The sequence below is a fragment of the Pseudidiomarina indica genome, assembly GCF_900104245.1.
Lineage (GTDB): Bacteria > Pseudomonadota > Gammaproteobacteria > Enterobacterales > Alteromonadaceae > Pseudidiomarina > Pseudidiomarina indica.
In genome coordinates, this window is record NZ_FMXN01000002.1 from 115344 (window position 1) to 230686 (window position 115343).

At 49.3% G+C, this 115343-nt stretch carries 95 protein-coding genes, 2 tRNA genes, 1 other RNA gene and 1 pseudogene (2 of these 99 cut by a window edge); 39 read left to right on the forward strand and 60 right to left on the reverse strand.

What is annotated here, in order from left to right; translation table 11 throughout:
• Window positions 1-7 carry the 3' portion of an acyl-CoA thioesterase II gene (gene tesB / locus BLP64_RS02235; RefSeq protein WP_092591328.1) on the forward strand. The gene continues 863 nt to the left of window position 1, outside the view, so the window shows 7 of its 870 coding nt (coding positions 864-870); the start codon falls outside the window, past its left edge; its stop codon occupies window positions 5-7.
• 77 nt (window positions 8-84) lie between these two features.
• On the opposite strand, the gene BLP64_RS02240 is transcribed toward tesB, so the two are convergent.
• The gene (locus BLP64_RS02240) at window positions 85-1329 is read right to left on the reverse strand and encodes a NupC/NupG family nucleoside CNT transporter (protein ID WP_092591330.1); all 1245 of its coding nucleotides are present in this window, start codon (window positions 1327-1329) and stop codon (window positions 85-87) included.
• A gap of 22 nt (window positions 1330-1351) precedes the next feature.
• Entirely contained in the window at window positions 1352-1984 is a 633-nt protein-coding gene (gene udk / locus BLP64_RS02245; protein WP_092591332.1) for a uridine kinase, read from the reverse strand.
• 183 nt (window positions 1985-2167) lie between these two features.
• Here udk and BLP64_RS02255 point away from each other — a divergent pair, with 183 nt between their 5' ends.
• The 3 genes from BLP64_RS02255 to fghA all read left to right on the forward strand — a co-directional run bounded on the left by BLP64_RS02255 (window position 2168) and on the right by fghA (window position 7030).
• A complete protein-coding gene (locus tag BLP64_RS02255) occupies window positions 2168-4951 on the forward strand; it encodes a M16 family metallopeptidase (protein ID WP_092591336.1) in 2784 nt (927 codons plus the stop codon).
• A 125-nt stretch (window positions 4952-5076) separates the two neighbouring features.
• On the forward strand, window positions 5077-6201 hold the full coding sequence (locus BLP64_RS02260) for an S-(hydroxymethyl)glutathione dehydrogenase/class III alcohol dehydrogenase (protein ID WP_092591338.1): 1125 nt from the start codon (window positions 5077-5079) through the stop codon (window positions 6199-6201).
• A complete protein-coding gene (fghA, locus tag BLP64_RS02265) occupies window positions 6188-7030 on the forward strand; it encodes an S-formylglutathione hydrolase (RefSeq protein ID WP_092591340.1) in 843 nt (280 codons plus the stop codon). Before BLP64_RS02260 ends, fghA begins: the two co-directional genes overlap by 14 nt.
• Here fghA and BLP64_RS02270 read toward each other — a convergent pair.
• From BLP64_RS02270 to BLP64_RS02300, 7 genes are all read right to left on the reverse strand, one after another.
• Entirely contained in the window at window positions 7023-7961 is a 939-nt protein-coding gene (locus BLP64_RS02270) for a sensor domain-containing diguanylate cyclase (RefSeq protein WP_092591342.1), read from the reverse strand. The two genes, fghA and BLP64_RS02270, sit on opposite strands and share 8 nt — an antisense overlap.
• Window positions 7936-8127: a hypothetical protein gene (locus BLP64_RS02275; protein ID WP_092591344.1), complete on the reverse strand. Its 192-nt coding sequence runs from the start codon at window positions 8125-8127 to the stop codon at window positions 7936-7938. Before BLP64_RS02275 ends, BLP64_RS02270 begins: the two co-directional genes overlap by 26 nt.
• Window positions 8128-8197: 70 nt before the next feature.
• Complete coding sequence (locus tag BLP64_RS02280; protein ID WP_092591346.1) at window positions 8198-9397, reverse strand: methyltransferase; 1200 nt, start codon at window positions 9395-9397, stop codon at window positions 8198-8200.
• Window positions 9391-10062: an ABC transporter ATP-binding protein gene (locus tag BLP64_RS02285; protein ID WP_092591348.1), complete on the reverse strand. Its 672-nt coding sequence runs from the start codon at window positions 10060-10062 to the stop codon at window positions 9391-9393. Before BLP64_RS02285 ends, BLP64_RS02280 begins: the two co-directional genes overlap by 7 nt.
• Window positions 10063-10074: 12 nt before the next feature.
• Window positions 10075-11331 carry an HlyD family secretion protein gene (locus tag BLP64_RS02290; RefSeq protein WP_092591350.1) on the reverse strand — a complete coding sequence of 419 codons (1257 nt, stop codon included), beginning with the start codon at window positions 11329-11331 and terminating at the stop codon, window positions 10075-10077.
• A 1-nt stretch (window position 11332) separates the two neighbouring features.
• Window positions 11333-13696, reverse strand: coding sequence for an ABC transporter permease (locus BLP64_RS02295; RefSeq protein ID WP_092591352.1), 2364 nt, complete (start codon window positions 13694-13696; stop codon window positions 11333-11335).
• Window positions 13697-13769: 73 nt separating this feature from the next.
• On the reverse strand, window positions 13770-14234 hold the full coding sequence (locus tag BLP64_RS02300; RefSeq protein WP_092591354.1) for a hypothetical protein: 465 nt from the start codon (window positions 14232-14234) through the stop codon (window positions 13770-13772).
• Window positions 14235-14589: 355 nt separating this feature from the next.
• On the opposite strand from BLP64_RS02300, the gene BLP64_RS02305 reads away from it, so the two are divergent.
• Genes BLP64_RS02305 through BLP64_RS02325 form a run of 5 tightly spaced genes read left to right on the forward strand, consistent with a single transcriptional unit; the run spans window position 14590 to window position 21188 of the window.
• Entirely contained in the window at window positions 14590-16977 is a 2388-nt protein-coding gene (locus BLP64_RS02305; RefSeq protein WP_092591356.1) for a TonB-dependent receptor, read from the forward strand.
• Between the two features lie 34 nt (window positions 16978-17011).
• A complete protein-coding gene (locus tag BLP64_RS02310) occupies window positions 17012-17503 on the forward strand; it encodes a MaoC family dehydratase (RefSeq protein WP_092591358.1) in 492 nt (163 codons plus the stop codon).
• 1 nt (window position 17504) lies between these two features.
• The gene (locus BLP64_RS02315) at window positions 17505-19118 is read left to right on the forward strand and encodes a class I adenylate-forming enzyme family protein (protein WP_092591360.1); all 1614 of its coding nucleotides are present in this window, start codon (window positions 17505-17507) and stop codon (window positions 19116-19118) included.
• Window positions 19119-19129: 11 nt separating this feature from the next.
• Complete coding sequence (locus BLP64_RS02320) at window positions 19130-20461, forward strand: MFS transporter (protein WP_176754889.1); 1332 nt, start codon at window positions 19130-19132, stop codon at window positions 20459-20461.
• 37 nt (window positions 20462-20498) lie between these two features.
• Window positions 20499-21188: a TetR/AcrR family transcriptional regulator gene (locus BLP64_RS02325; protein ID WP_092591364.1), complete on the forward strand. Its 690-nt coding sequence runs from the start codon at window positions 20499-20501 to the stop codon at window positions 21186-21188.
• 31 nt (window positions 21189-21219) lie between these two features.
• Here BLP64_RS02325 and murI read toward each other — a convergent pair whose 3' ends face one another.
• Both murI and BLP64_RS02335 read right to left on the reverse strand, forming a co-directional pair.
• Window positions 21220-21969: a glutamate racemase gene (murI, locus tag BLP64_RS02330; RefSeq protein ID WP_092591702.1), complete on the reverse strand. Its 750-nt coding sequence runs from the start codon at window positions 21967-21969 to the stop codon at window positions 21220-21222.
• A 20-nt stretch (window positions 21970-21989) separates the two neighbouring features.
• Window positions 21990-22337 (reverse strand): zinc ribbon domain-containing protein YjdM, encoded by a 348-nt coding sequence (locus BLP64_RS02335; RefSeq protein WP_092591366.1) that lies wholly within the window; start codon window positions 22335-22337, stop codon window positions 21990-21992.
• A 123-nt stretch (window positions 22338-22460) separates the two neighbouring features.
• Here BLP64_RS02335 and BLP64_RS02340 point away from each other — a divergent pair, with 123 nt between their 5' ends.
• Window positions 22461-22982 (forward strand): cytochrome b, encoded by a 522-nt coding sequence (locus BLP64_RS02340; RefSeq protein WP_092591368.1) that lies wholly within the window; start codon window positions 22461-22463, stop codon window positions 22980-22982.
• An 89-nt stretch (window positions 22983-23071) separates the two neighbouring features.
• On the opposite strand, the gene BLP64_RS02345 is transcribed toward BLP64_RS02340, so the two are convergent.
• From BLP64_RS02345 to BLP64_RS02405, 13 genes are all read right to left on the reverse strand, one after another.
• Window positions 23072-23257: a YgaP family membrane protein gene (locus BLP64_RS02345; protein ID WP_092591370.1), complete on the reverse strand. Its 186-nt coding sequence runs from the start codon at window positions 23255-23257 to the stop codon at window positions 23072-23074.
• A gap of 93 nt (window positions 23258-23350) precedes the next feature.
• Window positions 23351-24403: an NAD-dependent epimerase gene (locus tag BLP64_RS02350; protein WP_092591372.1), complete on the reverse strand. Its 1053-nt coding sequence runs from the start codon at window positions 24401-24403 to the stop codon at window positions 23351-23353.
• Between the two features lie 76 nt (window positions 24404-24479).
• Complete coding sequence (gene wecA / locus BLP64_RS02355) at window positions 24480-25553, reverse strand: UDP-N-acetylglucosamine--undecaprenyl-phosphate N-acetylglucosaminephosphotransferase (protein WP_092591374.1); 1074 nt, start codon at window positions 25551-25553, stop codon at window positions 24480-24482.
• A 65-nt stretch (window positions 25554-25618) separates the two neighbouring features.
• Window positions 25619-26806, reverse strand: coding sequence for a glycosyltransferase family 4 protein (locus BLP64_RS02360; RefSeq protein WP_092591376.1), 1188 nt, complete (start codon window positions 26804-26806; stop codon window positions 25619-25621).
• Window positions 26803-28422, reverse strand: a complete 1620-nt coding sequence (locus tag BLP64_RS02365) for a heparinase II/III family protein (RefSeq protein WP_092591378.1) — start codon at window positions 28420-28422, stop codon at window positions 26803-26805. Before BLP64_RS02365 ends, BLP64_RS02360 begins: the two co-directional genes overlap by 4 nt.
• Window positions 28419-29552 (reverse strand): non-hydrolyzing UDP-N-acetylglucosamine 2-epimerase, encoded by a 1134-nt coding sequence (wecB, locus tag BLP64_RS02370; protein WP_092591380.1) that lies wholly within the window; start codon window positions 29550-29552, stop codon window positions 28419-28421. Before wecB ends, BLP64_RS02365 begins: the two co-directional genes overlap by 4 nt.
• A complete protein-coding gene (gene wecC, locus BLP64_RS02375) occupies window positions 29549-30760 on the reverse strand; it encodes a UDP-N-acetyl-D-mannosamine dehydrogenase (protein ID WP_092591382.1) in 1212 nt (403 codons plus the stop codon). Before wecC ends, wecB begins: the two co-directional genes overlap by 4 nt.
• On the reverse strand, window positions 30760-32889 hold the full coding sequence (locus BLP64_RS02380; protein ID WP_092591384.1) for a bi-domain-containing oxidoreductase: 2130 nt from the start codon (window positions 32887-32889) through the stop codon (window positions 30760-30762). Before BLP64_RS02380 ends, wecC begins: the two co-directional genes overlap by 1 nt.
• A gap of 40 nt (window positions 32890-32929) precedes the next feature.
• Complete coding sequence (locus BLP64_RS02385; protein ID WP_143001063.1) at window positions 32930-34108, reverse strand: phenylacetate--CoA ligase family protein; 1179 nt, start codon at window positions 34106-34108, stop codon at window positions 32930-32932.
• A 289-nt stretch (window positions 34109-34397) separates the two neighbouring features.
• Window positions 34398-35522 carry a glycosyltransferase family 4 protein gene (locus tag BLP64_RS02390; protein WP_092591388.1) on the reverse strand — a complete coding sequence of 375 codons (1125 nt, stop codon included), beginning with the start codon at window positions 35520-35522 and terminating at the stop codon, window positions 34398-34400.
• A 124-nt stretch (window positions 35523-35646) separates the two neighbouring features.
• On the reverse strand, window positions 35647-36153 hold the full coding sequence (locus BLP64_RS02395) for a serine O-acetyltransferase (RefSeq protein ID WP_092591390.1): 507 nt from the start codon (window positions 36151-36153) through the stop codon (window positions 35647-35649).
• Window positions 36134-37432 carry a lipopolysaccharide biosynthesis protein gene (locus BLP64_RS02400; protein ID WP_092591392.1) on the reverse strand — a complete coding sequence of 433 codons (1299 nt, stop codon included), beginning with the start codon at window positions 37430-37432 and terminating at the stop codon, window positions 36134-36136. Before BLP64_RS02400 ends, BLP64_RS02395 begins: the two co-directional genes overlap by 20 nt.
• A 504-nt stretch (window positions 37433-37936) precedes the next feature.
• The gene (locus BLP64_RS02405; RefSeq protein ID WP_092591394.1) at window positions 37937-38956 is read right to left on the reverse strand and encodes a hypothetical protein; all 1020 of its coding nucleotides are present in this window, start codon (window positions 38954-38956) and stop codon (window positions 37937-37939) included.
• Between the two features lie 681 nt (window positions 38957-39637).
• On the opposite strand from BLP64_RS02405, the gene BLP64_RS02410 reads away from it, so the two are divergent.
• The 7 genes and pseudogenes from BLP64_RS02410 (at window position 39638) to BLP64_RS02440 (ending at window position 45778) form a co-directional block, all read left to right on the forward strand.
• Window positions 39638-41914 carry a S9 family peptidase gene (locus BLP64_RS02410; RefSeq protein ID WP_092591396.1) on the forward strand — a complete coding sequence of 759 codons (2277 nt, stop codon included), beginning with the start codon at window positions 39638-39640 and terminating at the stop codon, window positions 41912-41914.
• 69 nt (window positions 41915-41983) lie between these two features.
• Window positions 41984-42283 (forward strand): annotated as a pseudogene (locus BLP64_RS02415) (dGTPase); the annotation flags it as partial.
• A 121-nt stretch (window positions 42284-42404) separates the two neighbouring features.
• Window positions 42405-42872, forward strand: coding sequence for a tetratricopeptide repeat protein (locus BLP64_RS02420; RefSeq protein WP_092591398.1), 468 nt, complete (start codon window positions 42405-42407; stop codon window positions 42870-42872).
• Between the two features lie 94 nt (window positions 42873-42966).
• The gene (locus BLP64_RS02425; RefSeq protein WP_092591400.1) at window positions 42967-43290 is read left to right on the forward strand and encodes a helix-turn-helix transcriptional regulator; all 324 of its coding nucleotides are present in this window, start codon (window positions 42967-42969) and stop codon (window positions 43288-43290) included.
• Window positions 43291-43401: 111 nt separating this feature from the next.
• Window positions 43402-44199 (forward strand): tetratricopeptide repeat protein, encoded by a 798-nt coding sequence (locus BLP64_RS02430; protein ID WP_092591402.1) that lies wholly within the window; start codon window positions 43402-43404, stop codon window positions 44197-44199.
• Window positions 44200-44328: 129 nt separating this feature from the next.
• Window positions 44329-44868, forward strand: coding sequence for a type IV toxin-antitoxin system AbiEi family antitoxin (gene abiEi / locus BLP64_RS02435; protein ID WP_092591404.1), 540 nt, complete (start codon window positions 44329-44331; stop codon window positions 44866-44868).
• On the forward strand, window positions 44855-45778 hold the full coding sequence (locus BLP64_RS02440; RefSeq protein ID WP_092591406.1) for a nucleotidyl transferase AbiEii/AbiGii toxin family protein: 924 nt from the start codon (window positions 44855-44857) through the stop codon (window positions 45776-45778). The genes abiEi and BLP64_RS02440 overlap by 14 nt, the downstream gene beginning before the upstream one ends.
• 105 nt (window positions 45779-45883) lie before the next feature.
• Here the strand turns inward: BLP64_RS02440 and BLP64_RS02445 are convergent, their stop codons facing one another.
• The 4 genes from BLP64_RS02445 to rimI form a co-directional block, all read right to left on the reverse strand.
• The gene (locus tag BLP64_RS02445) at window positions 45884-46339 is read right to left on the reverse strand and encodes a helix-turn-helix transcriptional regulator (protein ID WP_092591408.1); all 456 of its coding nucleotides are present in this window, start codon (window positions 46337-46339) and stop codon (window positions 45884-45886) included.
• Complete coding sequence (locus tag BLP64_RS02450) at window positions 46336-47697, reverse strand: type II toxin-antitoxin system HipA family toxin (protein WP_092591410.1); 1362 nt, start codon at window positions 47695-47697, stop codon at window positions 46336-46338. The genes BLP64_RS02445 and BLP64_RS02450 overlap by 4 nt, the downstream gene beginning before the upstream one ends.
• A gap of 170 nt (window positions 47698-47867) precedes the next feature.
• Window positions 47868-48226, reverse strand: a transfer-messenger RNA (tmRNA) gene (gene ssrA / locus BLP64_RS02455).
• Window positions 48227-48299: 73 nt separating this feature from the next.
• Complete coding sequence (rimI, locus tag BLP64_RS02460; protein ID WP_092591412.1) at window positions 48300-49445, reverse strand: ribosomal protein S18-alanine N-acetyltransferase; 1146 nt, start codon at window positions 49443-49445, stop codon at window positions 48300-48302.
• Between the two features lie 154 nt (window positions 49446-49599).
• On the opposite strand from rimI, the gene purM reads away from it, so the two are divergent.
• Together purM and purN are read left to right on the forward strand one after the other, a co-directional pair.
• Window positions 49600-50646, forward strand: a complete 1047-nt coding sequence (gene purM, locus BLP64_RS02465; protein WP_092591414.1) for a phosphoribosylformylglycinamidine cyclo-ligase — start codon at window positions 49600-49602, stop codon at window positions 50644-50646.
• Window positions 50643-51281, forward strand: coding sequence for a phosphoribosylglycinamide formyltransferase (gene purN, locus BLP64_RS02470; protein ID WP_092591416.1), 639 nt, complete (start codon window positions 50643-50645; stop codon window positions 51279-51281). Before purM ends, purN begins: the two co-directional genes overlap by 4 nt.
• Here purN and BLP64_RS02475 read toward each other — a convergent pair.
• Window positions 51278-51979, reverse strand: a complete 702-nt coding sequence (locus BLP64_RS02475; protein ID WP_092591418.1) for a DUF3108 domain-containing protein — start codon at window positions 51977-51979, stop codon at window positions 51278-51280. The genes purN and BLP64_RS02475 overlap by 4 nt on opposite strands.
• Window positions 51980-52178: 199 nt before the next feature.
• On the opposite strand from BLP64_RS02475, the gene fadE reads away from it, so the two are divergent.
• Together fadE and BLP64_RS02485 are read left to right on the forward strand one after the other, a co-directional pair.
• Window positions 52179-54629: an acyl-CoA dehydrogenase FadE gene (gene fadE / locus BLP64_RS02480; RefSeq protein WP_092591420.1), complete on the forward strand. Its 2451-nt coding sequence runs from the start codon at window positions 52179-52181 to the stop codon at window positions 54627-54629.
• Window positions 54630-54744: 115 nt separating this feature from the next.
• The gene (locus BLP64_RS02485) at window positions 54745-56304 is read left to right on the forward strand and encodes an AbgT family transporter (RefSeq protein ID WP_092591422.1); all 1560 of its coding nucleotides are present in this window, start codon (window positions 54745-54747) and stop codon (window positions 56302-56304) included.
• A gap of 63 nt (window positions 56305-56367) precedes the next feature.
• Here the strand turns inward: BLP64_RS02485 and BLP64_RS02490 are convergent, their stop codons facing one another.
• From BLP64_RS02490 to BLP64_RS02500, 3 genes are read right to left on the reverse strand one after another with little or no spacing between them, the layout of a single operon-like run.
• Window positions 56368-57555 carry a multidrug effflux MFS transporter gene (locus BLP64_RS02490; RefSeq protein ID WP_092591424.1) on the reverse strand — a complete coding sequence of 396 codons (1188 nt, stop codon included), beginning with the start codon at window positions 57553-57555 and terminating at the stop codon, window positions 56368-56370.
• Entirely contained in the window at window positions 57552-59288 is a 1737-nt protein-coding gene (locus BLP64_RS02495; protein ID WP_233340080.1) for a bifunctional metallophosphatase/5'-nucleotidase, read from the reverse strand. The genes BLP64_RS02490 and BLP64_RS02495 overlap by 4 nt, the downstream gene beginning before the upstream one ends.
• A 17-nt stretch (window positions 59289-59305) precedes the next feature.
• Window positions 59306-60238: an isopenicillin N synthase family dioxygenase gene (locus BLP64_RS02500; RefSeq protein WP_092591426.1), complete on the reverse strand. Its 933-nt coding sequence runs from the start codon at window positions 60236-60238 to the stop codon at window positions 59306-59308.
• A gap of 170 nt (window positions 60239-60408) precedes the next feature.
• Between BLP64_RS02500 and BLP64_RS02505 the strand changes: the two genes are divergently transcribed.
• Window positions 60409-60972: a porin gene (locus tag BLP64_RS02505; protein ID WP_092591428.1), complete on the forward strand. Its 564-nt coding sequence runs from the start codon at window positions 60409-60411 to the stop codon at window positions 60970-60972.
• Between the two features lie 76 nt (window positions 60973-61048).
• Window positions 61049-62182, forward strand: coding sequence for an acetylornithine deacetylase (gene argE / locus BLP64_RS02510; protein WP_233340088.1), 1134 nt, complete (start codon window positions 61049-61051; stop codon window positions 62180-62182).
• On the opposite strand, the gene rnhB is transcribed toward argE, so the two are convergent.
• Entirely contained in the window at window positions 62154-62729 is a 576-nt protein-coding gene (rnhB, locus tag BLP64_RS02515) for a ribonuclease HII (protein ID WP_176754896.1), read from the reverse strand. The genes argE and rnhB overlap by 29 nt on opposite strands.
• 83 nt (window positions 62730-62812) lie before the next feature.
• Here rnhB and BLP64_RS02520 point away from each other — a divergent pair, with 83 nt between their 5' ends.
• Together BLP64_RS02520 and BLP64_RS02525 are read left to right on the forward strand one after the other, a co-directional pair.
• Window positions 62813-64363 (forward strand): AbgT family transporter, encoded by a 1551-nt coding sequence (locus tag BLP64_RS02520; RefSeq protein ID WP_092591434.1) that lies wholly within the window; start codon window positions 62813-62815, stop codon window positions 64361-64363.
• 10 nt (window positions 64364-64373) lie between these two features.
• On the forward strand, window positions 64374-65159 hold the full coding sequence (locus tag BLP64_RS02525) for an SDR family oxidoreductase (protein ID WP_092591436.1): 786 nt from the start codon (window positions 64374-64376) through the stop codon (window positions 65157-65159).
• A gap of 78 nt (window positions 65160-65237) precedes the next feature.
• On the opposite strand, the gene BLP64_RS02530 is transcribed toward BLP64_RS02525, so the two are convergent.
• From BLP64_RS02530 to dnaE, 11 genes are all read right to left on the reverse strand, one after another.
• A complete protein-coding gene (locus BLP64_RS02530) occupies window positions 65238-66782 on the reverse strand; it encodes a dihydrolipoyllysine-residue acetyltransferase (RefSeq protein WP_092591438.1) in 1545 nt (514 codons plus the stop codon).
• 14 nt (window positions 66783-66796) lie between these two features.
• Window positions 66797-67774 (reverse strand): alpha-ketoacid dehydrogenase subunit beta, encoded by a 978-nt coding sequence (locus BLP64_RS02535; protein ID WP_092591440.1) that lies wholly within the window; start codon window positions 67772-67774, stop codon window positions 66797-66799.
• Between the two features lie 2 nt (window positions 67775-67776).
• Complete coding sequence (locus BLP64_RS02540) at window positions 67777-68973, reverse strand: thiamine pyrophosphate-dependent dehydrogenase E1 component subunit alpha (protein ID WP_092591442.1); 1197 nt, start codon at window positions 68971-68973, stop codon at window positions 67777-67779.
• An 86-nt stretch (window positions 68974-69059) separates the two neighbouring features.
• Window positions 69060-70118, reverse strand: a complete 1059-nt coding sequence (gene astE / locus BLP64_RS02545) for a succinylglutamate desuccinylase (protein ID WP_092591444.1) — start codon at window positions 70116-70118, stop codon at window positions 69060-69062.
• Window positions 70119-70120: 2 nt separating this feature from the next.
• Entirely contained in the window at window positions 70121-70846 is a 726-nt protein-coding gene (locus BLP64_RS02550) for a DUF599 domain-containing protein (RefSeq protein ID WP_092591446.1), read from the reverse strand.
• A gap of 78 nt (window positions 70847-70924) precedes the next feature.
• A complete protein-coding gene (locus tag BLP64_RS02555; RefSeq protein ID WP_092591448.1) occupies window positions 70925-74101 on the reverse strand; it encodes an efflux RND transporter permease subunit in 3177 nt (1058 codons plus the stop codon).
• On the reverse strand, window positions 74094-75272 hold the full coding sequence (locus BLP64_RS02560; RefSeq protein WP_092591450.1) for an efflux RND transporter periplasmic adaptor subunit: 1179 nt from the start codon (window positions 75270-75272) through the stop codon (window positions 74094-74096). Before BLP64_RS02560 ends, BLP64_RS02555 begins: the two co-directional genes overlap by 8 nt.
• Before the next feature lie 117 nt (window positions 75273-75389).
• Window positions 75390-76277 carry a DMT family transporter gene (locus BLP64_RS02565; RefSeq protein ID WP_092591452.1) on the reverse strand — a complete coding sequence of 296 codons (888 nt, stop codon included), beginning with the start codon at window positions 76275-76277 and terminating at the stop codon, window positions 75390-75392.
• Complete coding sequence (tilS, locus tag BLP64_RS02570; RefSeq protein WP_233340089.1) at window positions 76264-77247, reverse strand: tRNA lysidine(34) synthetase TilS; 984 nt, start codon at window positions 77245-77247, stop codon at window positions 76264-76266. The genes BLP64_RS02565 and tilS overlap by 14 nt, the downstream gene beginning before the upstream one ends.
• Window positions 77248-77269: 22 nt before the next feature.
• Window positions 77270-78226, reverse strand: coding sequence for an acetyl-CoA carboxylase carboxyl transferase subunit alpha (accA, locus tag BLP64_RS02575; protein WP_092591456.1), 957 nt, complete (start codon window positions 78224-78226; stop codon window positions 77270-77272).
• Between the two features lie 18 nt (window positions 78227-78244).
• Entirely contained in the window at window positions 78245-81736 is a 3492-nt protein-coding gene (dnaE, locus tag BLP64_RS02580; RefSeq protein ID WP_092591458.1) for a DNA polymerase III subunit alpha, read from the reverse strand.
• A gap of 185 nt (window positions 81737-81921) precedes the next feature.
• On the opposite strand from dnaE, the gene BLP64_RS02585 reads away from it, so the two are divergent.
• Genes BLP64_RS02585 through BLP64_RS02600 form a run of 4 tightly spaced genes read left to right on the forward strand, consistent with a single transcriptional unit; the run spans window position 81922 to window position 85270 of the window.
• Window positions 81922-83043 (forward strand): MlaE family ABC transporter permease, encoded by a 1122-nt coding sequence (locus BLP64_RS02585; protein WP_092591460.1) that lies wholly within the window; start codon window positions 81922-81924, stop codon window positions 83041-83043.
• A gap of 5 nt (window positions 83044-83048) precedes the next feature.
• Complete coding sequence (locus tag BLP64_RS02590; RefSeq protein WP_199286031.1) at window positions 83049-83789, forward strand: ABC transporter ATP-binding protein; 741 nt, start codon at window positions 83049-83051, stop codon at window positions 83787-83789.
• A 3-nt stretch (window positions 83790-83792) separates the two neighbouring features.
• Window positions 83793-84680 (forward strand): MlaD family protein, encoded by an 888-nt coding sequence (locus tag BLP64_RS02595; protein WP_092591463.1) that lies wholly within the window; start codon window positions 83793-83795, stop codon window positions 84678-84680.
• Complete coding sequence (locus tag BLP64_RS02600) at window positions 84677-85270, forward strand: ABC-type transport auxiliary lipoprotein family protein (protein WP_092591465.1); 594 nt, start codon at window positions 84677-84679, stop codon at window positions 85268-85270. Before BLP64_RS02595 ends, BLP64_RS02600 begins: the two co-directional genes overlap by 4 nt.
• A 30-nt stretch (window positions 85271-85300) precedes the next feature.
• Here BLP64_RS02600 and BLP64_RS02605 read toward each other — a convergent pair whose 3' ends face one another.
• From BLP64_RS02605 to dnaQ, 6 genes are all read right to left on the reverse strand, one after another.
• Window positions 85301-85543, reverse strand: a complete 243-nt coding sequence (locus BLP64_RS02605; protein ID WP_092591467.1) for a hypothetical protein — start codon at window positions 85541-85543, stop codon at window positions 85301-85303.
• A gap of 83 nt (window positions 85544-85626) precedes the next feature.
• Complete coding sequence (locus BLP64_RS02610; protein ID WP_092591468.1) at window positions 85627-87852, reverse strand: NADP-dependent isocitrate dehydrogenase; 2226 nt, start codon at window positions 87850-87852, stop codon at window positions 85627-85629.
• Between the two features lie 158 nt (window positions 87853-88010).
• Complete coding sequence (locus tag BLP64_RS02615) at window positions 88011-90197, reverse strand: M3 family metallopeptidase (RefSeq protein WP_092591470.1); 2187 nt, start codon at window positions 90195-90197, stop codon at window positions 88011-88013.
• A gap of 255 nt (window positions 90198-90452) precedes the next feature.
• A tRNA-Asp gene (locus BLP64_RS02620) sits at window positions 90453-90529 on the reverse strand.
• Between the two features lie 30 nt (window positions 90530-90559).
• Window positions 90560-90636: transfer RNA gene (locus tag BLP64_RS02625), tRNA-Asp, on the reverse strand.
• 142 nt (window positions 90637-90778) lie between these two features.
• Window positions 90779-91465 carry a DNA polymerase III subunit epsilon gene (dnaQ, locus tag BLP64_RS02630; protein ID WP_092591472.1) on the reverse strand — a complete coding sequence of 229 codons (687 nt, stop codon included), beginning with the start codon at window positions 91463-91465 and terminating at the stop codon, window positions 90779-90781.
• Between the two features lie 176 nt (window positions 91466-91641).
• Here dnaQ and rnhA point away from each other — a divergent pair, with 176 nt between their 5' ends.
• Complete coding sequence (gene rnhA, locus BLP64_RS02635) at window positions 91642-92106, forward strand: ribonuclease HI (protein ID WP_092591474.1); 465 nt, start codon at window positions 91642-91644, stop codon at window positions 92104-92106.
• Window positions 92107-92130: 24 nt separating this feature from the next.
• On the opposite strand, the gene BLP64_RS02640 is transcribed toward rnhA, so the two are convergent.
• On the reverse strand, window positions 92131-92871 hold the full coding sequence (locus BLP64_RS02640; RefSeq protein ID WP_092591476.1) for a methyltransferase domain-containing protein: 741 nt from the start codon (window positions 92869-92871) through the stop codon (window positions 92131-92133).
• Between the two features lie 70 nt (window positions 92872-92941).
• Here BLP64_RS02640 and gloB point away from each other — a divergent pair, with 70 nt between their 5' ends.
• Entirely contained in the window at window positions 92942-93655 is a 714-nt protein-coding gene (gloB, locus tag BLP64_RS02645; RefSeq protein ID WP_233340081.1) for a hydroxyacylglutathione hydrolase, read from the forward strand.
• A gap of 40 nt (window positions 93656-93695) precedes the next feature.
• Window positions 93696-95288, forward strand: a complete 1593-nt coding sequence (locus BLP64_RS02650; protein ID WP_092591478.1) for a LysM peptidoglycan-binding domain-containing protein — start codon at window positions 93696-93698, stop codon at window positions 95286-95288.
• Here BLP64_RS02650 and ligA read toward each other — a convergent pair.
• The 3 genes from ligA to BLP64_RS02665 are packed head-to-tail and all read right to left on the reverse strand — an operon-like array spanning window position 95285 to window position 101734.
• On the reverse strand, window positions 95285-97300 hold the full coding sequence (gene ligA / locus BLP64_RS02655; protein ID WP_092591708.1) for an NAD-dependent DNA ligase LigA: 2016 nt from the start codon (window positions 97298-97300) through the stop codon (window positions 95285-95287). The genes BLP64_RS02650 and ligA overlap by 4 nt on opposite strands.
• 35 nt (window positions 97301-97335) lie before the next feature.
• Window positions 97336-98238: a cell division protein ZipA gene (gene zipA, locus BLP64_RS02660; protein WP_092591480.1), complete on the reverse strand. Its 903-nt coding sequence runs from the start codon at window positions 98236-98238 to the stop codon at window positions 97336-97338.
• 34 nt (window positions 98239-98272) lie between these two features.
• Window positions 98273-101734, reverse strand: coding sequence for an AAA family ATPase (locus BLP64_RS02665; protein ID WP_092591482.1), 3462 nt, complete (start codon window positions 101732-101734; stop codon window positions 98273-98275).
• A 132-nt stretch (window positions 101735-101866) separates the two neighbouring features.
• Between BLP64_RS02665 and cysZ the strand changes: the two genes are divergently transcribed.
• The 3 genes from cysZ (at window position 101867) to rnk (ending at window position 104675) form a co-directional block, all read left to right on the forward strand.
• Window positions 101867-102601: a sulfate transporter CysZ gene (cysZ, locus tag BLP64_RS02670; RefSeq protein WP_092591710.1), complete on the forward strand. Its 735-nt coding sequence runs from the start codon at window positions 101867-101869 to the stop codon at window positions 102599-102601.
• A gap of 61 nt (window positions 102602-102662) precedes the next feature.
• Window positions 102663-104018 (forward strand): 30S ribosomal protein S12 methylthiotransferase RimO, encoded by a 1356-nt coding sequence (rimO, locus tag BLP64_RS02675; RefSeq protein ID WP_092591484.1) that lies wholly within the window; start codon window positions 102663-102665, stop codon window positions 104016-104018.
• Between the two features lie 273 nt (window positions 104019-104291).
• Window positions 104292-104675, forward strand: a complete 384-nt coding sequence (rnk, locus tag BLP64_RS02680; protein WP_092591486.1) for a nucleoside diphosphate kinase regulator — start codon at window positions 104292-104294, stop codon at window positions 104673-104675.
• Window positions 104676-104693: 18 nt separating this feature from the next.
• On the opposite strand, the gene rmuC is transcribed toward rnk, so the two are convergent.
• Both rmuC and BLP64_RS02690 read right to left on the reverse strand, forming a co-directional pair.
• On the reverse strand, window positions 104694-106070 hold the full coding sequence (gene rmuC, locus BLP64_RS02685; RefSeq protein ID WP_092591488.1) for a DNA recombination protein RmuC: 1377 nt from the start codon (window positions 106068-106070) through the stop codon (window positions 104694-104696).
• A complete protein-coding gene (locus BLP64_RS02690; protein ID WP_092591490.1) occupies window positions 106063-107577 on the reverse strand; it encodes a fumarate hydratase in 1515 nt (504 codons plus the stop codon). Before BLP64_RS02690 ends, rmuC begins: the two co-directional genes overlap by 8 nt.
• Before the next feature lie 149 nt (window positions 107578-107726).
• Here BLP64_RS02690 and pabB point away from each other — a divergent pair, with 149 nt between their 5' ends.
• From pabB to BLP64_RS02705, 3 genes are read left to right on the forward strand one after another with little or no spacing between them, the layout of a single operon-like run.
• The gene (gene pabB, locus BLP64_RS02695) at window positions 107727-109067 is read left to right on the forward strand and encodes an aminodeoxychorismate synthase component I (RefSeq protein WP_233340082.1); all 1341 of its coding nucleotides are present in this window, start codon (window positions 107727-107729) and stop codon (window positions 109065-109067) included.
• Window positions 109057-109653 (forward strand): CoA pyrophosphatase, encoded by a 597-nt coding sequence (locus tag BLP64_RS02700; RefSeq protein ID WP_092591492.1) that lies wholly within the window; start codon window positions 109057-109059, stop codon window positions 109651-109653. Before pabB ends, BLP64_RS02700 begins: the two co-directional genes overlap by 11 nt.
• Before the next feature lie 15 nt (window positions 109654-109668).
• Window positions 109669-111042: an L-serine ammonia-lyase gene (locus BLP64_RS02705; protein ID WP_092591494.1), complete on the forward strand. Its 1374-nt coding sequence runs from the start codon at window positions 109669-109671 to the stop codon at window positions 111040-111042.
• 20 nt (window positions 111043-111062) lie between these two features.
• Here BLP64_RS02705 and cysB read toward each other — a convergent pair whose 3' ends face one another.
• The gene (cysB, locus tag BLP64_RS02710; protein WP_092591496.1) at window positions 111063-112037 is read right to left on the reverse strand and encodes an HTH-type transcriptional regulator CysB; all 975 of its coding nucleotides are present in this window, start codon (window positions 112035-112037) and stop codon (window positions 111063-111065) included.
• A gap of 89 nt (window positions 112038-112126) precedes the next feature.
• Here cysB and BLP64_RS02715 point away from each other — a divergent pair, with 89 nt between their 5' ends.
• Window positions 112127-112465: a translation initiation factor gene (locus BLP64_RS02715; protein ID WP_176754890.1), complete on the forward strand. Its 339-nt coding sequence runs from the start codon at window positions 112127-112129 to the stop codon at window positions 112463-112465.
• Here the strand turns inward: BLP64_RS02715 and BLP64_RS02720 are convergent.
• From BLP64_RS02720 to BLP64_RS02730, 3 genes are all read right to left on the reverse strand, one after another.
• On the reverse strand, window positions 112462-114129 hold the full coding sequence (locus tag BLP64_RS02720) for an ATP-binding SpoIIE family protein phosphatase (protein ID WP_092591500.1): 1668 nt from the start codon (window positions 114127-114129) through the stop codon (window positions 112462-112464). The two genes, BLP64_RS02715 and BLP64_RS02720, sit on opposite strands and share 4 nt — an antisense overlap.
• Entirely contained in the window at window positions 114129-114434 is a 306-nt protein-coding gene (locus tag BLP64_RS02725; protein WP_092591502.1) for an STAS domain-containing protein, read from the reverse strand. The genes BLP64_RS02720 and BLP64_RS02725 overlap by 1 nt, the downstream gene beginning before the upstream one ends.
• Window positions 114435-114572: 138 nt before the next feature.
• Window positions 114573-115343, reverse strand: partial view of an amidohydrolase family protein gene (locus BLP64_RS02730; RefSeq protein ID WP_092591504.1) — the 3' portion only. Its footprint extends 516 nt past the window's final position; 771 of the gene's 1287 nt are visible here — the last part of the coding sequence; the start codon falls outside the window, past its right edge; the stop codon is at window positions 114573-114575.

Here is a 115343-nt window from a genome sequence, read left to right on the forward strand (position 1 = left end):
GAATTAAGCCCATAAAAAAAGGTGCTGCCCTGGAAGGTGGGCAGCACCTTTTACGTTCACACTTTACCTTCGGCTAGCGCTTGTTTAACCAAGCGATACGAAGAATCCCGCAATGGCTGCACTCATCAAGTTCGCGAGTGTGGCTGCGAGCAAAGCTTTCAGACCTAACCGGGCAATATCATGGCGACGGCTTGGTGCCATTCCGCCTAACCCGCCCAACAAGATAGCAATGGATGAAAAGTTTGCAAATCCACATAGTGCGAAGGTGATGATGACTTGGCTATGGTGGCTCAATTCACCTTGGAAGTTCACAAAGTCAAGGAAGGCAACAAACTCGTTAATCACCAGCTTTTGACCAATAAAGCTTCCCGCCAATTGCGCTTCTTCCCAATTCACCCCCACAATGTAAGCCACTGGCTGGAACAAGTAGCCAAACAATTGCTGCAAGGATAAATCCGGGTAGCCAAACCAGCCGCCCACCCAGCCAAACATGCCATTGATCAACGCAATTAACGCCACAAACGCAATCAGCATCGCACCCACGTTAATGGCCAGTTGCATCCCGCTGGATGCACCCGCAGCGGCTGCATCAATCACGTTCACCGAACGTTCTTCAACAATCACATCGGTGTTGCCGTCGGCCCCTTTGCCAGCAATAATATCGTCAATATCTTCACGGGGCTTTTCGGTTTCAGGAATAATCATTTTGGCCATCAACAACCCGGCTGGGGCGGCCATAAAGCTTGCTGCGATTAAGTATTTCAGCTCAACGCCAACGCCCGCATAGCCGGCCAATACTGACCCTGAAACAGACGCCATACCACCCACCATGACGGCAAACAGCTCAGAACGGGTCATGCTGGCAATAAACGGCCGCACCATCATGGGTGCTTCGGTTTGTCCCACAAAAATATTCGCCGCAGCAGACATGGATTCAGGACGGCTACTGCCAATAATCTTGTGTAACGTGCCTCCTAAAATCCGAATCACCCATTTCATAATGCCCAAGTAATAAAGCACTGAAATGAGCGACGAGAAGAACACAATCACACTCAACACGTGAATGGCAAACACAAAGCCCGTGTTCTCTGAGGCTAAGCCGCCAAACATAAAATCAATGCCCGCATTGGTGAACCCAATGACTTTCGACACGCCAGAGGCCACCGAATACAACACGTCTTGTCCAAAGGGCACGTACAACACAAACGCCCCCAGCCCCACTTGAAACGCAAACGCCGCGCCCACAGTGCGCCAGCGGATTTGTTTACGATTGGTGGAACATAAATAGGCGATAAATAAAATGATGGCAATGCCGAGGAAACTATTCATAGTGGAACCGTGTCACTTGTTATTATTCTGCCAATAACTGGCGGATTTTAGATTTGATAAGGTCAATTGCGATTTCATTTTGGCCACCACGGGTGACAACCAAATCGGCAAACTGCTTCGAGGGTAATATAAATTCAAAAAAGGCAGGACGCACGGTTTCTTCATACTGCTCAGCAACCGATTGAATGGTTCGGCCTCGTTCTTCAACGTCCCGTAACATTCGGCGCAACAAACACACATCCAATGGCGTGTCCATAAACACTGAAATATCAAACATGGTGCGCAGTTTCGGTTCCGTCAGCAACAAAATCCCTTCCACCATAATCACTTTGCCGGGGTTCACCCGAATGGTGTCGCTTAAGCGCGTATGGGTTTTATAGCTGTACTGCGGCATTTCAACGGACTGACCTTGGCGTAACAGTTCCAAATGGCGAACTAACAGGTCATGTTCAAAGGCCGACGGATGGTCATAGTTAGTCAGCTGACGCTGCTCAAAACTCAAATGGCTTTGGTCACGGTAATAAGAATCCTCGGCGAGTATGGCAATTCCTTGCCCGCCTAATTCTGCAACTAACTCTTGATAGACTGTTGATGCAAATAGGCTTTTTCCTGAAGCCGATGCACCAGCAATAGCAATGATGGTTGTTTTTCCCACGCGTGATTTCTTTCAGTTGTCCGATAACGGTGCGCAATTATCGTTGATTAAGCCCATAAATGGAAGTGCTGTCACCAATAGCACAATCTTGTTACATATTTTTATCATCAAAAAGTGGGAGTCTGCACCAAGCTTAGGTAATATCAAAATAGATACCAAATTAAATGAAGAAGGATTCTTACCATGCGTTTGAAAAAATCACTGGCCGCAGTTGCGGTCGCGGCAGCTCTGTTGGCAGGTTGCCAAGCCACTGCAAACCATTCACCCACATCTGCTGCCGTCATTGCCACACAGCAATTACCTGCAGTCGATATTCAATATGAAACCTTCACGCTGGACAATGGCCTGCGCGTGGTGGTGCACGAAGATCGCAAAGCGCCCATTGTCGCCGTCAACGTATGGTATGCCGTGGGTTCTAAAGATGAAAAGCCCGGCCAAACTGGGTTCGCGCACTTATTTGAGCATTTAATGTTTAACGGCACCGAAAACTACGATGACGAATATTTCGGGCCATTTGAACGCGCCGGTGCCACCGACATGAACGGTACCACCAGCAATGACCGCACCAACTACTTCCAAAACGTGCCCACCCCTGCCCTCGACATGGCGTTATGGATGGAATCGGACCGCATGGGCCACTTACTGGGCGCCGTGACTCAAGCCAAGTTGGATGAACAACGGGGCGTGGTACAAAACGAAAAACGCCAAGGCATGGCTCAGCCTTATGGCCGGGTGTTCGAGTTTTTAGCAGAACAAACCTTCCCCAAAGGCCACCCTTACTCGTGGTCAGTGATTGGCTCGATGGAAGATTTGGATGCGGCCTCACTCGAAGACGTGCACCAATGGTTTAACGACTATTACGGCGCAGCCAATGCCGTTGTGGTGTTGGCGGGCGATATCGACGTGGCCACGGCCAAAGAGAAAATGGAAAAATACTTTGGCCATATTCCGGCCGGCAAACCATTGCAAAAGCTGGAAAGCTGGGTGGCGAAAGGCACCGGCACCAAACGTGCCACCATGGAAGACAACGTGCCTGCGGCGCGGCTTTACCGGTTATGGAATACCGCTGAACTAGGCACTGCCGATGCCACCTACTTAGACCTGGCCTCGAATATTCTTGCAGGCGGCACCAGCTCTCGTTTGTATCAGCGTTTAGTGCATCAGGAACAAATTGCGAGCATGGTAACCGGCTTCCAATACGACCGCCTGTTAGCGGGGCAGTTCTTTATTGTGGCCGATGCCAAACCTGGCGTTGAGTTAGCTCAAATTGAAGCGGTGATTGAAGAAGAACTTGCTCGCTTCATCCAGTTTGGCCCAACCGTCGAAGAATTACAGCGGTTCAAATTCTCGAAAGCAGCTAACTTGGTTCGTCAAGCCGAACGTATTGGTGGGTTCGGTGGCAAATCGGATTTACTCGCTGCGGGCATGGTGTTCCAAAATAACCCCGCAGCTTACCAACAAAGCATGGACTATTTAGCTCAAGCAACGCCTCAAGACTTGCAAGCGGCTGCACAGCGCTGGCTTACCGATGGTGATTTTGTGCTGCATGTGGTGCCACAACCCAATTACACCACCACCGAACTCGCTTCCGATCGCTCGCAATTACCGGCAGTGGGTGACCTGCCCGCTTTGGATTTACCTGAGCTAACCACCTTTACCCTGTCGAACGGCTTGCAAGTTGCCTTGGCAGAACGTCATGACGTGCCAACGGTGCAAATGAACTTATCCTTTGATAGCGGTTATGTGGCCGACGTGGGCGGCAAAGTGGGCACCGCCAGCTTTGCCATGAACATGTTAATGGAAGGCACCACCAGTCGTACCTCGCAAGAGATTGTCGCTGAACTGAACACGCTCGGCGCTCAATTATCGACGCGCGCCAGCATCGATCGCACCAGCATTCATTTAGATAGCTTGGTGACACAGCTTGAGCCAAGTCTGGATATTTTTGCCGATATCTTGAAGCATGCCACCTTCCCAAGCGATGAAATTGAACGTCAACGCAGTACTTGGATTGAAGGCATTAAAAAAGAGAAAGCGAACCCCACCAGCCAAGCCTTACGGATTCTGCCAGGGCTTATTTTTGGTGACAACCATGGTTACGGGGTGCCGTTAACAGGCTCTGGTACCGAGGCTTCGATTCAATCACTGAACCGTGATGATTTAGTAAGCTTCCGCGATACTTGGTTGCGCCCTGATAACGCGCGCTTGGTGATTGTGGGTGCTACCACTGCTGCTGAAATTCAGCCACTGCTCGAAGCTGCCTTGGCCGATTGGCAAGCGCCTGCAACACCAATGCCAACCAAGCAACTGAGCGATGTGCCCATGACCACAAGCCAACGGGTGTACGTGATTGACCAACCAAATGCGCCGCAATCGACCATTTTGGCCGGTCACTTGGCTCCTTCCGCCAAGGTGGACAATGCCGACCTGATTGATGTCACCAATGCGATTTTGGGCGGCACCTTCACCAGCCGAGTGAACATGAACTTGCGTGAAGACAAAGGCTGGTCCTACGGTGCTCGTACTATCTGGCAAGGATGGGATCACAGCGGCATGTTCATTACCATGGCGCCGGTGCAAACCGATAAAACCAAAGAGTCCATTGAAGAAATCGTGAAAGAGTTGACGCAATACCGTGCGGATAACCCTGCCACCCAAGATGAACTTGAGAAAATTCAGGCCAACAAAACAGCCAAGTTGCCAGGTGCCTATGAAACCAAAGGCGCTTTGCTCAGTGCGATTGTTGGCACCCTGAATCAAGACAAGGACATGGAATGGCTCGAAACCTATGCCCAACGGGTGCAGGCGATTTCCGTCGACGATGTGCGCCAAACCGCACAAACGCTCATTCATCCTGATCGACTCACGTGGGTCATTATTGGGGATGCAGCGAAAATTGTGGACGAAATTCGTGAGCTCAACTTAGGCGAAGTGGTGATGTTGGATAGCGACGGTCAACCGTTGTAAGCCATTGCCCTAACACTCCTCCCAAAGCCACTCTTCGCGAGTGGCTTTTTTTTGGCCACTTTCCATTTTTGAATCGTTGCAGGTACACTATCTATCCGAATATCACCAACAATACGGAAGTCATGATGAAAACAATTAAAACTCGGGCCGCCGTGGCCTGGGCTCCCGGTGAGCCATTAATCATTGAAGAAGTTGATTTAATGCCGCCACAAAAAGGCGAAGTATTGGTACGCATTGTCGCAACTGGGGTTTGTCATACTGACGCTTACACCTTATCTGGGGCGGATCCAGAAGGCGTTTTCCCAGCCATTTTAGGCCATGAAGGCGCTGGTATTGTTGAAGCCGTGGGCGAAGGTGTGACCTCCGTTGAAGTGGGCGATCACGTGATTCCTTTATACACCCCAGAGTGTGGCGAGTGTAAATTCTGCCGCTCGGGCAAAACCAACCTGTGCCAAGCCATTCGGGTCACCCAAGGCCAAGGCTTGATGCCTGACGGCACCACCCGTTTCTCCAAAGACGGGAAGCCAATTTACCACTACATGGGCACCTCCACGTTCTCGGAGTACACCGTAGTGCCAGAAATCTCCTTAGCCAAAATCAACAAAGAAGCGCCACTTGAAGAAGTGTGCCTACTGGGTTGTGGCGTGACCACCGGCATGGGTGCGGTGATGAACACCGCCAAAGTGCAACCGGGTGACACCGTGGCCGTGTTTGGTTTGGGTGGCATTGGGCTATCGGTCATTATTGGCGCAGTGATGGCCAAAGCCAGCCGCATTATCGCCATTGATATTAATGAAGATAAGTTCGATATCGCGACCAAATTAGGCGCGACCGACTGCATTAACCCCAACAACTACGACAAACCCATTCAGGATGTGATTGTTGAACTGACTGACGGCGGTGTGGATTTCTCATTTGAGTGTATCGGCAACGTTAACGTGATGCGTTCAGCGCTTGAATGCTGTCACAAAGGCTGGGGGGAGTCGGTGATTATTGGGGTTGCCGCGGCGGGCCAAGAAATTTCAACCCGTCCGTTCCAGTTGGTCACCGGTCGAGTTTGGCGTGGCAGTGCGTTTGGCGGCGTGAAAGGCCGTACCGAGCTACCAGAATACGTGCAGCGCTACCTAAATGGCGAGTTCGCGTTAAGCACCTTTATCACCCATACCATGGGGCTCGACGAAATCAATCACGCGTTTAAATTAATGGAAGAAGGAAAATCGATTCGTTCGGTGATTCATTATGATAAATAAAGTGAATGAAGTGAAACTCTTTGGGGGCCGCCAAATTCGGTATGAGCACCCATCAAGCGTCCTGAACTGCACCATGCAGTTCAGCGTTTATTTACCACCGCAGGCCGAGCAGCAGCCCGTGCCTGCCCTGTATTGGCTGTCGGGGCTCACCTGTACCGATGAAAACTTTAGCAGCAAAGCGGGCGCCCAACGAGTGGCCGCGGAACTTGGCATTGCGCTGATCATTCCAGACACCAGCCCACGTGGCGAAGGGGTGCCAGACGATGCCAACCAAGCCTATGACTTTGGTTTGGGTGCTGGGTTTTATGTGAATGCCACCCAAGCTCCGTGGAATCAGCATTACCACATGTATGACTACATTGTGCAGGAGCTGCGCGAACTGGTTGAGAAAGAACTGCCGGTCACGCAACGCCGCGCCATCAGTGGTCATTCTATGGGAGGCCACGGTGCCTTAGTGATGGCCTTGCGCAATCCTGAGTTGTATACCAGCGTGTCAGCGTTTGCGCCGATTTGTCATCCAACTCAATGTCCATGGGGGCACAAAGCCTTCAGTGGGTATTTAGGGGACGACCAAGCGGCGTGGCAAGAGTACGATGCCACCGAGTTGCTATTACGTCTGCGGAAAGCACCGCCCATGCTGATTTCACAAGGGGAAGCAGATAATTTCTTAGCAGAACAGCTGCGTCCGGATGATTTGGCGAATGCCATTGCGGAAACAGGAGTGGAAGCGACCTTTGAACGGCATGAAGGCTATGATCATAGCTACTACTTCATTGCCAGCTTCATTGAACAGCACCTGCGTTTCCACGCAGAAAAACTATTTAACTAACCTCAGTTAAATCGCCAAAAACAGGGATAGAAGCCACTTTAATCTGGTTCTTACCCTGCTTTTTGGCCTCATACATGGCTTTATCCGCCGCCCGTAGAATCAAGGATGCATCACGATGCAACATGGGGTCATAGCAATAGCAAATGCCCATGGATAAGGTGACGGGCCATTCATGGCGGGCAAAGGCTTTCACCAAGTTCTCACGAATCCGTTCCAGCACATGCATGGCATCGTCTAACTGCGCCCCGGTATGCAAGGTGGCGAATTCATCCCCGCCAATGCGCGCTACGAGATCATGAGAACGGCAACTGGCTTCAATCACATGTGCCACCTGCTGTAACACACGGTCGCCCACATCATGCCCCAGGTTGTCATTGACCTGTTTAAAATCATCTAAATCAATAAAGCAGACGGAGAAACAACGATCATTGGCCTGCAATTCTTTAATGCAGCCTTCCAACGAACGCACAAAGGCACGGCGGTTGAGGAGTCCGGTCAGGTGATCGGTTTGAGCTAAGATTCGCTCGCGTTCCAGCTCTCGGCGGATTCTATCTTCCGTAACCCGGTAGCTGGTTGCATCACGCACAAAGGCAATGGCGTAATGCGCATTTTCAAAGACGACATGGCTGAGCATGATTTCAACGTACAGGGTGCTGCCATCTTTTCGTTGGCCAAAAAAGCGCAGCCCGCTGCCCATCGGTCGGCTTTCACCATCGGCAAAGAACGCCGCCACATGGTGACCATGCATTTCTCGCGCCGCTTCCGGCAATAAAATATTTAAGGGCTGGCCGATCATCTCTTTTGGCGAGTCATAACCAAACATATCCGCCAACATTTGGTTGACCAAAACCAAACGGTTATGACGATTGATGATTAATGCAGCGTCAGGAATAATCTCAATTAATTCAGCGACCGTTCGATCTGTTTTCATGTTGCCTTTGTGAATTACTACTGGCAGCAGCTAGGGCTTCTTCGGCGTCTGCAGCCTTCTTGATAAAGAACCAAGTATAGAATATCCCCATGGCTATTAAAATAGCTAAGCCAGTAAACGAGAAAAATAGCACTGGATCAGTGAAGAACTCGCGTAAAATATTCATAACCTTACTCCTTTTGTGGTTTTATGAATATCATAGCGAGAGCCATGTCGAGAATATTGATTTAGATCAATTATTTTGCTTTCGTCTGCTGGGCTGAAATCAGGAAGTTGCGCGGCGTCAAGTTGTAGTCACAAAACTCCTTAATTTGTACCTGATAGCCCTGCTCTTGCAAATACTGAGCGCGATCTAACACCAACATGGCTTCCAACGGCCGACGGAACAAATGCCGCACTAAATCCATCCGTGCGACTCGGATACGCTCCGCCTCGCCACTGGCTAATAAATAAGGCACATCAACTTCAGCCGGGAGCTCAATGCCATGTTGCTGCGCTGCCCACTTGGCAAAATCCAAAAACTCACCACTGAACCAGTGCTTGCTCACCGACGGCAACGGCCGATAGTGTAACTGCCCAGAAACTATTTGGTACAGCTGTTGATACGCCAACCGCCACTGCACTTCTTGCTGCCGCAAGCGTGCCACCCGCGCCCCTGCCGTGACCTGCTCTTGCACCGCCAATTTCAAATCGGCGCGGGTCAGCGGACGCCCCACATACATAAAGTGCCGCCGCAACAACTGTTGCCCATACGCAGACAGCCCCGCGTAAGTATCCGCTTGAATTAAATGATAACAACAGGGTGCCACATACAAGTTTTGCACCTGATGCTCGGCTCCTGAACGCAGCAATTGCAGATGCAGATCACCACAGGCATGCAAGGCCACCGCGCCATCCACTTGCGCCCACTGCTCATCCAGCCCATGCTGCAACACATCGGCTTGAATAAACTGCTGCGGCAATTGGTGCTGTTGCGCCAGTTGCTGGCCCGCTTCACACAACGCTGGCTGCCATTCCACACTGCACACTGAATGCTGGTGGGTAAAACTTAGCAAACGCCCTAAATGCCCTTTGCCTGCACACCATTCCATCAGCCGTTGCGGCTGCGTGGGTAACTGCGCCAGCAAAGCTTCGATTTGCGCCAGTTTGCGCCCGCCAATGCCATTGGTGAGCCAAAATGGGATGTCGTACGAAGGCGGTGCAGCGTCGGCCACCTCATCGGCAATATCAGGCAGTACCAATAATTTCGGAAACCAAGGAGAAAAACAGGCAAAACTCAGCCGGCTGTCGGCCGCCAGTTCCTCAATTTCTGCTTCGCTCAAGTTCACCAGGTAGTGAACCAGCGTGGGGTTCCAGTCGGGGCGAGAACACTCAAAGGGCGAAAATTGCCAGTACTTGGCGTACTCAGCAAGCGTGGTGACGTACTGCTTCAGCATGAGCTCACACGGCCATCAATCACTTGAATCACTCTTGAGGCATAGCTCAACTCCGCCGGGTTGTGCGTGACCATCACAATGGTTTGCCCCTGCTCATTCAGAGTTTTAAAAATACCCATGATGTTTTCACTGTTCACAGAATCTAAGTTGCCCGTGGGCTCATCGGCAAAAATTATCTTGGGTTGGGTGATGAGCGCCCGCGCAATCGCAACGCGCTGCTGCTGACCGCCCGAAAGCTGATGCGGATAATGATTGTATTTTTCTTCCAAATCAACTTGCCGCAAATAATCCCGCGCCTTCTCAATTCGTTCTTGTTTCTTCAACTTGGCATGGTAGGTAAGCGGCAAAGAAACATTTTCCCACACCGTTAATTGAGGAATCAGATTGTAGCTTTGAAACACATAGCCAAAGTACTGATTGCGAATGGCCGCAGCCAGCTCATCATCAAAATAAACGGTGGGCTCTCCCGCCAGCTGATAGTGCCCAGAGCTGGGCGTATCCAATAAACCCAGAATGGTGAGTAAGGTTGATTTCCCGCCCCCCGAAGGGCCGGTAATTGCGACAAACTCCCCCTCATTAATGGTTAAGTTCACATCAAACAACACTTGTTGCTCAATGCCACCTAGCTGAAATGATTTCGTTAATTGTTCAACCCGAAGTAACATCCACCGCCCCCGTTACTGAACCACTGTTGGGGGTGTGTTGCGCCACTGCCGCCCTTGTTCAAAACTCACCACCAGCTCACCAGCGTTGACCCCATCAACAATCACCACTTTCTGCTGCGACACCACCCCAAGGTTCACGCTCCGTTTGGTTAAGGTTTGGTTGTGCGGATCAAACACCCACACATCTTGCCGACTCTGTTCAGTATTCGCGATACGGCGGTCGGCAAACAAGGTGTTTTCAAGCACTTCAGTCGTGATCTCGACAGTGGCTGATAAATCCTGCCGCAGCAACAACCCTGGAGTTGGCTCAAACCGAATAAACACGCTGACAAAGCCGTTATCCACGTTCGGGCTCACCCGTTCCACATCCCCCTCCAGCCAAGTGCCATCCACCCGAATTCGCGCCTGACTTAAATTGCGAATACGCTGAGCTTCCCGCTCGGGAACTTGGGCGACAAACTGCAAGTCATCGCTGCGTGATAAGGCAACAGCGGCCGCACCAATGGTCAAATTCTCACCCAACTGAGCATTGATTTTCTGCACTTGCCCGGCTTCATTTGCCACCAGTGTTAATTCCTCGATGTCACGCTCGATGGCCTTAATTTCGTTCTCCACGTCGGTAATTCTTGAGCGCGCCAAGATATTTTCTTTGTCATGCAAGTTTTCCATCGACGCCAAGGTACGTTGAGCTAAACTATGCTGCCGCTGAAGGTTGTGCAAACTTTCACGCGTCGCCATTAAATCCAACGCCGATACCACATCTTGTTCTGCCAACTGTTTTTGCGCTAAATAGCGGGCTTCCACCACCTTGTACTCGCCCGCCAAACGGGCCACTTCCGCCTCTTGCTGCACAATTTCTAAGGCCAAACGGGCATTTTTCAGTTCATATTCCAACTGACTGTTGTGCAGGCGCATTTCTAATTGCGTGCGTTTAAAGAGCAAGTTGTCGTTACTTAGCACCAGCAAGGGCGTTCCGGTTTCAACAAACTGCCCTTCTTCCACCAAAATATGTTGTACCACGCCTTCTTGCTTCACCGTCACCAAGCTGGGGGTGCGGCTTCTGAATTGCCCATTGGCCACCACCTTCACCGCAAAATCGCCCCATTCAACTTGGCTCAACTGCAGTTCATTCAGCGAAATTTTATTTTGATTCAGCTGAAACAGGGTTACTAGCAACACGACTAGGAGGACGCCAATGCTCGTTAACCACAGCACGAACCGTCGTTTCTTTTTCTGCGCAACTTGTTGTTGAATTTGTTTGAGGTCCATTTCACGATTCACTTCTTAGTAGATTGGCCGGCGTTAGACGACATTGCTGACGTAACTGCGCCACCGCATAATATCCTGCTCCTGCCAGCACTCCAGTTGCTGCCAAAAGCACAAACACCAAGGTTACCACCGTATTTGCACTTAACAAGTGTTGCTGCAAATGGGCATAACTCACGGCAAAAACAGCTGACAAAAGCAACGCAATCCCCCACTCTTGGCCGAGTTCAATCATTAATGCACGGCTCAGCTGCTGGCGATTAGCACCCATTGCCCGCTGCGTTCCCCACTCGCGATTGCGCATGAGCAACACCTTGGCAATATGCTGGGTAAAGGCTAAAAACAGCACACTCAACGACAATCCCATCAAGATAAAACAAATCACCATGGTGGTGGTTTCACGGGTCAGCTTGCTGGCAATAAAGTCAGCCAAGGTGCCTTGCTCTCTGATTTCTAAGGCAAGGTTGTATTCCACAAAATCCCGTTCTAAATCGTCGCTCAGCTTGGCTAAATCCACGTGCTCAGGAATGACGATATTGCGGTATTGCAATAAGCTTTTATCGCGCAGATAAATGACCAGCGGCGGGGTTGCGACATGAACGTCATAAAGCAAGTCGTTCACCACTGCCTGTATTTGGTAGCGATTGTTATGCGCATCTTGCAAGTAGCGGCCAAGCACGTCCTGAGCATCGAATCCACACACCGCCAGCACACTTTGTGATATCGCAACATCATTGGGCCCCCAATTATCGGCATGAATATCTTGCCCAGTTATCACCGCAAATGGACTGCCATAAAACCGATTCTCCCACCCATCAAATTGTGCTTGGCATTGCTCATCATTGAACTGCAAACTCTTAAAACCCAAATTACGATCACCCGGCAACACACTTAAAAATCCAGCCGTGGGAATTCTCTGTTCAATGGCACGCATCACACTTTCGAAACGGGGATCAATAGGCCCCTCGCCCGTCCGCATCATGTGTATCATTTGGGCGGTTGGTAAAATATTTTCCGTACCGCGCTGCTTTAATGCCTGCCAGTGGCTAAACGTCGATAAGGCCAAAAAGACACTGATGGTGGCTAACGCAAATAACAGAATATTTAACCCGCGCACCTGCAAAATAGTTGCGCGCGTTAGCGTTGTTTTCGCCGTGGTTAAGCCCTTGAGCAGCACCTTCACATTCAGCAATGCAGGCAAACACAGCGCCACAATCACCATGAGCGCCGCAAACGCCATAACCAAGCTCAACAGCGGCGGCAGTGTGATTGCCAAATGCGCTTTTAGCACCTCCGCAGATAACGCATGGAGCACCCCAAGGCTCAGTAACCCCACGCCCGCCGCAACCCACATAATCGGCTGAATAAAATAAATGTTATTTAAAAACAGGCTCCAGCGATGCCCGCCAAGCGCATAACGGCAGCTGTTCTCATAAGCACGCATCAAATTAAAGCGAGTGATCACACTGACAATGTTCACCACAGTGACCAAAAATAATTGCAGCGCGGCAACCAAAAACAACATCTGCATCAGTTGCATGTTGTCCTTGGCTTTCTGGTCAAAAAACGGGCCTTGAATCAAGCCCAAGGTTTTATCATCCGAGCCCAGTAGACTAATCATGCGACGAATATCGCCAAACAGATGTTTTTGATTGTCGTATGCCTCGGCAACTTGGGCTCGCAAAATAGCGTGGTCAGTGGCTGGAGACACTTCAATCAAGGTACGAAAAACAGGAATAAAGTCCGCGATTTGTGCTGCCGAAATATCGGTAAAATGAGTGGCCATCATGGTAAACATTTGGCTCATGCTGGATGCCACAGCGAATTGGGAAATATCTAAAATAATGTCGGCGGGCTGCCCACCGGGGAATTCAAAACTGTCTTGATCGAAGGTGGCGGTCACCTCGTACAATTGCCCGCCCACGCGAATGGTTTCAGGCTGGCCAAATTTGGCTGCAACCGCCGCGCCCACCAAGGTGCACTTCGGGTCACACTGATACCGATGCGCCCCATTGAAGAACTTCGGTTTCAGCATGGACAGGTATTGGCTATTGGTAAAGATAATCGTTAAATTTTGTTCCTGGCCGAACAACTCTACTTGGTTGTTGTTTTGTGACCACACCAAGCGATTTTGCACCCCCGCAATGTCATCCAAAATCTCACTGACAAAGGGGCTAATATGAGACAAAGAACCGCTCGAGTTTTGCACTCCAACCGCAAATAGCTGTTGATTTCCCTTACTAAAGGCGCCGCCCAACGCAACCATGGCCAATAACGTAATAAACGCAAACAGCAAACCAAAGGCGCTTCCCAGCGTCAGCAGCTCCTTTTTCGCCTGAACCCAATACCGCCACAATCCATAGTACATCGCTATCCCTTTTCTCCTACTAGCCTGCTACTAGCTATCCTTATCAGAAATCAGGACATTTTTGTTGGTTTAGCTACTCATTGGTCATGAGTGTTTTAATCAGCACATACTCAGTTGTACTCTCAGCCGCATTCTTTTGAAAGAAATTAACTAAGATTTCTTCAGCTTCTTGGCAGGGTGGGCAAGAACTCAGTTGCGGATCAATAACGTGTAACACAGCAATTTTTTGACCTTGTTGCCAAACCCCCTTATCAGACAAATAGGTTTCTAAAAACGTGAACCCTTGATATTGCTGCTTGGTAAGCGACATTTCTGGAATCGCTTGAGGCTCAGAAAAAGCCTCTCGGATTCCTTCCAAATCGTAGAAAGAAATGGGGTCGCCTTGCTCATTCCACATATAAAGAGCAGGCGCATTATTTGGCATTCCCGAACTTAAAAATTGCATTGCAGGCAACGGAATATCATGCTGAAAAATGCTCGGTTTTGCGCTGACAGTTCCAATCATTAAAAAACACAACGCAGCTATCATGACTTTCATAAATCGCCCTCCTTGAGAATAAGGGGGGGGAGTTTCCCCCACAATCCTTATATAGAGATGCTGCGCATATGTTAACTAAATGTCAACAATGAGTTTTCCTATTGAAAACAATTAAGTTATTGCTCTTGCTATGCAGCTCTAGAATCAATTCAAGATTCAGCATGCTCATATCCGAAATAGACGCCATATTTATGAGGTTCCGAACTTTAGTTAATGCCATTTAACTGATCGGATCACTCAAATATCAAACATGTTTATCTTGTGTTTCCTCTCCAATTAAACAAAACTAACGTCAGTATCAGTTTTTTCGTAAACGATAACGATAAGAAATAACAACCAGGAAATAGGAACAATTATGGCTACTCAGCAAACTCTGCGAAACCCGCTAAAGCTTTCCCTGTTAAGTTCAGCAATCCTGTTTGCACTTACCGCCCCTATGGCTGTAGTCGCACAAGAAACAGACAACGACCCACAAGAGCCGGTGAATACCCGCCAGCTTGAACACATCACCGTCACGGCAGAAAAAACCGTCAGCACCATTCAAGAAACCGGTATGGTGCTCAACAGCTTCTCTGGCGAAGACTTGCTAGAAGCTGGCGTGAGCGATGTGGATGGCTTGGTATCACTTATTCCTAACGTGCAATTGTTAGAGGCCACCGGGGGCGGCGTGCCCGTGGTGTTTATTCGCGGCGTGGGCTTAGCCGACTTCCGCGTCAACAACAGCCCCGCCGCCGCTTTCTACGATGATGAAATTTACAAGCCATCAGTTGCCTTGATGGCTTCGTCATTTTATGACCTCGAACGAATTGAAGTACTGAAAGGCCCACAAGGCGGCTTGTACGGCCGTAACGCCAACGCCGGCGCCATCCAAGTGATTAGCGCCAAGCCCAGTTTGGCAGGCAACAGCGGTTACCTTGACTTCGGCATTGGTGAATATGCCAAAGTGGAGCTCGAAGGTGCCTATAACGCGGTGATCACCGACAAGTTGGCGATGCGTATTTCTGGCCGCCACGTGAGCAGCGACAACACCTACATGCACAGTGTGCAGCCCGATGGTGCCGGCTCATTTACCCGCACCGGCCATGGCGCACAAGATGAATGGGCCACGCGCGTGCAGTTCTATTACGAAGCCAACCACAAATTCAACGCCAACTTGAAAATCTTTGGTGGCGAAAACAAGTCTGACTTCGACCTGCTCCGCCCTATCGGCATTTGGGAAGGCAGTGACACCATGGTGCCAGGACTGGCCGATGGCGCACTGACCAATGCTGTGTGTTCGTCGTTGTTAGCGGGCTATCGTGACGACAGCCATTGCGCCACTATTACCGGTCAAACGGTCGAAGAATTGGGCTTAGTCGGCGTGCATGACAGCGCCAGCTCCACCATTAACCGCCTCGATAACCGCTCCATTGGCGCGACCTTGGCCATGAACTACCATACCGACAACGACATTCAGTTGACCTCAATCACCCATTGGGAATCATTTGACCATGCGCGCCCGAACGACTGGGACGCAGTGGGTGGTTCGTACCAAGACATCTATTACCAAACCGAAATCTCATCGTTTAGCCAAGAATTCCGCTTAGCCTACGATTTCGATAATTTACGCGTGCTTGCGGGCATCAACTACGCCAAAGAATCGCTGGATGAAGATTCCACCATTATTGGCACCCAAGGCATTATCCCGGTGGGCTTTGGCCACACCCGCGTGCATCAGCTGTATGAGCAAGACGTCGAAGCACTGGCAATTTTCGGCCGAGCGGATTACTCCCTCACCGACCGGTTGAGCCTGATCACTGAATTACGATTTACCAAAGAAGACAAGAGCTTTGCGGGCCAAACCCATTTATATGGGCCGGTGGGCGGCACCGATCCGAACGAGGGTATGTTGTTAGTTGACGCCACCCAACCGGACGCCAGCTTTGACGACGTATCGGGCAAAGTCACCTTAAACTACCAAGCCAACCGTGACTTCTTGGCCTATGCCTCATTATCGCGCGGCTTTAAATCGGGCGGTTTCCCAGGCGGCTTAGTATTAAGTAACGAAGGGGCTGAAAAGTACGATTCAGAAACCATCAACGGCTATGAGTTTGGGGTGAAGTCAGATTTACTTGACCGTCGTTTGCGTCTAAACGCGTCAGCTTTCTATTACGACTACAGCAACCTGCAAGGCAGCGCGCGGGTTCCAGCCCAAGGCGGGGTCACGCTGGACCGTTTCCAGAACATTGGCGACGCGGAAGTGTACGGCTTTGACTTAGAATTAACTTATCTATTAAGCGACAACTGGTTGGTACAGGCCATGGTTGGTCATGCAGAAGGTGAAATTACCGACTCTGCAGCCACCCAATTATCGCCATTAACCGGTGAAGAATTTGCGTTAGAAGGCAAAGAGCTGAACTACAAGCCAGATTTCAGCGCCAACTTGCTCGTGCGTCATGACTTTGAACTGACCAGTGGCTACGGCGGCTTTGCGCAAATTATGTATGACTGGCGCAGCTCACAAAACTTTACCTACATCGGTAACCTGGCTGAGCAAACCGTGTTCACCGAAGGTGCGTACGGCAAAGTGAACTTGCAAGTGGGCTTTAGCAAATTTGATAGCAACTGGCAGTTCAGCTTGTTCGTGAAAAACCTCACCGACACCGAGTATCGCACCAACGCACGGGCCGATGACTTAGGCGGCGCGTACGAAATTTACGGCGCACCACGCACTTGGGGTATCAAAGCGAACTATCAATTTTAATGAAAACGAAAAATAAATAGGAAAGGACGTCATCATGAATATTAGTGCTGAAGATATTGGCAAAGAACTGGGGGTATCCGAGTGGATCAGCTTTACGCAAGAAGAAATCGATGCGTTTGGCAAGCTGACTCGTGATATTGACCCGTACCACATGAATCCTGAATGGGCGCAGCAACACAGCCCATTCAAAACCACCATTGCGTACGGTTTTTTGACTTTATCGATGCTGTCGCACTTTACCCATGAAATTTTGGATTGGCCGACCACCTCCGAGGCCAATCCAGAAGGGATCGCACTCAACTATGGGTTTGATAAAGTACGTTTTCTGGCCCCTGTTCCGGTGAATGCGCGTATTCGCTGTCGGTTAACCTTAGCCGCATTAGAAGAAGTTCGCCCCGGCGAGTGGTTACGCACCTTCCATTGTGAAGTGGAGTTAGAAGGCTCCACCAAACTGGCTTTGGTGGCCATTTGGAAAGGCTTATTCGTTGCGAATGACGCTGGAAAACGCTTAACTTTGGAGAACTGACGTGAGTGTGACCCTACCCGATATCGCCTATCAGCAAAAACTCTTTGATCTGGTCAATTACTGGCGCATTCATACGCCGAATGCGCCCGCAATTATCCACCAAGAGCTGACGCTCGATTATGCTGAACTCGCCACCCAAATTGACCTCTGCGCTCGTCATCTTAGCGCGCAAGGGGTTGGCCCGGGAGACGTGGTCGCGCTTTATGCACAACCGGGATTAGTGTTCCCCGTGCATTTATTTGCCGCCGCTCGGTTGGGCGCTATCTGGTTAGGGTTAAACACCAAGTACAGCCCTGCTGAACTGGACTATGTATTGGGCAACGCCCAGCCAAAAAGTATTTGGCTGGATGCCACCAGCTTGGCGCACGCCAGCCCACAAGTACAGGAGTTTTTCCGTACGCGGGAAAACCTGTGGGTGTGCACCGCCCTGCAAGTGGATCAGCGAAGCCAACTGGCCATTGCGCCGGTTGGCACCGCTGAATTAACCGCCGAGCACGTGCTGCAACCCTTGCCAAGTGCAACACTGCCCAGTTACTTTGACATGCCGCCAGCCACGCCAACAGCACTGATTTATACCTCGGGAACGACCGGTAGCCCCAAAGGTGCGGTCATTAGCCAATACGCGCTGACCAAGGCGAGCATTAAACAAGCCGAGCTGCTGAATTTAGAGCAGCCCTCCATTATTAATAACTTGCCCATTAACCACATTGGCTCCATTGGCGATATTACCACCAGCATGATTGCCGCCGGCGGTTGTGTGGTCATGCAAGCCAAGTTTGATGTGCCAGAAAGCTTTGAACTGATTCAAAAGCATCGCATTACCCTGTGGGGCCAAATTCCGACCATGTTCCAGTTGGCATTAGCCCACGAAAGCTTTGCCAAGGCTGATTTATCGTCGCTGCAATGCATTTTATTCAGCGGCGCCCCTGCTTCCATCGAGCTCATTCGCCAATTACGCAGCATTTGCCCGCGGGTGTTGAACGCCTACGGCATGTCCGAAACCGTGGGTTCGGTGTTATGGGTGCTGGATGGCAGCGATGACGTGTTAGCCAGTACAGTGGGCACGCCCGTTGCCAGCGTTGAGTTCCGCTTAGCCAACGAACAGGATCAGCCCGTTGCCGAAGGGGATGTGGGTGAAATCCAGATCCGCAGCGACTACTGTTTCTCGTACTATTGGAACAATGAAGCAGCCACCGCCGAAGCCTTCACCGCCGATGGCTACTTAAAAACCGGTGACTTAGGCCGCCAAAACCCCGATGGCACCGTTGCTTTAGCTGGGCGCACCAAAGAACGCTTCAAATCCGGTGGCTACAACGTGTACCCTCGCGAAATAGAACAAACCCTCAACGCCCACCCTGCCGTGCTGGAAAGCATTGTGGTGGCGGTGCCCGATGCGCTGTACCATGAGGTTGGCTTCGCCTACATTCAGCCCAAACCGGGCAGCACGGTCACCGCCGATGCGCTGAAGGAATACTGCAAAGAACGCTTGGCCAACTATAAAGTGCCAAAATTCATTGCGTTCTTGCACGACATTCCCCAATTAGCCAATGGCAAAATTAATCGCCAAGCGCTGCGTGAGCAAGCGCTCGAACAGCTTAACAGTGCCACAGAATAGGATGTAACTTTGTGATCAATCAGCAGCTTTCCACCGCGCGAATTCTTGGTTTCTCTTTGGGTTCGGTGGGCACCGGCCTGTTCGGCACCACTCCCACCGTGTTGCTTTTGTTTTACCTCACCCAGTTGCAAGGCGTGGAAGCCGGGCTAGCGGGGCTGGCCCTGCTCATTCCCAAACTCTGGGACATGATCACCAACCCCATTGTCGGGCGCTGGAGCGATACGTTTGAATCCAAGTACGGCCGGCGCTTGCCCTTTATGCTGCTTGGTGCGTTGGTGATGCCCATTGGCTTGATCCTGATGTTTAGCGTACCGAGCAGCGCCAGCACAACGCTGGCGTTTTGGTGGGTGCTGATCACCTATTTATTCTCCACCACCGCGTACACCCTATTCGCCGTGCCCTACATTACCATTCCGTCGGAACTTTCCAGTGATCCGAACGTGCGGCTGAAAATTATGTCGTACCGCACCTCGGGAGTCATGTTGGGGATTATTCTTGGCTCTGGCTTGCCGCCGCTATTGATTGCCCATTTCGGCCAAACCTTGGGAGCCTACCAGCAAACCGCCGTGATTCTGGCACTGATTTGCGTGGTATTTATGCTGTGCAGCATTCTATCGATTCGTTCGTTAAAGCTACTGCAACCCACCATCAAGGTGGCAAAAATTGGCTTTTTCAAGCAAATTAAAGGCGTGATGACGCCGCTGTTTAGCTACTTGATTATCACCCATATTCTGCAAATTATTGCGGTGGGCATTTTGCTGGCCTCGGCCACCTACTTGGCGGTGTTTGCCAACGGCTTCTCGCCCGCTTCGGCCGGTACCTTCTTAAGCGCCACCTTTATTACCGCCATGGTGGCCATGCCGCTGTGGCAAAAGCTGTCGCTGCTGACCTCACGAGTCACCGCCTTTGCCATTGGCGCCATCGGTTACATGGTTATTTCGGTCACCATGTACTGCTTTGGCTTACACATTCCCTACGGGCACTTTATTGGCTTCGGCATCGGCTTCGGTCTTGGCTTTGCCGCCATTCAAATGATTCCGTACGCGCTGCTCAGCGACACCATTCATCACCACGGCGAGCGCCACGGGTTTGGCTCTGAAGGGGTGTTTACCGGCTTATGGACTGCCACCGAACAATCAGGCTTGGCCATTGCACCGTTTTTAGTGGGGGTTGCGCTGCAACAAGGAGGCTTCTTAGCGGGTTCCGACACCCAAAGTGACACCGCCACCCACGCCATTTTGGTCACCGCTACCTTGTTGCCAGCCCTCTTGATTTTGTTGTCATTGTGTTCGTTGTACGCGTTTCAGCGGCGCTACCAAGCAAGCCTTGGCAGTGCCAAATGAAATACGCTAACATCAAGCCTTTAGCAGCAATAAGGAAATGAGTTGTTCAACCATGCCCGACTATAGCCATCCAATTTTAAACCGTGACTATCCCCAGGTGTTGCTGGAGCAGCAGACCGAGTCGCCGGCACCCAAAAAAGGCGAGCGCACCAAACAAACCCTGATTTGGGCGTGCGCTCAATTGCTGAATCAAATTGGTTACCAAGAACTGCGCGTATCCGATATTTGCGAAACCGCCCAAGTTTCCAACGCCGTGTTCTATCTGTACTTCAAAAACAAAGAAGAGATCACCCAGGTCACCCTGGAAGCTTTTTCCACGCAAATTTATGAAGCCATGGCACAAAATACCGCCCAAGGGCGCGATAACCGCACGGCGCTATACACCAGTAACTTGGCGTGGCTGAAAATTGCCCGCCTGAATGCCGGGCTGATGCGCTGCATTTTGCAAGTGAGCTTGGTGATGCCCTCGTTCGCCGACTTCTATGATTCACTGAACTCCAGCTACATTATGCGGGTGGCAAAAAACATCGCCAAACGAACCTGCATGCCAGAAGCCAAAGCCCAAATGCTGGTGTTTTCACTCAGCTCCATGACCGACGAATTCACCCGCCGCTTACTCAGCGATGTGGATTCCCCGTTGGATTTAGTGATTAAACAAGAATGCCCCACCGACGCAGAGTTGGCAGAGTTTTTAAGCGATATCTGGTACCAAGCCATTTATAGCTAGCCTGCGCCTATGCCTGGCGCACCGCCGCCAGCTACAGCTCGGTTAGCCCCCAATGCAGCGCGGTGTGACGCACCGCTGCAACATTTTCGGATGCCAGAATATGAATGGGCGTTCGCTCATAGCGCTGCTGCAACTGTAACTGCTGCTGCAACCAACTGACCATGGCTTCGCCAGAATGAATGGTGCGCACGCCGCCAAAATATTCGGCAATGGGCGTGGCAATGAGTGGAAAGTGCGTACACCCCAGCAGCACCACCTCAGGCCGTGCTACCCCCGCAAAATAATGATGTAACGCCGCTTCCAGCACCGGGCCCGAATACAAGGCTTCTTCCACAATGGGCACCAGCATGGGCGTGGCCAACGCCTGCACCGAACCGTACCCTAACTCGGCAAGACGTTGCTGATACACCCCTGACTGAATGGTCGAACGGGTGGCAATAATTAAAATGGGTGTGTCTTGGGTAACATGAGGCAATTGCTGCAGGGCCAACACGCCGGGTTCGACCACGCCGTACACCGGCTTGTTGGAATATTCCTGCATGGTGGCCAGCGCCGTAACACTCACCGTGTTACAGGCAACCACCACCCCATCGACCGCGGCACCGTTAAAAAACTCAACGGCTTCGAGCGCATAACGCGTGACCGTACTTTTATCTTTGTTCCCGTAAGGAACCCGCGCCGTGTCACCGTAATAAAGCAGCTCACTAAAATAGCCGCTTTGTTGCAAGGCGCGCGCCACGGTTAACCCGCCTACGCCGCTATCGAATACACCTAGTTTCACACCCACCTCTGCGCGTGGCGTTAGTCGTCTTTACCGCCTTGGCGCTTCACAAACTCTGACTTCAGCATCATGTCGCCTTGGCCATCTACCTTACAGTCAATGTCGTGATCACCGTCCACAAAGCGCTTAATGACCGCTTTGGTGCCTACTTTTAACACCAACGACGAGCCTTTCACTTTCAAGTCTTTAATGAGCGTTACTTTATCACCTTCTGCCAATGGCGTGCCATGGGCATCTTTCACCTGTACACTATCATCCTCAGGCACTTCGTTCGGATTCCATTCGTGCGCACACTCAGGGCAAACCAATAAGGCTTGATCTTCATACACATAACTTGAATCGCACTTAGGACAATTTGGTAAACTCATAATATCTCGCTACTTTTTATAAAAATACAATGAATCGGTAGCGCGATCATAGCCTTTTCTGGCAAGAAAGAGAATAATAGGGCTAGAACGGTATCGGAACCGTGATAAATGGGAGCAATAACAATGATAAACGATCAACAGCACCAGTACGGTGCAGTTTCAAGGTTCTTCCATTGGTTTACTGCAATTTTAGTGCTGTGGCAGTTCGCCAAATTTTTTGACCGCATCAACGATGGGGAGCATTGGGTGGGTGAAACCCTCGTGCCCTACCACATCAACATAGGTGCTTTTCTGCTGGTGTTGGTGATTGCCCGCATGATTTGGGCCTTCACCCAACTGAATCAGCGGCCGGTGAACCCACAAGCCGCCAACCTGTGGTCCAAACTCGGTCACATTAGCTTGTATGGCCTGCTTACTGTTATGCCGTTACTGGGCATTTGCAAGATGGTCGGCAACGGTTACGGCTTGAAAGTATTCGGCTGCCAACTGGTTGAGCGCGGTGCTGAAATTGCCTGGATGGCGCAACTGGGGGAATTGCACTCCCCGGTCGCATGGCTCCTGCTGCTGGCCATTGTTGGCCATATTGTGATGGCCGTGAAACACCACCTGTGTGGCGACAAGCAATTGCTGCGCTCGATGGTTTAACCGCGCTTTTGCCAGCACGCCAGAAATAAGAAAGGCCGAGGTGGAGCCAAACACCTCGGCCTTTTTATGTGACGTTTAAGTCAACGCGACTATTTAAGTCCCAGCTTTTTCAACAATGAAGCAGCTGGGCAAAACCCTGTGAACGCACTTTGAATAAGGTTGAGGCCAACAAACGCCGTTAACCAAACAAAGTTCGGGTGAACGTAAGCCGTTAATGCCAACGACACCAACACCATCATTCCAGCAAAAACACGAACACCATTATCAACCGTCATAACAAGCTCCTTTCCACTTTAAGACGATGAGCTCATCATAACTTATTATTTCGCGTTTGTCTAAATTAGATTTTACTGAATATACAACACGTGTTACACGTTGTAGAAGTCGCGGTACCAAGCAACAGTCCGCCGCATGCCCTCAGTGACTGGCGTAGACGGGCGGTAGCCCATATCTTCGGTAAGGTCGGTTACGTCAGCGTATGTCGCAACGACGTCGCCGGGTTGTATGGGCATAAACTCTTTGGCAATCTCGACGCCGGCGGCGGCTTCAACCGCTTGAATGAAGTCCATCAATTCAACGGTATCGCTGTTGCCAATGTTGTAAATCTTATAGGGCGCAGACGAGCTGGAAGGATCAGGAGTTAAACCGCTCCAGGAAGCGTTGGCCGTACACGGCTTTTCAATGACCCGCACCACGCCTTCAACAATGTCATCAATGTAGGTAAAGTCACGCTTCATTTTGCCGTGGTTAAACACCTTAATGGTTTCACCGTTAAACGCTGCTTTGGTAAACAAGAACGGGGCCATATCAGGGCGTCCCCAAGGTCCATACACAGTAAAGAACCGCAAGCCAGTACACTGAATGCCGTATAAGTGGGCATAGGTATGCGCCATCAGCTCATTCGATTTTTTCGTGGCAGCGTACAAGCTCACGGGATGATCCACGTTATGGGAGGTTGAGAACGGCATGGTTTCATTCAGGCCATACACCGACGAGCTGGATGCATAGCTTAAATTCTTCACATTATGATGGCGGCAGGCTTCAAGAATATTCATGAACCCGATGATATTTGAATCAATGTATGCGTGAGGGTTTTGTAGCGAATAACGTACACCCGCTTGCGCCGCTAGATTACAAACCGCATCAAAACCTTCGGTGGCAAATAGCTGATTAATCAGCTCGCGATCTTCAAGAAGCCCTTGAACAAATCGATAGCTGGCGTATTTATCTGATTGAATCAGTTGACCGGGAACAACGGCAGCCCGCGTAAATCCCGCCTCTTCCAAGCGTCCGTACTTTAACCCAACATCGTAATAGTCATTAATGCTGTCTAAGCCGACCACCTCGTGCCCCATTTCGAGCAATTTCAATGCGACGAAGTGACCGATAAAGCCTGCTGTCCCTGTGACTAGAATTTTCATAACGCTGAATAACCTTTCTAATGTTTCGTTGTATTAATGACTAGCGATGGCGCCACAACAAGTCGTTGACGCTGTCTTAAAATAATCGAGTTAACACTGCCCATAGTTTCGTTACATAACCGACACTATTAATGGTATAACAATAGACAGCAAACACAGCGAAAAACACTGTGAGCACCACGACTTCCGGCACCATCAACCATTCTAGCAGCATCCCTAAAGCTAGAAGACTCAAAGCGTACGTACCAATAATTCCTAACGTTTGTTTCGTATCACAACCAGCATTTAGGAAAATGTGATGTAGGTGATTTCTATCTGGTTTAAAAGGTGACTGACGCTTATAAATACGTCGTACCATGATGGCTAGCATATCCATGATGGGTACCGCGATTAACCACAGCACAGCCACTGGGCGAACTGACGTTCCGCTATCGCTAATATGGCTTGTATTCGTAAGTAATGCCAATAACCACACAATCGCTAAACCAATAAACATGGAGCCGGCATCCCCCATGAATATCTTTCTTGCGGTTTTCACTGGAAATCCAACGTTTCTCATCAGGAAGGGAACCAAAGCACAGGTGATCACAAGCGCACTGATGACCGTGAATGTTTGGTTGTGAGTGACCCCAAGCAAGGCAATCCCAAAGAAAGCTATCGTCGCTAGCAAACCTAACAGACCATCAATGCCGTCAACCATGTTGTAAGCATTCATCGCAGCCATAATTGCTAATAAAGTGAATGGATAGCCCCAAATTCCTAAGTCTATAACACCTAACCCGAATAGGTTCCCGAGTGAGGAGATATAGGTGCCCGATCCGAATACGATAAGCGATGCTACCGCCAACTGAGCAACTATACGTAACCTAACACTCAAATCACAACGATCATCTATTACCCCTATTGCTACCATACAGGTTGATGCGACGATGAATAAAACAAGATCGAGTGAAAGGTGAAAATAGGTCAAAAACACGATAACGGTTGCCGCAAAAACTGCAATACCACCAACAAGTGGGATACTTCCCACATGCTTCTTACGCTCGCACGGCTTATCGACAAGCCCTACTTTCCATGCGACTGGAATTAGCCCCCAACTTAAAAAGCTTGAAAGCAAAAATGCAGAAAGCATTATTAGCCATGCGTCCATTGAACTTCCTTACTGCGAGTTGATGTTACATCTAGGTTGTTTAAATTTACATGTCTAGCAAAACACTAGCACAGTCCATTGTTACTACTGTTAGGTTGTAGAATACTCGACACTAGCCCACGACTAATCGCCTTTCTCGAGTACTTACTCAAAAACCTCTCTCTCACTTGAATCTCGGAGCTTAATAGCTCAATCCGTTGCACAGCTTGTTGTACATTACATGGATTGAAGACTGCCGCATTATCAATCTGAGAGCTAACGAACTTAGCAGCATATCCTCCTACACCGGCAAGAATAGGCTTTCCAGTCGCTGCATATTCAAACAGCTTAGAAGGAAGTACTCTCTCAAATGCGGGGACATCATTAAGATGTAAGAATAATATGTGAGCTTTTGCATACTCAGTAAGCAGCGTTTCTCTTTTTACCGGGGGCAATATCTCAACGTTATCTAATTCTAGCTCATTAATCTTGCTAACTAGCAACGATCTTTTTCCACCATCGCCAATCAATCTAAACTTATAACGTTTGCCCAATGATTGAGCCAGTTCTGGTACAATCAAATGTAGCCCTTGACCATCTCCCATGTTGCCTGCATAAAGAATAATCCGCTCGCTATTTTCTTCAAGATTAGTTGGCCATTGGTAGTTCATAAAAACATCATCAATACCATTTGTATAATAGCTGAAAGTTGCTGTCGGATATCTTTCATCAAAATATGTTTTGAAGCCTTCACTCACTAAGTTGACATGATCAGCTTTTTTGATTGCATATTTTTCTAATGCGCCAAATATTGGAACAGCCCAAGCCGTGATATACAAGGGAAATACGCCAGAAATAGTATCAACAAAAATATCTCGTATATCCAGATAGAGCTTTGATTTCTGTTTGCGAGCAATATATGAAGCAAGCACGGCTGTCATTAATCGAGAGGATGTTGCCACAACCATGTTATATCGATTTTTCTTGGCTATTTTTTTTACATAACTAGCATAGTGTCTAAAAGTTAGTGCTTGATCAAAAAATCCATTTTTATGGTTAGGTAACTGAACCCGATGAATTGAAATATTTTCCCGCTTTTCTATAGCAAGACTATCTGACTTAAATGTATGATAACGATTGGGTTGCGTTGTAATAACATCAACTTCACTGTTTTTTGGCAAGCGTTCTGAAAGCTCTTTGATAAGAGCTGTTGCTCTGAATGAACCCGCAGATAAATCTGGTTCAAAATAGTAACTTAGAAATAGGATTTTCATAATGTGATCAGCATCCCTAGCTTACTCGTAAATTCTACAACAATTCGTTGATTTTCAATCTGCTTTCCAAAGCCACAATTCCAGTATGCTGGCTCATTAATCACATTCATGTTATCCCCTTTAAACTCAACTTTAATAACATGACTTTCATCCGAGATGTATACAATGCCACCTTCGACTCTAATCCCCCAATCAGGATGAAGGTAAAAATAAGCGCGGGCACTATCTACAGAGTATAAGTTATCCAATATAATTAACTGCTCATCTTCTTCTGAAAGCATAACGTGCCGACGATGCCTACATTTTTTAGAGCCATCATAAAACCCTTCAACTTCACATGTTACAGTTCTTGCTAATGCGCTCGAATTCACTTTAGAGCGGCGGGCGACTCTAAAACCAGACCACATTTCTGAACTACTAATCTCTTTGGCTGCAACAATGGCTGTAACCGTGTTATGCGCAGCTGATGAACGTTGAAACGAGCGTTCAGCACTAATTCCGTACTCGCTAATTCCAGAGTTCACAAACACACGCTTACCAAAAGCAGACAATTCAAAAGAAGAAACTGCTGCATGAGCGTGACCTGGTTGATATGTTGGAGCAATTTCTCCAATATCCATAATCATGTGCAGCTTTTTGGATTTTAATACGGCGAACCCACTTTCATTAAGTGGCATAGACTGAGAAGAAATATTTAGCTCAGTTGCATATTTCTTAATTGAATAAAAGGTAGGCGCTATACCAAATGTGCTATCGTTAAAGAAAGGGATATCTCCATCGGGATGTAGCATTTTCTCTAGCCAGCCTACCCCTCGTTGAGCCACTTCAACTAAGTGAGTAACTATTTTTTTATTACTATCGCTATCTCGCAATAGGCAAATTAGATCTAATACGTCCCAAATTAGAATGCAGTGATACATCGGTGAGCGTTCATAATGGGCTCCATCAGGAAGAAACTGCTCTGAAAGTTCATGGCTTAATAGATCAAGTCCTTTTTTTAACCACCTTTCCGCTTCAGGACCCTTGAAGAAATATCCCGCAAAGATGAGTGCTTTAATATTAGCAAATAGGTGATTTGCTAATATGTGAAATTCAAGCTGTTTCTCCAAGGCTTTAGTTTGTGTGTGCAAACTACTTAAAACCGCGCTTTCGCACATTTCCGGAAAACGTTTTAGCCATTTTATCCAGTTCACAATTCGTAATGATAGAGGGTAAGGCTCCCAACCGTTTCCATGCATAACTGGGTTTTCGGTGATCCAGCGCAGTACCAAGTCTCTGTGATAAGAAGTCCGTTCGTTACTACTAGGAGCGTTTAAGTCATCGAAGTAATGTAGGTTGTATAACCATAGTTTGGGTAAGTTGTGATTATTCCAAGCTTCTCTAGTTGATACATTCTCTTTTTTGTTCAAAAACTCGAACGTATAAGGTGGAAAAAATGACTGTGCTCCAGTTAATTCCCCTTCCCAACCTTTTTTAGAATCTCGCAACGCTACGGATTGGCTAGTGGCAACCTTAGGCTTAACTCTGATTCGATAAAATAATTGAAACGCCACCTGCCGTAGACGAAGGTGGCGTACTGTCCTAAACAATAAAAGCGATTTGCTAATTAGCTTCATTGTATTTTCAAGAACTGAAGGATTCGCTCACATGCTTTACCATCGCCATAGGGGTTATGAGCTTGTGACATCGTGGTATACAACGCTGTATCATCAAGAAGCCCTTGAACAGCTTCCCGAATTACTGAGACATTTGTTCCCAATAAACGTACGGTTCCTGCTTCTACAGCTTCTGGGCGTTCAGTGGTGTCTCGCATCACCAGTACAGGCTTTCCTAACCCTGGTGCTTCTTCTTGCACCCCACCACTATCGGTGAGTACTAGATATGAGTTCTGCATTAAATGAACAAAGGGCTCATAACCTAACGGCTTAATCAAATGGATGTTATTAAGATCACCCAACAAGCGTTTTACTGGCTCTTGTACATTGGGGTTCAAATGCACAGGATAAATAAAATGAACATCGGGGTTGGCTGTCGCTAAATCTTTTAGTGCAGAACAAATATTTTCAAAACCACTACCAAAGTTTTCCCGACGGTGCCCGGTGACTAAAACGTAGCGATTAGCTAGTACGGAAGTATCTAGTCCTGCTTCTGTTAAAACCTGATCAATTTGGCTTTTTAGCTCCACCGATGAATCAATTTTATTCACGACCCATTGCAGAGCATCTATAACGGTATTGCCGGTCACGGTAATGGTATCTGGGTTAACCTTTTCAGCTAATAAAGCGTCCTGATTCCGCTGGGTTGGAGCAAAGTGTACGGCGGCCAATCGCCCGGTTAGAACACGATTCGCTTCTTCAGGCCACGGGGAATACATGTCACCAGTGCGGAGCCCTGCTTCAACATGCCCCACAGGAATTTGCTGATAAAATGCAGCTAGGGTTGCAGCAAAAGTTGTCGCAGTATCCCCGTGCACCAATACCATGTCTGGTTGAAACTCTTGCAATACCTTGCGCAAGCCCAATAACACCCCAGAGGTAATATCATAAAGATCTTGGCCAGGCTTCATTAGGTTTAGGTCGTAATCTGGCGTGATATCGAATAACTCTAATACTTGGTCAAGCATTTCACGGTGTTGTGCCGTAACACATACTTTTGCCTCGAAAAACTTATCAGCAGCCAGAGCTTTGACCAAAGGTGCCATTTTAATGGCTTCAGGCCTCGTACCGAATACCGTTAATACTTTCATTGAGTTACTCCACAGAAGTCTAAAACTTGCGTTCCTTGTGGTATATCAAGTTGTTTAAATTCATTGTGCGCGACTAAAAACGCGATGATGTCAGCATTGTTCGCTGCTTCAGTTACATCCGTTAACTTATACACTGAATGTTCCTCAACGTTGGGTTCAACAATGTAATAAGTTTCATCGTTCGCTTCTTGCAACACTCGTTGTGTGATGTAAATAGCAGGTGATTGGCGAAGGTCATCGATATTTGGTTTAAATGCAAGCCCCATCAAGGCCACCTTAGGCGCCTTGCCTTCTTTCAAGGTAAACTGGGTAATCGCATCACGAATTTGGGCGGCACACCAAAAGGCCTTATAGTTATTAATTTCGCGCGCTTTACCAATAATTTGAGATTCCATCGGGAACTCAGCAGTAATAAAGTAAGGATCAACCGCAATACAGTGCCCACCTACCCCGCTACCCGGTTGAAGGATATTGACACGCGGATGTTTGTTCGCCAGCTTGATCAGTTCCCAAACATTAATGTCCGCTTTTTGACAAATAATTGAAAGCTCGTTAGCAAAAGCGATTTGCACATCACGGGATGAGTTTTCAACCAACTTACACATCTCGGCGGTGCGCGCATTCGTGCGATGCAGCTCCCCTTTAACAAACTGACCATAGAACGCACAGGCTTTATCCGTTGATGCTTCATCAACTCCGCCGATAACGCGATCATTATGAACCAGCTCATGCATTACGTTACCTGGGAGCACTCGTTCAGGGCAATACGCAATAAACAGTTTGTTCTTCAACTCTGGACGCTGCGAGTAAATGTAATCTTGCATGCGTTGGGTGGTACCCACCGGCGATGTGGATTCAATAATGTATAGATCGCCTTCTTTCAAAAACGGAATAATGCTATCCGTTGCTGACTGAATGTACGAAATATCAGGCTCATGGCTCCCCCCTTTAAACGGTGTAGGAACCACCACCAAATAAACATCTGCTGCAACTGGCTTAGTACTGGCCTTTAGAAACCCTTCTGCGACTGCTTTCGCAACCGCCTGATCAAGCTCAGGCTCAACAATATGAATTTTTCCTGCGTTAATGGTATCGACCACGTGTTGTGAGATATCAACACCATTGACAGGGATCTTATGTGAGGCGATTAAAGCGGAAGTTGGAAGGCCGATATAGCCCAGACCTAAGGTAACAATGCTCGGTTGCATTAGAGTTGTCCTTTTAAACTTTGTGCTACTTTTACTGACACTCGTGAGACCTCAAAGATCTCATCGGCTAGAATGGGGGTTGGTTTACCTTGTTGAATTGCTTGAATGAAAGCCGCTGCGCATGCATTTTGCCCTTTGTCTTGGCTTAAAAGTTTTTTTCCTTTAAAGCCAGGCCATCCGTAACTGCGCAGCGCTTTAAAGTTATCAAGTTGAAGAACCGCATCGTTGGAGAAAACCTCAATGCGCTCTTTCGGGAATGATTTCCCACCATTTGCCAGATACATAATTGTACCAAACGATCCATCGGCAAACGTAAGAGTGATACTTGCTTTATCTTCGCTCACCTCTACACCAGGAACATCACCCATTTTGGTCGCATTAAAGTCAGTAATCTCACTACCCGCCAAAAATCGCATTAAATCGATATAGTGACAAGCTTCACCCAAAATACGTCCGCCACCAACATTTGGGTCTTGTGTCCAATGTTCAGCTGGAATTGCTCCAGCATTCATCGTCATAATAAAGCTTTTAGGTTGCTGGGTAGAAGACAGCAGCTTTTTCATTAGCTGAACCAAGGGGGCAAACCGACGGTTAAAACCAATCATGAGATGTTGCTTGCCAGCGGTCTGCTCATAAGCTGCTTCTAGTTCATCCAATTCTTCCAACGTTAAAGCTAAAGGTTTTTCAACAAAAACATGCTTACCTGCGTTCAATGCTAACAACGCCTGCTTCGCATGCAGGTTATGTTGCGTTGCAATCACTACAGTATTGCTTTCACTATCATTATAGATTTCTGTTTCGTCAGTAACGGTATACGTAAATCCAAGCTTTTTACCATGATGAACCCCGGACACCCCGCCGCTACTTGCTAATGTATGCAGTTTAGCTCCGCCAGCTTTGAATCCTGGAATAAGTACTCGTGATGCATAGTTGCCCGCGCCTAGAAAAGCACAAACAACATCACTTGGTAAATATTCCTCTTTAGCATTAAGTGTAATTTTTCGTCTTAAATCAACTTTGCTTTCATTAGAATTTGGGTAGGATAATAGAATTCCAAGTGCAGATGGGTTAGACAGAGTTTGATAGGCTTCTATAGCCTCTTCGAGCATATATCGATGGGTGATTAAAGGTTTTACGTTCAAAGCTCCGGTAGACATCATATCTAGCACAGCTTCAAAGTTACGCTGCTCAGTCCAACGTACAAATCCCACAGGGTAATCGTGCCCCTTATTTTCATACTCAGGATCATAGCGCCCCGGTCCATATGAACAGGATACCTGGAAGCTCAGTTCTTTTTCATAGAAATCAGCACGCGATAATTCAAGCCCAACGACTCCCACTAATACAATACGCCCTCGTTTACGGCACATTTGTGCGGCTTGATGTACTGGTTCATTACTTTTTGTAGCAGCTGTAATGATTACAGCATCAACTCCTCTTCCTCGAGAAAAAGATGCTGCGATCTCGATGGGATTTTCCCCTTTAGAAAGATCAACTGTTTCAGCTCCGAAATTACATGCTAATTCACATCGACGAGAATCGAAATCTATTCCCAATACTCGACAACCATGCGCCCGTAAAAGCTGAACCGTCAAGAGCCCGATCAGCCCCAACCCAGTAACAACAACACATTCGCCTAACGTAGGTTGAGCCAAGCGAACACCCTGCAACCCTATTGACGCCAATACCGTAAAAGCAGCTGATTCGTCGTCAACATTATCGGGGATTTTTGCACAAAGATTTTGTGGTACACGTACTACCTCAGCATGATGACCATTAGAAACCACTCGGTCTCCTATCTCATATCCGGGTACCCTGCTGTCTAATACAATCCCGGCATTACAATATCCAAGAGGAAGGGGCTGATCTAATTTGGACCGAACAGCTTCAAGTGTCGGCATAATCCCATCAGTGCGAACTTTGTTAAGAACCATTTTAACTTTATCGGGCTGTTGCCTCGCTTTTTCAATAAAGTTAGCTTTGCCAAAATCCACGAGCATACGTTCAGTACCGGCGCTAACTAAAGTTTGACTACTGGCTATTAGCAGATGCCCTACTTTATTATGAGGACATGGAACATCAGCAAGAATGGTTTCACCATTACCTAAGTTTTGAAGAATCTGTTTCATTTAAATCTCATATAATATGACGTCGACAAAAAAAGCCTGATTACACGTTCTTGACCAATAAAGGGACCTTACCTACTTTGGTACGAATCGGTTCGGCAATAACTCTAAATTCAAAATCCAGCTGTACATTAGATGTATCAAAGTACTCAGATGCATCCTCCGGAGTTAATTCGTCTCTTGGCGTAACAAGAACAACCACTGCTCCTATACGAGGCTGATATATTTGTATATGTCGAGCTATATCAAATAAGCGATGGTGACGGCCAAAAACCAGTCCTGTAAGAAATATTTTATTCCCTAATTTATCAAGTACGTACTCACCTTCACGACCATCACTTATTGTAAAACTCTCAAGTAAACCGTGATTTAAGTTCCCTTCTATCCGATCACCCGTATCATATCTTATCAATGGTGAGGCTCTATTGTAGTAGCTCGTACATATCAAACGACCATCGTCTATCATCTCTGCAAAGCCATAAGTCACAAACGGAGAATAAATACCAGGAGCACTTTCCTCGTACGCTAATATCGAGCGTTCGGTATGCCCATACCAAGAAATACTTTTACAGTCTAATATTTTTTCTGTTGTTGAACGTAAATGTGGCGAAGGTAACTCTGATCCAAGAAACATACCTTTTATATGATTACGCATGATTGGTAAGAGCGGATGATTGTTGTTATCTAGCCATATCATAAAATCAAAAATAGAACTAGGATAGCCATGTAAGTATTTAGGTGAATATTTATCGAATATTTGAAGAAGTTTATCTGCTACGCTTTGCCAACCACTGTATATGTCCACATTGAACTGGTGCCTCGCAGAGTCATACTGGACAACATTTTCTACATCAGCTCTACCGCCAAAAACCACCTTTAAATCTGACTGCTTAAATCCAAGCTTTTTCCAGATATAGTGCATATGCGCCCACTCATGCCCAACACTATTGGGCTCGATGTAAAGCTCTAACGGATGCCCACTGCTACCCCCGGTATTTTCTAACAAACGACCTTTTATTCCAAATGATCGGAATTCCAGCGGAACACTTTGTAAATCTGCTTTTGTTATAATCGGCAAGCTATCCAGTTCATCAAAAGTTTTAAGACTCTCAGGGTTAATACCGTTATTTTGATAAAGCTCTTTGTAGAATGGAATATTATTAAAGGCATAAACTGCTATAGCTTTAACACGATTAAAAACAAACTCTTTCTTCTGCTCCACTGTAAAATGCTCAGATTCTAGTATCGAACGCTTTCGCGTACGATAAATCCTGCCAATCCCTGGCCTATAATCATAAGGGATCATTGAGACTGACCTACCAACGAAAGAGGGTAATCGAGTAAAATATTTTTTTGAAAATCGGATGAATCCCATACTTTAACCAATTAATTTAAAGATTATTAAGCGAGACGGATTTATGAAATATCAAGCCACCAAATGATAAGAGCTATTTAGTATAGCTGCCAAATTAATAGCCATGATATATCGACCGCGACATTAAATATCATAACTATAGATTATGGAGCTCGGCGACCCTATTAAAAAGAAGTGCTATTTTTTCATATCGCTCTTCCTGATTCCCATAACCAGAAAGAATTATAGACTTTATTCTATTCTTATAACTTTCCACCTCATCATTTTCAGAGGAGACAATTGCATTCATAAGAGAGATCTCGGATAAGGAGTCATAATATATCGCATAATCTTGACAAATATCTTTTGCAAAGCTTTCTTTTGGAATAAATATTGGCAAGCCTAGCGCGATAGCCTCAATATAAACAGTAGAAAATGTTTCAAGGAGACTTGGCAGCACGATAGCATCTGCTTTTTTATATATATCTATGGCTTTAGAGTAGTTATATGGACCTATATTTAAAATCATATTGTCAGAGTTATCGTATCTCTGAGTTAATTCACTAAAGGACTGGTTATCAATTGTAAGTAAAAATTTTACGTTTAATTCACCTCGCTCTTTCAAAAGCCTAGCAGTCCTAAATAATATTTCTATATTCTTGTGTGAATAATATGCAGATGCACATAAAATAACTTTTGGTCTATCAACCCCAGACCAAGGCGTATACGACGTTATATTATCAACAAAGTCTGCACCAATCGCATTTGGGATTACAGCTGTTTTATTAATTGGGCATAGAAACCTTTTACAAAACCCTTTCCTCGAAGTTGGAGTTTGAAAAACATAAAAGTCACCTGACAGTCTTGCTATCCATCCCTTAAACATTGCCGAGCAAATGCTTTTAATTCCTTTTAATATACTTCTATCCCAAAAATAGTTTATTTTTTTTGCGTGGGTAATATAAGGGTTACTTGTTCCCAACATGTGAAATGATTTAAAGCAGAGTAAATTGGGGCCAGCCATAGTATAAACCAATTGAGGTTTAAACTCTCTCTCTAACCACCGAACTTTGCGCTGTGTATCTAAAACCCTCTTTCGATCATCAAATACGATAATGCTTTTATGATTAACCCCCCAGGACTCTAATACTGAATTAACCGGACGCGATACCAAAAATAGATATTCATGCCTTTTATCTTTTAAAGCATAATATATAAAGTTGGCTGAGTTTTGAACACCGCCTCCTGCAACATTGCTTATACAATTAAAAATTATTTTCATATGGTTAATACCAGAGTGCTATTAAAATTTGTTACGCTCGAAGTCCAGGAGATGAGCTAAACTTCAAAAGAAAACAAAAAAATTTAAATACCTTTTGTTCATTTCAATTATTATCAAGTAAAAATTAACTATCGTTTTTTCTAGGGTGGAATTTTGCAGGTACGCCAACAGCTATACTATTTTTGGGTACATCTCGTGTTACAACAGCATTTGCACCTATAATACAATTTTTACCTATTTCAATGCTGCCCAAGATAACAGCTCCAGAATATATAATGGTATTTTCACCAATAATTGGGTACGCATTAATACTTGCGCTTGAACGGCCAAGTGTAACATTCTGATAGATCGTCACATTCCTACCAAGCTCAACACCACTACCTATAATTATAGAAGTAGGATGTACTAAATTTAATGAAGCATCGAACTTTGATTCATAAGGCAAAAAAACACCATATTTTCTTTGCAAGCGCCTAGATAAAATAGTTCCCAGTATTTTCAACTTCCGCTCTTTCATAAGCACCATAAGCTTAATATAAAAGTAGACTCTTCGATCTGCCGTTGAAAAAATGAAATTGTATATAGACCTCAAAATATTAAATCCCACCAGTTCACCCTCTTGAGCGAGCATTTTTTATCATTAAGACAACAAGAACAGATGCAAAACAGTAGAAAACTGAAAGATATATACTTATAACACCTACAAATTTTTCATCTGTTAGTTGAATATAGCCAGCAAGCTTAAAAATCATTATTAGACCAATGAGTCTCACTATGTTAAGAATAAGATATACATACTGCTTTCCTAGAACATTAATAGCCTCCATAAGAGGGCTCGATGTAAACTGAAACAGCACAAATGGAGCAAGTATAGAGGCAAACTTCCCTGCCATTGCCCACTCCGCACCAAATAAAAAACCAAACAAACTTTCGGATATAAAGTAAACTATAGCTGCACTAGGAATTCCCACATAGAAAAGCTTCTTTTGCACAGAAAGTGTAATTGCATAGATTATGTCTATGTTATTTTTACCTAAGGAAGCTATTTCAGCATAATAGGCTTTAGACATCGCGGAGCCCATTATACTTATTGGTAAAGACAGTGCTAACATTGCTAAACTAAACTGCCCAGTAGATTCCGTTCCAAATAGAATAACCATCATCATAACTGGAGCTTGAATTGAAAATACCATTAACACATGGGATGGCAGCCTAAACCATACAAATCCTTGGTAGTATTTCGCGATAAGTAACTTTTTTTTCCAAGATAATTTTTTAGCTGAAATATTAAGATTGTTTTGACTAGTTTTTGTTAAACTAAGAACCCCTGCTACTTGGCTTGCAAAGTGACCAATAAGCATCCCCAAGGGTTTAATTGAAAATAACCCCAGAATTATTTGAGATGAGTTTAACACTAATGATTGAACAAACTGAGCCCGAGCTAATTTCTTATAAAATTTATATCGAGTAGCCCATAATGTAGATAGTTCATATAGCGCAACACCGGATGCTCCTAAAACAATCAACCAACGCCAATCAACTAACTGCTCCATATTCAACCAAACTAAGATAGGCTCCCCAAATAAATACAAAACTATCGAAAAAATTATTGAGGCCAGAAAAATCAACTTAAGACATAACGCACGCAAGCCTAACGCCAATAAACCATTATTAGGAAGTGGCAAAGCTAAAACATAACGCAATGTCATGAATGGTGCTAGAACAGTAACAATTGATGTATAAAGAGCTAAAACACCATAATCTTCCGGAGAGTATATACGTGTAAGTATCGGAATACTCATCAGGCCAATTATTCGTGCAATGCCTGCACCAACTAGCAGGATAAGCATTCCTTTCAAAACACCAATAGACTTATCAGCTAAGATTCTTTGCTTTATCTTGGAAAACATCACTCTTCCAGAGTCAAAAAAATAAAAAAACACCTCTATTCATAAGAGGATAATCACACTAATTGCGCTTAATAGAAATGAATCATCAAAAAGAAAAGTAAAAAAATAGATATCTGTTGCATTTCTATAAATTCAATAACTATAAATCCAATATCAACTGAGCAATTATTTAACCATCTAATAACGGGTTATAAAACATAGTAGATTTTTAAGACTATTCTCACAGAGACCGAGCATACGGGGTGAACATACTCTAGCGTACAATGCAAAAGAACTTTCATAGCTGGCTCGTCTTTAGAAACCATTTTTATTAATCAGCCCTAGGTAGATTAATCAAACTTTAAAGTGTTGCTCACCCCAGAATAGACTGATAAAAACATTGGACAATAAAGAACATAGAAAGATTTTTATTTCATGACCTCTTACATCTCAACAACCTTCACAAATCATATGAATTACCACTGTATTGTCATAAAAAATCACCTTATCAAACAGAGTTATGTACTAGCCTCTATAAAAGCCATTTCCATAAAGGTAGATATTATTAACAAACCCCACTGACTTAACTGCTAAGTAAAATAAAACCAGAATAAAAGGCCAAGAGTAAACTCGGGTCATTACCAACTTCTTCTCGGCCAGCAAAACAAATAAGGTCGCAGAAAAAAATATCATATTTACTCGTTCCCCTCCGAGCAGACCAATTACAACAAAGAAGAATAATATAAAAACCAAAGTTTTAAAGCCAACTTTTGCACCTCTTGCGATTATGAATGAAACGGCGAGAACAAAGAATTGAATAAATTCAGAGGGATTAAATCCATCATATCGAAAATACCCAGTGCCTTTATTAATAAGCCCCTCCATCAGACCTGGAACAAATAAAATTACAAAGCAAATTAAAAGGATTGAGAAAACCCCAATGACTATATTTCTATCAAGCTTCCAAGAGGCCAGAACATCTTTAATAGAACGCAAATATGTCTCAGCATTAAAAAACATAAACAACCCAGCTAGTAGTATTATCATTTGAAAGTGAGCTAGAATAGAAATAAGCGACATTAACAATCGAAACTTCCTGCCACCAAAGGTTGCCAACAAAGCAAATATAAATGCTATCTTTAATCTTTCTGTACCTGTAAACAATACAATCAAATAAAAATTAAAAATCAGGAGTAGGACAATTAACCAACTTGCGCCAAGGCACCTCATTGATATCACTAATAAAGATAGAAGAATTAAATTCAAGACTGTTATATATAGGTTCTTATCAATCCCCAAATAGCTTCCCAACCAGAGGACCACTGGAGAAACTATTTCATAGCTAGAAACAGTACTTTGCGCAACTGAAAACAGCTCCCTAGCATTTGAGACACTTGCAAATCGTTCATATAACAAATTATATGCCACTTGATCCCCACCAGTATAATGAGAAATCAGTGAATACAACGGATATAAAGATAATAGCAATATCAAAACCACTGATAATGCTTCAAATGATTTTAAACCTGATTCTTTATAATTCATATTAAATAAACTTATTACCTTTAAATCCAAGAGCAATTAAAAGTCTAGCGCTGAAACCCTGCACACACCATTTCAAATAAGCCAAACCACGCGGCTTAAACTCAACTCTAAATCAATTGAATATATCAATAATGTTTTTAATATTTTAATAAATAGTGAGATGTCGATTAGTGTCAATGAAGAATAACAAATTCGCCATATTTTTATAATAGGCTGACATACATTTTTTTGCATAATGAGTTATATTGCTAACTCACCTTGCTCACTAATCAATATTAGAGAAAACAAAACACGCTACCGCCCCTAGGTTGCGGCTCCCACGTACCGATCATCTGTCGTTTGTTATGTATCAGGTGGGGGAATATGAAATGGTGTTGTTGAATAGATTGTTATTTTTTATATAGTTAGCACAAAACCTGCGATATTTTTTAATAATTCAGTACAGATTTTGAGCTAATTTGGGCTGTTTGATGAAATGTTAAGCAACGCCGCATGCCCCCACACGACGCGCTATTAAAGCATATTAGCAAAAAGCCTACAACGTACATTTAACAATTTTTACACTGCACAAATGCTATATAACAAAGGTCACAGCGGTGGTGGTAGTAGCTGGAACTGTATAGCAAAGCGCTAGCGGGTCTGCAATACTAGTCCCGCTAAAAAACACCAAGGAAATGCGTTATGAACCATCGTTATTCTGTGGCAGCCCTACTCGCTCTAATGACCATAACAAGCCATGCGAGTGTGGAACCTGCTCAAATTGAACGCTCGCTTTCGTTGCGAGACCAGTGGATGCCTCTTACTCGTGATCTTATGCAATCCCCAACCTGGGCGGCCAGCGGTGATCAGTTTCATTATAAGTTGAGTGTGGAAGGCGGCTTTATGTTCTTCCGTGACAGCGTGCAACAAGCCAAACCCACGCCGGCTTTTGATCATCAGCACATTGCCACCGCTTTGGCACAAGCCAGCGGCACTACCATTGATGCCATGCACTTGCCCTTTGATCAGTTTCGTTACACCAATAACGATCAAAGCATTCGCTTCTATTATGCGAACCAATCGTGGCAGTGCCAGTTAACTGAAGTGCACTGTGAAGTGCTCACTTGGCCGAACCGCCCTCGCGGGTTCAGTGTGGTACGTGATTTGCGAGTTGAGGCGCATAACCCATTGCGTCCGTCGCCCGATGGCCGCTATCAGGCCCATACCGTTGGGTATAACGTCAGCATTCAAACCAGCAATGGTGACACAGTTTTCGCCACCACCGATGGCACCGCCGATAACTTTTATGATCCGGAATCCATCCGTTGGGCGCCCGACAGTTCTGCGTTGGTGGTGATGAAAGTCACGCCAGGCACGGCGCGTTATGTTGACCGCGTGCTCAGTGCTCCAACCGATCAACTTCACCCGCAAACCATCACACAAATTTACCCCAAACCCGGTGATGCGGTGGATATTGACCAGCCCGTATTGATTCACATTGAACGCGGCACAGCACAGGTGGTTAATAACGAGTTGTTTAGTCAGCCGTACCAAATTGATCGGGTGCAGTGGCAGCCCGACAGCAGTAGCTTTAGTTTCCGCTACGTCGAGCGGGGCCATCAGCGCGTTCGGTTAATTGATGTAAACGCTGCAACGGCTACGCCGCGAACGGTGGTGGACGAGCACAGTGATACCTTTGTGGATATGTGGGGCGGTTTCTACCAAACCTTACAGCAGGGTGACAAAGGTGCCATTTGGTTGTCTGAACGAGACGGCTGGGCACATTTATACCATTACAATGGCAAGGGTGAGTTGGTGAACCAAGTTACTCGTGGCGACTGGCGCGTCCGCTCGGTGGTGCATGTGGATGAACAACGTCAACAAATCTGGTTTGCGGCCAGCGGCATGTACGAGGGTCAAGATCCCTACTACGTTCATTACTTTCGGGTGAACTTTGATGGCTCCGAGTTAACCCCGCTCACCGAAGGTAACGCCCACCATGAGGCGGTGTTTTCTGCCGACATGAACCATTACATTGTGATTCGTTCCCGGGTGGATTTACCGCCAGTGGCCGAGTTACGCCGCAGCGCCGATGCTTCGTTGGTGCGCGTATTAGCCAATGCCGACATTAGTCGCTTAACGGCTGCCGGCTTCAAGCCACCTAAGCCCTTTGTGGCCAAGGGGCGCGACGGGCAAACGGATATCTGGGGGCTAATTGTGACTCCGCAAAACTTCGACCCGAAGCAGCGCTACCCGGTCATCGAAAATATCTATGCGGGGCCACACGACAGTTTTGTGCCGAAAAGCTTCTGGCCGTTTGGCTTTCATTCAGGTGGCGACAAAGTGATTGGCATGCAAGCCTTGGCCGATTTGGGTTTTATTGTGGTGCAAATTGATGGCATGGGCACCAACAACCGCTCCAAAGCTTTTCATGATGTGGCGTGGCAAAATCTGGCGGATTCGGGCTTTCCTGATCGCATTTTATGGCACCAAGCGGCGGCCAAACAGTTCCCTTGGTACCATATTGCTGATGGCGTGGGCATTTACGGTGCTTCGGCCGGCGGGCATAGCACGGTTGCCGCGTTAGAATTCCATCCTGAGTTTTACCGCGTGGGCGTGGCTTATGCGGGCAACTACGATAACCGCATGGACAAAATCAGCTGGAACGAGCAATGGATGGGCTACCCTATCGGCGAGCACTATGTGGCCTCTTCAGTGGTGGAGCACGCCCACAAGCTTACTGGTGCCCTGCTGATTATTAATGGCGAGCAAGACAGCAACGTAGACCCGGCTTCCACCATACAATTGGTCGATGCCTTAATTAAGGCGGAAAAGGACTTCGATTTGCTGGTCGTGCACGGTGGCGACCACGCCGTTGGCCGCTCCACCGGCCCCATTCGCTACATTCAGCGCCGCCAGTTCGACTTTTTCCTGCGCCATTTAGGGCAAAAGGAAACCCCGCGCTGGAATCAGCTGTAGTAACTCTTATCGTTTTGATAAGTTTTAGGTATCGTCACTGATTGGTGTACGTATGTTAAGGATAAACAGATGGATATCAAAAAGTTAGCGGCACTAATCAGTGACAAACGTGCCTATGGTAAAAGCTATGGCAATTTAGCCATTGCGGTAGAAAGTGACCGTGGTCGAATCTTAAATTCGGCGGCGGTACGACGTTTGCAGCAAAAAACGCAAGTGTTCCCGTTAGAACGCAATGCAGCGGTGCGTAGCCGACTCACTCATTCGCTAGAAGTGCAACAAAACGGTCGTTTTATTGTGCAGGAAATAGAGAGGTCAAATTCGGAAGCTGATAAGGATCTGTTTCGAGCCATTGAAAGCATCGTCGAAATTTGATTGCAAAGCGAATATAAAACTCCCGGTGCGATTCACCCATTGAATGGGCTATTGGCAATTTTTGAAATTATGACTATTGTTAGCATTCATAGAGTCATCATGATGGAACCAATGGACGATGAAACAATTAGTTTGGGGATTATTGCTATTTTGGGTGGTCGGTGCGGCTGTTAATTTGGCATTTGCGCAAACAAAAATAGAGCGCTACACCACCGGTTGTGAGGCCATGCAGCGTGATCTTTGCTGGCTGGCCGCCGATGCATACCAGCGCAAAGGTGACATGCAAAAGGCCATTACGTTTTATCGCAAGGCCTGCGCGTTGGATGAAGGCACGTCCTGCCATCAACTCGGCATGCTGTATACCAGTGGCAAGCACCTTAGCCCATCTCTGACTACCGCGAGTGAGTTTTTTACCAAGGCTTGCGCCCAAAATATCGCAGACAGCTGCTATAACCTTGGGGTGCTATTCCAGCATGGGTACGGCGTTCAAGCCAATGCGCAACAAGCGCGCGACTTTTTTAGCAAAGCCTGTGACTTGCAGCACGAGAAAGCCTGTGAACGAGCGGCGCAAGTCACCAAGAAATAACGGCGGGCACTATTTGACAACTACCTGGTAAGGTCCTAGATTGGTAACACTACGCATTAAATTGCGGGTTAATGTCACTGAAATGGGACTTTATATGAAAGGAATGACAGCATCAGCTTTAGCAGAAGAGATCGGTGCGCGGCTGAAACAAGCTCGATTAAATCAAGACCTCACTCAATCTGAAGTTGCTGAGCTTGCCGGTGTTTCTCGCAAAACCGTCTTGAATGCAGAAAAAGGCAAAGTTCAGCTCGAATTCATGATTGCCATACTGATGGCGTTAGATCTCACCGATCAAATGGATCTCTTTCTTCCCAAGCAAGCGATCTCCCCGTTACAACTCGCAAAATTGCAGGGAAAGAAACGCCAAAGAGCCTCAGGCCGACGCAGTGATAAAGATGAGGAGCCCTTAGAATGGTAATGGAAGTCATCAATATCGCGCCCGCGTACGATTTGGCGTATATGCGTGGAAATTATATACAATTCTGACTATTGTTAAGGGACATAAGAACAATAGCGGAAAACTCTTACCATGAAGCAACTACTATTAGCTGTCCTGTTATTATTCATTAGCGCTGCCGCCGCCAGTGACAGCGAGATCACGGCCGAACAGTTAAAAGAGTATGCGGCGGTGTGCGATAAGCAAAAAGACCCTGACTATTGCTGGACCGTTGCCGACCAGTACGAGAATCAGGGGAAAATGTCGAGCGCTATTGCGTATTATCGCAAAGCTTGCAACCTCGACGACGGACCTGCCTGCCACCGGCTCGGAATGCTCTATCATGAAGGAATATACGTAAAACAAGACTCCCGGCAAGCCGGCGATTTCTTTGCTTCAGGATGCGACGCAGGCCTTTATTATAGTTGCTATAACCTAGGTTACTTGTATAAAGAAGGCATCGGACGTTCAAAGAATGATGCGAAAGCAGTCGACCTCTACTTAAAATCCTGCGAAAACGATGTTGCCTCTGCCTGTTTCAACCTTGCCTTGCTTTACGAGCGCGGGGATACCGTGGCACAGAGTGATCAGCACGCATTACAACGCTACCAACAGGCCTGCGCCCTCAACCACGCGCTTAGCTGCAACAACGCGGGCTACATGCATCAGGCTGGCAGAGGCGCGCCCGCCAACGCCTCCAAAGCCTTCAGCTACTACCAAAAATCCTGTGAATTGAATGAGGGAATCGGCTGCTACAACGTAGGCTTGCAATATTACAACGGGACGGGTGCCCCGCAAAATACCAACCTGGCCAAGCAATACCTGCGCAAATCTTGCGACTTAGCGTACGAAGATGGCTGCAAAAACTACGCGCTGCTCGCGGAGAACTGAGGGTAATGCCTAGGTGTGGTTGCCAAGGGCATTCAACGTCCCGCTTTGTCAACGCTCACTTGCGAACCAAATCACTCAAGTATACAATAATGACACATTTAAGGGTCAAAACTGTATACTTGAGTCGCTATGAAACAAACTGAAGCCTTAGAAAAACTCACTGAATATGACAAGCGCGGACGTTGCATTTTTACCATTTCCGATATGGCTAAGATTTTTCACGCCGATAGCGAGCGCGCACTTCGTGCTGGTATCAAACGTTTACAAGATAATGGCATACTTACTCGCATTGCTAATGGTATCTTCCTGTACAGTTTGTCTCACTCCAAAGGGAGTCATACACTCGAACAAATTGCCAAAACAATTCGGCGGGGTGAATACAATTATGTCAGTTTGGAATCTGCGTTGTCAGAATTTGGGGTTATTTCCCAAATTCCAGTAGATCGCTTGACCGTCATGACAACGGGACGTTCCGGAGAGTTCAAGACTCCCCTAGGTACCATTGAATTTACGCACACTAAACGTGATCCTGTAGACATTATTGAAAATACTATCTGGGTTGATAGACCTCTTAGACTAGCAACCAAACAGACTGCATACCGAGATTTAAAACGTGTTGGGCGGAACACTCATTTGGTAAACAAGGAAGAGCTCTATGACGAACTCTAAAGAGAATTTTTCGCAATTAGTGAACAGGGCGATGCAGCAACAAGATGTATCTCATATGCGCCCGGTAATCGAGAAAGAGCTGTTGCACTACGATATTTTGTTTGCTTTAGAAAGTAATCGTTTATTAGAGAACCTTACTTTCCAGGGCGGCACTTCGTTACGCCTATGTTATGGAGGGAACCGTTTTAGCGAGGATTTAGACTTCGTTGGTGGGCGGGACTTCAACTCGGCCATGTTAACAGACATGAAATCATGTATAGAAAAATACATTGGCAATAGATATGGTCTTGAAGTAACCGTAAAAGAGCCAAAAGATCTTAAAAAAGAAGCCAAATACGCAGACTTGAACATCGATAAATGGCAGATCGCTGTCGTTACTGCTCCTGATAGAAAAGACTTACCAAAACAAAAAATCAAAGTGGAAGTAGCAAATATTGCAGCTTATACGAGAGAGCCCCTGCCTCTACAAGTGAACTATGACTTTTTACCTGATGGCTACGGTGACATGCTAATTCTGACTGAAAGTTTGGATGAAATCATGGCTGACAAAATAATTTCTTTACCGGCCACAACCAAATACGTCCGCCACCGAGATCTATGGGATTTAGTATGGCTTCACCAGCAAGGGGCAACCCTCAATATTGATTTGGTGAAAAATAAGGTTTCGGACTATCGCCTTCAGAACTTCGAAGTCATGATAGAACAACTGCTCCAGAAGCTCCCAGAAATGGTAGCGAGCGATGCATTCAGTGCGGAAATGAAACGATTTTTACCAACTGACGTGTTTGACCGAACCCTCGGCCAAAACAAGTTCAAAAGTTACTTGAACACTACTCTGCTTACTCTGTTCAAGACAACTCGTGACACATTACAAGGAAGGCTCTCACCCGCCCCCGAGTTTAAAATGTAATATGATGTACCAGCAAAGTTTGTGAACACATCCTTTTTAAGTCTATGTATTCTAATGGAAATCTCATCGAGAACATGGCCCTATTTTGGGGTAGACGTCAGGAAATTACGTTAGTAGTGATTGTAAAGTACCTGCAGAAGATGGCAGCAACCCAACTTTTAAGCCAAATGGTTTGAATACCTTATTAAGAACTTCAGTATTGTAGCTGCCCCGATCGTTCTCTATATCTGAGATTGTTTTTCTTGAGACGCCAACAAGGTTTGCGAACACATCCTGTTTAAGCCCAAGTATTTTAATGCGAAAATGCTTCAGTGCTTGACCTTGTGTGAGTTGGCCAAGCAAGAGTTGCTTGATGATTTTGTTCGCCTCAGTTCTACGCTCCGTTTCGCTCACCACTTTGGTGTTTTTTGAAACTTTCGCTTTCGTTGGAGTAATGAGCTGTGTTTGTTCTGCGGACGAACATGCTGCATTGCTATCAGTCTTCGGCGGCTGCTTATTTCGATTTGCTCTTAAACGAGCGATCACATCTTGTACTGACTCGTTCGTATCTGCCTTACTCATAACAGCCCCCAACTTTCTAGCTTATTCGGTATAAAATCAAATCCAATAACTGGCATCTCCAAAATCTGTTCCGGTACCCCTCGTGCGGCTAATCTCTGCTTAAGATCGATACATTGCTGTGCAACATTTTTAAGCTCTTGTAATAACTCTTCTTTGGGTACGAGATCAGATAAGGCTTCAGCAATCTTGACGAAATCGCATTCTCCCCCAATCTCTAATGGGGCTTTCCACTTTGTTGTTCTTGGGATTCCCTCTGGGTCAGCTTTCATTGGTGCAAAATCGTATACGGGAGCCAACTTGATAACCCCATTTCCTTTTAAAAATGACGTATTTCTACCGTGGTTATCGCTATTACCAAATAAAATGTTAAGAAGATCTCTCTTCACCCATTCAATAACGAATGCCTTGACATCAAATACATATCCTTGGCATTTAACCGTATTGCTTTCACTAATTTTTTTGATGAGAGCGCGAATTGTTTCTTCGTGGTCAAGAGTGGCACCTGGCCCCTTATTCAAAATGGAATACACTGATTCCATGCCAAGTCTCTCAATTTTTTTGTCAACAATTTGAACATCAAATCGAGGAAGCCATAAAGATGGGTAATGAGTTCCCTCTTCTAAGCGCATGCCTTCGGTAGGTATCGTTTCAACACCCATTGCAGTGAGTTCGTGGTAAAAATAAAACTCAGCTCTTAGGATATTGCAGTCAACAATGCTTTTTGAGCCTCTCGGATACTTCACTAAATAATGTAAATCATGATTGCTACTGTCGTCTTGGTATGCATCAATCCAAATTTTTTCATGCCCTGTGCAATGATCGAAGCCACAACGTAGGAGCAGCTTTGGCGCTTCGCCCCCAGCTCCAGTTGCCCCACCTGCGATCGACCCTCGTTCTTGTGCATAATCAAGAAAATCACCTGCTCGATTCTTAACATCATCCATTGAAAAATAGAGATTATCTGCCTTTTCAGAACGTGCTGGCAGAGAATCTTTTATGCGCAAGTTGCCGATGGGAGCAACCGTACCGTACTTAAGCAAAATATAGTTCTGTTTATCTACGCTAAGGTCTTCAATATCTAGGTGTGTCACCCAAAACCGTCGACTAGCACCGGTAGGTATAATATCGTCTAAAAACTTCAACCACCCAGGTTTACCCATCTCATCAAAAAAGAGTGCGACAGGATGGTTGAGGGATACAGCATGGAAATCATCTTTTTCAAGATGATCTATCGCATAGTCCCTGAGGTAGTTAAGCTCAGTCACGGCGAAGTTATTCTGATTGCTTTGAGGGAACGACAGGGTCGCAATATCTACCCATTCACCTTTGATAAAAGCCTGTACAGTTAACGTTTCCATCAATACCCCCAAAACCCAACAATGAGTAACATTGTACTCATAAAGTCATTTATATTCAAGTTTTGAGTAATTTGTTACTCAATTAATGTGTTTTCAGCATTTGTAAAAACAGTTCTCTTGCCTATTCCCCAACAAAAAAGCCGCTCAAAATGAGCGGCTTTTTATAAATGTGGTGGAGCTGGCGGGAGTTGAACCCGCGTCCGCAATACCTACATCCTCGGTCCTACATGCGTAGTCAGTCTTTTAGTTAATCACCCAGTCGCCGACAGACAGGCTACTTAAGTGACGAGCCCGATTGGATTTAACGCTTTGGCTCCGGGCGAAGCCTCCACGCGAGTCTGCTTTAGGGTGAACCGACGGATCCTAGTCTCACAGACCAAGCGCTAGGGGTCGGGCATAGCGGGTTATTAAGCCGCTAAAGCGTAGTTGTCTTCGTTTGCAACTATTGTGTTGAGGCTTTTTACGAGGCCTGCCTCACCTCGGCATGCACCTTGGGTTTCGTGTATTCCGTCGAATCCAAATCAGCCCCAAAGCTTATTACTGTGTATCAGTCTATCACTGATATAAGGGCGTTGTCAGCTATTTCAATGGTCAGCAATGGATTATTTCGGTGGGCTGAGCACCACCACCGCTCGTTGTTTTCGTTTGCCGTAGCCAAATGCGCGGCGAAACGTGGCCAAGGGAATGGGCAAGTATTGGCGGCCGGCCGGGGATTGCCACGGCAAGGTGTCCTGATCCGGGTCGTTGATATAAATATAATGCTCATCGGCGGCACAAATCAGCACCCAGTGCGGCGCTTTGCTTTCGTCAAACACGTAGGTGCTGATTAACGCCAGCACCAATTTGCCGTGTTGCAAGTCATGGTGCAACTGCGCCAGCGAATAATCGCCCACATGAATCGGTACCTTGGCCCGTTCTAAGGCGGCAATATCGGCGTGCTGAATGCGCTCCATAATGGCCTTTTTCTCCGCGCTTCGCACCGAATCCATCAACAGCGGCCCTGCTTCACTCACGTACACTTCAGCGCCGAGGCCGCGTTTGTGTGCGGCGCGCGCTAACCCGTGCGGGCCACAACCCCCATGCCCGGAGGTCATAAAGATGGTGGTGGCCTCCCGCCAAATTTCCAATTCTTCGTGCTGTGGGTCGGTGCTGGGAATATCAAAATGGGCCATGGCCATCAATAAACTAGCGGGCCCGCAGGTAAAGTCCGTGGTTTGGGTTAAATAAGGCACCATTTTCGGGGCTGCCAGCGCATTTTCGTTGGCCATATAGCGCGGAAGCAGCTTTTGCAGCACCAAAGCATCACTTTCATCGTCGTAATATTCGGGGCGAATTTCTAGATCCACATAGCCCGCTTGGTGGTAAAACTGAATGCCGGCATGGTTATCGGTTTTCACTTCTAACCGCATCATCAAACAATGACGGGCGTTGGCGTTCGCTTCGGCGTGCTGCAACAGCAAATTGCCAATGCCCTGCCCCCGATAATCGGGGTGCACCGCGTGGGAATACAACCGTGCCAGCTCGGTCGCACGGCGGTATAGCACCAAGGCGTACCCCACTACCTGTTGCTCGTAGAGCGCCACGGTAAAGTCGCCAATGCCTTGCTCAATGAAGCGCTGAAAGCTGCGGCGGCTGATAAGGTTGGTGACAAAACTGCGCTGCTCAATTTGCAGCAGGGCCTCAAGATGAGAACGGGTGGCTGGAACCAGCTGGATGGACGCGGGTTGATGCTGAGTTTGGTGTTGCATACGTTGCCTTATGAACGGGGTCACAAGCCCATGAAGAAGATTGATTATACGTCAAAAACGGCTATCGCGCAGCGCCTTGAATAATGATAAACTTACGCCCAAAAATTTTGCCGGGATATTTGCCGGAATATTTGCCTAAGTTGAGGAACCTGCCGTGAGCACTGAAAAACCATCTTTAAGTTATAAAGACGCTGGCGTTGATATCGACGCGGGCAATGCCCTGGTTGAGCGCATTAAAGGCGTCACTAAACGAACCCGTCGGCCAGAAGTGCTGGGCGGCATTGGTGGTTTTGGAGCGCTGTGTGAGCTGCCAACCAAATATCGGCAGCCGGTCTTGGTTTCAGGCACCGACGGCGTGGGCACCAAACTGCGCTTGGCCATTGATTTAGGCAAACACGACACCGTCGGCATCGACTTGGTTGCCATGTGCGTGAATGACCTCATTGTGCAAGGGGCCGAGCCGCTGTTTTTCCTCGACTATTACGCCACTGGCAAGCTGGACGTCGATGTCGCGGCCGATGTGGTTACCGGTATTGGCGAAGGCTGTGTGCAAGCAGGTTGCGCGCTCATTGGCGGTGAAACCGCAGAAATGCCGGGCATGTACGCCCAAGGCGATTACGACATTGCGGGCTTCTGCGTTGGCGTGGTGGAAAAAGACCAAATTATTGATGGCCAAAAAGTCGCGCCAGGCGATGCCTTAGTCGCGCTAGGTTCAACCGGCCCGCACTCAAACGGCTACTCGTTGGTGCGTAAAATTTTAGAAGTGAGCGAAACCGACGCGGCTACCACCCTGTTAGATGGCAAGCCGTTGGCGGAACATTTATTAGCACCGACCAAAATTTATGTGAAATCCGTGCTCAAGTTGCTTGAGCAAATTGAAGTGCACGCCATTTCTCACATTACCGGTGGCGGCTTCTGGGAAAATATTCCACGGGTGTTACCTGAGCACGCCAAAGCAGTCATTGACGGCAGTAGCTGGCAGTGGCCGGCGGTATTTAACTGGTTGCAAGAGCACGGTAACGTGGCCACCAAAGAAATGTACCGCACCTTCAACTGTGGCGTGGGCTTGATCATCGCCCTGCCCCAAGCGGTGGCCGAGCAAGCAGTGCAATTGCTGCAAGCTGAAGGCGAGCACGCGTGGGTGATTGGCCATGTGGCAGAGCGTGCGGAGCACGAAGAAGCGGTTGAAATTCGTTCATGAAACGCATCGTTGTTTTAATCAGCGGCTCAGGCTCCAACATGCAAGCCATTGTGGAAGCCTGTCAGGCCGGCCGCATTGCCGGGCAAGTGGTGGGCGTTATTAGTAACAAAGCCGACGTGGCGGGGCTTGAGAAAGCCGCAGCAGCTGGGGTGCCAACGGCGGTATTAAGCCACCGCGATTACCCTACTCGTGAAGCCTATGACGCCGACTTGCAGCAGCTGATTGACTCATTTCAGCCTGATTTGGTGGTATTGGCGGGTTTTATGCGGATTTTAACCCCAGCCATCACCCGCCATTTTCATGGGCGTATGCTAAATATTCATCCGTCGTTGTTGCCGAAATACAAAGGGGTGAATACCCACCAGCGCGCGCTGGACGCGGGCGATGAGGAGCATGGGGTCAGTGTGCACTTCGTGACGGAAGAATTGGATGGCGGCCCGGTCATTTTGCAGGCCAAGGTGCCGATTTTTCCTGAAGATACTGCGGCGGATTTGCAGCAGCGGGTGCATACCCAAGAGCATGCCATTTACCCGCTGGTGGTTCAGTGGTTCTGTACCAATCGCTTACGGTTAACCGAGCAAGGCGCTGAGTTAGACGGTGAGCTGTTAGCCGCTGAGGGCTACGCGGCCGATTAATCCAATTCGGCTAAGCGCAACGCGGCCACTTCTTTGCCGTTTTCTCGTTGCACCATTTTCACTAACACGTAATCCAACTCCGGCGCGAACCAATAATCGGTCTCGCGCTTGGAGTTTTCTCGGATGCGCGACACTTTAATGGCGGTGACCTTGCCATACGGCAGGTCGTCGAGCACTTCGGTGCCACGCACCTCATAAATCAACTCGTCAGGCTTTCCGTTTTCATCCACCACATAATAGTGAAAGCGTTCTTTGCCTTGGCTCACGTCATAGCGCAGCTGCTCTAAGCTGGCCGCTTCGTCCATGCGGTGCTGCTCAATGTCCACTTCGTACGGGCGCTTGCTGTCGGCATTGATCAATTGCTTGTCGGCATGCACAAATTGACCATGAAACTTTTTATCCGAACCTGTTCCAGACCGGTGATAACGGAAGTTAAGGCTGTCAATTTGATCATCTTGGAACTGAAACTCCGACCAATAACGGCGGCGATCGGATAAGAACATCCAACTAATTTCAGTTTCGGTATACAGCTGAAAGTTCTGCCCCGTTTGGGTGAGATGCCGCTCAGCTTCACCATACTGGCTGCCCCCGCGCGATACTTCGTAATGCGCTTGATAAGGAGTCAGGCCAAGGGCTGCTGTACTACTCGCAAACAACAGCGCCAACACATGCAATAGAATTCCTTGCGGTAGCTTCATTGTTCTTCCTAACAAACTGTTTTAGTTAATTTTGTATTCACTATAGCGTAAGACCGCATCCATTTGTCAAAGTTTTTATTCCATCAATTTTCTAGCTCAGCAACTTGAAAATTCAGCAAAAAAGGTCTAATCTCAATCAAATCACAACTGGTCTGACCTCCAGCCATTTTCATCAGTGTTGAACAAGGAGTTGAACAACATGGGCACCCTTATCTGGCTTCTCATAACCTTACTTGCGTTGGGTGGCTTTCTTTATCATCGCGCCTCATTGCAAATCACCAGCCTTGGCATGGTGGGTTTATTTGCCCTCGGAAGCCTCGTTGCAGGCATCGGCTGGGGCTGGTGGCTGCTGTTGGCGATTATTTTAGTTCCGCTGAACTTACCCAGTATTCGGCGGAATATTTTGTCGCGCAAAATTCTGGCCATTTACCGGAAAATCATGCCGGAAATTTCGGAAACTGAAAAAGACGCCATCGATGCCGGAACCACCTGGTGGGAAGGCGATCTTTTCTGTGGTGCACCGCAGTGGGAAAAACTCCACAGCATTCAGAAGCCTGAGCTCACGGCCGAAGAGCAAGCCTTTTTAGATGGCCCTTGTGAAGAACTCTGCAAAATGATGAATGATTGGGAAGCGACCCATGAGCTGGCCGATATGCCCGAGCATGTGTGGCAATACCTGAAAGATGAAAAGTTCTTCGCCATGATCATTAAGAAAGAATATGGCGGGTTGGAGTTTTCGGCCTATGCGCAGTCGCGCGTGTTACAGAAGCTTGCGGGCGTCAGTACCATTTTAGCCTCTACCGTGGGCGTACCGAACTCGTTGGGGCCCGGCGAATTGCTGCAACACTACGGTACTCAAGAGCAAAAAGATTACTACTTGCCACGCTTAGCCGCTGGCCAAGAAATTCCTTGTTTTGCGTTGACCAGTCCAGAAGCCGGCTCCGATGCGGGCTCCATTCCTGATACTGGGGTTATTTGTAAAGGCATGTGGGAAGGTGAGGAAATTGTCGGCATTCGCCTCAATTTCAATAAGCGTTATATTACCTTGGCGCCCATTGCCACGGTGATCGGTTTAGCCTTTAAGTTGTACGACCCCGATCATTTACTTGGCGATGACGAAGAGTTAGGCATTACCGCTGCGTTGATTCCGCGCGACACCAAAGGGGTGGACGTTGGCCGTCGTCACTTCCCGCTCAACGTGCCGTTCCAGAATGGTCCAGTGCGCGGCAAAGATGTGTTTGTGCCGTTGGATTACATTATCGGTGGTCCAAAAATGGCCGGTAAAGGCTGGCGGATGCTGGTGGAATGCTTGTCCGTGGGCCGTGCCATTACCCTGCCCTCGAACTCAGCGGGTGGAGTAAAATCCATTGCCTTGGCCACCGGTGCTTATGCGTATATTCGTCGTCAGTTCCGCCTGCCCATTGGTAAAATGGAAGGCGTGGAAGAAGCCTTGGCACGTTTGGCAGGCAACGCCTACCTGATGGACGCGGTCACCAGTTTCTCAACCAAAGGCATTGATTTAGGTGAAAAGCCGTCGGTGATTTCGGCCATTTCCAAATACCACATGACCGAACGTTTGCGCTCCTGTGTGGATGACGCCATGGACATTCACGGCGGTAAAGGCATCTGCTTGGGGCCAAGTAACTACTTGGGCCGTGGCTATCAAGGTGTGCCGGTGGCCATTACCGTGGAAGGCGCGAATATTCTGACTCGTAACCTCATGATTTACGGACAAGGTGCCATTCGCTGCCACCCTTACGTGTTAGAAGAAATGTTGGCTTCGGCCGAACCTACGCGCAATGGCTTAAGCCGCTTCGATAAAGCGCTGTGGGGCCATATTGGCTTTGGCATGAGTAACTTTGTGCGCTCGCTGTTTTTCGGGTTGGGTGGCTGGCGTTTGAGTGCCTCCCCGGTGGATGACAGCACTGCCATTTACTACAAAAAAATGAACCGTTTCAGTGCCAACTTAGCGCTGTTATCGGACGTTGCTATGGCCACTTTGGGCGGTTCTTTAAAGCGCAAACAGCGGATTTCTGCCCGTTTAGGCGACATGCTCAGCTACTTGTTCATTGCCTCGGCCACCTTGAAGCGTTTTGACGATGAAGGTCGCCCGAAAGAAGACCGTGTATTGGTGCATTGGGCGCTGCAAGATCTGCTCTATCGCTTGCAAGAAAGCCAGTTGGCCTTGTTAGACAACTTCGGAACCGTCGGCAAGGTGATGAAAGCCATCATGTATCCGTTTGGCCGCATCATGAAACGCCCATCCGATAAGCTCGATCATAAAGTGGCGAAGCTTTTATTGAAGCCGAACGACAGCCGCGAACGCTTAGGCAACGGGCAATTCTTGTCTGCCGATGGCCAGTTTGGTTATTTGGAGCAAACCTTACGTGATGTGATTGCCGCCGAGCCGTTATTTGACAAGGTCCGCAAAGCAGCAAACGATCGTCGCATACCCTTTATGTTCTTGGATCAAGTGGCAGAGCAAGGCAAGCGCCTTGGGGTACTGGATGACGATGACGTCGAAGTCTTACGCCGCGCGGAACAAGGTCGCTTACGCGTCATCAGTGTCGATGACTTTGCCCATGAAGAACTCATTGCCGGTAATCACGCCCGCGAGGTTGCATTAGCCTCCGTATCAGCGGCCGATTAACGCATCGGACAAACTACTTATCCTGATTCCAAGGCCAATCCTCGCGATTGGCCTTTTTTGTGTGTACAATTCCGCTCTTATTTATTCAAGGTAACGAAACAGGAGCTGTATTTGCATGACGCAGGCCCAACAAACAGTAACGAAACGCAATGCATTTACGCGTTTCCTCGACACCGTCGAATGGCTAGGTAACCTCCTACCCCACCCCATTACATTATTCGCAATGTTCGCCCTTGGCATTATTTTAGTCAGTGGCATTGCGGGTTATTTCGAACTCAGCGCGCAAGATCCTCGCCCAGGTGGCGGTGTGATTGAAGTGGTCAGCTTGATGAATGCGGAAGGCTTACAGCGCATTGTTACGGGCCTAGTCACTAACTTCACCGGCTTTACGCCGTTAGGCACGGTTTTGGTTGCCCTGTTAGGGGTGGGTATTGCCGAGCGCTCCGGTATGTTGTCAGCGGCCATGCGCGGCTTGGTGATGAACGCTCACCCACGCTTGGTAACGGTGGCCGTGGTGTTCACTGGCGTTGTGTCCAATACTGCCGCAGAACTTGGTTATGTGGTGTTAATTCCGTTAGCGGCCATGATTTTCCATTCGTTGGGACGGCACCCGTTAGCGGGTTTGGCGGCAGCCTTTGCCGGTGTTTCTGGTGGTTACAGCGCCAACCTGCTGATTGGGACGGTTGACCCGTTATTGGCGGGGATCACCACCAAAGCAGCCCACATCATTGATCCGAACTACTATGTTGGGCCCGAAGCAAACTGGTACTTCATGTTCGTTTCGACGTTTTTGATTGCCATTTTGGGAACCTTTGTGACCGAAAAAATCGTCGAGCCGAAATTAGGGAAGTACAACACCACTGAAGCTTCGATGGAACTAACCGAACAAAAAATTGAGCCGTTAACCGCTCTTGAAAAGAAAGGCTTGATTGGTGCAGGTTTAAGCTTTGCCGCTCTTTGTGCGCTGTTGGCGTTAACCATTGTGCCGGAATGGGGAATTCTGCGGAACCCTGAAACCGGGGGCGTGTCAGGCTCACCGTTCCTAAAAGGGATTGTGGTGTTTATTTTCATCACCTTCGCCATTCCAGGTTATGTGTATGGACGCATCACCAATGTCATGCGCACCGATCGTGACGTCATTAATGCCATGTCTGACAGCATGAGCACCATGGGCATGTACATTGTGTTGGTCTTCTTTGCGGCGCAATTTGTGGCCTTCTTTGACTGGACCAACTTAGGCAGTATTCTTGCGGTGAACGGCGCCAGCTTCTTACAGAATGTTGGCTTAACTGGGCCTGCCTTGTTTATTCTGTTTATTTTCATGTGTGCGTTTGTCAACTTAATGCTGGGCTCAGCCTCGGCGCAGTGGGCCATTACGGCACCGATTTTCGTTCCCATGCTCATGTTAATTGGCTACTCGCCAGAAGTGATTCAAGTCGCCTACCGTATTGGCGACTCGGTCACCAACATCATCACCCCCATGATGAGCTATTTCGGCCTGATTTTGGCAGTGGCAGTGCGTTATAAGAAAGATACGGGCATTGGCACCATGATTGCCATGATGCTGCCTTACACCATTGTGTTCTTAATTGGTTGGACGGCGTTATTCTTCTTGTGGGTATTTGGCTTAGATTTACCGGTCGGTATTAATACCCCCACCTACTACACGCCATAATTCTTGCGAGATTCTCGTGAAATAAAAAAGCCCACCAACTTCGGTGGGCTTTTTTGTCTCTTATCATTCACGCCGCAATAAGCGGTACACCAACACAGCGGTTAATCCGCAACCGCCCATCACAAAGACCATGGCCAGTGGGTGATAATGCCCCAGTACGTTGACCACCGCAGACATCACGCCGGCAATTAAAAACTGCAAGCTGCCAGTCACTGCCGACGCAGAACCCGCGCGCTGTTGCTGTTCAGCTAACGCACCCGCCATAGCGTTGGGGAACACCAGCCCCAACGTACTCACGTATAAAAACAGCGGAATGATCACGCCAATCATGCCAAAGCCTTGCCAGCCGGCAATGATTAACACAATGGCAATCACCCCAAGCAATGGCAGCGAGAGGTTTAAAATCTTCCGAGATTCACGCCGCGTTAATAGCCACGCGTTGAATTGAGATAAACCGATAATGCCGACCGCATTCATGCCGAACAGCCAGCTATAACTGGTGGGTGACATGCCAAAATGCTCAATAAACACCAGCGGCGAGGCGGTGATATAGGCAAACATCCCCGCTTGCGCAATGCCGCCACTCAATGAGTAACGCAAGAAGCTGGGATCCCGCAAAACCGTCCAGTAAATCGGCAAACTATCACGAATCCGAATACTCGGGTTCGGCGCATGGGTTTCTGGCAACCGTAGATGCACCGTGGCCATACAGGCAATACCGACCGCGCCGATGATCAGGAAAATAGCCGGCCAGCCCCACGCCACGGTCACATAAGCCCCTGCCAGCGGCGCTAAAATGGGAGCCACCCCCATCACCAAAATCAGAAAACTAAACACCTGGGCCGAGGCTTGCGGCGTATACAAATCGCGCACCATGGCGCGCGCAATCACCAGCCCTGCACAAGAGCCTACCGCTTGCAAAAAGCGCAGCACAATCAGGGTTTCTAGGTTCGGTGCAAACGCACAGGCAAACGACGCCACAATAAACAGGGTGACCCCAAAATATAGCGGTGGCTTGCGGCCAAAACGGTCGGAGGCGGTGCCATACAGCAGTTGCCCAATAAACAGACCAAGGAAAAAGGAGGTGAGTGATAACTCCACCCGATTGCTTGGGGTGCCGAAATCCGCGGCAATATCCCCGAACGCGGGCAAGTACATATCAATAGATAACGGCCCGAAGGCCGTTAACAATGCAAGAACAATAACCGTTAAATCAAACTTCGCTCGATCAGAGACTTGATACTGGCTCATTCCGTGTTCGCCTTAAACTCTATGGTGCTATGCTCGCTGGGGCGACTGAGGGTTGCTTGCTCACGCGCCCAGTTCACGAAGGCTTGGGCATAATCAATGTAGGTATCCTCCGCACGCCCTTGCGCCGACAGTTCCCCTAATAATTGCCAACCATCGTTTCCTGCCGCCAAAAAGCTATTGGTGACCATGGTATAGCGTTGCTCCGGATTGATGGGTTGCCACTGATTGTGCTGCCGCACTTCCAAGTGCTCGATGCGTTTCCCCATGGGCGCGGTCATATCCACCGCAAAGCGAATGTTCGCGCCATGCGGATAAGCACCGTCTGAACCACCCGCCGAAAGCACATAATCCAGCGCTTGTTCCAAGACTTCGTGCACTTCTGCCCCGCTAATGCTCATGGTCATTAAGGTATTCGAGAAGGGTAACAACCCATACGCATCGGCAATGCTGAACGAACCCGCGGCAATTTCACGGCGCACGCCGCCCCCGTTTTGCAACGCAAAGTCAGCGCTCGGCACATTGGCTAAGAAGGCTTGTGCTACCACTTGGTGGGCATCCGATTGCCGCCCGCGCCCGCACTCATCAAAGGGGCTCGGCCCCATGCGTTGCATGCATAAGCGCTCACTCACTTGGGTAATCACTTGCGCTGCGAGTTCATCCAACTGAGCTTGGTATTGTTGCAGGTGCGCCACCACTTGTGGGTGTTCAGCCGTTGCGGTGAATTGTGGCAGCTGTTGAATGGCTTCGGGGGCATCTGTGCTCACCAAGAAGTGTGGCTGTCCGCCGCAATGGCTCACGGCATCGCCGTTAAATTGAATTTGCAGCTCGCCCACCACTTGGCTGTATTGCCACGCGTGACCAATGCACACCAAATCCCCCTCGGCGTTGGTCACCTGCATGGGGTATGGCCCCACGCTCGGGAGGCCATAGCGACCATAATCCCCCAGCAAGGTGTGGGAATCACCGCCAATAATAAAGTCCACCGCCGGCAAGCGTTCGGCAAGCTCCAAGTCGTTGCGATATTGAATGTGGGTCAGTAGGCCAATTTTCTCGATGCCGAGGCCCCGCAATTCCTCAATATAATGCAGCGCCGTTTCATATTCGTCGGCAAACTGCGTGGTGGCGTCAGGCTGCGATGAGTTTTTGGTTTTCATGGCAATGTCCAAGCCAATCACGCCAACCTTTTCCCCGTTCACCCGATAAATCGCATAGGGTTGGAAACTGTCCCACGCTGTTTTGGGAGTTAACGGCGACACGCCCACTTCGGGCTGTACGTTCGCTGCTAACACCGCCGTATTACATTCGCTCATGGCAAGGGCATCCAAAAACACCTTCAAGCCCGCATCGCCGTTATCAAACTCATGGTTGCCAAGCGCAAAAGCATCAAAACACACATGGTTCATCATTTCGGCATCGGCCACCCCGTTAAACAAGGTGTAAAACAGCGTGCCGGTTACCGCATCCCCCGCATGCAGCGTGAGCACGGCATCATTGTTGGCGCGAATGGTTTCAATTTGGGTCACCACCCGCGCAAACCCACCGGTTTCCACCCGATAGCGCGTTCCATCCACGTTGATTGCAGTGCGTTGCATGGGCAACAAATGCGAGTGGTGGTCATTGATATGGGCAATGGTGAGCTGATAAGGCTCGTCCTTGGGTGCGCTTGCACAACCGGTTAGCAACAAGCCGCCCAAGGCGGCGGCTAACCAGTGGCTTCGTGTCATTGTTGTCATGAATCAGGCTGCTTCTCTTATTTAATCAAACCAATTTCGCGTAACCGCTCCAACAAGTAGTCGTTTGCAGTAATCGGCTCATGCTTGGCGGGATTCTGCTCAGACACACAGCTTGCTAACGGCGTGATCAACACATCCGGGTTAAAGTGCAAGAAGAACGGAATGGAGTAACGTGATTTATGGCTATACGGCGCCGGTGGGTTCACCACGCGGTGGGTGGTGGAAGGCAGCACGTCATTGGTTAACCGTTGTAGCATATCGCCGACGTTACAGATAATGGCGCCTTCAATAATGGTCACTGGAATCCAGGTGCCGTCTTTGGCCAACACTTCCAGCCCCGGCTCACGAGAGCCCACCAATAAGGTCAATACGTTAATATCTTCGTGCGCACCCGCTCGTACCGAAGGCGTGCCTTCGTCAATAATGGGCGGATAATGCAGCGGGCGCAAAATTGAGTTGCCGAAATTCACTTTATCCTTAAAGAAGTCGCGCGGCTGTTGTAAGAACACCGCCAAGGCTTCCAGCACTCGTAGCCCTAACGCATCCAGCGCTTCATACAAGGCTAGAATTTTGGGTTTGAAATCAGGCAGTTCCGCTGGCCATACGTTTGGCAATAATTGTGGAAATGGCGGTTCCCCGTCAATTTCACGCCCGACGTGCCAAAATTCTTTTAAATCGACATGTTTCGCATCTTTGGCAATTTCTGTCCCAAAAGGAGTATAACCGCGCGTACCGCCGCCACCGGGAATGTGGTACTGCTTTTTAACCGCTTCAGGTAAGGCAAATAAATCGCGACAGATGTCCAACGCATCATCAATCAATTGCTGCTCAATGCCGTGGTTGGTTAAGGCAACAAAGCCATAGCTTTCATAGCCTTGCCCCACGTGCTGGGCAAATTCGTTAAAGTCTTTGCCGTACAGGCTCATATCAATATGCGGAATGGATTTCATTGGGTTCAGTTCCTAGGGAGAGATGACTTGAAATTATAGTGTATATGCTAAGGATTTTGGCCGCATGAAACAAGGGTAAATCTTACGTAAACCGCCTTTAGCTGGGGGGATTAAGTTGCTACCTTTATTTCAGCAATGTTGCAGAACGATACAGCAAAAAGGGAGTTATCATGAAGTTACACCCAGTTCTATTAAGCATTCCAGTGGTGACCCTCACCCTGTTAGCGGCACCGAGTCAGGCCCAAACGGCGCCTAGCCAGCCTAACTACAGTGCCTATAACTATCTAGGCATTGGTATCAACGACCATGACAACGGGGATAGCTTAGTGCTCGAAGGCTCCTACGCCTTTAAAGCGCCCTACTTTGTCAGCGGCTACTACCGTAACTTTGATAACGATGCGGGCGGCAGCAGCGATGCCTTCAATATCAAACTCGGACGATACTTTTGGCTCAACAATGGCTTAACCGCTGACTTTGGCGTACGTGCTGGTCACGTGGATTTTGGCCCCGTTGACAGCAACTTTTATGGCGTGGAAGGGAATCTGCGTCAACGCATTAATCAATTTGAAATTTACGGTGGCATCGGTTGGATTGACTACACCGATGGCGGCAGCGATAACCAGTATCAAGTTGGCGTGAACTACTATCTTGATACCAATCTCTCCATTGGCGTTGGCTATCAAGACAGCGAATATGGTGATGGGTTTCGCTTCCGTGGGAGTTACCACTTTTAATTAAATCAGGTATGCTGTGGCACATTCTTTGTTGTTTTGGAGATGCTCCGTGCCACAGCTGCCTAGCTTTATACAAATGTACCGCGAACTCATCGCACTACCTTCTGTTTCTTGCCTTGACCCAAGTTGGGACACCAGCAATAAAGCCATCATTGAAAAACTTGCCAGTTGGCTCGATCTGCTTGGCTTTCAAGTGGATGTTCGCGAACTGAAACAACCCGGTAAATACAACTTATTGGCCCGCTACGAGCCGGAGCTCGCGCAGCAAGGCGGCTTGCTGTTAGCCGGTCATACCGACACTGTGCCTTGGGATGAAGGCCGCTGGACTCACGACCCATTTAAACTGCATGAAGCCGACGGCCGCTTATACGGGCTTGGCAGCGCTGATATGAAAGGGTTTTTCGCGTTTGTACTCGAAGCATTGCGGGGCATTGAGTTAAAACAGCTTACCAAACCTTTGTACATTTTGGCGACCGCCGATGAAGAAACCACCATGGCGGGTGCCCGTGAATTACATGCCTTCCCTGAGTTTCGTCCTGAATTTGCGGTGATTGGCGAGCCTACTTCCATGACCCCAGTGACCAGCCACAAAGGCCATTTAACCGAGGCTGTACGCATTATTGGGCAATCGGGCCATAGTTCGAACCCAGCCGCGGGCGTGAATGCCATTGAAGTCATGCACGATGTCATCACCGAGCTACGGGGCATTCAAAGCGAATTTAAACAGCGCTATCACGACGCCACCTTCGAAGTGCCCTACCCAACCTTAAACTTCGGAGCTATTCATGGCGGCGATGCGGCCAACCGTATTTGTGCCTGTTGTGAGCTGCATCTCGATATGCGCCCCTTGCCTGGCATGAACGTGAATGAGCTCTATGATTTAATTGATCATCGCTTAGCAGACGTCAAAGCCCGCTACCCGAATGCGATTTCACTCATTCATATGCACGAGCCTATTCCTGGCTACCGCTGCCGTCACGATGCTGAAATCGTCAGCATTGCCGAAGAACTGACGGGGAATACTGCGGAACCGGCCAACTACTGTACCGAAGCGCCGTTTGTGCAAGATTTAGGCTGTGAAACCATCGTGATGGGCCCGGGCAACATTGCCCAAGCGCATCAACCCGATGAATTTATTTTGGTCAGTGAAATTGCGCCCGCACAGCAACAAATCGAGCAGCTTATTCGCCGCGTGTGTGGCGCGCAATAACCCGCGCTACTGGCGCAAAACTTCTGCGATGCACTGGACACGCGCCATAGCGCTCCAGTGCTTCTAAATGCATTTTTGTTGGGTAGGCTTTGTGCTTGGCAAAGTCATACTCAGGGTAAATGGCATGCCATTCCTGCATTTGCCGATCCCGTTCTACTTTCGCCAAAATCGAAGCAGCGCCAATACACGCTTCCAGCGCGTCCCCGCCCACCACCGCCTCGGCAGGCATCGATAGCTTTGGTAGCTTATTGCCATCTACCAACACTTTGCTGGGCTGCACCGGCAAGGCTTCCACCGCCCGTTGCATGGCCAGCAACGAGGCCTGCAAAATGTTTAGGCGGTCAATTTCGTCGGCATCACATTGCGCAATGGCCCAATACAATGCTTTTTGCTTGATTTCTTTGCTCAATAATTCGCGCTTTTTAGCAGACAGCTTTTTTGAGTCCGTAATGCCCTCAATGGGGTGCTGCGGGTCTAAAATCACCGCAGCAGCGACCACCGGCCCAGCAATGGGTCCGCGCCCTGCCTCATCCGTTCCACAGATCATGCTCATTCATCTTGTTGTTAACAATTGTTGCGGTATGATACGTTCTTTGCAATCAGAATAACAAGACAACAAGGGGTTTCCTCATGAGTGGTTCAGCAGAATCTACTTCATTACTACAGCGTATCCTAGATAAGGTTGAAAAAGTTGGTAACAAGTTACCTGATCCAGCTGTAATGTTCTTCGGTTTATTGATTATTGTCTGGGTGTTCAGCTGGTTACTTTCAGGCGTAAGCTTCGATGCAATACACCCACTAACCGGTGAGCAAGTGGGAGTTACTAACCTATTAGCTGGCGACCAAATGGCTGACTTTCTCGTCAAAATGGTGAGCACTTTTATGGGTTTTGCACCCTTAGGCGTCGTCTTGGTTGCCATGTTAGGTGTAGGTGTGGCAGAGCGTAGTGGGTTTTTTAACGTCGCTATTAAACTCATGCTAAACGTCACCCCAAAAATGTTGCTCACCCCAGTATTAATTCTGGTAGCTATTATCAGTCATACTGCGGTTGATGCTGGTTATGTTCTTGTTATTCCATTAGGCGGAGTGATTTACTACGCTGCCGGACGCCACCCTTTAGCTGGGATTGCAGCAGCATTTGCTGGGGTTTCAGGTGGTTTCAGTGCCAACTTTATTCCATCGGCGATCGATCCATTGTTACAAGAGTTCACCCAAACTGCTGCGCAAATTCTTGACCCCGCCGTTCAACTGAACACACTCAATAACTACTTCTTCACTGCTTCGTCAGCTATTATCGTGGTGTTAGTCGGGTGGTACCTCACCGACCGAGTTATTGAGCCGCGCCTACAACGCACCGCCAAGGTGGACGGTGACCAAAAAGAAATGCCAACCTTGGATGACGTCACCCCGCGCGATCGCAAGGCGTTCTATGCCGCGGTACTGACCATGGTGGCAGGTTTGGTATTACTGTATTTTTCTGCCACGGCCGACAACACGCCATTAGCAGATAGCACGGGTTCTATTGCATCTTTCCAAGCACCTTTGATGCAAATGATTGTGCCGCTCATTTTCTTACTATTCATTATTCCTGGTATCGTGCATGGCTATATTGCCGGCACCTTTAAATCTTCGCAGGACGTGATTGGCGCCATGAGCAAATCCATGGAAGGCATGGCCTATTATTTAGTCATGGCCTTCTTCTGTGCGCTGTTCATCAAAGCCTTCACCGACTCCAACCTGGGAACCTTAATTTCCATTAAGGGTGCGCAAGCATTAAGTTCCTTAGAACTCAGTGGTGGCGTGACCATGGTGTTGTTGATTGTGCTAGTGGCAATCATCAACTTATTTATTGGTTCTGCGTCGGCCAAATGGGCGCTGATTTCACCCATTTTTGTTCCCATGCTCATGCAATTAGGCTATTCACCGGATTTAACCCAAGCCGCCTACCGTGTGGGGGATTCCACCAGTAACATCATTACCCCGTTACTGCCGTACTTCCCGTTAGTGGTGGTATATTGCCAACGCTACGTGAAAAATACGGGTATTGGGTCCTTGGTTGCCATGATGCTGCCGTATACCATTAGTTTGTTGGTGATCTGGAGCGCCTACTTAGTGCTGTACTGGTTGCTCGGTATTCCGCTGGGTATCCAATCCAGTTACACCTACCCTGTAGCCGGCTAAGGATACGCCAATGGATTACTTCCAGGGGAAAACAGTCTGGTTAACCGGTGCCTCGTCTGGCATCGGTTTAGCCATGGCGCAACAACTGGCCGCTGCCGGGGCTCAGTTAATCTTAACGGCCCGGCGGGCAGAGGTCCTTGAACAGGTCCGCCAGCAGCTCGCCCAGCCTCAGCACCATCGGGTGTTAGCGCTGGATTTAAGCCAGCCCGAACAAGCGGCCGCGCAAGCACAAGAAGCCCTCGGCGATACGCAGATTGATATTCTCATCAACAATGCCGGTGTGTCGCAACGTTCACTGATTTTAGACACCGATTTGGCGGTATATCGCCAACTCATGGAAATTGACTACTTTGCCGTGGTTGCCCTCACCAAGTTGGTATTGCCTGGCATGGTGCAACGTGGGTCGGGGCATATTGTAACGGTCTCCAGCGTGGCAGGAAAAGTCGGGACCAAGCTCCGCAGCGGATACAATGGCGCGAAGTTTGGCGTGCTTGGGTTCATGGACTCCTTACGTGCTGAAACAGCGCATGCTGGGCTCACGGTCACCTCTATTTTGCCGGGCTTCATTAACACTCAAGTGGCGCATAACTCGCTCACTGGGGATGGCTCGCCCTTAGGCCAAGCAGACCCAGACAACGCTGGCGGTATTTCGGCAGAAGAATGTGCTCGCCGTTCCCTGCAAGCCATCGCAAAAAGAAAAGATGAAGTGGTGGTGGGTTCCGGCTTGTCGAAGCTAGCGCCCTTTTTGCAGCGTTTTCTACCCGGGTTGGTGCGCCGGATGGTCGCCAACCGCTAACTTTCTTTTCACTGCTCTTGATCAAAAAACGTCACCCTGTTGCCAGAGTGACGTTTTTTTTAGCTTCAGACGATCAACTTATCTCATATGCACTAACATGCTGGTTGGGTCTTCCAAGAACTCTTGCCAACGCTTATTGAAGCGAGCAATGGTTCCACCGTCAATAATACGATGGTCACCCGACCAACTGGCCGTCATCAACTTGCGTGCCACTACTTGGCCGTTCGCATCAAAGCGTGGCAGTTCTTGCACTTTACCAAGCGCCACAATCGCCGCCTCAGGCTTATTGATAATTGGGGTTGCTACCGTGCCACCAATCACGCCGATATTCGAAATGGAAATGGTGCCTCCTTTCATATCTTCTTGGGCAACACGTCCATCTCGAGCCGCTTGGGTCAAGCGTGAGACTTCTTGGGCAACTTCAATAATCGACTTGTTTTGTACCTGCTTAATATTCGGGACTAACAAGCCAATTTTGGTATCCACCGCCATGCCGATGTTGTGATCATCAAAGTAAGTAATTTCAGTACACTCGTCATTCACTTGCGCGTTCATGACCGGGAATTCACTCAATGCCAAGGATAACGCCTTGATGAAAAACGGCATCATGGTGATCCGAATGCCTTGCTCGGCATACTTTTCTTTCAGCTTCTGCTGTAAGGCAATCAGTTCGGTTAAGTCGAATTCATCCGCATAGGTGAAGTGTGGAATAGTGCTCACCGACCTCATCATTTGCTTCGCCATGGCCGCTTTCACGCCACGGATTGGTTCCACTCGAGTCCCGCCGGTGCTGGTGACCGCAACCGCTGCTGGTGCTGCGATCGCCGCTTCGGCCACTGCGCCACCTTGACGCGCAAAGGCTTCCACGTCTTCTTTCAACACACGGCCTTTTGCCCCTGAGCCTGGCACCAAACTAATATCGATATCCAGTTCGCGCGCCCGACGACGCACTGCTGGGCTGGCAATGGCTTTGCCTGGCCGCGCTGCAGCGGCTGGCACTGTGGCTGCTGGTGTCGTGGTTGCAGTCGTCGAACTTGCCGGCGTTGCCGCTGTTGGCTGTGCGCTTGTAGCAGCTGCTGCCGTGCGAATCGCGTACAGTGGCGCGTGCACCTTGGCAATTTCCCCTTGCGCATAGTACAGCTTGGCAATCACGCCATTTTCTTTCGCTGGGATCTGCACCAAGGCTTTATCCGTCATCACGTCAACAATCGGCTGGTCTTCCACCACCGTATCGCCTTCTTTGACCTGCCATTCAACCACTTCACACTCGACAATGCCTTCGCCAATATCAGGCAAAATAAAGTCGGTCACCGCTTCCGCCGCCGTTTGAACAGGTGCTGGAGTTGCTTCAACCGCCGCTGGTGCCGCAGTTGCTGCCGCGGAATCCGCAGTTTCAATGGCATACAACGGGGCATGCACCTTGGCAATTTCCCCTTGCGCATAGTACAACTTGCTAATCACGCCATCTTCTTTGGCTGGAATTTGTACCAAGGCTTTATCAGTCATCACATCCACAATGGGCTGATCTTCTTTGACTTGATCGCCTTCTTTCACCAACCACTCAACCACCTCACACTCGACTATCCCTTCGCCAATATCGGGTAAGATAAAATCTTTACTCATCGTCTGCGGGCCTCTTAGTAGGTCATCGAAGCTTTAATGGCTTCATAGACTTTCAGGTGATCGACAAAATATTCTTTTTCGTGGCTAAGTGGATACGGGGTATCCAAGCCACATACGCGAGCAATGGGTGACTCTAGGTACAAGAAGCACTCTTCTTGAATGGTCGCCGCCACTTCGCTAGCAAAGCCGTTGGTTAATGGCGCTTCTTGCGTCACCACCAAGCGTCCGGTTTTTCTAACCGACTCAGCTACGGTATCGACATCCCAAGGTAAAATGGTGACCAGGTCAATCACTTCGCACGAGATGCCATCTTGGGCAGCCATTTCAGCCGCTTTTTCAGCAATTTCAACTTGCGCACCCCAAGCAAGAACGGTCACGTCCGTTCCTTCTTGCACAATATCCGCTTTGCCGAGTTCGAGCATGTACTCGCCTTCTGGCACCTCACCCACTGCGGCACGATACAAGCGCTTTGGCTCCATAAACAGCACTGGGTTCGGGTCGAAAATTGCGCTCAACAACAACCCTTTCGCCATGTAAGGGTTGCGTGGCATCACAATTTTCATGCCTGGCGTATGAGCGAAATAGGCTTCTGGTGATTGCGAGTGATAGTGGCCGCCTGAAATACCGCCGCCGTATGGCGTACGAATGGTCAAGCCACCCACGTTAAACTCATTGCCTGAGCGATAACGGAACTTGGCCGCTTCGTTCACAATTTGGTCAAACGCTGGGAAGATGTAATCGCCAAATTGAATTTCAGCAACCGCGTAGCTGCCTTGTGAGGCTAAGCCGTTCGCAAAACCAATAATGCCTTGCTCCACCAGCGGCGTGTTAAAGTTGCGATGGCGGCCGTACTTTTCCGTTAACCCAGAGGTCGCACGGAATACGCCACCAAACGAACCAGTATCTTCACCAAAGCTATACACTTTGTCGCTTTTGGCCATTGCGATATCAAGCGCGCTATTGACAGCTTGTAATAAATTCATCTTAGCCATGCTTATTTACCTCCATCAATACGCGGCGCGGTTTTCGGATAAGCTTCAGGGTACTTACGGATGTGTGCCTTCAACTCAGCCAATTGCTTCTGCAAATGCTTCGGTGGAGTGTCATAAACGTCTTCGATGATCTCATCAATATGCGGAACAGGAATGGTTTCAGCTTCTTTCAATGCCGCCAAGACCATGGCCTTTTTCTCTTCATAATTTTGTTCGGCTTGTTCTTCGGTAATCCAACCTTGGTTTTGCAACCATTTTTGGAAACGAACCACAGGATCTTTGCCTTTCCACGCATTTTCTTCTTCACGGGTGCGGTAGCCAGTTGGGTCATCCGAGGTGGAGTGCCCGGCCATCCGGTAGCTCATGCCTTCAATTAACACGGGCTCATTGTGCTCAACCGCAAGTTCACGTGCCAGACGGGTTGCTTCGTACACGGCAAACACGTCGTTACCATCCACGCGAATGGTTTTCATGCCATAGGCTACACCACGCGGCGCAATCCCGTCACCGCCGTATTGTTCGCCCTGAGATGGAGTTGAAATTGCATAACCGTTGTTACGACAGAAGAAAATCACCGGTACTTTGTACACCGATGCCATGTTTAAACCCGCGTGGAAGTCACCTTCGGACGCCGCGCCTTCACCAAAGTAACAGATGGTGCAGGTGCCGCTTTTATCCATTTTTTGGCCGTACGCGTAGCCCGTTGCTTGTGGGATTTGCGTTGCCAGTGGCGAGGCGATGGTCATAAAGTTCAAGTCTGCACAGCCATAGTGCACTGGCATTTGACGCCCTTTCCCGAAGTCACGCTCGTTGGAGAACAGCTGGTTCATGAACTGTTCAACCGTAAAGCCACGGAACGCCAACGCGCCCTGCTCACGGTATTGGCCCATGATCATATCTTCTGGAATCAAGGCCGCAGCAGAACCGATACTGGCCGCCTCTTCGCCTAATGACGATAAATAGAAGCTGATGCGACCTTGGCGCTGTGCCGCGATCATGCGCTCATCAAGAATACGGATAAACTGCATGGTTGAAAAAATCTTCAACGCCAGTTCTTTATCCATCTCGGGGGCTTTCGCACCTTTACGAATGGTTCCATCTTCAGACAAGATCTGAAACATTGGAATGGTTAACGCCGAGCCATCAATAAATTGTGGCTGGGTGACAATGTCCAATTGATGTTGTGTATCTTTAGCCATAACTTTCTCGTTGTAAGAAAAATTGCGCACACTTTACCTTTACGTTAACTGACATGCAAATAAGGTGTACGGTAAAACACCAAAAATCAGACCAGTTTCAACTGTTCTAAAGCAATGGGTTTGACTAACAATAAAGCCCGCTGCCCTTTCTCTACTTGGGCATTGGGGAAGATAATTCGTTCACCGGCTTGCTCCACACGATATTCTTTACTGCCATCGGTGGCCAATAAATAACCCACCTCAAATTCAGTGAAGTTGGCGACATTTTCAGCAAAGTGCAGTTTGAAATCATCGGTTTCGCGGTTAATGGTACGCTGAACATCAAAAATTTGATGCCGGTTTGGATCAAATTCTGGTAATTGCAGACTGGGTTGGCTGATTAATTGGCGCAACATGCGGTCCACGTCGGTAAACCGTGACATGTCATTTTCACCAAACGGCTGCACCTTGCCTAATTCCACCGTAAATCCGTTCGCCTGATGCGTACGAACGCTGTAATAACTGAACGTGGTGGTAGGCGCTTGATTTAATAGCACCGTGTGAATGCCGCATTCAGCCAAGAAAGTGAGCTGATCTTTACGGTACGGGTTATCATGCGGAAACGGGTAAATCACAAACTTTTCAAAGGCCGAGTCGCGAATGGCCGTATGCAAGTCGTAATGGAACCGCTGTGATTGACGATAAAACCGGGTGACATAGTGTTCCAGCTGTGCTGCACGCTGATGCTCCAGCGATGTTCCCTGTTGGTGCGCGCCACTAAACAGACGGTTCATATTGGTGTCGACAAACCGTGTGCCGTTCACCATGGCCAACGGGTTGCCAAACAGAAACAGTACCCGCTGACACACCCGCAACTGACCACTCAGAATGTCTTGTAAGATATCGCGTACAAGTTCAATCGGGGCCGTTTCGTTGCCGTGAACGCCGCAAGAAATCACCACGTCCTTCCCTGCTGGCTGTTTGGGCTCCACCACAATCACCCCGGCGTCCCAAAACTCAATGGTGGTGTCATGCACCACCTGCTCAGTGCCCCAATCCTCGGCTTTCGGATCAGGCGTTATGGCAGCGGGCAATGACGCCGGCAACGGCTGTTGAATGGCTTCAAAATAACGAGCAATGGTCCACTTCAATACATCTTGACGCATTATTATTCTTCCAGTTCTTGAATCTTTCCGGGCGCTAACCCTTTGGTTGCCAACAAGGCACGCAGTACTTTGGAGCGGTATTCGCGACGATAAAGAACCACGACCACCACGGCGGTCGAGGCCATGAATACGTAGGGGTGCACAAACCAGCATAAATAGGCTAACGCGAAATAATAGGCCCGCAAGCCGTTATTGTATTCATGGCCGGCTTGGTCAATCACTTTTGCGGTTTGCCGCGCGAACAACTCGCGCTCTTCGTCCGAATAGTCGGTGGAGCGATACTGGGGCGCGCCCCCCATCAGCACTGAGACGAAACCAAATTGTCGAATCGCCCAAGTGAATTTAAAGAAAGCAAACACGAACACTAAGCTTAACACCGCCAATTTAAATTGGACTTTATCGGCCGAGGTGGGTGCGGTTACCGGGATGTTTTCGAGCACTTGCACCACGTTATCGGCCGACGCTAGCAAGGTGAGCACCCCCGCTAACACCAGAATGGTGGACGACGCAAAAAAGGTCACCGTGCGCTCCACGTTGCCAAGCAAAGCAGCATCAGCAATTTGGTGTTCTTTTCGAGTGAGGGTCCGCATCCAGTCAATTCGGAGTTGACGTAGAATATGCGACAAACTGTAGGTGGTACGAGCCCGTAACCGTGCGAATTGAGAGTAACTCACCCACACTGTCACGAAGAAAACGAGTGCGAAAATGTCGATAAACGCCAAATTCATGCGGACCTTCCTGTGGCTAGTCAACCAGCGGCAGTACGTGCCGCTGGTGATTCATAGTTTAAGGTCATTAGTTTAACATTATGTGACGACTTTTTGTTCTTCTGATTCTGGTGTGGGTGGTTTTGCTAAACCGTACCAGCTAAGAACTTTTCGACTGCCTTGTTTGAAGTCGTCCAAAATCATGTAGAAGCACGGCACCAAGAACAAGGTGATCACCGTTGCGAAGAGAATCCCGAATGCTAATGACACCGCCATTGGAATGACCATCTTCGCTTGCATGCTTCGTTCCATCATGATCGGCGCCAGCCCCAAAAAGGTCGTCAACGACGTCAAGATAATGGCGCGGAATCGCATCACCCCCGCATCGGTCACCGCTTTAAACAAGCCTTCCCCTTGCGAGCGGGCCCAGTTGACGTAGTTCACCATTACCAGCGAGTCGTTCACAATCACCCCTGATAACGCCAACACGCCAAACAAACTCAGCAAGGAAACTGGCATGCCTAATAGCAAGTGCCCAATCACCGCTCCAATCAACCCGAATGGAATGACCGACATAAGAATCACGGGCTGAATGTAGGAGCGCAGCGGAACCGCCATCACAGCATAAATCCCAAACATGGCAATAGCAAAGCCAACGGCCAGCGAGCTGGTCGCTTCTGCTTCATCTTGGGATGCCCCTTCTAGCTTAAAGCCTACTGAGGGGTAGCGGTCAAGAATGGGCTGAATTTTTTCATCCCGCACTTGCCGCACAATATCAAAGGGCTGCACACTGCTTTTATCCACTCGTGCACGAACGTTCACCGAGCGTTCTCCATTAATCCGGCTAATGGTGTTGTACCCTTTCGCAAAGCGAATATCTGCCAGTTCGGTAAATGGAATGAGGGAGCCATCCGCGGTACGTAATTTCATGCTTTCTAAGTTGCCCACGGACTGCCGTTCAGACAACGGGTAACGCACCATCACCTTCACTTCTTCATCGTCACGTTGCACCCGTTGTGCTTCCGCTCCGTAGAAGGCAAAACGTACTTGTGTGGCTAGGTCTTGCAAGGTAATTCCCATGGCCGTGGCCAGTGGTTTAAGCTCCAACACCACTTCATCATTGCCTTCACCAAAGGTGTCTTCAATGTCAAAAACGCCTTCAAAACTGGCGAGCTCGTGGCGTAATAGCGTCGCTGCCGCAGATAATTCTTCGAGGTTGCGGCCGGTCAACTGAAATTCCACGTCAAAGCTACTACCACCCACAATACTGCCTTGGAAGTTCAACGCTTTCACGCCCGCAATCTCTGGCACTTTTTCACGCCATTCATTGAGAATGGCAAAGCCATCCAAGCTTCTCGACTCCCCTTTTTCGAGCTCTGCAATGATGGTGCCCGTGGTCGCACTGGTTAAGAACACCGTGGTGTGTTTAATGATGTTTTCACCAATTTCTTGTTCCGCGCGTGCGTCCACTTCCAGTAGCTTCTGCTCTAACACATTCAAGGTGCGAATGGTCGCCTCTTCGGCTGAACCTGGCTGCATTTGCACACTGGCACGAATAAAGTCACTGGGAATATCAGGGAAGAACACCCAACGCACCGTCCCACTGGCGATTAATCCAATGGATAAGATAAACATTGCGATAAAGGTAGCGACCGTGGCGTAGCGGAATCGCACACACTTTAATAAGAACGGATGATAGTAGGTTCGCGCAATATGCATTAAGCCATCGGCAATTTTGTTGCGTACTTTCTGAAACCGATTCAACTTGCTTTCACTACGCGGCGTGTATTTCATGTTGGCCAAGTGCGCTGGTAAAATCAGCTTGGATTCCACCAACGAGAAGCCCAGACAAAGTATTAAGACCCACGCAATGGATTCCCAGATTTTCCCCATCACCCCTTCAATCATCAGCATGGGGGTAAACGCGATCATGGTGGTGAGTACCCCAAATGTGGCCGGCATGGCCACCTTTTTGGCACCAATCACCACGTTATCCACGGTGCGGCCTTTTTCTTCAATTTCTGAATACACACTTTCGCCAATGATAATGGCGTCATCCACCACAATGGCGAGCACCAGAATAAAACCAAACAGCGAAATCATGTTCAACGAAATATCGAACATGGGTAACGGCATGAGGGCAATGGTGCCTAAAAAGCACACGGGAATCCCAATCATCACCCAAAATGCTAAGCGAATTTGCATAAATAACGCCAAGCATAAAAACACCAAGAGCCCGCCTGAAATCATATTGCTGGTCATCAGGTTCAAGCGATCTTTCAGATAGTAAGAAGAGTCGCCCCAGTGCTCAATGGTCACCTCTGGTGGCAAGTCTTTGGCTTTGTCTTCCACGTAGCGCTTCACCACTTCGGCAATCAAGAGATCATTTTGATCCCCTACCGAATCCACCCGCACAAAGGTGGCATTTTTGCCATTAAACCGAGTAAAGCGACGCTGCTCCACAAACTCATCTTTTACCACCGCAATGTCGCTGAGTGTGAGGCGGGTTCCATCCGGCCGTTTGATCAGCACAATTTCTTCAAACTCACCGCCGGCATAAGCTTGGTTATTGGCGCGTAATAAAATGTCGCCATTGGGCGTTTTAATGGAACCACCGGCAACGTCAATGGAGGTTCCGCGAATGGCGGCAACAATGTCTTGAAACGTCAGGTTGTAACGTTGTAAGTCGGCTTCGGAAATTTCAACCGAAATCTCGTAGTTACGAGCGCCCACCACTTCCACTTTAGAAATGCCGCCAATTCGTTTTAATTCATCACGAATTTGCTTCGCCAATTCCTTTTGCATGGCTTCGCCCATATCACCATAGATGCCAATCCAGATGACTTCTCGTTGCGGGCGCAGTTGGTAGATATTGGGTTTTTCAATCTGCTGGGGGAAGCTGGGAATGGCATCAATCAACATTTTGACTTCATCCATCACCACCTGCACGTCGTAGCCGCCCTCCACTTCAATGGAAACGCTGCCCATGCCTTCCCGGGCGGTTGAGCTGATCCGTTTAATGCCATCCACGTCTTTAATGGCATCTTCAATACGGATCAACACGCCTTGTTCAACTTCTTGCGGGGCCGCCCCTAAATAAGGCACTTGCACGCTAATCATGTTGAACTCAATTTCGGGGAACATTTGCTTCTGCACTTGTCCCAACATAAACAAGCCGCTGACGATAATCAGCATCATCAGCAAGTTGGCGGCAACGGAGTTATTCGCAAACCAGGCAATGGGGCCTTTGTGAGGATCAACGTCGAACTTACTCATGGTCAGCGTCCACCGTTGCCACGTCATCTACTAAACGCACTTTCATGCTCGGTAAGGCATTGGTGAGTTGCGTGAGCACCACCCAGTCTCCGGCCTGAAGCCCGTCATCGATAATCACATGCTGTGCTTCAGAACGCACAATGCTCACGTTTTTACGCTGTAGGCGACGTTCGTTATCCACCACCCACACACTGTTATCTGCTAATAGCGCATAACGCGGCAACCGAATCACGTTGGTCACTTCAATGCCTTCAACGGCCACTTCGACAAAACGGCCAAAACGTAACGGCTCACCATGGGTTTGCCCAGCTTGATTATAAGGGTCTGTCACTTCAACCACCCCAAAAATCACGCGGCTTTGCGGGTCCAGCACGCCTTCACTACGAACCAAATGCCCCGTCCACGTGGTTGGTTGCCCAGCCACCGTGCTGGTCAACACAACTTTAGGAAAACTGCCACTCTGTGCGTTATCAGGCAAATCGATATACGCCAAATCGCGGTCACTCAAAGGAATACGAATTTCTGCGACTTCGGAGCCATACAATGCGCCAACAGTGCTATTCATGGTTAGAAACTGTCCAATATCGGCGGATTTATTCTGTAAGATGCCATCAAAGGGGGCGCGGATCACGGTGCGCTCTAAATCGCGTTGCGCTTTGTCCACCGCAGCTTCAGCAGAAAGCACCGCGGCTAAGGCACTGGCCACTTGCGGTTCACGAATCCCGAGGGCCGGAATCTCACCCAGTTGCAGGGATTCCCACTCGTCTTTGGCAACTTTTGCTCGCGCGCTTTCTTCCGCCAGTGCGGCTTGCGCTTGTGCATGTGCAGCTTTGGCACTTTGCAGTGCTACTTGGTAATCAGCAGGATCAATGCGTAATAACACGTCACCCTGTTTAAAAAAACCGCCGTTGACGAACTGTTCTGATACTTCCACCACTTGCCCACTCACTTGCGTGACAATGTTGGTCATGTGCTTGGGCTTCACATTGCCCTGTGCAGCCACCGTGAACTGAACGTTTTCTGTCTGCACTTGCACGGCATCGACCAACACCGGTGGGCGCTCAACAGCGCGCTGAGGCGGTTGCGGTCGAACCATAAACATCAGGATCAATAGGACAATTGAAGTGATAATAATGAGTGGTGGAACCAAGATTCGTTTTTTAAATGCCATACTCACTGAGACCCGTCAAATTGATTAGAATAAGAGTTATTGTGACGTGTATTAGTATGACGGTATTCTGACCAAGGCGTTAGTAACAATATGTTAGCAGTTGTAACGAACTTATTATTACGCCTTACGTTGTTGGTATAACCCGATGCAAATCAACGACAAGCCCATAAAGGTGGTCACCTGAATGACTTCGCCCAGCACCACATAAATGAGTACCAGCGAAATAAATGGACTTAAGAAAATCAGGGTGGAAATTTGTGCGGTGCGGGTCGCTAAGCGCATGGCGGACAACCAGAGCACAAAGGTGATCCCCATTTCAAATAGCCCCACATAAATGCCCGCGGCCAGCCCCTGCCAAGTCAACGGATTGATGGTATTCGGCGCATCACTGACCAGTGCGGAACCGCCGTGGAACAGAGCCAGCCACACCACGCCCCAAACAAAACACCAAAACAATGCGCCAATGGGCGGATCCTGATTTTTGGTATTCATGAGCCAATAGCTGGCCCAGAGCAAGGTGCTCAGCAGCGCCAAGCCAATGCCTACCCAGTTGGTTTGCGAGAAGTCCCACTGCCCGCCCGTGGCAATTAGAAATACCCCCGCATAAGCGAGTACCATGGCCAGTAGTTCTTTTCGATTCAGCTTTTGTCCTAACAGCGGCACCGCCAATAAGGACATGGTGATGGCCCAGGTATAGTTGATGGCCTGCGCTTGTTGGGCCGGCAATTGATCATAAGCGGCGAACAACACCCAGTAATAAGCGGCCGGATTAATCAGCCCTTGCAGGGCATAAAACAGTGGACGGCGGCGACCTAAGGCCAAGGTGGAGGCCCATTGCTTGTTCACCGTGATAATCACGGCGAAGGTCACCACACTGGTGATGGCAGCCACGGTGAGCAGTTCCAGCGGGGTTAAATACTTCAACGCCACCTTAAAGGCGGTCGCCACTGTGGACCATAGCAACACCGCCGCTAAGGCGAAATAAATGGCCTTACGTTGGTTCATGCAGCACCAGCCAACGTTCTTTATCGGCACTTACCTGCCGCGTGACTTCAACCTGCCCCCAACGAACTTTGGGGCGTGCATCATTGGTGGTGCCAAGCATTTGCTGGCGTAATTGTTCCAGTTGCGCATAAGAAGGGGTTGCCACCTGTTGCTCCTGTAGCCAAAAACGCAATGCGGCGCGCTGCAATGGTTCACTGTGGCTGACCAGCCAGCGAGTTGCCAAATGGCCTTGAGCATTGATTTGCGGCGCCACTTGCTGCGCCAGCAATTCATCCAGTAAGGTGGCTGTTTCGGCACAGAGTTGGCTACTGCGCAGCAACGCATTGCCAAAGTGCGACCAGCGTTCCTCTAGTTGGGGCACAATCCGATGGCGGAAAAAGTTACGTTCAATGTCGGTGTCGTAGTTGGTGTCGTCTTCAATCCAAAATAATTGGTGTTGCTTGGCGTAACGGTAAATTTCCGCTTTGCTTACATCCAACAATGGCCGCAGCCAGGTTTGTTGCTCCCGCTGACTGACCATGGGCATGGCCGCGAGGCCTTTAGGACCGGCCCCACGCTTTAACTGCAGGAAAAAGGTTTCCATTTGGTCATTGCGGTGATGCCCTAACAGGAAAATGGCGTTGGGTTGGCCTAATTCAGCCAAGCGCTGGTAGCGTGCATCGCGGCCGGCGGCTTCTTTACTAATCCGCCGCCCCAACTGAACCGTGAGTGGCTCACAAATCATCGGAAATTGGCGGCGCTCACAATCCGCCACCAAGCCTGCTGCCCAGCCTTCTGATTTCGCGTGAAACGCATGATCAAGGTGAACCGCAAGGTACTGATACTGAGGAAACTCTTGGCGGAATTGATCGGTTAAATCCAACACCGTTTGGGAGTCGGCACCGCCGCCCAAGCACACCACAATCTGCTGCTCAGGCGTGCGCGGCAATGCCAATAATCGCTGTCGAAATACACGATAAAGTGGGTCCACCAAGAACGATTACCTACGCTGCTTAACAATAACCGAATGACATCAGCTTTTGGTAACGCTGTTCTAACCGGGCCGCGTTATCAAGGTCTACCAACTGATCCAGATCAGCCAACAATTGACGCTTCAACCGTTTGGCCATTTCTTCGTGGTCACGATGGGCTCCACCAATCGGTTCTTCGATAATGGTGTCGATTAGGCCAAACTCTAATGAACGTTGTGCGGTCACGCCCATGGCTTCGGCAGCCAATGGTGCTTTTTCAGCACTTTTCCACAGAATGGACGCACAGCCTTCCGGCGAAATCACCGAGTAGGTGGAATATTGCAGCATGTTCACCCGGTCGCCCACCCCAATTGCCAGTGCACCGCCCGAACCTCCTTCGCCAATCACCGTACAAATAATTGGCGTGTTCAGCCGTGCCATCACTTTCAAGTTGCGCGCAATGGCTTCCGACTGACCGCGCTCTTCCGCGCCAATCCCCGGATAGGCTCCCGGTGTATCAATAAAAGTAATAATCGGCATTTTAAAGCGTTCGGCCATTTCCATCAGGCGCAACGCTTTACGGTAGCCTTCGGGACGCGGCATGCCGAAGTTACGACGCACTTTTTCACGCGTGTCCCGGCCTTTCTGATGACCAATCACCATCACTGGTTTGCCGTCTAAGCGCGCTGTTCCGCCCACAATGGCTTCATCGTTGGCAAAGGTTCTATCGCCGGCCAGCTCATCAAAGTCTTCAAAAATGAGACGAATATAATCCAAGGTGTACGGACGCAATGGATGACGCGCTAATTGGGCAACTTGCCAAGCACCGAGATCACCGAAGATTTTTTCAACCAGTTCTTCCCGCTTTTCTTGCAGCTTGGCAATTTCTTCTTCCAAAGAAATGTCAAAATCACCTTTCGCGCCCACTGCTTTGAGTTCTTCAATTTGCGCTTGTAACTCTGCAATCGGCTGTTCAAAATCTAAAAATTTAAGACTCATTATGGCTCCTGTTTGCCATTAAAATTCGAGTTCAACAGCGTGCTCACCATACTGCTGTTGCAACTCATACATCAATTCATCCGTGGGGGTAACGTACCACTCGGTGTCTACCACATATTCTGCCGTAACATCAGGTCGCTCATAGCGAATATGGAGCGGGCAGCCCCCCTCTTTATAAGGTGTCAATAATCGTTGCAGAACCTCGATGCCGCCTTTTTCCACGGCCTCTTGCCGGAGCGTTAATCGTAACCGTTGAGCATATTGCTCCCGCATTCCCACCAAGGTCATTACTTCTCGTGCCGTCATTGTATTGGCAGAGGAGTAATCATCAAAGCTGACCTCTCCTTTAATCACCAAAATTTGGTCTTTTTCGAGCAGGTGGTAATAGGTTTCGTAATCTTTTGCATAAAACCGCACATCAAACCGCGCTGTTTTATCATGCAGCGTCACAATGGCCCAACGTTGGTTCTGCCGATTCAACATGGTTCGCACGTCAACCACTAACCCCGCCACGGTGGTAATTTGGTCCCGCTCGGTGGGTTTCACTTTGGCCAGTACGGCGGGCACATATTGCTCCAGTTCGCGCCGGTAGCGATCCACCGGATGACCGGTCAAGTATAGCCCAAGCGTCTCGCGTTCGCCTTCCAGCCAAATGGCTTCTGGCCACGGCGGTACTTGAATAAACTCATGTTCAATAGACGCCACATCGGTGCTGCTGGTCAGCACCCCGAATAAATCACTTTGCCCGATCGCTTCCGCTTGGTGGTGCTGCTCCGCTTGGCGAATCGCTTTATCCAAGGTTGCCATCAACGCCGCACGGTGCGGTCCCAATGAATCCATGGCGCCAGCTTTCACCAAACGTTCCAATACCCGTCGGTTCAGCTTTTTTAAATCAACACGGCAGCAAAAATCAAATAAATCGGTAAAGGGACCACTGGTGCGAGCGGCTAAGATGGCTTCGATGGGGCCTTCGCCCACCCCTTTAATCGCCCCAATGCCGTACACAATGCGCTGCTGCGCATCAACGGTGAACTTATACTGGCCGGCATTCACATCCGGTGCCAATACTTGCAGCCCCATGGCTTTGCATTCGTCCACCAAGGTGACAATTTTGTCGGTGTTATCCATATCCGCCGACATGACCGCGGCCATAAACTCTGCCGGATAATGAGTTTTCATCCACAGCGTTTGATAAGACACCAATGCATAGGCGGCCGAGTGTGATTTGTTAAACCCGTACCCGGCGAACTTTTCTACCAGGTCAAAGATTTTAATGGCTAGCTCACCATCAATGCCATTTTTACGTGCGCCCTCTTCAAACACCGCACGTTGTTGCGCCATTTCTTCTGGCTTTTTCTTTCCCATAGCACGGCGTAGTAAGTCAGCGCCGCCCAGCGAATAACCCGCTAGCACCTGGGCAATTTGCATCACCTGTTCTTGATAAAGAATCACCCCATAGGTGGGTTCAAGAATGGGTTTGAGCAATTCATGCTGGTATTCTTTATCGGGATACGAGATTTCTTCGCGGCCATGCTTCCGGTCAATAAAGTTATCCACCATGCCCGATTGCAGCGGACCCGGGCGGAATAAGGCCACCAACGCGATGATGTCTTCAAAAGTATCCGGTTGCAGCTTTTTAATCAGCTGCTTCATGCCCGACGATTCCAACTGGAACACGGCGGTGGTGTTGCCCTTTTTCAACAATTCAAAACAGGCCGGATCGTCCAGCGGTATTTGGCTGGCTTCAATGGGAGGTTGCCCCGCCCGTTGGCGATTTGCATTCACCATATCCAGGGCCCACTGAATAATGGTTAAGGTGCGCAACCCTAAAAAGTCGAACTTCACCAGCCCAGCCGCTTCCACGTCGTTTTTATCAAACTGAGTGACTGGCTGCTGACCGTGCTCGTCGCAATACAATGGGGAGAAGTCAGTGATTCGGTTGGGCGCAATCACCACGCCCCCAGCGTGTTTACCGGCGTTCCGAGTCACGCCTTCCAAAATACGAGCCATATCGATGATTTCACGAACATCTTCGTCTTGTTCGTACATTTCCACCAAGCGCGGCTCTACTTCAAAGGCTTTTTCCAGCGTCATGCCCGGATCACCTGGCACCAGCTTGGTAATTTTATCGACGAAGCCGTAGGGATGCCCCAGCACTCGACCCACGTCACGAATGGACGCGCGCGCTGCCATGGTACCAAAGGTGATTATCTGAGACACCGCATCGCGGCCATAGAGTTCCGCCACGTGCTCGATCACTTCATCGCGGCGGTCCATACAAAAGTCGATATCGAAGTCCGGCATCGAAACCCGTTCTGGGTTCAAGAAGCGTTCGAACAGCAGATCAAATTCGAGCGGATCAAGGTCCGTAATTTGCAGCGCATAAGCCACCAAAGACCCCGCACCCGAGCCCCGTCCTGGGCCGACCGGAATATTGTTATCTTTTGACCACTGGATAAACTCCATCACGATCAAAAAGTACCCGGGGAACCCCATTTGGTTGATCACATCGAGCTCAATCTGCAAACGTTCGTCGTATTCTGGCCGCCGCTGCGCACGCTCTTCAGGATCTGGGAACAAAGCCTCCAGCCGCTGTTCGAGCCCTTCTTTGGATTTCATGACCAGAAAATCTTCCGGACTCATTCCACCGGTAGGAAACTCAGGCAAAACGTGCTGATCGAGGGTGACCGTGACATTACAACGTTTAGCAATTTCCACGGTATTGGCAATGGCTTCGGGAATATCCGCAAAGAGTTCCGCCATTTCTTCAGGCGTTTTTAGATACTGTTCAGCGCTGTAGCGTTGTGGGCGACGTTTGTCATCCAGGGTATAGCCATCGGCCACCGCCACACGTACTTCGTGAGCAATAAAATCGTCGGCGCTTAAGAACACCACTTCATTGGTCGCCACCACAGGGGTTCCGGTTGCTGCTGCTAATTCCACCGCGGCATGCAAATAATCATTTTCTCCTGCCCTTCCCGTGCGTTGCAGTTCAAGGTAAAAGCGGTCAGGAAAATGCTGCTGGTAAAACGCTAAGAGTTGAGCCGCTTCTTCCGGCCGATGTTGCAACAGCTTTTTGCCGATATCGCCTTCGCGCCCGCCGGACAGCAGGAGCAGCCCTTGTTGATGCTCGGCGAGCCATTCTTGGTTGACGCAAGGTCGGCCACAACGATGCCCCGCCAAATAGCCGCGGCTAATCAACTGAGTGAGTTGCTGGTAGCCCTCATTATTCATCGCTAGCGCCGTGAGCCGAAAGGGCTCCTCAGCACTGTCGAGCTGCCAGCCTTGGGGCAGCACCCACAAGTCACAGCCTATAATGGGCTTTAAACCATGGTCATGAGCGGTACGATAAAAGCGCACCAGCCCACACAAGTTCATCTGGTCAGTTAATGCTAATGCAGGCATCCCCATGGCTGCGGAAGCCGCACAAATCGGCTTCACTTTGGCAAGACCATCACTCATGGAAAAATCACTATGGATTCGCAAGTGAATAAATTGGGGTTGTTGCATGACCACACTCATGGATTAAATGCTGTAGAAAGTAATGATTCGGTGCTTATTGTGCCGTATGGAGGCAAGCTTGTCATGTAGTGATTTTATGTAACATAATCCGTACAAGTTGTTATATTAAAACTGACACCTGATTAAAACATTGTTATAGTACAACTCGTTACCGGTGAGCCAAGAAGAGTTCCATGTCAACTGCGACCTTTGTCTCCTATGAACCTGAACAGAACCAACTGCAATTATCAGGTCAATGGGTATTCAGTAACTACCTTGCAATTCAACGTGCATTGCAACAATTGCCCCAGTCTGTCAGCGTACAGCAACTGGATTGCTCGCAATTGCAGCGCCTTGATTTGAACACGGCTGCCTTATTAACGGGTCGGCTCAACCGTACCCAATTGCGCTCATTGATTGACCAAGCGCAGGGCCTGAAACCAGTGCATCATGCGGTGTTTGAGCAACTTCTAAATGCCTTGACGGTTGCAGAAAATGAGCCAGCACCTGCCCCACAACCTTGGTATCACTGGGTCAGCGACCTAGGTCGTTGGGTGGATCAGCAACTGCAACAGTTCCTGTTATTATGTCATTTTATTGGCTTGGTACTGGTTACCGCCGGCCGGGTGGTCCTGAATCCCCGCCGCTGGCGTCTCACTTCTTGTGTGGCGCACATGCAACAAAGCGGCTTAGCCGCCATTCCTATTATTGCCTTAATGGCATTTTTAGTTGGTGCCGTGCTGGCCTTTCTAGGCGCCACCGTATTAGTGGAGTTTGGCGCAACCCTGTATACCGTCGATTTGGTCGCCTTCGGCTTTATGCGAGAGCTCGGTGTGCTGCTTACCGCAATTTTGCTGGCAGGTCGCACCGCCAGTTCGTTCACCGCGCAAATTGGCGCTATGAAAGTCAACGAAGAACTCGATGCCATGCAAGTGGAGCAATTAAACCCCATCGAAATGTTGGTGCTACCGCGGCTCTTTGCGTTGCTGATCATGATGCCCTTGCTCACCTTTATTGCCACCACCGCAGGACTTGTTGGTGGGGCTGCTGTTGCGGTGTTATCGCTGGATATTTCTCTCACCCATTACTTATCCATTCTGAATGAGGTGCCCATTCGGCATTTTTGGGTCGGCATCAGTAAAGCCCCCTTCTTTGCCTTGATTATTGGCATCATTGGCTGCTTGGAAGGCTTTAAAGTATCGTCCAACGCCCGTTCCATTGGCGTACACACCACCAAAAGCGTGGTGCAAGCCTTGTTTGCGGTGATCTTGCTGGATGCCATTGCCGCGTTATTCTTTATGGAAATGGGATGGTAGCGCCCATGGCAGATCCATTATTAACCTTAACCAATATCACCACGCGGTTTGGCGCTCATGTGGTGCACGAACAGCTGAACTTGACCGTCCACAAAGGGGAGATTATCGGGCTAGTGGGCGGCTCAGGCTCTGGCAAGTCGGTGCTGTTACGCACCGCCATCGGGCTTAATCGAGCGGCTGCCGGCACCATTCAACTCAATACCGACCAGTTTGGGGTGTTGTTTCAACAAGGTGCTTTGTTTTCATCACTCACCGTGGCCGAGAACGTTGCGCTGCCACTGCTGGAACATACCGCCATTCCGCGCCAACAGGCCTATGCCCTCGCCAAGCTTAAATTGGCATTAGTAGGGCTGGAGCCGAGCGTCGGTGACCGCTACCCGGCCGAGCTGTCGGGCGGCATGGTGAAACGGGCTGCGTTAGCACGAGCGCTGATTCGCGAACCCGACATGTTGTTTTTAGATGAGCCTACCGCGGGCTTGGATCCGATTAGCGCTGCCGCGTTTGATGAGCTGCTACTCACCTTATCCAAGGCCCTCGATTTAACCGTATTACTCATTACTCACGATCTCGATACCTTACATACCATTTGTGATCGGGTTGCCGTGTTAGCACAGAAAAAAATCCTTGCGGTGGATCGCTTAGCAACCGTCGCGCAAAACCCCGACCCGTGGATTCAAGCATATTTTCATGGCCCTCGGGGACGCAGCGCCCAAGCCCAGCAAACCGCCATTCATCAGGAGCAATAGTCGATGGAAACACAAGCACGATATATTTGGGTTGGCGTTATTACCCTTGCGATCATTATCGCAGGGTTATGCTTTACCCTGTGGTTGAGCAAAGCCGATAGCCAGCAAGACTACAAACTCTATGATGTGTTATTCAAAGAGCCGGTAGCGGGGTTGACCACCGGCAGCCCGGTTCATTTTAATGGCATTTATGTCGGCGAAGTCACCCAGCTTAGCCTGGACGCCAACGATATGCGTATTGTCCGTGCTCGTATTCGCATTGGTGCTGCAACGCCCATCACCCAAGCTACCAAAGCGTCCCGAGCGCTACTAAACATTACTGGTGCCAGCGGCATTTCGTTAGAGCAAAGTGTGGCACAAAGTGAGCCGCTCAAGCATACCGGCGACATCCCTGAAATTGTTGCGGCACCGTCTGAACTCACACAATTGCGCCTGAGCACCGAAGAGTTGTTCGTAAACGTCAGCCAAATGATTAATAACGTGAATCGGCTATTTTCGGACAATAACCTGCAATCCATTGAATCCATTTTGACCAATGTGAATCAGTTTAGTGACGGCCTGTTGGCACAAACGGATAATATTGCTGGGGTGTTAGAAAACCTCCAGGCGGTCACCAAGCAATTGAATCATTCGCTGTCTACCTTAGAACGGCAATTAACGGCACGGACCGACCCGCTTTTTGACCAAGCAGAGCTTTCCTTGCGCCACTTGGCTGCCACCAGTGAACAGCTGCACCAAGTGATTGAACAAAACCGCGGGAATATTGACGCTGGCTTGGCTGGGGTTGCTGAATTAGGCCCCACCCTGCTGGAACTGCAAGCAACCTTACAACGCTTTAACCGCATTGCCGCCCGCTTTGAAACTGAACACATCAAGGAGTATCAGCCATGAGACTCAGCACCTTTACTGGCGCCCTCGTAGGGCTCAGCTTGCTCACTGGTTGCAGTATTTTACCCGAGGCCAAGCCCATTGATTATTACGTGATGAAGCCCATGCCAGTAGCCTCACAAGGCCCTGCCGTGCGTTCTCACATTCGTGTCGCCACTCCTGAACTGGGCGACGCTTTGCAATTGGAGCGCATTGTCCGCATCAACAGTGCTGGGGGAGTAATGGCGTACCCCAATGCCAAATGGAGTTCATCCATCGCGACTCTGTGGCAAAACTGGTTATTGGAAGGTTTATGGCGGGATGCGCGGTTTGAGCACATCAGCTCGGCCCAACAAGGGTTAGATAATCAATGGCAACTGGCGGGCCGCTTACAAGCGTTGCAGGTGGAGGAAACTGCCCAAGGAGCGGTCGCTGTGGTGCGTTTTGATGCACAGCTGATTGATACCCGCCAACGTCGATTACATGCCAGCCATCGTTTTTCTGCGCAAGTGCCCGTTGCTGCGAACACCACTGCGGCAGCCGTTCAGGCGTTGCAAGCAGCCAGTGCTGAGGTCGGCCAACAACTGCTGGATTGGTTAGCCGCGACGCCCTAGCGCGCGGCCAACCGGTATAACCCTCTACAACTAAAACGTCCCTACAAAAGCACCAATTCCTTCTTGTTCGAGCGCATCCAATGCCTCGGCAAGCGCCGCATCATCGGTTTCAAAGCGATCTTCCCACAGCGTGGAATTGTTGTCGGCATCCACAATTTCTAACACCCAACCACTTTCTTCTTCGGCTCGATAAATATCAATAGTAACGGTCTGTCCATCCGCTTGATACGAGCGGCACAAAGGACTTTGGATAAAAGCGGCTGCTTCATTCATGGCATCTTCCTCAACGCAAAAAAAAGGGCAACCCCGAGTGTGGAGTTGCCCCGCTATTTTAGCAAGTATTTAATCAATCACGATTAAAATTTTGCCAGCGCCTCATTAAAGGTTGCTGACGGACGCATTGCTTTGCTGACCAATTCAGGATTTGGCTGGTAGTAACCGCCAATTTCAACTGCTTGGCCTTGTACGCTGTTCAGTTCAGCCACGATGGTCGCTTCATTTTCTACCAAGAAGGCGGCCAACTTGCCAAACCGTTCTGCCAATTCAGCGTCTTGGGTTTGTGCTGCTAAAGCTTCCGCCCAATACATTGCCAAGTAGAAGTGGCTACCACGGTTGTCGATTTGACCCAGCTTACGTGCTGGTGACTTATCGTTATCAAGGAACTTCGCCGTTGCTGCGTCCAAGGTGTCTGCTAAAATTTGCGCACGTTGGTTGTTGCTTTGCTGTGCTAAGTGCTCCAACGATGCCGCTAAAGCTAAGAACTCGCCCAGCGAATCCCAACGCAAGTAGTTTTCTTCAACAAACTGCTGAACGTGCTTCGGTGCAGAACCGCCAGCGCCCGTTTCAAACAAGCCACCGCCATTCATTAATGGTACGATTGACAACATTTTCGCCGAGGTTCCTAACTCTAAAATTGGGAACAAGTCGGTGAGGTAGTCACGTAATACGTTACCGGTGACTGAAATGGTGTCTTCACCGTTCTTCATGCGCGCCAAGGTGTATTGGGTTGCTTCAGTCGGTGCCAAAATGCGTAAATCCAAGCCCGTGGTATCGTGATCTTTTAAGTAGGTGTTCACCTTTTTGATCAGCTCCGCGTCGTGGGCACGATTTTCATCAAGCCAGAACACCGCAGGCATACCGCTTAAGCGTGAACGTGTAACCGCCAATTTCACCCAGTCGCGAATCGGTGCATCTTTCACTTGGCACATCCGCCAAATGTCACCTTGCTGCACGTCGTGGGTGAACACCGTTTCGCCCGCTTGGTTCACTACCACAACGGTACCGTCAGCTGGGATTTCAAAGGTTTTGTCGTGTGAACCATATTCTTCAGCTTTTTGCGCCATCAAACCAACGTTCGGTACGGTCCCCATAGTCGCTGGGTCAAATGCACCGTGCTCTTTACAGAAATCGATGGTTGCTTGGTAAACACCTGCGTAACAACGATCCGGGATCATCGCTAAGGTATCTTGAGTTTTACCAGCGCGGTTCCACATTTTCCCGCCATCACGAATCATGGCAGGCATCGACGCGTCAATAATCACATCGCTTGGCACGTGTAAGTTGGTGATCCCTTTATCTGAGTTCACCATCGCCAATTCTGGCTGCTGGGCATAAACGGCTTCGATATCAGCTTCAATGGCAGCCCGTTGGTCTGCTGGTAAAGTGGCGATTTTCGCGAGCACATCACCAAAACCGTTGGTCGCGTCTACGCCAAGTTGCTTGAACGTCTCTGCGTGCTTGGCAAACAAGTCAGCAAAGTAAACTTTTACCGCATGACCAAACATAATTGGGTCAGAAACTTTCATCATGGTCGCTTTCAAGTGCAAGGATAACAACACGCCTTGCTCTTTCGCAGCGGCTGTTTCTTTAGCAAAGAATGCTTGCAACTTGGCCACACTCATGTGGGCTGCATCAACCACTTCACCGGCCAATACTTTGATCGACTCTTTCAGCACCTGGTCGCCAGCACTGGTTTTCAAAATCACTTTTAGGTCATCGGCTTGTGCAAACGTGGTGGACTGCTCGCTGCCGTAAAAATCGCCGTCATCCATGTGTGCCACGTGGGTTTTAGAGTCACTGCTCCACGCACCCATGCGATGCGGATGCTTTTTCGCGTAGTTTTTAACTGACGCTGGAGCACGACGATCCGAGTTCCCTTCACGTAATACTGGATTTACCGCCGACCCTTTAATGCGGTCGTAACGGGCACGAACTTCGTGCTCTTCGTCGGTGCTTGGCTCGAGTGGGTAGTCTGGTAACGCGTAGCCTTGCTGTTGCAATTCTTTAATCGCGGCAGTCAGTTGCGGAATTGACGCACTGATGTTTGGCAATTTAATGATGTTTGCTTCAGGCGCCTTTGCAAGCTCACCTAATTCAGCCAACGCATCACCAATCCGTTGCTCTTCTTTTAAATACTCTGGGAAGCTAGCAATGATTCGGCCAGCTAAAGAAATATCACGAGTTTCAACCGCAACGCCTGCTGCGTCAGTGAAAGTACGGATAATCGGCAACAACGAATAAGTCGCTAAACGTGGTGCCTCGTCGGTTTCAGTGTAAATAATCTTTGAACTATCAATTGACATAGTCATTCCTACTCATGCGTTCAGGACGGAAAAAATTGTCCCAAATTATAGCAGGATCGACGCTTGATCACTAGCGCATCAGCGCTGCCGTCGATGGCAAAAAAAAATCCGCAGTCAGCCGAAGCTCACTGCGGATTTTGTCTACACTAAAAAGTAACTTAGTTAATTTTCGGAGTGGTTAAACCACGACGCTCAAGTAAGGCTTCCCCGGTTGGCTCTTTGCCACGGAAATCAATGTATTGCTGCATTGGATCCTTACTGTTCCCTTTTGACAGAATGGTGTCACGGAACTTCTGACCGTTCTCGAGGGTTAAACCGCCCTGCTCTTGCATGTACTTAAACGCGTCCGCCGCAAGAATTTCAGACCACATGTACGCGTAGTACCCAGCTGAGTAGCCACCTGCGAAGATGTGCGCAAAGAAGGTCGACTTATAGCGTGGTGGAACGGCGTTCACCGCAACTCCATTGCGCTCTAATGCCGCTGCTTCAAATGCTGCTACGTCGGTGATATTCGCCGCTGCTTCTGGCGTCAGGGTATGGTACTCAAGGTCTAACAACGCCGAAGCAATGTATTCGAGCGTGTCATAGCCCATGTTGAAGTTTTTCGCTGCCAGAACTTTGTCGAGCAATTCTTTTGGTATTGGCTCGCCAGTTTCGTGGTGCTTCGCGAAGTTGTTCAGTACTTTTTCGTTCAACATCCAGTCTTCTTGGAAGGTTGACGGGAATTCAACGTAGTCACGTGACACGGCTGTTCCAGCTAACGATGGGTACATGACGTCAGAGAACATACCGTGCAATGCGTGGCCCATTTCGTGGAACATGGTGCTAACTTCATCAAAGCTCAATAAGGTTGGGCCTGATGCTGCTTTCACGATGTTTTGGTTGTTCAAGATCACCGGCTTGGTATCAAGCAAGTGAGATTGACGCACAAATGAACTCATCCATGCACCACCACGCTTGCCATCACGCGTGAACCAGTCACCGTAGAATAAGCCAAGCACGTCACCATTCACGTCTCTCACTTCATACACGCGAACATCATCTGCATACCCAGGGATGTCGTTGCGTGGTACAAAGGTAATGCCGAACAATTGGTTCATGGCATAGAAGACACCGTCTTCAACCACACGGTTAAATTCGAAGTATTGTTTTACTTCATCGGTATCTAAAGCGTATTTTTCAGCACGTACTTTCTCTGCGTAGTACGCCCAATCCCACGGTTGTACTTCAAAATCACCGCCTTCAGCGTCGATAACCGCTTGGATTTCAGCTTGTTCTGCCGCCACGTTGCTCACTACGGCTGGAACTAAGTCGCGCAACATGTTTTGCGCTGCAGCTGGCGTGCCTGCCATGCTGGTTTCTAGCACGTACTCACCCCAGTTGTTGTAACCTAACAACTGCGCGCGCTCAGCACGTAACTGCGTCAATTTCTTCACTAATGGGCGGTTATCGGTTGCCGTGTTACCAGTACCACGGAACGCAGATGCTTCCCAAATGCGCTGACGTAATTCACGGTTTTCCAATGACGCCAACACGGGCTGACGAGTGGTATTGGTAATTGAGATGGCATATTTGCCTTCGTGACCAGCGGCCGCCGCGGCATTAGCGTAGGCTTGAATTTGTGCGTCGCTTAAGCCCGCAAGCTCTTCAGCACTGTCAACGATAATGGTATTTTCACGCGCCAAAGTCATTAAGTTACGTTGGAATTCGGTGGTTAATGACGACATTTCAGCGTTAATTTCACGAATCCGCTCTTTCGCTTCTTCGCTCAATTCAGCACCGGCGCGAACAAACCCACGGTAGGTGTCTTCCACCAAGCGTAGCGCTTCACCGCTTAATGATGCGCGATTTTCGTATACTGCCTTCACCCGCTCAAATAAGGCTGGGTTCAACATGATATTGTCACGGTGGGCAGCGAATTTTGGTGCCATTTTACCTTGTAGGGCACGTGTATCGTCATTCCCATTTGAGCCGGCAACGTTTGAGAACACGGCAGAAACACGGCTTAATAAAGCGCCAGCTTTTTCCATAGCCACAATGGTATTTTCAAAGGTCGGTGCTTCTGGGTTATTGGCGATCGCTTCGATTTCAGCAGCTTGCTCGGCCATTCCAGCTTCAAACGCTGGTTCAAAATGTTCAAACTTGATTTTGGTGAAATCAGGCGCTTGATAAGGCAAGGTGCTGGCTGCGTAGAATGGGTTACTTTGATCGAACTGGCTGGTTTGCATGGTTTGTGCTTGCTCCGTTTGTGCCCCTTGAGTGGCTTGCTGAGCAACTTCTTTATCAGAACATGCGGCAACAGTTAAGGCCGTACCAATAGCAACAGCGATAAGGCTCTTGCGCATAATAAATCTCCCTTGTGATTGTCAGTTAACCTTACTAATGTACCCCCCCTTGGGTTTCCACTCAAGTGCAGTTCATGGCACATTTGTAACTATCTGCCCCAGTTTTGGTATGACCAGCACGACTCACGCTTAAAAAAGAAACGCTACGAGTGCAATCGACAATCGAATCAACAAACCAAGTAACAGAGCTGAAGCCGTGGTTGATGACATTTGGGAATGATTTTGTGGGAATAAAAAAGATGCTTACTAAAGAAGTGGCGGAGCGGACGGGACTCGAACCCGCGACCCCCGGCGTGACAGGCCGGTATTCTAACCAACTGAACTACCGCTCCGCAGCGATAAGGCTACCTTGTGCAGGAAAGTGGCGGAGCGGACGGGACTCGAACCCGCGACCCCCGGCGTGACAGGCCGGTATTCTAACCAACTGAACTACCGCTCCGCTTTCCTGATTCTGAATTCCGCGAGGGGGCTTCAGAATGCGGAGCGAATATTACGAATGCTGAGCGGACTCGTCAACCTTTTTTTGTAAGTTTTGAATCGTTTGCTTGAAAAACGCTCAAACCAGACAGAAAACCAACAATTTAGTGCCACAATGGCTGCTTGATCAGCTGCAAGCGCTCGGCATGTTGTTGCTCTTCTTCGGGCGTCGCTCGCACTACCCGCAATTCGGGTTTATGAGTTAATGGCGTCCAACCCTGTTGCTGACCTCGCTGCTCGGCACTGTTTTTAGCCGCCAGCTCCAGCTTGGTTTGCCCGCCCGTCATGGCCAAATACACATCAGCCAATAACTCGGCGTCCAACAACGCGCCGTGGAAGGTCCGCCCCGAGTTGTCGATACCATAGGCTCGACACAAGGCGTCCAAGTTATTCCGCTGCCCAGGGCGTAACTCACGCGCCAGCATCAGCGTATCCAACACCCCACAGAAATCAGCCACGCGCCCAACATCTTTGCGGCAACGTTGCAACTCATGATCAATAAAGCCCACGTCAAACGCCGCATTATGAATCACCAACTCGGCGCCATGGATGAACTCAATAAACTCATCCACAATTTGCTCAAATACGGGCTTATCTTGCAAAAACTCGTTGGTAATGCCGTGAACTTCAATGGCTTCTTGTTCCACCACGCGCTGCGGATTAATGTAAACATGAAACGTCCGCCCCGTCAGCTTGCGCCCAATCAGCTCCAACGCACCAATTTCAATAATGCGATGCCCTTGGGCAGGATCAAGGCCAGTGGTTTCAGTATCAAGTACGATTTGTCGCATGAGTCAATGATTATCCAGAGGTTGCTTAACAAGAAAGGAATTCGGATGAGTTAGTTTGGCTTTTTTCCTCATGAACGACAAGTTTATTTTTTGGAAGACACCGGCAGCGTAGCACTCGCGATAAGAATTCGTTAGACTTTGCCGACACATTCACGAGGGAACGGACAACTGCCGACATGACTCAACACGTCGCGATTTACACCGATGGTTCTTGTTTAGGAAACCCTGGGCCTGGCGGCTACGGGGTCGTGATCGAATACGGCCCCCATCGCAAAGAGCTGTCTGGCGGCTATCGCCTCACCACCAATAATCGCATGGAGTTACTTGCGGCCATCAAAGGGCTGCAAGCGCTCAAACGTCCCTGTCGGGTCATTCTGACCACAGATAGCCAATATCTGCGGCAAGGAATTCAGCAGTGGATTCATAACTGGAAACGAAACGGCTGGCGTACCTCGGCCCGCAGCCCAGTGAAAAATGCCGATTTATGGCAGCAATTAGACGAAGTAGCACAACGCCACGACATTCAATGGAATTGGGTGAAAGCCCATCAAGGGCATCCGCAGAATGAACGCTGTGACGATTTAGCTCGTGAGGCCGCAGGGCAATCCGAGCTGGCCGAAGATACTGGTTATCAGCCATAGCCCCCATTATTTGCCGTGTGCCGACTAATAACGGCCGCCGTCGTTAATGCGCTGCACCGCTGGCACGGCGTTGAGTGGTGTTTTGCTTGGTCGTTTGAGCCGCACCGGGGTTAAGGGATATTCGCGCTTTTTCGCCACCAAATAATACCAACTGCCAACGGCCGGCAGCACCTGCGATAAATGGCTTAAGCCAAAGCTTGGCGATGGAGTGCGCGCCAGCAGCAGGCTGGGCGCGGTATAACCGCTTGCCACAATTTCAAAGTTCAATAAATTCAACCAATCACACACTCGCGCTCGGCTAAAATAACGCCCTCGCCAGGGTAACTGTTGCAGGTGCGGCGGCCAAAATCCCACCCAACGGGCTGGGCATAGCGGATTCAGCCCTGCCAGAATCAGATGCCCATCGGCAATAAGGCTCCGGCTCATTTCTCGCAATACTTGATGAGGGTCGCGCTCAAATTCCAACTGCCCCACCATCACCACCGCATCGAGCACCCCTTCAGCAAATGGCCAGTACTCAAAATCCGTATGAATATCTCCAGCTCCTGAACGGGTGGCCGAAAATTGATGGCGAACCCGCAATTCATTTAACTCGAGTTCATGCGCCAGATGCCCCACTCGGGCTAAGTAGTAACCAAATACTTTGGCACAATGAGGTGCCAGCGCTTGGCTCAACTGCGCTTGTAACCACCCACCATGGGGCAGCTCCAGCCAACTGGAGGGTGCTGCTGCCGCGACCTCTTGTCGTGCAGGCATTAACATCATGGTCAGACCCCTCTATAATCCAACGTCAGTCGTACCACTGACACAATTCTTAGCCAATGAAGGTGATGTGATGATTATATCTGCGATTCCTGCATTTGATGATAACTACATTTGGGCCATTCAGCCAGCTGAGGACAATGCCGTTATCGTTGTTGATCCGGGCGATGCCACTCCGGTTTTCGAGTGGTTAGCACATCACCAAAAACAGCTGATTGGTATTTTAATTACGCACCATCACTGGGATCATACCAATGGCATCCTGCCCTTGGTGGAGGCTTTCGCTGTTCCGGTGTATGGCCCTCATAGCGGACATATTGAGGGCATCAGTCACCCAGTAGCCGCTGGGGATACCTTCACGGTGCCGGGTTCCCAGTGCGAGTTTCAGGTGCTGGCCACGCCAGGCCATACCCTGGATCACCTCAGCTACCATACCCCGGGCCATGTATTTGTCGGTGACACCCTGTTTTCTGCCGGCTGCGGCCGTATGTTTGAAGGCACGCCCGAACAGTTTTTTCATTCTTTACAGTTGCTCGCTGAACTCCCCGACACAACGAACGTCTATAGTGCACATGAGTACACCTTAGCAAATTTGACGTTTGCCTTAGCCGCTGAGCCCGAGAATCAAAAAATTTCAGACTATGCCACGGCAGTGCGACAGAAACGGGCGCAAGGAGAAATCACATTACCTTCGTCAATCGCGCTCGAGAAAGAGATCAATCCATTCCTGCGAGCGACATCCATTCAGCAGTTTGCTGAATTACGACGGTGGAAAGACCAGTTTTAATGCCGTAAACTGCCGGCAACAAAAATAACGGATACTATCAATGAAAAAATGGCTAGCACTGGCTATCTCAACCAGCCTATTTACGGGGTGCGCAACCTTACCTTGGCAATCAGAGCAGCAACCGACCGACACTACGGCGGCCCCACTGCCGGTTGCGGACGAGCCTCCTTCGATTGACGTCGCAGAAGCACTGGTGGAACCCACGCCTGAAACAGTGACGCCTATCAGTCCACAACAAGAAGCCGATGTGTGGGTACGGATTAAACGCCAACTCACTCTGGACGCTCCTGAAGTTCCGCGGTTGGTGAGCCAACGTGAATGGTACCTCAACAACCCTCACTACATGGAGCGGGTGGCCAAACGCGCGCAGCCGTTCATGTACTTTATTGTGGAAGAAATCGAACGCCGCAACATGCCGTTAGAATTGGCGTTACTCCCGATTGTGGAAAGTGCCTTTGACCCCTTTGCCTATTCCCATGGCCGTGCGGCGGGTATTTGGCAGTTTATCCCCGGCACCGCCCGTCATTATGGGCTGGAAATTAACTGGTGGTACGACGGTCGACGCGATGTTTATGCTGCTACCCATGCGGCATTGGATTACCTCGACGCCTTACAAAAGCGCTTTGACGGAGACTGGTTACATGCCCTTGCGGCCTATAACTCCGGCGAAGGTCGAGTTGCCAACGCCATTCGCGCCAATCAGCGGGCGGGGAAGCCCACCGATTTTTGGTCGTTACAGCTGCCATTAGAAACGCGGGCCTATGTACCCAAGTTGCTGGCCTTGGCCGATATTCTGAAAAATCATGACGACTATGCGCAGCATTGGTTGCCCATCGACAACGCCCCTTATTTAGCGATCGTTGAAGCCCCCGCACAAATTGATTTAGCCAAAGCGGCGGAAATGGCGGAACTCGATCTGGATGAATTGCATCACTACAACTCAGCGTACAACCGTTGGGCCACAGATCCCAGCGGCCCTCATCGGTTGCTGTTGCCCATCGAGAATGCCAACAAGCTGCAACACTGGTTGGCGAACACCGATCAAAGCGAACTGGTGCAATGGGCACGCCATCAAGTTAAGCCGGGGGAAAGTTTGCTGGTGATTGCCAAGCAGTACCACACCACGGCCAAAGCGATTCAGCAAGCCAACCGTATTTCAGGGCATATCATTCGGGCGGGAGACTACTTATTGGTGCCTGTTGCTACCCGTGAGCTCGATGATTACACCCTGTCTGCCGAACAACGCTTGGCCAGCAAGCAATCCACGGCACGGGGCGAATACAAAGTGGAACACACGGTGGTAAAAGGCGATACCTTGTGGGATATCAGCCGCAAATATAAGGTGAATTTACGCCAACTCGCCAGTTGGAATGGTATGGCGCCGACGGATCCCCTACGCCCAGGCAAAACCTTGGTGGTGTGGTTACCTCATTCGGAGCAGCCGGCGGGCGTGGTGCGGAGCGTGAACTATAAAGTCCGTTCTGGCGATTCGCTAGCGCGCATCGCCTCACGGTTTAATGTCCGCATTCAAGACATTGAAAAGTGGAACCAAATTAGCCGTAACAACTACTTACAACCGGGGCAAGAACTGAAGCTTTTGGTGGATGTAACCCGTTTAAATAGCCAATCCTAACTATCCTGCAGGAGGTCGAGCAACTCGGCCTCACTCAGAATAGGAATGCCCAATTGCTCTGCTTTGGTTAGCTTAGAGCCCGCATTATCTCCCGCAATCACGGCGGTCGTTTTCGCCGACACGCTGCCAGTCACCTTCGCACCTTTCGCTTGCAAGGCTTGCTTCGCTTCGTCGCGGGTCATTTCGCTTAAGGTACCGGTAAGCACATAGGTCTGCCCGGCTAAGGTCGATGTGGCCGCACTGGGAGGCGTTAAGGCCGGCCATTGAATGCCAAGACTCACGAGTTCATCCACCACCTGTTGGTTATGCGGCTCGCGGAAGAATTGATAAATATGGTTTGCCACCACTGCCCCCACATCTGAAACTTCTTGCAAGGCGTCCAGTTCGGCCGTGGCAATGGCTTCTAAACTTCCAAAATGCTGGGCCAAGTTGGCCGCTGTGGCTTCCCCAACCTCGCGAATTCCGAGGGCATATAAAAAGCGTGGCAAGGTGGTTTCTTTACTGGCTTGAATCGCCGTCACAATGTTCTGGGCAGATTTCTCCCCCATGCGTGGCAAAAACGCCAGTTCGCGGGCATGCAAACGATACAAATCAGCCGGAGATTTAATCCAGTCGCGCTCAATCAGGAGCTCAATTAGTTTCTCACCTAGCCCATCAATATCCATGGCCTTACGCGAGGCAAAATGTTTGATTGCTTCGCGTCGTTGGGCAGCGCAAATTAAACCACCGGTACAGCGCGTGACAGCTTCACCGGCAACCCGCTCCACATGGGATTCGCACACGGGACATTGCTGCGGAAACTCAATCAGCCGCGCATCACTGGGCCGGCGCTCAAGCACCACCTGCACCACCTGCGGAATCACATCGCCCGCCCGACGAATAATCACCGTGTCGCCAATGCGAACATCCAAGCGTTCAATTTCATCGGCGTTATGCAAGGTAGCGTTGGCCACGATCACGCCCCCCACCGCTACCGGCTCCAACCGTGCCACCGGGGTAATCGCACCGGTGCGCCCCACTTGGAAATCCACGTCTCGAATTACGGTGAGCTCTTCTTGCGCTGGGAATTTCCACGCAATGGCCCAACGCGGAGCACGTGAAACAAAGCCAAGATCTTGCTGCAACGCAAGGTCATTCACTTTAATCACAATGCCATCAATTTCGTACCTTAACTGGGCGCGCCGCTGCAGAATGTCTTGGTGATAGGCAAAGCATTGCTGCACTCCTTGCACCACCTTAATTTCATCACTAATTGGCAAGCCCCATTGCTGCAACTGTTCCAGGCGACCAAAGTGGGTGTCGGCAAGCGCAACCTCATCACTCACCACGCCCATGTTATAGGCATAAAAATGCAATGGGCGCTGTGCGGTGATGCGGCTATCCAATTGCCGCAAACTGCCAGCCGCAGCATTCCGCGGGTTGGCAAAGGTTTTTTCACCCTTCGCCGCCGCCCGTTCGTTGTACTGTTCAAACGCTTGAATCGGCATAAACACTTCACCGCGCACTTCTAAGCGCTGCGGAAAGTCGCCTTCCAGCTGCAACGGAATATTTCGGATGGTTTTCACGTTGGCGGTAATGTCTTCTCCGACTTGCCCATCACCGCGCGTCGCGGCTTGGGTTAACGCGCCATTCACGTAGAGCAGGCTCACTGCTGCGCCATCTAATTTGGGTTCACAACAAAACTCAATCGCGTCTTGTCGATCCAAACGCTCCGCAATACGTTTGCTAAAAGCCGTAAAGTCATCGTCCGTTAACGCATTATCAAGACTTAACATGGGCGTTTCATGGCGCACCGACTGAAATGCATCCAACGCCTTGCCGCCAACTTTTTGGGTTGGCGAGGTGGCCGACAGTAAACTTGGGTAATCATGCTCGAGCTGTTGCAGCTCACGAAACAACCGATCATATTCAGCATCGGGAACCGATGGTTCATCGAGCTCATAGTATTCACGGTTATAACGGGTTAAAAGCGCTCGTAACTGCGCCACGCGCTCGGTTACGGCAGCATCGATTGCAGGGGTACTGTCGTCAAATAAATCTTTCATTCTTATTGGCTATGTTTAATTAAACGCTTACGCTCAAACTCACGGATCCGTTGGTGGATATGCTGAATCGCTTGGCGCGTTAATGGATTACGATGTTCATCGAGCACTTGCCCATGGGGCACGGCTTGAGCCAGCTTCGCGGCGGCGTTGTGCATCATGGTAAAGGCTTGCAAGGAATTACTTTTAATGGGAAGGGCCAAAAATAACGCCACCCCTTCCGTCTGGAAGGTTTCAAGCATATCAATATTGAAGGTGCCTGGGTTAAACATATTCGCCAAGCTGAATAACACCGCACCATTCCCGGCCGTATCCACATGCCGATGGAATATATCAAACTCACCGAATTTAAAGCCCAACTCGGTCATTTGCTGCAGCAAAATGGTGCCTTCAATTTGCCCAGTCACGTGCAGCACAATCACTTCTTCCGGCTCTTCGGTCAGCACCGGTTCATCCTCGCTGGGGGTTAACGGCAACTCCATGCTTTGTTGCGTTGGCTGAGTGCTGGGCTGTACGCGCGATGACGCCGTGGCAGGCGACGTATCTGCTGCTGGCGCTGGCTCGACGCGATCGTCCGCAGCAGCCGCCATGGTCGGCAACTCTAATTCATCCTCCGCGGTGGCACGCATGCTGGGCGGCTCCGGCGTTACTGCGTCTTGGAGTTCGTCCGCAACTGTTGGCAACGGCTCCGTAACGGTGGTACGAGGCGCTGATTTAATCACCCGAACGGCACCAATGCCGTCTTCATCAAACCCGTCATCGCTGGCTTGTTGACGCTTCTGCTCAAGCTCATTGGCCCGTTCCCGTTGCGCACGCTCATTCCGGCGTAAGGTCCACACCCCATGCCCAATTATGCCAGCTATCAGTACTAATCCGATGATACTGAAAACAATCTGCATCGTACTCATAATATGCTACTCACTTGCTGATTCATTATTATCTTTAGGACGCTTCTGTGAGCGCCACAGCTTCGTCGATATCCACTGCGACAAGCCGTGATACGCCGGCCTCTTGCATTGTCACCCCGGCCAGATGAGACGCCATTTCCATGGCAATTTTATTATGGCTGATATAAATAAACTGGACCGTTGCCGACATTTCCTCCACCAAACGACAGAACCTTCCTACGTTCGCATCGTCCAACGGAGCATCCACTTCATCCAGCAAACAAAACGGCGCTGGATTCAATTGAAAAATTGCAAAGACCAATGATAAAGCGGTTAACGCTTTTTCACCACCGGAAAGCAGATGAATGGTACTATTTTTCTTCCCAGGCGGCCGTGCCATGATGGTGACCCCAGTATCGAGCAAGTCATCATCGGTTAATTCTAAGTATGCACTGCCCCCACCAAATACTTTGGGAAATAACTCTTGCAACCCAGCGTTGACGGCATCAAAGGTTGTTTTAAATCGCTGGCGAGTTTCCCGATCAATCTTACGAATGGCGGTTTCCAAGGTTTCTAACGCAGCGGTCAAATCATCGTGCTGCTGATCTAAATAGGTTTTCCGTTCTGCTAACACGTCGGCTTCTTCAATGGCCGCCAAGTTAATCGCCCCCAGCCGTTGAATCGCCTGCTGCAGGCGTTCTAGCTCGTGTTGCCAAGCTGCCTCTGTCGCATCTTCGCGCAATTGCTCCAACACCGGTTTGAGCGGTTGCTGCATGTCTTCCAACACTGCCAATACATGGCGTGACCGTTCTTGCAAGGTCGCTAATTCCATCTGGCTGCTCTGCAACCGTGCACGCGCCTTGTCAATTTGCTGCTGCACGCCTTGCGAGCCGCTACTGAGCTCACGCAGCTGACTTTCAATATCACTGAGACGGTTGGCCCATTCCCGGCGCTCTTCGTCCACCTGCTCCCGTTGTTGCAGTAATTCTTCAATTTGTAGCACCAATAGCTCCGCTTGCTCCGCAGCGGATTCATCCGGGCTCTGTAACTGCGCCAATTGTTCTTGCAGTTGTTCAATCTGCTGTTGGGTGCGCTCGATTAAGGTTTGGGCATGCTGCGCTTGGCTTTGCAACTGCTGACTCTGTAGCAAATGTTGTTGCTGTTGACGTTGTGTTGCTTCCACCAGCATGCGAGCTTGCTGCCGTGTTTGCAGTAACTGCTCCCGCCGTTCTTGCCAGTCATCAGCAGGCGTCTCATGCTCGGCTGCCACCATATCGGTTAAGCGTTCATCCACTTCCAACAACTGTAGTTGCAGTAGTTCTCGTTGCTCCACCAATTCTGCTTGCTGGTGTTCCAATTGGGTTTGCCGTGCTTGTAACTCTGCCAGCTGTTGCTGCTGCCATTGCTGCTTTTCTGTTTGGCTTGCCAACTGCGCCGCGCACTCGCGATACGCGTGTTGTAGCTCAGCTTGCTGCTGCTGAAGCTGGCCCAATTGGTTTTTATAATCTGCCAACGTCAGCTGGAGTGCCTCTGCTTCGCTCGCCAAGCTAGCCAGCTCGGCTTCCACCGCCAACAATTCTTGTTGTTGCGCTAATTGACTGTCAGTAGCCGCCACTTGAGCGGCTTGATAACCGCTTTGGCTCCATAATTGACCAGCACTGTTCATGGTTGGTTGGGCAGGCAATGGCAGCGTCCATTGAGCGCTGTCAGTCCACTGCATGTCGCTGAGTAACTGCCAGCGTTGTAATGGCCCTTGCACATGGGCAGCAAAGCTGTCGGCGGGGCCCGCCTCGGCTTGCAACACCACCAATTTAGCGCCTAAACAATCAGGCCAATGGGCCGGGGCTTGCTCCAGCACCCACGCATCCAGCCATGCCCCAACAATTTGTTCAATGGCGAACTGCCACTGTGGCGTACAGCGAAGTAATTCCCGCACTTGCCCCAAGGGGGTGATTTGTTCTGCCTGCAACCATGCCTGCACCTGGGCTGGCCAATCTTTCGCATGCGCCGCTTCTAATAAGTGTTGCAGCGAGGTTTGTCGCCCCAGCAATTGCTGCTTCCGTTGTTGCAATTGGTCCCGCTGCTGCAACCCCTGTTCATAGCTTTGTTCGGCACGCGCAGCGGCTGCTCGATTCGCATCAATATCCTGTTGCAACGCATCGTGCCGTTGTTGCAGCTCCTGCAAAGGCTGATGCGTGGTGGTTGCGGTTAACTGCTGCTGTTGTTGCAGGTTTGCTGCTAATTCTTGTGCCAACCGTGCCACATCATCTTGGGTGCGCTGTAATTGGAAGGTGAGCTGCTGGTGCTGCATTTGTACCTGTTGCTGTGCCTCACGCTGTTGTTGCTGCGCATCTAAATGGCGTTGGTAGCCTTCTTGCCATTGCAGCCAAGCGGTTTCTGCCTGATCAAATTCAGCTTGCTGAGCCGCAACCTGCTGCGCCAACTCGGCAAGTTCAGGTTCCACCTGTTCATGCTGCATGCGCAACTCTTGATAGTGCTCTTGATCTTGTTGCAAGCGCTGGTGGAGCTGAGTCAGTTCGTCCTGTAATTGAGTTTGTCGTTGCTGGCGATGCTGCTGTTGCTGCTGTGCCGTTTGTAACTCATGCTCACGCCGAGTTAAATCATTCCCCAGCTGATAAAAGCGTTGTTGAATCTGGTCCAACTGCTCTTTGGTGGTGGCCGCCTGCTCCCGCAATTCAATGGTGCCACGTTCGCTGCCCCGTTGTTCTGCAATCCAACGTTCTAACTCAGTTTCTTGTTGTTGAATTGCAGCACGCAGATGCTCGGCTTGGTTTTCAAGGGCCAACCAGCGCAAGGCGTTGAGCTCTGCCTTATAGGTGCGCTCTTGTGCTTTTAGCTCTTTATAACGGCGCGCTGCTGCCGCTTGGCGCTGCAATTTTTCCAATTGCTTGCCCAATTCATCACGCACATCCAATAAACGTTCTAAGTTGGTGCGGGTATGCTGAATCCGTTGTTCGGTTTCGCGACGACGCTCTTTATATTTGGAAATTCCGGCCGCTTCTTCAATGAACACCCGCAGCTCTTGCGGCTTGGACTCAATCAGCCGTGAAATCATCCCCTGTTCAATAATGGCGTAGCTACGCGGGCCTAGTCCGGTGCCCAGAAACAAATCGGTGATATCACGGCGCCGGCATTTGGTTTGATTGAGGTAATAATCGGAGCGCCCATCACGGGTCACCACACGTTTCACTGAAATTTCAGCGTAATGACCATATTCCCCTTGAATGCGACCCGAGCTATTATCAAAAACGAGTTCAACACTGGCTTGCGAAACGGGTTTGCGAGCACTGGAGCCATTAAAAATGACATCCGTCATGGCATCGCCACGCAGGTTTTTGGCCGAGCTTTCACCCAATACCCAGCGCACGGCATCAATCACGTTCGATTTGCCACAACCATTCGGCCCCACCACACACGTCATTTGGTGTGGGAATGGGACTTTTGTGACATCGACAAACGATTTGAAACCAGCAAGTTTGATATATTTAAGGCGCATTTATAGTCGTTATCGTGTTGCTACCAGTTAGGTGAATTGCCATGTTAATGATGAACTGTTTGACATTATCAGATAAATTTAAATTTTGTAATAGCGTTCATCATAGGGATCAATTAAGGGATGGCCAACCGCATGCAAACAACCAATGAATTTGGTGGTGCTTATATTCAACGAGGGTTCGAACTCGCTTTTCAACGCGGGTTGCGACGCTATGTCTTCATTCCACTCTGCATCAACATTGTATTGTTCAGTGTCGCCATTTACTACTCGTTTCACTACACCGCCCAAGGAGTGGACGCGCTCATTGCCTGGCTGCCCTCATTTTTAGCTTGGCTCGAATGGATTCTCTGGCCCCTGGCCGTGATCACCCTATTATTGCTAGTCGCGCTCACCTTTACCAGTATCGCCAACCTGATTGCGTCCCCATTTAACAGTTTATTAGCAGAGCAAGTGGAACTGCGACTAAGCGGTCAAAGTGTGCCGGACGGTGGGGTGATGGGAATGGTCCGTGATATTCCCCGCATTTTGTTGCGCGAACTGCAAAAGATCCTCTACCTGATCCCGCGTTTCATCGGGTTTGGCTTGCTGCTCATTTTTGTGCCTATTATTGGCCAGATCCTGTGGTTCTTATTCGGTGGTTGGATGATGACCATTCAATACGCCGACTACCCGTTTGATAACCACAAAGTCCCCTTTAAAACCATGCGTCGCCAACTGTGGCAACACCCCGGTAAAAGCTTGTCTTTTGGCTGTATTGTGGCTGTGTTGGCGAGCCTTCCCATCATCAACCTGTTGCTCATTCCTGTCGCCGTTTGTGGCGCTACTGCCATGTGGGTGGACCATCACAAAAACGCCGTTTTGTCATAGCGTTGAGAAAAATACTCGTGATATAATTTGGGGCTGAATTATCTCATCATTCGAGCACATCATGACAGTCGAAACATACCAGCCTACCCCTGCCCCAGTTGCCAGTGCCCCACGCATCGGTTTTGTGAGTTTAGGGTGCCCTAAAAACCTTGTTGATTCCGAACGTATCCTGACCCAATTGCGAACCGAGGGGTACGACATTGTCAATCACTACCACGATGCCAATTTGGTCATTGTGAATACCTGTGGCTTTATCGATTCTGCGGTGCAAGAATCACTCGATGCCATTGGTGAAGCCTTGGCAGAAAATGGCCGAGTGATAGTTACCGGATGCTTAGGCGCCAAAGATAACGAAATCCGTGAAGTGCATCCCAATGTGCTGGCCATTACCGGCCCCCATGCGTATGAAGAAGTCATGGGCTACGTGCATCAGTATTTGCCGAAGCCGGCCCAAGTGCCCTTTGGTAATTTAGTGCCCGATACAGGCGTCAAATTAACCCCTCGCCATTTTGCCTACCTCAAAATTTCTGAGGGCTGTAATCATCGTTGCACCTTCTGCATTATTCCCTCCATGCGAGGTGATCTGGTGAGTCGCCCAATCGGCGATGTGCTGAGTGAAGCCAAGCGGTTGGCCAATGCGGGCGTGAAGGAACTCTTGGTGATTTCACAAGATACCAGTGCCTACGGCGTGGACGTGAAACACAAAACGGGATTCTGGGACGGACAACCGGTTAAAACCAGCATGCTCGCTCTGTGCGAAGCCTTAGGAGAGCTCGGCATTTGGGTTCGGTTGCACTATGTGTACCCTTACCCCAGCGTGGATGAGGTGATTCCTCTGATGGCGGCAGGCAAGCTCTTGCCCTATTTAGATATTCCTTTGCAGCATGCCAATCAGCGTATTTTGAAGCTGATGAAGCGCCCAGGCTCGGCAGAACGCACGTTGGAGCGCATTCGTAAGTGGCGTGAAATTTGCCCCGAACTCACCATTCGCAGCACCTTTATTGTCGGCTTCCCGGGCGAAACCGAAGAGGAATTCGAAGAGCTGCTCCAGTTTTTGCGGGATGCCCAACTCGATCGCGTCGGCTGTTTCACCTATTCTGATGTGGAAGGCGCGAAGGCCAACGAGTTACCCGATCCCGTTCCTGAGGCGGTGAAACAAGAGCGTTATGCACGCTTTATGGAAGTGCAGCAAGCCATCAGTGCGGCTCGTCTGCAGGCCAAAATTGGCCAAACCCTCAAGGTGCTGATTGATGAGGTGGACGAGGAAGGTGCGATTGGCCGTTGCTACGCGGACGCTCCTGAAATTGATGGCTTGGTGTACCTCAATGGCGTCACGCACGTACAACCGGGGGATTGGGTGGATGCCCTTATCGAACACGCCGATGAATACGACTTGTGGGGGCGCATTGAGGCGTAACCCCTCGCCATGCTTGTAAAATTTTTTAGCTTGCCTTTATTTTTCCTGTCACTATTATAAAGGAAGATTCAATAGAGGGCGTTATGCTAAGTTTTACAAGCAAACACACGATTACATCTCTAACCTTACCTCACTAAGCCGGACGTTGTCGGATACGTCCGGCCCGTTTGGTTACTGCAGCAATCAAGCATAAAGATCCCAATAACGATAATCATTCAGAATTCAACGACTGAAGTTTTGAACAATGCTGTTAACTTCGAGAGAGCTTGTTACATGGAACAAAAGCCAGAAATTATTATTACCAAAAGTGATTTAGCACAAATTGAAGCCTTATTAGCTTCCATTAAGCCGTTACCTGAGTCGGCCGATGCGCTGGAAGGTGAATTGGCCCGTGCAACTGTGGTGGCGAACGATCAATTGCCCAGCAATGTGGTTGCGATTGGCAGCGAAGTCACCTTCAAAATCATTGCCACTGGGGCAACCTTTACCAAGGTATTATGTTTGCCAAGTGACGTTGAGTCGGTCACCGGTGGAATTTCCGTATTGGCCCCTATCGGCGCCGCAATTTTAGGGTTGTCAGAAGGGCAACAAATTGATTGGGACAGCCCACGTGGGCAACAACGGATTGAAATTATCAAGGTCGCGCACGAGCACTAACGTGCGCGATTTCTTACTTTAGCTGTCACTCGCGTCACTATCGACGTCATCATTCCCTAAGAGTTTACGATCAATTTGTTTGGTCGATTGCACCCCGAGTTCACGAAAACGTTCTACCCGACGAACCAAGTTACCACGCCCTGTTGATAGTTTATTCAAGGCTCCATCGTAATGTTTCCGCACCGTGTCCAAGGACTGCCCGATGCGCTGAATATCATCCACGAAGCCAACAAACTTATCGTACAGCTTGCCTGCCTCTTCAGCGATGGTCTGCGCATTCTGATTTTGGTACTCGTACTGCCAAATATTATTTACCGTGCGCAGCGCCACCAATAAGTTGGTTGGGCTCACCAACATAATATTGTTATCTAAGGCTAAGCGAATGAGTTCAGGATCACGATCGACCGCCAGTAAAAAGGCCGGCTCAATAGGAATAAACATCAACACATAATCCAGCGTTCGCACGCCGTCCAACTGCTGATAGTTTTTCTTTCCTAAGCCGCGAATATGCTGCCGTAACGAGTTCACGTGCTCATTCAACGCTTGCTCACGGGTGGCGTCATCATCGCTATTAAAATAACGCTCGTACGCCAGCAGCGAAACTTTCGAGTCAATAATGACATCTTTGTTGTTCGGCAAATGAACAATCACATCCGGCTTAAAGGAGCGTCCGTCAGCATCTTTATGCTGTGATTGGGTGTGATATTCCTGCCCTTCACGCAGCCCTGATTGATTCAGAATGCGCTCCAAGACCACTTCACCCCATGCGCCCTGGGTTTTGGTGTCCCCTTTTAAGGCGCGGGTGAGGGCTTCTGCTTCGGCCGCCATTTGCTGATTCAATTCACGGAGCGAACTGACTTGTGCGCTTAATTCTGAGCGCTGCTTCAGTTCTTCGGTGTATTGCTGAGTGACTTGTTGTTTAAAGGCATCCAGTTGCTGTTTAAACGGTGCCAAGGTGGATTCAAGCGTTTGCTTACTGTTGGCTTGCAAGCGTTCCGATTTTTGCTCAAAAATTTGTTGCGCTAAGCGCTCAAATTCTTGTTTGAGCCGCTCTTCACTGCGTTCCAACACCTGTTGTTTTTCGGCGGCACTTTCCAGCTTTGCGGATAACTCGGCCCGCACCGCAGAATAGTCTGCTTTGAGCGTGCTGTATTCCGTTTGCCATTGCTGTGCCCGCGCTTCTTGCTCGCGCACCCGTTCCAACAACTCCGCTCGCAGGTGCTCTGTTTGCTGTTGTTGTTGGCTCAGTTGTTGCGCAGTGAACTCTTGCTGTTGTTCCAACTCACGCTGGCGGGTCCGACTCTGTTGGCGCATCAACACGCCCACCAGCCCCCCACTGACTGCTGCCGTGACCAGCACGACAGCAAGCCATTGCCAGAGCAATAAACTAAGCATTAGCAGCTTCTTCCAGTTTTACACGCCAAATAGCAGGGCCTGTTTCGTGCGCGTTGTCACCGGTGCTATCCACCGCGACTGTGACTGGCATATCTTCCACTTCAAACTCGTAAATAGCTTCCATCCCTAAGTCCTCAAACCCGACCACCCGTGCTTTCTTAATGGCTTTCGCGACCAAATAAGCAGCGCCACCAACTGCCATTAAATACACGGCTTTGTGCTGCTTGATGCTTTCCACCGTGGCTGGGCCACGTTCGGCTTTCCCGATCATGCCTAGAATACCGGTTTGCTCCAGCATGATATCGGTGAACTTGTCCATCCGAGTCGCCGTGGTTGGGCCAGCAGGTCCGACCGCTTCATCGCCGATTGGATCCACCGGCCCGACGTAGTAAATAAACTTGTTGGTAAAGTCGACCGGCAACGGCTCGCCTGCTTCCAGCATATCTTTGATACGTTTGTGCGCCGCATCACGACCGGTCAACATTTTGCCGCTTAATAAAATGGTCTCACCGGTTTTCCAGCTTTCCACATCCGCTTGGGTGACGGTATCCAAATTCACGCGACGTGCATCGTCGCCAAGCTCAAAGGTAATGTCTGGCCAATCAGATAGTTTTGGTGGCTGCAATTCTGCAGGGCCTGAGCCATCAAGGGTAAAGTGCACGTGACGAGTCGCCGCACAGTTTGGAATCAAGGTGACCGGTTTCGATGCTGCGTGAGTCGGCGCCGATTTGATTTTCACATCCATGACCGTGGTGACACCGCCCAACCCTTGCGCACCAATCCCTAATTGGTTCACTCGGTGATAAATTTCTAAGCGCAGTTCTTCTTCTGCGTTTTGCGGACCACGTTCGAGTAATTCTTGAATATCCACCGGATCCATCAAGGCTTCTTTGGCTAACACGGCAGATTTCTCCGCGGTGCCACCAATACCCAGCCCGATCATGCCAGGAGGACACCAGCCGGCGCCCAACTTCGGCATGGTTTCGACCACCCAATCCGCAATATTATCGCTGGGGTTCAGCATGACCATTTTCGCTTTGTTTTCCGAACCGCCCCCTTTGGCGGCAATCATGACTTCAATTTTATCGCCAGGAATCATGTCGATATGCACCACGGATGGGGTGTTATCGCCGGTATTTTTACGCGTGCCGGCAGGGTCTGCCACAATCGACGCTCGTAACGGGTTATCCGGATTCATATATGCGCGACGGGTGCCTTCGTCCACCATTTGCTGCACCGTCATATCTGTTTTGTCCCATTGTACCGCCATGCCAATCTTGACGAAGCAGGTAACAATACCGGTATCTTGACACATCGGGCGACGACCATGAGCAGCCATCCGTGAGTTGGTTAATACTTGGGCAATCGCGTTCTTGGCCGCGTCGTTTTGTTCGCGATGATAGGCTTGTTCAAGGGCTTGGACGAAATCGATGGGATGATAATAAGAAATATACTGCAATGCGTCCGCAATGCTCTCAATAAAATCTGCCTGACGAATAATAGCCATGGATACCTCGGACTCAATTAGGTTCAAATTACAACATTCTATGAATGTGGCTATGATAGCGTTTTGTCACTGATCTGACTAGTTGCCATAGTCTTTATCATGATTGTTTATGCTATGCTGGCGCAGAGAAACTTGGTGGAGTTCATGCGGTGTCATTACAAGCCATTCAATTAGAGACTACAACACCTTTGGTCGAACTGTTCGAGCGTTGCGCCCATGAACCCATGGCGCTATTGCTGGATAGTTGTGAGCACCCGCAAGCGCAATGGGATTTCATTTTTCGGCAGCCACAGCAGACCGTTACCCAGGCCGCTGATTGGCCGCAGGTATTGCAGCGCGCTCTGGCGCAGCTACCCCCCTATGAAGGTCCTAGCCATCTGCCCTTCCATGGGGGGTTGGCCGGAGCTTGGAGCTATGACGCAGGCCGAGCGTTGGAGCGCCTGCCCAGCCTCGCTGAGGCCGATATTCCCTTGCCCGAACTCAACGTGGGGCTCTATACCCAAGCCCTCATGCGCCATCGCGAGAGTGGCGATACTTGGTTATTAGCCCCCGCCGCCACCTTGGCAAAGCTTAAAGCCTATTGGGAACGCCCCTATTCGCCCACTCCTGCGGCATTTCAGTTAACCACCCCCTGGCAAAGCAATATGACGGTGGCAGAATACACCGCTAAGTTTGAGCAAATCCAAGCCTATTTACGTGCCGGGGATTGTTATCAGATTAATTTAGCGCAGCGTTTTTCAGCCCGCTACCAAGGCGAGCTCTGGCAGGCTTATCAGCAATTACGACACCACAACCGCGCACCTTTTTCAGCGTTTTTACGCTTGCCCGAGGGCGCGTTATTATCCGTTTCGCCAGAACGCTTCTTAGCAATGGACGCCAATGGGCGGGTGGAAACCAAGCCCATTAAAGGAACTCGCCCACGCGCGGCGGACCCAGAGCACGATCAGCAACTCGCCACTGAGCTGCAACAAGCGCCCAAAGATCGAGCCGAAAATGTGATGATTGTGGACCTGTTACGTAACGATCTAAGCCGTTTGTGTGTTCCCGGCAGCGTGCAGGTGCCCCATTTATTTGCCATCGAATCTTATGCCGCCGTGCACCATTTGGTCAGTACCGTCACCGGGCAATTGGCCAACCCTCGTGACCATCTGCCTCTCCTCGCAGCCTGTTTTCCTGGTGGTTCCATTACCGGGGCACCGAAAATTAGAGCGATGGAAATTATTGATGAATTAGAACCACAGCGGCGTAGTTATTACTGCGGCAGCTTTGGGTATTTCTCGCAGCATGGCCAGGCCGATACCAGCATCGCCATTCGAACTTTGGTGGCCACCGCAACCACCCCGCACACCGGCGCTATCTATTGCTGGGCCGGGGGTGGCATTGTGGCCGATTCGAACTGCGCCGCTGAATATCAAGAAACTTATGATAAAGTAGCTCGTATACTACCCGTATTGACCACAGCATCAGCACAGGTGTCCCATGACTCGTGAGGAGTTTTTGCAGCGCTTTTTACTGCAGCCAGCGCCCACCATTCAACGGCCGAAGTTGCACCGCATGCAGCCGGCGGCCGTGTTGATTCCGTTGCTGGAAGTTGACCAAGAGCTGCACGTATTACTCACCCAGCGCAGTGCGCGATTACGTCATCACGCTGGCCAGATTAGTTTTCCTGGCGGACGCCAAGAATCCAGTGATGTGAACTTGATGGAAACGGCGTTGCGAGAAACCCATGAAGAGATTGGGTTACCACCCGATGATGTCTCATTAATTGGGCAACTTCATGATTACCCTGTCATTAGTAATTTTATCGTGCGGCCTTTTGTGGCCTTTATTGACCCCAAGCAACCATTCACGTTGGATCAACACGAAGTGGCCGATATTTTTACCGTGCCACTCGCACAGATTTTGCAGCAACGTCAACATTACGTCTACCGATTAAGACGTTTGCTGTACGATCAGGTATACTTTATGCCCTATCAGCAGCGAAATATCTGGGGCGCTACTGCGGGGATGTTGCGTGAGTTGGCTGACCACGTCTATCCTGAGCGACAACGACTCTATCGCCCCCTCAACGATTAAAGGAAGTCATCAACGATGATTAGCGTATTTGATATTTATAAAGTTGGGATTGGACCATCAAGTTCGCATACTGTCGGACCTATGCGAGCCGCATACGAGTTTCTATTAGCTGCCGACCAAGCAATTGGATTATCACAAGTCGACGGTGTTGAAGTGGAACTTTTTGGTTCACTCGGCCAAACCGGTAAAGGTCACGGCACCGGTAAAGCGGTTATTTTAGGGTTGGCAGGCGAGCAGCCTGAAACCGTCGATACCTCCAAAGTTGAGGCCTTTTTAAAGCAAACGGATGAAACGGAGGCCATCGCGTTATTAGGGAAGTATCCCATTCGCTTCCCGCGGGAAGGTGCCATTACTTTCCATCGTCGCAAAACCATGCCCAAGCATGCCAATGCCATGGAGCTTCGCTTATATAAAGATGGCGAAGTGGTTTATAAAGACATGTATTACTCCATCGGGGGTGGCTTTATTGTGCGCGACGAAGATTTTGACAGTTCTCTGGAAGAAGCCATTGAGCAATCGTCGAAGCCGATTCCGTACCCGTTTGATACCTGTGATGAGCTCCTTGCCCTGTGCCATAAACATGGCAAACGTATCAGCTCCATCATGTTAGAAAACGAGAAAGTCTTCCGCAGCGAAGAAGAGATCCGCAAAAATCTCATGCACATTTGGCACACCATGGAAGAGTGTATTGAGCGTGGTATTAACACTGAAGGCATCCTTCCTGGTGGGTTGCGGGTACGCCGCCGAGCGCCATCTCTCTATCAATCATTAAAGTACGAAAAAACCAATGACCCACTGCAAGTCCTGGAATGGGTAAACTTGTACGCGTTGGCGGTGAATGAAGAGAACGCTGACGGCGGACGCGTTGTGACGGCACCCACCAACGGTGCGGCAGGCATTATTCCGGCGGTGATGAAATATGCCAACCGCTTTATTGCGCCATTGGATGAAGAAACTGTGGTCCGTTTCCTACTCACGTCTGCAGCTATTGGCATTCTCTATAAAAAGAATGCGTCCATTTCAGGTGCTGAAGTGGGCTGTCAGGGTGAGGTTGGGGTGGCCTGTTCCATGGCAGCCGGAGCTCTGGCTGAGCTCATGGGCGGCAACGTCAGCCAAGTGGAATGTGCCGCTGAAATTGGCATGGAGCACAACTTAGGCCTAACCTGTGACCCTGTGGGTGGGCTGGTGCAAGTCCCTTGCATTGAGCGCAATGCCATGGGCTCAGTAAAAGCCATTAACGCAGCACGCCTCGCACTCCGTGGGAATGGCGATCATAAAGTGTCGTTAGACAAAGTGATCAAGACCATGTGGGAAACCGGTAATGACATGAAAACCAAGTACAAAGAAACCGCGCGCGGTGGCTTGGCGGTCAACATTATCGAGTGCTAATGGATGCACAGAACTGCCCATTACCAAATGGGCAGTTCTACCTCATGAAATAATTCATCAATCTCGTCTTGTGATTTCATTTGCATGGCCGCTTCGACCACTGAACGTTGCAAGTGCGGGGCAAACCCTTCAATAAAGTCATACATATAGCAGCGCAAAAAGGTGCCCTTCCGAAACCCAATTTTGGTGGTGCTGGGGGCAAATAAATGACTGGCAGGAATATTCACTAAATCCGTGTCTTCATATTGGTTCACCGCCATGCTGGCAAGCACCCCCACGCCGAGCCCCATTCGAACATAGGTTTTAATCACATCCGCATCGGTGGCTGTAAACACAACATTGGGCGTTTTACCCGCTTTATTGAAGGCTTTATCCAGCTCTGAGCGCCCCGTAAAGCCGTGCACATAGGTCACAATGGGGTACTTTGCTAAATCCTCAATGGTCACCTGCTCCAGCTCCGCCAGCGGATGCCCCATTGGGGTAATAATGGAACGATTCCAATGGTAACAAGGCAGCATGATCAAATCGTTATACAAGTGCAAGGCTTCGGTGGCGATGGCAAAATTCGCTTTCCCTTTGGCGGCTGCATCGCTGATTTGCTCGGGCGAGCCCTGATGCATATGCAACGTTACTTTGGGGTAACGCTGCATAAAATTATGAATCACTCGCGGCAGCGCATAGCGGGCTTGCGTATGCGTGGTGGCAATGATTAGCTTGCCTTGGTCCGGCTGCGTGTACTCACTGGCCACCGAGCGAATGGCTTCCACTTGGGCCAGTATTTGCTGAGAAATGTGGATAATTTCTTGTCCCGGGGCGGTGACCTTGGCAAGATGTTTGCCGTTGCGTTCAAAGATTTGAATGCCTAACTCGTCTTCGAGCATACGAACTTGCTTACTGATACCGGGTTGCGAAGTGAATAAACTTTCTGCAGTCGCCGAAACATTTAAATTATGATTTAATATTTCCACGATATAGCGCAATTGCTGTAACTTCATGGCGGTTCTCTCACTCAAGTCATGATTTTTTTATAGCAAAAATATATATCATATGTGTCATTTATTCCAAATTGAATTTGAGAGGGCCCGTGAGTAGTCTTCAGGAACAACTTGAAAAACTTGGTTTCCAACGTGCAGAATCCGCTGAAAGTGAGCCAACGACTGCTACCGAGGCACCGCTTGATACCTCCGCCACGGTTTACGTTCACCGCCAAACCAAAGGCCGCAAAGGCAAAGGGGTAACCTTGATCAAAGAACTCCCTGCGCAGCCACAATTACTCGCTGATTATGCGTCACAGCTGCGGAAGCATTGTGGCGTAGGCGGTTCGGTGAAAGACCAGGTGATTGAGTTACAAGGAGATCAACGTGACACGGTCAAAGTTTGGCTGGAACAACGTGGCTTTCGCGTGAAATTGGCCGGCGGTTAAAGCCCATATTTAAACGAAACCGTGCGGGTGGCGTGATCCCAACTCAGGTCGGTGGTCATTTGTCGTAATAGTTCGAGCCCCCGCCCGTAGGCTTTGTCGCTGAAATCAGTCACTCGTTCATATTGGGGGCTGCCCTCCCCTGAATCACTCACCTGAATCATGACTTCTTTTCGGCTGGCATCAAAGGCCAACATAATTCGGATGCTTCCTTCGGTGAGTTGCTGCAAGCGTTCCTGCCGCAACTCGTAATACTTTGAAAAGCCATCCGCATCTTGCTTCAGTTCGGAATCGAGCCCCAACAAGCCATGCTCTAGCGCGTTATTAAAGGCTTCCGCCAAGAACAAATAAATGGTGGTGCGATGACGACTCAAATAAGGCAACTGACTGATGGTTGTCATAATTTGTGCCACCGGGTCCAGCTGTTTTAAATAGTCTGGCCCAAGTACCGACTCCAACTGGAAGGGAATGACTAATTGGTCATGTTCAGGGGTCGCTTGGACTAACTTGGTGGGTAGGCAACTTAAAATGGCCAGCGAGAGGTCATCATGCAGTGGCGTTTCACCCCGGAAGCGTTCAAGCTCCTCCACAATCTGCGGGAAATCTTCTGGGCTGGGATAGGTCGATAACAAGGTTTCTAAAGCTTCAGCCCCTAAAAACTGATGCTGATGCCCCAAGAGTTCAATCACCCCATCGGTAAACATCGCTATGGAGCTGCCCGATGGGGCTCGGAAGCTGGTCACACGACTATCAAACTCCTCGTCATCCATCACCCCTAGCGCCACGTGAGCCGGTTTCAAGCGGCGGATGACCTCACCCTGCTCGTTAATCAATAAAGCCGCAGGCATGCCGCCGTTCCAATAGTTCACGCGTTCACCATTGGCCGAAAGTTCCAGCAAGATGGCCGCACAAAACATGTCATTGGGAAGCAGTCGGCTCATGCGATAGTTAAACTCGGTTACCATTTCAGCCACGGACACCCCACGGTCTGCCATAGCAAAAAAGGCTTGCGATAAGGGTAGCGCGCCAGTCGCAGGCGCCAGACCATGACCAGTAAAGTCGGCCATTAACATGTAGAGGTTTCCCAAAGGTCCCGGTGAGATCAAGCAAAGATCGCCGTTAAACTTAGACATGGGGGTTAAATAGGTATTTACCCGCGGGTATTCTAAAAAGTTGCGGCTCAGGGCGTTCTCAAAAATGTGTTCAACCAGTTGATGCTCACGTTCAACCCGTGCCGTATGCCAGGCCAAAGTTTGCCATAACCGTTCAATATTTTCTTCGGCCTCATGGAGTTTTAATCTTTGCTGAAGCCAGCTAACTAAGAATTGTTGCCCCCACGGCCACGCTATTTGCAGGGGGAATTGAGCCTGCAATTGCGTCAAGGTTTCCCACTCAGGGCTTACCAGTAAGACTTGGGTCTGATGTTCTAACACCAGCTGAGTCAATGGCGTGAGCGACTGCGTGGGCTGTTTTCTCAAAACCAACAGCACCAAAGGCAGCGGCTCATTCAAATCAACGCGAAATTCTTCAGTCACCACCAATTTTTGCACGTTCAATGAGGTCAGGGGTGACAGCAGCTGACAAAGATCATGGGCTATGTCTGCATCATCATAAAGAATCAGCATGCGTGTTGAAGCTGTATTGACTGCCCCGACTTGTGCGGCCATTACTCAATCACAAAAAGTTTATCAAAACGAGAAATGTCTAGAATACTGCGCACTTCCGGGCGGCAATTAATAATATGAATACCCTTTACCGAACTCCCCAACGCTTTGCGCATATTCAACAACATGCCCAACGCGGAGCTATCAAGATATTCAGTTTCACGCAGATCAATAAAAACCGTCGGTTGCATATCCCCCACGTCACTGTATGCCTGTCGAAACTCCTGCACTAAATTGAAATCAAATCGCCCTTTAATAGCAATGATAAGCTCTTTACCTTCATTGGCAAATTGTCGATGTAACGGCATCAGTTCTCCCTTGTTTTTCTTATTCAGCTAAATAAATAGTGCCAACTTTAAGCTGATGAGACAACCGTCTATTGTCAATTAATTGGATAACAAAAAGCCAGAACGTCGTTCTGGCTTTTTGTTTAGGAGAGTCACCGTTTACGGCTTTTGACGATATTTCTGATAGAGCTGATTATGGCGGTTATTTAAGTCCACTTCTGCCCCATCAATAAACATCCAGCGCACCTTTTGGCCTAAATGGTCAAGGATATCACCATCAGAGACCACGAGAGATGCTTGTTTCCCCACTTCCAGTGAACCTACTTTATCGGCCACACCCATAATTTCTGCAGGCTTAATTGTCACGGCAGCTAATGCTTGGTCTTTATCTAACCCAAATGCACTCGCATTGCCCGCGGCAAAGCCTAGGTTACGGATGTCCCAGAACCCGGTGGAATAAGCAATTGCAAAGTCCACCCCAGCTTCAGCTAACAACGCTGGAACCGCATAGGCTTGATCATAAGGCTCGTCATGGCGCGTTGGCAATCCATAAGGCTCGCCGTAAATGACTTGCACATCATTCGCCGCGATTTGGTCGGCAATTCGCCACGCATCACGGGCACCAACCAAGACCAATTCGAAGCCCCACTCTGAAGCAAACTCCATGGCTTGCTCCAACTGTCGCTTATCATGGGCATGCACAAACAACTTGCTGCTGCCGTCAAATAAGCCCAGCATGGCTTCCCAACGCACATCCATGCCCTGTAATACGTTCGCTTTTTTCGCGTCCGCATAAGCTTTAGCGTCAATGAAAGCCTGCTTCAGTAACTTTAATTCCTCGGCATTGGCTTTGCGTTGTTCTTCTGGCGAACGACGCTCCCACCAAGAGGTATTTAAGCTGGCTCGAGGCCAATTCACATGCACCCCAAC

Excerpts from the sequence above, each read along its gene's own strand:
- BLP64_RS02240 (WP_092591330.1), bottom strand. The coding sequence starts at position 1,329 with ATGAATAGTTTCCTCGGCATTGCCATCATTTTATTTATCGCCTATTTA.
- BLP64_RS02255 (WP_092591336.1), top strand. The coding sequence starts at position 2,168 with ATGCGTTTGAAAAAATCACTGGCCGCAGTTGCGGTCGCGGCAGCTCTG.
- BLP64_RS02260 (WP_092591338.1), top strand. The coding sequence starts at position 5,077 with ATGAAAACAATTAAAACTCGGGCCGCCGTGGCCTGGGCTCCCGGTGAG.
- BLP64_RS02270 (WP_092591342.1), bottom strand. The coding sequence starts at position 7,961 with ATGAAAACAGATCGAACGGTCGCTGAATTAATTGAGATTATTCCTGAC.
- BLP64_RS02275 (WP_092591344.1), bottom strand. The coding sequence starts at position 8,127 with ATGAATATTTTACGCGAGTTCTTCACTGATCCAGTGCTATTTTTCTCG.
- BLP64_RS02280 (WP_092591346.1), bottom strand. The coding sequence starts at position 9,397 with ATGCTGAAGCAGTACGTCACCACGCTTGCTGAGTACGCCAAGTACTGG.
- BLP64_RS02285 (WP_092591348.1), bottom strand. The coding sequence starts at position 10,062 with ATGTTACTTCGGGTTGAACAATTAACGAAATCATTTCAGCTAGGTGGC.
- BLP64_RS02290 (WP_092591350.1), bottom strand. The coding sequence starts at position 11,331 with ATGGACCTCAAACAAATTCAACAACAAGTTGCGCAGAAAAAGAAACGA.
- BLP64_RS02295 (WP_092591352.1), bottom strand. The coding sequence starts at position 13,696 with ATGTACTATGGATTGTGGCGGTATTGGGTTCAGGCGAAAAAGGAGCTG.
- BLP64_RS02300 (WP_092591354.1), bottom strand. The coding sequence starts at position 14,234 with ATGAAAGTCATGATAGCTGCGTTGTGTTTTTTAATGATTGGAACTGTC.
- BLP64_RS02305 (WP_092591356.1), top strand. The coding sequence starts at position 14,590 with ATGGCTACTCAGCAAACTCTGCGAAACCCGCTAAAGCTTTCCCTGTTA.
- BLP64_RS02310 (WP_092591358.1), top strand. The coding sequence starts at position 17,012 with ATGAATATTAGTGCTGAAGATATTGGCAAAGAACTGGGGGTATCCGAG.
- BLP64_RS02325 (WP_092591364.1), top strand. The coding sequence starts at position 20,499 with ATGAGTTGTTCAACCATGCCCGACTATAGCCATCCAATTTTAAACCGT.
- BLP64_RS02335 (WP_092591366.1), bottom strand. The coding sequence starts at position 22,337 with ATGAGTTTACCAAATTGTCCTAAGTGCGATTCAAGTTATGTGTATGAA.
- BLP64_RS02340 (WP_092591368.1), top strand. The coding sequence starts at position 22,461 with ATGATAAACGATCAACAGCACCAGTACGGTGCAGTTTCAAGGTTCTTC.
- BLP64_RS02345 (WP_092591370.1), bottom strand. The coding sequence starts at position 23,257 with ATGACGGTTGATAATGGTGTTCGTGTTTTTGCTGGAATGATGGTGTTG.
- BLP64_RS02350 (WP_092591372.1), bottom strand. The coding sequence starts at position 24,403 with ATGAAAATTCTAGTCACAGGGACAGCAGGCTTTATCGGTCACTTCGTC.
- wecA (WP_092591374.1), bottom strand. The coding sequence starts at position 25,553 with ATGGACGCATGGCTAATAATGCTTTCTGCATTTTTGCTTTCAAGCTTT.
- BLP64_RS02360 (WP_092591376.1), bottom strand. The coding sequence starts at position 26,806 with ATGAAAATCCTATTTCTAAGTTACTATTTTGAACCAGATTTATCTGCG.
- BLP64_RS02365 (WP_092591378.1), bottom strand. The coding sequence starts at position 28,422 with ATGAAGCTAATTAGCAAATCGCTTTTATTGTTTAGGACAGTACGCCAC.
- wecB (WP_092591380.1), bottom strand. The coding sequence starts at position 29,552 with ATGAAAGTATTAACGGTATTCGGTACGAGGCCTGAAGCCATTAAAATG.
- wecC (WP_092591382.1), bottom strand. The coding sequence starts at position 30,760 with ATGCAACCGAGCATTGTTACCTTAGGTCTGGGCTATATCGGCCTTCCA.
- BLP64_RS02380 (WP_092591384.1), bottom strand. The coding sequence starts at position 32,889 with ATGAAACAGATTCTTCAAAACTTAGGTAATGGTGAAACCATTCTTGCT.
- BLP64_RS02390 (WP_092591388.1), bottom strand. The coding sequence starts at position 35,522 with ATGAAAATAATTTTTAATTGTATAAGCAATGTTGCAGGAGGCGGTGTT.
- BLP64_RS02395 (WP_092591390.1), bottom strand. The coding sequence starts at position 36,153 with ATGCTCGCTCAAGAGGGTGAACTGGTGGGATTTAATATTTTGAGGTCT.
- BLP64_RS02400 (WP_092591392.1), bottom strand. The coding sequence starts at position 37,432 with ATGTTTTCCAAGATAAAGCAAAGAATCTTAGCTGATAAGTCTATTGGT.
- BLP64_RS02405 (WP_092591394.1), bottom strand. The coding sequence starts at position 38,956 with ATGAATTATAAAGAATCAGGTTTAAAATCATTTGAAGCATTATCAGTG.
- BLP64_RS02410 (WP_092591396.1), top strand. The coding sequence starts at position 39,638 with ATGAACCATCGTTATTCTGTGGCAGCCCTACTCGCTCTAATGACCATA.
- BLP64_RS02420 (WP_092591398.1), top strand. The coding sequence starts at position 42,405 with ATGAAACAATTAGTTTGGGGATTATTGCTATTTTGGGTGGTCGGTGCG.
- BLP64_RS02425 (WP_092591400.1), top strand. The coding sequence starts at position 42,967 with ATGAAAGGAATGACAGCATCAGCTTTAGCAGAAGAGATCGGTGCGCGG.
- BLP64_RS02430 (WP_092591402.1), top strand. The coding sequence starts at position 43,402 with ATGAAGCAACTACTATTAGCTGTCCTGTTATTATTCATTAGCGCTGCC.
- abiEi (WP_092591404.1), top strand. The coding sequence starts at position 44,329 with ATGAAACAAACTGAAGCCTTAGAAAAACTCACTGAATATGACAAGCGC.
- BLP64_RS02440 (WP_092591406.1), top strand. The coding sequence starts at position 44,855 with ATGACGAACTCTAAAGAGAATTTTTCGCAATTAGTGAACAGGGCGATG.
- BLP64_RS02445 (WP_092591408.1), bottom strand. The coding sequence starts at position 46,339 with ATGAGTAAGGCAGATACGAACGAGTCAGTACAAGATGTGATCGCTCGT.
- BLP64_RS02450 (WP_092591410.1), bottom strand. The coding sequence starts at position 47,697 with ATGGAAACGTTAACTGTACAGGCTTTTATCAAAGGTGAATGGGTAGAT.
- rimI (WP_092591412.1), bottom strand. The coding sequence starts at position 49,445 with ATGCAACACCAAACTCAGCATCAACCCGCGTCCATCCAGCTGGTTCCA.
- purN (WP_092591416.1), top strand. The coding sequence starts at position 50,643 with ATGAAACGCATCGTTGTTTTAATCAGCGGCTCAGGCTCCAACATGCAA.
- BLP64_RS02475 (WP_092591418.1), bottom strand. The coding sequence starts at position 51,979 with ATGAAGCTACCGCAAGGAATTCTATTGCATGTGTTGGCGCTGTTGTTT.
- fadE (WP_092591420.1), top strand. The coding sequence starts at position 52,179 with ATGGGCACCCTTATCTGGCTTCTCATAACCTTACTTGCGTTGGGTGGC.
- BLP64_RS02485 (WP_092591422.1), top strand. The coding sequence starts at position 54,745 with ATGACGCAGGCCCAACAAACAGTAACGAAACGCAATGCATTTACGCGT.
- BLP64_RS02490 (WP_092591424.1), bottom strand. The coding sequence starts at position 57,555 with ATGAGCCAGTATCAAGTCTCTGATCGAGCGAAGTTTGATTTAACGGTT.
- BLP64_RS02495 (WP_233340080.1), bottom strand. The coding sequence starts at position 59,288 with ATGACAACAATGACACGAAGCCACTGGTTAGCCGCCGCCTTGGGCGGC.
- BLP64_RS02500 (WP_092591426.1), bottom strand. The coding sequence starts at position 60,238 with ATGAAATCCATTCCGCATATTGATATGAGCCTGTACGGCAAAGACTTT.
- BLP64_RS02505 (WP_092591428.1), top strand. The coding sequence starts at position 60,409 with ATGAAGTTACACCCAGTTCTATTAAGCATTCCAGTGGTGACCCTCACC.
- argE (WP_233340088.1), top strand. The coding sequence starts at position 61,049 with ATGTACCGCGAACTCATCGCACTACCTTCTGTTTCTTGCCTTGACCCA.
- rnhB (WP_176754896.1), bottom strand. The coding sequence starts at position 62,729 with ATGATCTGTGGAACGGATGAGGCAGGGCGCGGACCCATTGCTGGGCCG.
- BLP64_RS02520 (WP_092591434.1), top strand. The coding sequence starts at position 62,813 with ATGAGTGGTTCAGCAGAATCTACTTCATTACTACAGCGTATCCTAGAT.
- BLP64_RS02525 (WP_092591436.1), top strand. The coding sequence starts at position 64,374 with ATGGATTACTTCCAGGGGAAAACAGTCTGGTTAACCGGTGCCTCGTCT.
- BLP64_RS02530 (WP_092591438.1), bottom strand. The coding sequence starts at position 66,782 with ATGAGTAAAGATTTTATCTTACCCGATATTGGCGAAGGGATAGTCGAG.
- BLP64_RS02535 (WP_092591440.1), bottom strand. The coding sequence starts at position 67,774 with ATGGCTAAGATGAATTTATTACAAGCTGTCAATAGCGCGCTTGATATC.
- BLP64_RS02540 (WP_092591442.1), bottom strand. The coding sequence starts at position 68,973 with ATGGCTAAAGATACACAACATCAATTGGACATTGTCACCCAGCCACAA.
- astE (WP_092591444.1), bottom strand. The coding sequence starts at position 70,118 with ATGCGTCAAGATGTATTGAAGTGGACCATTGCTCGTTATTTTGAAGCC.
- BLP64_RS02550 (WP_092591446.1), bottom strand. The coding sequence starts at position 70,846 with ATGAATTTGGCGTTTATCGACATTTTCGCACTCGTTTTCTTCGTGACA.
- BLP64_RS02555 (WP_092591448.1), bottom strand. The coding sequence starts at position 74,101 with ATGAGTAAGTTCGACGTTGATCCTCACAAAGGCCCCATTGCCTGGTTT.
- BLP64_RS02560 (WP_092591450.1), bottom strand. The coding sequence starts at position 75,272 with ATGGCATTTAAAAAACGAATCTTGGTTCCACCACTCATTATTATCACT.
- BLP64_RS02565 (WP_092591452.1), bottom strand. The coding sequence starts at position 76,277 with ATGAACCAACGTAAGGCCATTTATTTCGCCTTAGCGGCGGTGTTGCTA.
- accA (WP_092591456.1), bottom strand. The coding sequence starts at position 78,226 with ATGAGTCTTAAATTTTTAGATTTTGAACAGCCGATTGCAGAGTTACAA.
- dnaE (WP_092591458.1), bottom strand. The coding sequence starts at position 81,736 with ATGCAACAACCCCAATTTATTCACTTGCGAATCCATAGTGATTTTTCC.
- BLP64_RS02585 (WP_092591460.1), top strand. The coding sequence starts at position 81,922 with ATGTCAACTGCGACCTTTGTCTCCTATGAACCTGAACAGAACCAACTG.
- BLP64_RS02590 (WP_199286031.1), top strand. The coding sequence starts at position 83,049 with ATGGCAGATCCATTATTAACCTTAACCAATATCACCACGCGGTTTGGC.
- BLP64_RS02595 (WP_092591463.1), top strand. The coding sequence starts at position 83,793 with ATGGAAACACAAGCACGATATATTTGGGTTGGCGTTATTACCCTTGCG.
- BLP64_RS02600 (WP_092591465.1), top strand. The coding sequence starts at position 84,677 with ATGAGACTCAGCACCTTTACTGGCGCCCTCGTAGGGCTCAGCTTGCTC.
- BLP64_RS02605 (WP_092591467.1), bottom strand. The coding sequence starts at position 85,543 with ATGAATGAAGCAGCCGCTTTTATCCAAAGTCCTTTGTGCCGCTCGTAT.
- BLP64_RS02610 (WP_092591468.1), bottom strand. The coding sequence starts at position 87,852 with ATGTCAATTGATAGTTCAAAGATTATTTACACTGAAACCGACGAGGCA.
- BLP64_RS02615 (WP_092591470.1), bottom strand. The coding sequence starts at position 90,197 with ATGCGCAAGAGCCTTATCGCTGTTGCTATTGGTACGGCCTTAACTGTT.
- dnaQ (WP_092591472.1), bottom strand. The coding sequence starts at position 91,465 with ATGCGACAAATCGTACTTGATACTGAAACCACTGGCCTTGATCCTGCC.
- rnhA (WP_092591474.1), top strand. The coding sequence starts at position 91,642 with ATGACTCAACACGTCGCGATTTACACCGATGGTTCTTGTTTAGGAAAC.
- BLP64_RS02640 (WP_092591476.1), bottom strand. The coding sequence starts at position 92,871 with ATGATGTTAATGCCTGCACGACAAGAGGTCGCGGCAGCAGCACCCTCC.
- gloB (WP_233340081.1), top strand. The coding sequence starts at position 92,942 with ATGATTATATCTGCGATTCCTGCATTTGATGATAACTACATTTGGGCC.
- BLP64_RS02650 (WP_092591478.1), top strand. The coding sequence starts at position 93,696 with ATGAAAAAATGGCTAGCACTGGCTATCTCAACCAGCCTATTTACGGGG.
- zipA (WP_092591480.1), bottom strand. The coding sequence starts at position 98,238 with ATGAGTACGATGCAGATTGTTTTCAGTATCATCGGATTAGTACTGATA.
- BLP64_RS02665 (WP_092591482.1), bottom strand. The coding sequence starts at position 101,734 with ATGCGCCTTAAATATATCAAACTTGCTGGTTTCAAATCGTTTGTCGAT.
- cysZ (WP_092591710.1), top strand. The coding sequence starts at position 101,867 with ATGCAAACAACCAATGAATTTGGTGGTGCTTATATTCAACGAGGGTTC.
- rimO (WP_092591484.1), top strand. The coding sequence starts at position 102,663 with ATGACAGTCGAAACATACCAGCCTACCCCTGCCCCAGTTGCCAGTGCC.
- rnk (WP_092591486.1), top strand. The coding sequence starts at position 104,292 with ATGGAACAAAAGCCAGAAATTATTATTACCAAAAGTGATTTAGCACAA.
- rmuC (WP_092591488.1), bottom strand. The coding sequence starts at position 106,070 with ATGCTTAGTTTATTGCTCTGGCAATGGCTTGCTGTCGTGCTGGTCACG.
- BLP64_RS02690 (WP_092591490.1), bottom strand. The coding sequence starts at position 107,577 with ATGGCTATTATTCGTCAGGCAGATTTTATTGAGAGCATTGCGGACGCA.
- BLP64_RS02700 (WP_092591492.1), top strand. The coding sequence starts at position 109,057 with ATGACTCGTGAGGAGTTTTTGCAGCGCTTTTTACTGCAGCCAGCGCCC.
- BLP64_RS02705 (WP_092591494.1), top strand. The coding sequence starts at position 109,669 with ATGATTAGCGTATTTGATATTTATAAAGTTGGGATTGGACCATCAAGT.
- cysB (WP_092591496.1), bottom strand. The coding sequence starts at position 112,037 with ATGAAGTTACAGCAATTGCGCTATATCGTGGAAATATTAAATCATAAT.
- BLP64_RS02720 (WP_092591500.1), bottom strand. The coding sequence starts at position 114,129 with ATGGCCGCACAAGTCGGGGCAGTCAATACAGCTTCAACACGCATGCTG.
- BLP64_RS02725 (WP_092591502.1), bottom strand. The coding sequence starts at position 114,434 with ATGCCGTTACATCGACAATTTGCCAATGAAGGTAAAGAGCTTATCATT.